We start from the raw sequence: 104,546 nt of genomic DNA, 5'->3' as shown, positions 1-104,546 counted from the left end.
CTCAGCGCCTACTGCGCTAAGGCAGGCATTCCTTCCATCGTGTTCCTCCCGGCCGGCAAGACAAGCACCGCACAGCTCATCCAGCCGATTAGCAACGGCAGCATCGTGCTTGCGCTCGACACCGACTTTGACGGTTGCATGAAGATTGTTCAGGAAGTCACGAAGGACAATCGCATTTACCTCGCAAACTCGATGAACAGCCTCCGCGTCGAAGGCCAAAAGACGATTTCTCCGGAAATCTGCCAGGAACTCGGCTGGACCGTTCCGGACACCGTGATTATCCCGGGCGGAAACCTCGGTAACGTGAGTGCACTCGCCAAGGGCTTCGAAGACTGCAAAGCCATGGGCCTCATCGACCGCATCCCGCGCATCATCGTTGCTCAGGCCGAAAATGCCAATCCGTTCTTCCAAGCATACGAACGTGGCTTCGACAAGCTCGAACCGGTTCAGGCCAAGAAGACTCTCGCATCTGCAATCCAGATCGGTAACCCGGTCAGCTATCCGAAGGCCGTACGCGCCATCCAGAAGACAAACGGCATGGTCGTAAGCGTCACTGAAGAAGAACTCGCAAACGCAGCCCACCGCGGCGACCGCATCGGCCTCTACTGCTGCCCGCACACGGGTGTCGCTCTCGGCGCTCTCGAAAAGCTCTGTGCCGCAGGCAAGATTGCGAAGGACGAAAACGTCGTCGTCATCAGCACGGCGCACGGCCTCAAGTTCACGGAATTCAAGGTCGCTTACCACGAACAAAAGCTCGCAGACATTGCAAGCAAGTTCGCAAACCCGGTATTCAAGGCCCCCGCCGAAATCGGCGCCGTCATGGACATCTTGAAGAAAGAAATGGCAGCACGCCGTAGATAGTAGACAGAGGTTTGGTTCGGCAGGCTTACTTCGACTCAACTCAGTACAGGTACCAACCTTATATAGGTCCCTGAGCTTGTCGAAGGGGTCATTGGTTATTAGAAAGTCCGCGCGATTGCGCGGATTTTTTTACGTCATTTAGGAGCCTTCGGCAAGCCCCATACATTTTCATAGCTCATCGCCGATGGCTCACCGCAACTAATCTTTAACACAACGAACAGAAAACCCTAAGTCCTTGCTGTAGTCGGGCAGGTGTGCATTGTCTTCGCTGTTGTGCAAATACATGTTATACGCATTGTTGTTGTCGTACTTGTACTCTGTAGAACTCCAGAAATGCGCGTAATTCCCCATGTCGGTGAAATACCCTCCATTGAACCTGAGGCCAGCGAGCAACGCCGAGAACGAGTAGGCATCCGTACCATTTACACTAGTAGACTTAAGCATCTTGCCCGCTATAGATTGGCCCCCAACGGCAGAGAACAACATTTCGAATTCATCTTTTGACGGCAAATGCCAACCACTCGGACATGCTGTTCTCGCTGCATTCCACGTGTAAAGGCGACCATACTCAGCACAATAAAATGATGCATCCATATAGCAATAGCTGCCTGCCCTTACGTAGTTCAAGTTCTGTGCCATCCATGTCTGTGAGCCGATGACGACCGTTTTGTAGGTTTGACCGTCACGAGAGTCAGTAAGAATCCCTTCGACTTCGCTCAAGATGACACTAGAAGAGCTGAGTTTAACAGAAGATGAAGACTCTTCGGCAGACTCGCTTCGACCTTGCTCAGAGCCAACAGAGTCCTTTGAACTGCTGGATAAACTGAGAATGACGGAAGAAGACAAAAGTGCAACACTAGAAGAAGATGGAGTGACACTTGATGAGCTTGGAATAACTGAAGAAGACAAAGACGAAACACTAGAAGAAACCGAGGTTACGCTACTGTTGGATTTTGCAGTACTGCTGCTACATATTTTTTCGGCCAATGCCGAAGACGATAAAGCAGCACGACTTGACGAGGACGTTTCTTGTTTCACGCTAGACGAAGAAACAACCTGTTTAGCACTTGATGAAGAAATTTTTTGCATTTGACTCGAAGACGATTTTTTTTCTTTGGAGTCACTTGACTTTGCACTATTACTTGACGCAACAGCACTGGATGATTTACCCTTTTTGCTGCTACTTGATTCGCTTTTCTTTGCCGCAGACGACGAGCTTTCGGGTTCATCATCTTTTTCACGCTTTTCCCACTTGCGGTCTTTACAAACAAAGACAGCAGATTCATTCACGACCCAAGAGGAATCGCCATCAAGGTTTTTGCTACAGTTAGGAAGTTCATCAATAGATTTCACTTGCAAAGAAAAATCATTCGCATTGATTTCGCTGTTGTTGCCGGAATCATCTCCGCAAGCAGAAAGCAAAAACGCAAGCGAAGCTGCCACGACGCCAACACCCCCAACAGAATTCGGCAAAGAAAAAAAACAATTCATAGTAAATCCCTTCTTTAACACAATGCCAACAATAGTAAAAAAAGAGAAAGGACCCCAAAGGGCCCTTTCCTAAGAAGGAGAAAATATTGAGCGGTTTCCAGAACCTTGAACCTATCAGGAGGGGAGCAATGATAAAGTCGTTTCAGGATTTACCCTTCCAACCAATCTCAACACTCCAAATATACCAATTAGTCTGCGGTTTGGTTCTTTCCTTTTTCTTATTTCTTCACTCAATAAAATTTACCTTTTCTACCTCGTGATTATCATCACGAAATTTAGAACAAAATAAGCCTATTCTTCTCTGAAGATTATCTTGCACTTCGGAACAAAACGGAATCCACCACGGCGATGGCGTTCAATTTCGAAGAATTTCTTGACGCCTTCGCTCGGATGATCCGGATCGTCAGAACCATTGATATGGGCAATGACGCGGTTCAACCGGCTTTCGAAGTTCGGGCGGAGCGGGTCCATGCAAATAGCCGGATCACGCTTGAATTCGCGGTTCTCGTATTCTTCACGACCGGTCACGATGTATTCACGGAGCAAGTTGCGGAGGATTCGAGCCGGCACATTACGCATAAGGTGCTTGCTGTTCACAGAAATTGAGTCGTCGCTCTTGTAATAGACAATCGTGACGGAATCGTTCATGGCATCGAGAAGTTGTTCGTGAGCCTTCTGGATCGGGGCCCATGCGGCAAATTCCTGCTTCACGACAGAACTCATAAGCTTGAGGAACGGTTCGGAAGCGTTCACGTTCGCCTTGAAATTAAATTCGAGAAGATAGACCGGAGCACCGTAGTAGCAGTCCTTTTCGACGAGCAAAGCACCGGTCTTCGGGTCGCGGATGTCCACCAAAGAACGTACACAGGCAATGCTCTTTTCTACGTCGTTCGGCCAATCAAGATTATGTTCCTTGACGCAATCGGCAAACGTGGCATGGCGGCCCACAAGTTCGTCCTTGATGTAGATTCCGCCGTCTTCCTTCATTTCGGCAGGAACCCTGTTTTCAAGAGCTTCAATAAAAGATGTCTGCGTGGCGAGGTAGCTAATGTGTTCGTATGCAGGTGTATTCAAGAGGAGCGGTCCGACGTTGATCATGCTGCGGATCCAGCGCATCGGGTTCGCGGCAAGGACGCCCGGAGTCTCGAACTGGAAAGTGAAGTCCACCCTGCGGTTACCGTCGATAATTTCGTTACGCAGAATGTTGGACTTGGTGAGGAACGGATAACGTTTCGGAATGATTTCCAAGCAAAGTTCGCGAGCATCTTCTGCGGTGTAGAACGAAGAGACGAACGGCAAGTAAGAGCGAAGCACGCTACGAGCGGGAACTGCTTCAAATGCGGCGCAACGCTTCACAATGCGTTCGATGAAGTCGTCTGGATTTTCGCCGCGTTCGTACAGCCATGCGACGATGTTATCCATTATGAATCGGTAAGCGCTTTCATCGACGTAAGAATCTTCGAAGTACAAATCGTTTAGAAGTTTCACGTTGAATCGCGAGTCTCGTTTGACCAAGGTCAAAATGTCCTTGACCGGGTAAGACATGAGTAATTCAATGTGCGCTAGCTGAAGGAATAGATTTGAAACCATTTCACTCACCTCACTTGTTCATAAAAATTCATTAGCTATATTTATAATATAGCAATCAAATAATAAATACCTACGAATTAGTAGCTACAAATAAAGCGAAAAATGGCTGAAATTCACCTTTTATCCGATGAAATCATCAATAAAATTGTTGCTGGCGAGGTTATCGAGCGTCCAGCATCGGCTGTCAAGGAGTTAATCGAGAACGCAATTGATGCCGGAGCGACAAGAATTCAAGTTCAAATAGAGCAAGGTGGAAAGAAAAAAATCCAGGTCACCGACAACGGAAAAGGCATGGGTGCCGAAGACCTGGAACTCTGTTTCTTGCGCCATACTACATCTAAATTAACAAACGCAGACGACTTATTCCACCTCCAGACAAACGGTTTCCGAGGCGAAGCCGTCGCCTCCATCGCAGCGGTATCCAAGCTAACCATCACGAGTGCAACTGAAGAAGGCGAAAGCGGTCGCATCGTCGTGAAAGGCGGAGATGTTGTCGAAAAAGAAGACATCCAGGCAAGCCGAGGCACGACATTCCTCGTCGAAGACCTTTTCTTCAACACGCCCGTACGTCGCACGTTCTTGGGCAGTGAAACTTCCGAATGTTCCCGCATATTAGACATTGTCTTAAAGACAGCCATTTCGCACCCAGAGATTCGCTTTGACTACAAAGTCGGCGATAGAACCGTTTTCACCGGCGTTCCCGGCGAACTCCGCAGCCGCATCGCCGAAGCCATCGGCTCTAAAGTTGCCAAAAGTTTACTGCCCGTCGATTACACCGAAGCGGGCGTCCACGTGAGCGGATTCATCTCCCCCACCACAGAGACAAACGGCAAACGCAACCACCAATTCCTCTTCATGAGGAACCGCCCCATCGAAAACAAGATGGTGAGCAAGGCCGTTTCGCAAGCTTACGAACCGTATGGCGCCCAGTGCAAGCCCGTTACGGTACTGTTTTTGGACATGCCGGACATGGAATTCGACATTAACGTGCACCCGGCAAAACGCGAAGTCCGATTCGCGAACGGCAACTTGGTGTTCCTCGTCGTGACGCACGCCATCCGCGATACATTTACCAAGGACATGGAGGCAAACTCCCCGTTCATCGACTTGAGCGATGAATTTATGGGAAAACCATCAGAGCAAGCTGCACCATCACAGTTGCAAAACGACTTGCCGTGGGAAAACCCATTCGTAAAAACGAATTATGCGGGCATTACCCCAACGAACGCATCATCAAATGCTTCATTTACGGATAAACCTTACACACCGCAACCTAAACCGTCTTTTCAGCAACAAGCTCAAGCGGTAAAAGCGAACACACTTTCTGATAAAAAATCAAAATACGACGTGAGCGACGATGTCCAAGATTTATTTTCGCTCCCCGAGTACGGCAAGATTATTTCTTTGGAACAAGACCTGACCAAGCCGGAACAGCCGCGCGAAGCACCATGGACACCACCCGCATTTTTTCAAATTGCAAACACGTACATCGCAGCAGAAGATTCCAACGGTCTTTTAATCATCGACCAGCATGCTGCGCATACGCGAGTGCTTTTTGAACAAGCAATGGAATCGCTCCAGAACAACATTGCACAGGACAGCCAAGAACTTTTGTTCCCAGAACTCATTGACTTATCCAAGCAAGAAAAAGAAATTTTCCGCAACGTTGACGAACAACTGAAAAAACTCGGATTTTTCGTCGAGCCGTTTGGCGGGGACACATTCCAAATCCGTTCGATTCCAAGTGCCCTCCCGCTTTCACGTGCAGCAAAAGCCGTCCATGATTTCTTGACGGATGTCGATGAAAACGAAACCAAAAACGACATGGTGAAGTTCCAAGAGGCGATTGCAAAATCTTGGGCAAAGACAAACGCTTACCAAGCAGGCGACAAGCTCAAGCCCGAAGAAATCACGGCACTTGTAAGCCAGCTGATGATTACGCAGGATCCGCTCAAGTCGCCTTTCGGGAGTCCTACACTCATGCGTTTAACGCTTGACGAACTCAGCAAGAAATTCAGACACTAGTTCGCTCGAACTCTTGCCGACATTCAACGCTTTGCGGAGACGCAGAGCGATTTCGTCCATCGTCGCAAAATCCAGTTGGAAAATAGATTCAACAATGGAAAGCGCCATGCGTTCATTTAATTTGTCACGAATAATAAATTCTGGAGTCACACCACGACCAATAATCGCATTCGGCAGCGACAAGAAGTCGGTCTTGACCATCAACTTTCCCATGACAAAAGTCAAGAAATCCGGCTCAACACACGCCGCAAAAGGAATCCCGACAAAAGCCATTTCAAGCGTACTCGTCCCGAACGAAGTCAGAGCCGCTGAATACCCCGAATAGAAATTCAAGCGCTCATAAATCTGCTTAGGCGCCACAACGACTTTCAGCCAAGTTGGCAACCGTCCATCATACAGTTTTTCGAGAGCGACCAAAAGCGGAACTTCCAAATAATCTCTCGACGCAACAACAACAACATCGGGAAGCGGTCCCGAATTGCGTTCGGCCCAGGCGTTGCGGTACATTTCAGCAACAGAGACAAATGTCGGCAAATTACGCAAAGCGCTCGTACGGCGGCTCCCCGGCAACAGCAAAATATCCGACTTGAGTTCCGCATACAGCGGATTCCAGCCCGTGACCGGATGCTTGATGCGAATCGTGTCACAGCCCATCTGCTTGTACGCCTCCGCCTCGATATCAAAGAATACGGCCAAACGAATTTTATCAGCCTGCTTAAAAAGGCTTGCACGTTTTGATTTCCACGCCCAAATTTGCGGAGGTGCCACGTAAAGCATGGGCTTCCCCCACTTCTTTGCAAGGCGCGCAAGCCGCATGTTGAATCCAGGATAATCAACAGCCACAATGGCCAAGCACTTTTTCGATTCTGCGGCATCGCTTACAATTTCAAAAACTTTCTTTAACGAAAAATACTTCGGGACAACATCGCCCACGCCCGAAACCGGGAGTTCGTTGTAATCCCACAAAGGCACAAGCCCTTTCTCCTGCATCAACGGCCCACCCACGCCCATGGCCTTAAAGCCAAGCGCAACAGTAGTCGCCACCATCTCGGCGCCAATCATGTCGCCGGAATCCTCTCCTACGCAGAAGAGGATATAAGGAGCATTTTCTTCGTTAACGTTTCGCACGATTCGATACCCAAACCTTCAAAGCGCCTAAATCAGTTCTAAGCCATTGCAATAATTCCTGAGTATATACAACTTTATATTTTTTTAGGACAACTGCGTGCTCAAATCCGGATTCTGTCTCCAAATGGAACACAAATTCACACGGATGCGAGTATTCATCCGCCAAATTGGCCTTCATTTCGACATCTAGCTTGTCCAAGAACTCGTCTGTGAGCATACCCGAATAAAGCGAAACGTGAATGTAGTTCACCATGTCGCAACGCACGCGGTCCAGCTGGATGACTTCTTCGACAATAATCTGGAAGCCGTCACGGTCACGTTGCTGTTCAAGCGAACCCTTCACGAGCACACGGTCGTCAATCGAAACGGTATCGCGCAACCGTTCCCAAACATCTTTCTTGAAGAACAGCTCCACTTCGCCTTGGAAATCCTGAATAGCGCCAGAGCCAATCGTATCGCCGCGTTTAGTTTCGATAGAACGCATCTTGATGACCACGCCACCGACAACGACGATATCGCCCACGTGACGATTGATTTCATCTTCCGAAAGCGAGCAAGTCGTAAAGCCCGAAAGTTCCGGGCGGAATTCATCCAACGGATGCCCGGAGAGGAACAAGCCAAGCACGCTGCGTTCCTTGTTGAGCATCTCCATCGCGGTCCATTCTTCGGCATCTTCCAAGACTTCTGCGGTATTCTGGATCGCAGCCCCGCCGCCGCCCAAGTCGAACAGCGAGACCTGCCCCATCGCCTTGTCTTCTTGGTTGCGCAAGGCCACTTCCAAAGCACGATCGACCGTCGCAATCTGCACGGCACGGCTCCCCGGCAAGTCGTCCAAGGCACCCGCCATAATGAGGCATTCCAAGACCTTCTTGTTCAGCGGTGGGCGTTTTTCTGGCTGAGCGGCCTGGTATTCCGTCACGCGTTTGCAGAAATCAAAAATGTCCTTGTAATTGCCATGGCGTTCGCGTTCCGCGACCACATCTTCGACAACGGCGATACCCACGTTGCGAATCCCCGCAAGGCCGTAAAGAATTTGCCCTTTCGGATTGGCAGAAAATACACCCAACGACGAGTTGATGTTCGGCGACAAAACCTCGATGCCAAGACGCTTGCATTCCAAAATGATCGTCACCGTATCGTCGGTCTTGCCCATCTTCGATGTCATGGACGCAGCCATGTATTCCGGGCCGTAATGCGTCTTGAGGTAAGCGGTCTGGTAAGCGACGTAAGCGTAAGCAGCAGCGTGACTCTTGTTGAACGCGTATCCGCAGAACGGGAGCACGGCGTTCCACACCTTCTGAATCATGTCGCGGTCATAGCCCTTCGCCAAGCACTTTTCGAAGAACTCCGGTTCGAGCTTCGCCATCTTTTCCGGCATTTTCTTTGCCATGATGCGTCGGATATTGTCAGCGCCGCCCAGCGTGTAGCCGCCCAAAATCTGGGCAAGCTTCATCACCTGTTCCTGATACACAATCACGCCGTACGTTTCGCCAAGCACCTGTTCCAAGTCCGGATGATAGCAGTCAATTTCTTCCTTGCCGTTCTTACGGGCAATGAAGTGCGGAATCTGGTCAATCGGCCCCGGTCGGTACAGGGCGTTCATAGCGATAAGGTCAAAGATTCGAGTCGGCTTCAGTTCGCGCAAGTACTTCTGCATGCCCGGAGATTCGAACTGGAACACTGTAGTCGTAAGCCCCTTGCCCAAGAGCTCGAACGTCGCCTTGTCATCAATCGGAATCTTGTTCATCACGAGCTTGATGTTGCGGTTCTGCTCGACCATTCGAACCGTATCCTGAATGATGGACAAGTTGATGAGGCCCAAGAAGTCCATTTTCAAAAGCCCGATGTCTTCGGCGTAATGCTTATCGTACATCACCACCGGCGTATCTTCCGGGGCGGCACGATACAAAGGCGCCAAGTTGTAAATCGGAGTCGGCGTAATCACCACGCCACAAGCATGCACGCCCGTCTGGCGCGGCAAATCTTCAAGCGTTAAAGCAATGTTCCAAAGGTTCTGCAAGCTCGGGCGGCTGTTCACCAGCGCCTGCAACGGTTCCGGACTGTAACCGTCTTCAAGATTGTTGCCCTTCTTGTCCTTACCGGTCCAAGCCTGCTTCAAGCTGAAATTCAACGTACGCTGCGGGAAGAGAGCCGTCACCGCCTTCGCTTCGGCAGGCGCAAAACCAAGCACACGGCCCACGTCGGTAATCACCGCCTTGGACTTGAGCATACCGTAAGTAATAATCTGGCCCACGCACTCCTTGCCGTACTTGTCCGTCACGTACTGGATCACGCGACCGCGGTCCCTATCTGCAATGTCGGTATCAATATCCGGCATGGACACACGTTCCGGGTTCAAGAAACGTTCAAAAAGGAGATCGAAAGTCAATGGGTCAATGTCTGTAATACCGATGATGTAAGTGACAAGCGAACCTGCAGCAGAACCACGCCCCGGCCCCACGGGAATTCCGTGTTCACGAGACCAGTTGATGAAGTCCCACACAATCAAGAGGTAGCCGGCAACGTTCATGTTGCGGATACAGTTGATTTCCTTGTACATGCGCTTGCCCACATCGGTTTCGTGAGCAGGGAACTTAAAATCTTCATCGGGGAATCGCCACTTCAAGCGTTCGTTGCAGAGATGCGTGATATACACATCGGCATCGCCACCGGGCTTGCACCAGCGGTGCGTATTCTTTTCCCAAGCCTTGTTGTCGTCATCGTCAAAGAATTCCGGCTGCGACAAGCGGTCAATTTCTGCATTGTCCACATCCGTCAAGGCATCTTCGGCAATTCCCTTTTCGGCACAGTAATTGGCCTTGACTTTCTTTTTGCGGTCCTTGATAATACCTTTCAATTCGCGTTCACGGATGACCGGATATTCCGCATCGTATTCCGCCTTCATGAGCGCCCGGATGTTCGCGCATTCTTCGCTCGCCAAGAATTCATCGGGAATCTTGAACCTAGGCCAGAAATCATCGCCGATACCGGTCTTGACCGTAAAGTTGCAGCGTTCCGCAATCTTCACTGTATTTTCGATAGCCCCTGGGATATGTCCAAAGAGCTTGACCATTTCTTCTTCGGTGCGGAAATGGAACTGGTCCGTCGGGAAGCGCTTATCCGTAAAGTCATTGAGCGTCGTCTTCAAAGCGATACAGCGCAACACCTTATGCGCCATCGCGTCTTCGGGCTTGATGTAATGCACATCGCCCACCGCGACGACTTCGCGGCCATACTTCTTTGCAAGCTCCACGTTAAATTCATTGACACGCTTTTGCTGCTGAATCCCATTATCGCAAACCGAAATGTACAAGTGGTCGTGGTCAAAAATCTCGTTCAGGCGGTTCATATATTCGACCGCTATAGAATCTCGCCCAGCAGCCACATTTTGACCATAACGGCTAAAGAAGTCCCCAGCAATGGCAATAATGCCTTCCTTAAACTGGTTAATCGTCTCAAGCGGCACGGACGGAATTTCAGCCCAACGGTCACCATCTTCGTAACGGTAACTCACAATGCGCAACAGATTGTAATATCCCTTTTCGTTCTCGACGAGAAGCGTCAAACGTTCAAATGTCGTCGGATCTTTTTGGCTTGCGCTCGGCGTATCCACGTAAATATGGCAGCCATAAATCGTCTTGACCGGCGGGAGTCCCTGCTCCTTACGCTTCTTGTTTAAATCCTTTCCACGAGTCTGGATTTCCAAAATACCAAACATCGCGCCGTGGTCCGTCAACGCCACCGCAGGTGCATTTTCCGCAGCCGCAGCCGCCAAAATGCCATCAAGTCTGGCCGAAGCCTGCAAAATTGAAAATTCAGAATGAGTCTGTAAATGAACGAACGCCATGCTTGCAATTTAGTAAATAGCTATGGGCGCGCTTCGCTTTGGGCTATGGGCACGCTTCGCTCTGGGGCACTTTGAGCTTTTCTAATTACAACAACCTCATACCCCATACCTGAATGGGAGCCGTAGGTGACCGTGCCCATCACCAACATCTAATGTTCTACTTCTCCTGCAAAGGATATGTGGCAAGGAGTTCGCGAACTTTTCCCGTCACGTTCCCATATTTACGTTCGTACTTTTTGCGGGTGGCCCATTCCTTCGGGAACATGCACAAAGCCTGCAACCAGGCTTTAGCAAGAGCCTTGCAAATAGCAACTTTCGAAAGCTTTTTTCCGTCGCCGGATTGCCCAGGGACACCGCCCTTCGCCATGCTTAGATAACGCGCAAAGCCGCGCACCGGGAGTTTCAGGATATCGCCCAACGGCAACAATCGTATTGCCGAGCGCAAGCGGTTGCGTTCCGAATAAAATAATTTCAGCGGGGAATAGCGCACCGTCGTCATCGAGCGTTCATGATAAACCCTCGCCTCGGGACAAAAAACAGTCTTAAAACCAGCCAAGTTGTGCCTAAAATACCACTCCGTTTCTTCAAAGAATAAGAAGAAACTCGCATCCATCTCGCCAGCCGCCTGTGCAGCCGCCTTGCGGAAACTCATCACGGCGCCATAGCATCCAAAGACATCTTTTTCGCGAACATCCGCATCCGCAATGTTCAAACCGCTCGCCTCATTTTTAGCAAAAAGGTCCGGTCCAAACAGCACCCCGACAGCATTCACCACGCCGCTTTTTTCCATCACAAGACTTGCGACAGAACCACATTCCGGATGGCGTTCAAAGCACTGGAGCAATTTTTCGGCCCATGTCGGATCAAACTCCAAATCCATATTGCAGAGCACCTGGATCTCAGAATTCATCTGTTCCAAAAGTCCATTACAGGCGCCAGCATAACCCAAATTCTCGGAACTCTCGATGATTTTACAATCAAGCCCCCGCTCTTTCAGAAGCTGGATAGAATTATCCGATGAAGCGTTATCAAAAACAAAAACCCGGACAGGCACTGTCTGAGCTTTCAAGCTGTTGACGCACTTCGTCAGTTCATCACCGCCATTATAGTTAATTATGCCAACATCTATTTCCATAATTTTATCCAAAAAAAGAAGGGCTCTCCATAACAGGAGTTCCCTTCAAATATAGATTAAATGCAAAGCAAATTACTACAATCCGTAGTAACGGATATAGTCGATTTCGCCGACAAAGAAACGGTTATGCTTTGCTTGCATCATCGCATCGTAACCTATGCCAATGTCATATCCCAAAGCGGACACATCGCCCTTAGCTGCCGCCTTCACTGCCAAATTGTCGTTCTGGAAAACCTTGATGGAATCGGCAGTGCGTTCTACGCGAATCTTAGTCCATTCATCAAGAGCAAGCTTGTCACCTTTATAGAGGTTCCATTCCATGCCATCAACGTCTTCGTCACGGAAGTGAACAGTAAGCACGCCATTGTCGAGGCGAACAATCCAGCCAGTGCCATAGCGTCCAGGAGGTTCTGCCACGATGATATTCTGCATTTCGCCAAACTTGGTCGGTTTCACGCGAGCTTCAACAGCAAAGGTATTGCGCTTGAACGTCTTGGAAAGCGGAACCACCAAACCAGACTTGCCATCGAGAACAACCGTCGTATCGACAACTTCTGGTTCACCCACCAAATACTTCGTGGAGTTATTAGCCATGCGGTCAAGGCCCACAAACGTAGGCTCGTTGAATTCCCATGCGACAAGCGGCTTTTCCACCTTTTCGGTCACAGAACCTTCTGTAAAGGAACCGAGCTTGCCAAAGCGAACATAATCCATTTCACCTATAAAATAGCGGTCATGGAAATTCTGCTGCATGCCGTCATAACCAATGCTCCAATCGTAGGCCATTTGGGTCAAGTCACCCTTATAAGCGGCAGCAACCGTAACCTTGCCATTTTGGAAAAGTTTGACGCTATCGGCACTGCGTTCCAAGCGAATGTCGTTCCATTCATCGAGAGCCATGCGTTCACCCGGGAAAATGCTCCAGTCATCGCCATCCTTTTCAGCATCGCGCAAGTGGACCGTCAAAACGCCCTCGTCAATGCGGAGCTGCCAGCCGTCAACGCCCCTTCCAGGAGGTTCGGCCACAATAATATTCTGCATAGTGCCAAACTTGGTCGGCTTTACGCGTGCTTCCACGACAAAATCGTTAATCTTGATTTTAGAATCAAGCTTCACCGAGAAACCGGACCGACCATCAAAAGCAGCAATCCCATCAACAGCGGAAACCGCACCTTCGGTCACGTCCGCATTGTGCCCGTGGCCCGTCACATCAAGGCCCACGTTTGCGGAATCATTAAAGCTCCATTCGGCAATCCAAGTCTCATCGAGTTTCAAGGAATCGCCTTTTTCGACATGAACGTCCCCACAGCCCTTCGGCGAAGTTTTGCAAGTCGCGGTGGTATCTACCACAGATTCAACCGTATCCTTGATATCCTTCACGACTTCTACGTCAATTTGGTCGATTTTACCATTTTTGCAATGGCACTTGCCGGATTCTTTCTTATCGAAACCGATTGTAATCTTACCTTTCACCGAGATTTCGGCGCCATTACGGAAAGCCCCCTCGATTTTGCCGTTCACCACGATGACAACAACCGATTCGGCATGTTCCACGCGGATATTGTTAAGTTTGTTCTTATCGCAAACTTTATCCGTTTCAAACTTTTTCCATTCGCCATCTGCCTTGTCTCGCCAAGAATAAACAACCGCCCCATCTTCTACTTGAACAATCCAAGCGGCCCCATCGCCATCAACACCAGCCGAGGCAACTGTATAAGTGGAATCGTCCTTAACTGTCACATCGGCGTTGACCGCAATATTGCCATTTTCAAACGTAGAGTCAATCGTAACAGAAGCGTTTTCAAGTTCTTCAGAAGTCGAAGCGTCAAACTGACGAGAATCTACAACGGAACGTCTGTAGAGGGCCATATGGGCCTTAGCGTCCTGAACATTGACTACAGCAATTCCCTCAGACGAAACTTGCTTATCACCAGCTGAAACCGGAGATGAAAAATCATCCGAATTCGAGGAACATCCCGCAATTACACCAAACGTTGCCAAAGCAACAGCGGGAATTAAATATTTTTTTTTCATACCTTCTCCTTTTTTGTATTAAGAAAATAATAATTTTCCACTAAAAAGACAAGAATTTATTTCTTTATTTTGGTCAAAAAACCGTACTGGAACGGGATATAACTGAGGTGACTCAAAATATTCGGCATAAATTTCAACTGCTTGCGTATCCCCACGATACGCTCGACTTCAAGGCCGTTTTCCTTGGCAAAACGGATAAAGCTTTTCTTGGTCCAGAAGGTCTTGTGGTTGATGTCTAGAACACCCAAGGCCTTTTCTCCTTGATCCACCTTGACATAGCGGAAATCACGCGTGATGATAATCTTGAGAATATTCTCGACACAGATAAAGTTCGGGAGAGACAACAAGATATGTCCCTCCGGAGTCAAGTGATTCTTGCAAAAATTGATTAAATCCACAGGATCATTTACATGTTCCAACACGTCACACATGACAATCAGGTCAAACTTTCGGTCTTCTTTATAGTCTTCGTATAACACATGATGGTATTCGTTGAAACCGCCCGGAAAATTATCTGCCGTCTGGCAGTCCGTTCTTTGTTCGGGTTCAATAGCCACTTTGTAGGAATCTTTCGGGTAAATAACACAGTTCTTGCCAGAACCGGCCCCTATTTCCAAAACACTTTTGGCATCTTTAGGAACCAACATCGCGATATCATAACGAATTTTATTCGGATACATAAAAACCTCTTTTGTTTAAATATAAATTTTTCCTTCGTAAAAAAAAGCTATTATTGTGGCTAATGGCAACCGATAAGGCAAGCAAGAGGCTATTTGTCAAGCGAATCATCCAACTTCTCGTAAGTGTTGGTGGTTTTGCCTACATTTTTTACAAAATACCTTTAGCAGAAGTCGCCGCAAACTGGAACATCGGCATGACTCCGTGGATTATCGCGATGCTTATTGCGGCAACGCTTATCATGGCTATTCAAGCGAACCGCTGGAAAGGGCTTTCGGTGCAAGGGCCAGAAATTCCATTCAAAACATACTACGCCTACACGGCCATGGGCTACTTTTTCAACAACTTGCTCCCGACCGGGTTCGGCGGCGATGCCGTCAAGTCGCTTGCGTTCGGCAAAAAATTCAACCAGACGAGTCAATCGGTTTCCGCAGTTTTGCTTTCCCGCATCCAAGGACTGCTAGCGATGTTCCTGTGTTTCTTTATCGCGCTCCCTTTTGCACTGAACAAGGCAGAAATTCCATTGGGCTATACTCTAGTCATGACGGTGGCGCTCTTCGCCTGCATGGCATTTATCGTCCTTTGCCTTTTTTCGGACAAGTTTCCAATTCCTCATTTTATCACGAACAAGCTTACTTTTATTCCCAAGTTACAAACAAGTCTCTCCATTTACAGAAAGCACAAGAAACAACTTTTACTTTCGTCGCTGGATTCGCTTTGGTTGCAGCTGTTGACGCTGTTCACAGCGTATGCATATTTTAAGGCCGTCGGCGAAACTATCGACATTAGCATTTTGGTCGTTTTCACGAGCATTACCATCGTCGTTTCGATGCTCCCCATTTCGCTAAATGGCATTGGTGTCCGCGAAGGGACTCAAGTGGCCCTATTTACCGGAATTCTCGGAATTCCTGCTTCCGTCGTGCTCTCCGCAGGACTCTTAGGCTATATTCCCCTGCTGTTTCAAGCCGCACAAGGAGCGGTAGTGTTAGTGGGAAGTAGGCGGTAAACAGTGGTTAGTGGTTAGTGATTAGTAAACAGTAGGAAGTGTGCAAGGTGTCATCCTGAAGGGTTCGCAGAAACCGATAGGATCCCGTAAAATTAAGAGGTTAGAGGTATGGGGTTTGGGCACGGTCGCCTTCGGCTCCAAGATGACGTTCCTAAAACCTTATTTTCGCAGACTACTAGAGTTTTCTATTTTTACTACTGTCAAATAAATTCATCAATCACAATTAGGAACATTTATGGAAACACTAAATTCCATTCTCGATTCGATTGACGGATACGTGTGGGGCGTCCCCCTCATCGTCGTCATTCTTTTCGTGGGCATATTGCTCACCATCCGGCTCGGCTGTTTGCAAGTCTTAAACTTACACAACGCGCTGCGTTTCATGCTCCACAGCGAAAAAGACGGCACGGGCGAAGTCTCCAGCTTTGGAGCACTCTGCACGGCGCTTGCCGCGACAATTGGCACAGGTAACATTGTCGGTGTTGCAACAGCTATCGGCACTGGAGGCCCAGGCGCCTTATTCTGGATGGAAGTAGCAGCATTCCTCGGCATGGCGACAAAATACGCCGAAGGTTTGCTCGCCGTCAAATACCGCAAAGTCGGAAGCGACGGCAAAGTTTTAGGAGGTCCGTTCTACTACATCGAAACGGGCATCAAGGAGCGTTTCGGTTGGAACATGAAATGGCTTGCCGTAACATTCGCTGTTTTCGGCATGGCCGCCGGCCTCTTTGGCATTGGCACCATCACGCAGGTGAACGGTATTACAAGCGCTATGGCACGCCTCACTCCAGGCGCCATTGAATTTGTCAATATCGGCGGGAACTCCATAAGCGTCACTACGGCAATCGCAGGACTCCTGGTCACCATTTTCTCTGCAACCGTGATTATCGGCGGACTCAAGCGCATCGCCAAAGTCTCGACCTACATCGTCCCCATCATGGCAATAGTCTATATCCTCGCTTGCCTGCTCCTGCTGCTTTTGAACTTCGCACAAATTCCGATCGCCATCCAGACGATCGTGCAAGCGGCATTCAACCCTTCCGCCATCACAGGCGGCGCCGTCGGTTCCATCTTCATCGCCATGCAAAAAGGTATCGCCCGTGGCATTTTCAGTAACGAAGCAGGCCTCGGTTCAGCTCCGATTGCAGCCGCAGCAGCAAAGACAAAAGAGCCGGTACGCCAAGGCTTGGTTTGCATGACAGGCACCTTCTTCGATACGATTATCATTTGCACGATGACAGGCCTTGCAATTGTCGTATCCGGCGCTTGGGATCCTAAGCTTGGACTCGAAGGCGTGAACATCACGATGGAAGCGTTCTCCCGCGGGCTTGCAATTATCCCAAGCGGAGCCGCAATCGCCCCCTACTTCCTCGCGATAGCTCTTGTATTCTTTGCATTCACGACGATTCTTGGCTGGGCATATTACTCCGAAAAATGTTTGCAGTACTTGATTGGCCACAAGGACAAAAAAGCAATCCTCGCCTTCCGTTGGCTCTATATTTTTGCAATTTTCATCGGACCTTATCTCACTGTTAGCGCGGTCTGGACAAGTGCCGACATTTTCAACGGACTGATGGCATTCCCGAACTTAATAGCACTTATACTGCTCTCCGGCATCGTCGCAAACGAAACAAAAACGTTCCTCGCAAAATTTAAGAAAGGATAAAAACCGTAATCTAAGAAAAAACTTTTGAACCACCAGTGAGCTGGTGGTTTTCTGTTTATACGAAAAAGCTCCCCTGCTGGGGAGCTTTAAAAATTAAGCCAAAAATACTTCTGCTAGCAAAAGCGTTTAAATCAACCCGTTTATTGCTTTCCGACCCAACACGTCATAGAACGTCCTGGCAAGCAATCCGTCGTAAAGGTTCCTGTACACGATCTTTCCGATTCGCCATAACCATGTCCATCGCAAACCTGAACTTGGACTTCGTTATATTGACCCGCCGAATTACCGCCAACAACCTTATCAAAAGAACCGGTACAACGTAGCCACGTCGAATTATATTGTTCCGTCATCGTAGAAACTTCTACAGTATATCGGCAAGGCACAGTCGTTTTAGCGTCGCGCGAAGTAATCGTGACAGATCCCGATACTTCAACATCATTCACAACAATATCCGCAGAACAAGAAGCTGTACCATTGCTACCACCTGTTACACTATACGTATATGTGTGGGTTCCCACAGTCGCTGGAGTAACAGTATAAAGTCCACTGCAATTCGGCGCATTGACGACGCCAGTTCCGGTAAATGTCGAATTATGGCAAGCACCATCATAATTAGGCGTCAAATTAACCGATTCACCAAGCGAAATTTCAAAGCTGCTAAATTCGCAATTAATCGGACCCGTATTCTTCACGTCTCCGGAGGCTGTACTTGCAAACTTAACCTTAAAGGTGCACGATTTAGACCTGTCACTAACATTCTGATCTGTAGCCCTCAACGTGTATTTTCTTTCTCCCGAAGCATTAGCATCCGTGAACGAAAGACTGCCAATATCGTAGCCTTCACTCTTCACAGAAGCTCCATCCAAAATTTGGAAACTGCAACTAGAGCAATACTCAACAGAGGCTCCGTTTAGCGGAATCGGATCGGTGGGACTCTGATTTTTAACATCGTCAGGGCATGTCAATTCTATGGGCGGCACATACGTTACCTTGAAAGAGCAATCACTAGAATGTCCCTTGTTGTCAGATGCCACAAACGTATAATACCGAACATCCGTAGCCCCTGGACCCGGAGAGTCAAAGGCAAAATTAATACGGTCACTACTGCCTTTTTCTTCCCCATACGAATCCACGACTTTATACGTACACGGATTACAATTTCGGACACTGGCGTTCGTTACAGGAACTTGTTTCGCCGGATTCTGATTTTCAACATCGTCGGGGCATGTCACTTCTATTTTCGATACAAAATGGACATCGAAAGTACACTGATGACTGTTGCCATTACTAGTGGCTTTCAAAGTGTAAGTTCTTTTCCCGACGGCATTCAAATCGTAGAATGTCAATTCATTGTTCGAATTTTTCGTTTCAGAACCATACAAGATGTCAATTTTGCAATCTTCATCAGGGCAATTTCTAATTTTCGCGCTTCTAACATCAATTTCATCTTCTGGATAATGATTTGCAAATGTGCCAGGGCACACCACTTTGGGAGTCGATGCAGAACTGTTCAAATCAGAGGAACTACTCGAAACATCTTCTTCGGCACTGCTCATTGCCGTAGAACTGCTTGAAGAAGCGTTTTTATCGAATGGCAAATGGCATCCCGGAACGGCAACACCGTTCAAATAAAGTTGTGCGGAATAACCAGAAGTAATACCCTTTCTGTGAATCTTTTGATCAAAATGCTCCCCTTTTCCCCTCATGGGCTCTTTCGGTTCCTTTTGGACTTCTTTACCGAGAGGATCGAAAACAACAACTTGAATTTTCCATTCAGAGCCATCTGTAGCAGGGACAACATCAGCCGTAAATTCATAATCTTCGTGTTCGAGTATCTCTTTCCCTGGTCCATGTTCTTCTTTCTTTTCAAGCTGGCAATTCGAAACTTCAGCAGCACTTGCGTTCGCGACAGTCACCGTACCGCATTCTTTAGCGTCTCCGCCGAACACGCTCACGTAATAAGTATAATCGCCAATCGGCAAGGCCGGAAGGTTATTGAGGGTTGGAGTCCAAAAACCGCTAGCAGAAACAGTCCCCGTCACGGATTCTCGCCCTTCAACCTTTGCAGTATATTCGCAACCAGAACTCGGGCATCCCGTAAACGAGAACGTCAACGACGGCATACCTTCACCCGTTTCCACCACAGTTTTATCAATACTACATGTGACATCAATCGGCGAAATAGTCACAGCCTCCGTCAAGCAGCTAACTTCGCCACCATCATTGCTTACCGCCTTGATTTCAAAAGTACGTTCAACAGCGTTCCCAGTAGAATTGACATAATTGTACAAATCATCACCATCTACAAAAACGAATGAACCATCACTAGGACAAGAGACTTTGTCCAACTTTGTGTTGATGCCATCCGTAACAGAACATCCGTTGGCAGCAGCACCTTCAATGTTCGTGATCGTTGAAGTCAAATTCCAAGAAATACCGTTAAATGAAGCATGGCAGTTGCTTATGCCCAAGGCATTCGGGCAAGACGACATGACGGTATTCACTCGATATGGATAGAGCGAACTCTTTAGCACAATTGATTTTACAGCTTGCGGGTTAAAAGACTCCACATTCGACATGTCGTTTACATCAAAGGATTGGTTTCCGTTTGCATTGATTTCTCGCGGAAGACTGAGAACGCCATTTTCGTCTTTCAAGTACAAATTAATTTTATCATTTTCCGTTTCTGCAAATTCTGAAATATTGATCCATAACGTCGAACTGCGGAGATTGACAATTCCATCGTGATCATTGACAGGAATTTCAATTTCTTCGTCAGCGTTTGCATATTGAGGCGAATTAGAACTAAGGATTTCTGCATTTTGCGAACAACTCGTAATTTCGCCGACCCAGAATGCACCACAACTGCTCCACGTCCCATCGAGACTGGTTTGTTGATTTTCACAGGAAATTTTGACTTTCGCATCATTCATGCCCGTCTTTACAGTAATTTTTCTCCCAGGCATATTAATATTATTGTACGAATATTCTTGGACCGTACCGTGAGCACCTTCTTCCGAGAAATTATACGTTGAATCGTCTAATAAGGCACCAAAATAATTGCCATTTACGTCATATTCTTCCCGCCAAGACTTGAACCATTCTTTATTGAAAGTACGGCCATTACATCCATACACAGAATTTCCAGTACCGTTATCGCATCCATTGTAGTAATAAGACACCGTACAATTATGTTTTTCGTACCAGCTAGAGACGCCAACCCATGGCGTTACATCCTTGTTCTTCGGAACAATACCGCCTATATAATTTGCAGCAAAGGAGCAATTGATTTTCGGATTTTCAAAGCATTCTTCTGTAAAATAAAAACTACTCCAGCCGATATCGTATATTTTGAACGAAGGATCGGATATATTAAATCCAACATAACGGGCATGCTCGTCACGCGAACCTAAATAAGACGAAATATCCATTTCGGCAAAAGCTATTTTTCCATCCACGGTAGCGGTAATTTCCAGTTTATTCGACAAAGTTAGATCAATGTTCAATTTGATCATGTCTTCGGAATTCAAACTGATCGCCCCCGAAGAAGCCGTTTTGAAAGTTGTATTCGTGCAGTTTTCACTCTTCACAGAATGGATGCTTGCAGAACCCTGACAAACTCGAGCGGTCAAGGTCTTTCCATTAGCCGCATTGCCATAAATATTCAACAACGTAAACGAACTTGCAGTGGCATCAGAACTGAATATAAAGCCAGAATTCAAGCTCTTGGAGCTATTTTCCAAAATCGTAGTCTGTATCATGGTCGTCATGGTGCCATGAATACCGGCCTCTCTGGTACTTAAAATAATAGTCGAACTTTCGTTAAGCATGTCGCTGCCCGACTTAATGAACCCATTTTGAATAGCGGGAGCGATATTTGCGCCATTTCTGTTGTTCGGATACATGAGCTGCCAATCCGCATTTGCGCCGGACACGGTACAAGAAGAACCATTTCCACCTTCGCAAGTGTTAATGCATTTCGTATTGCTACCTCCAGAACAGAATGCCGTCAAATCCGTAAAGTCTTCGTAGAAGCAATGTTTGTCTTTATCATTAAAAACAGCGGTAAGCGTATTGTTTGCCGTAATTAGCGGTATTTCAAATTCACCGCTCGTCGATGCAGGAACAGGGCAGTTATAGCCATCGCATTCCCAACGAGAGAACCCGTCTTCGCCATCCAAGGTATAGCTAGCCTTTACTTTCCATCCGGCATAGACATAGCAAACAATATCCCCATCACTGTTGTGTTTGCAAATATCATTATCCGAAGTGACTTCCCGATATTCTTCATTACCGCTCCTGGCAAAAACATTAACATGGGTACCATCATTGCCAATGTCTTTTGTCTTCACCGTCAATGCGTACTGTTTTCGTTTTAGTGAAGCGTAAAGCATATATTCGCCGTTTTCCACCGTATTCGTGATAGTGTTGTTCTCTGTCGGCAACACAAGTTCGCAATAACTCGGAATGTTGCTTTGGCCCTTCAAAGAAATAGCCGTATTGACCCCCACATTCCATTTATTGTTTTCTTCCATCACGGTCACGTTTGTTCCCGAAGCCCTTATCCATTCACCCGAAACTAAATTATCGCAATCGGGCGCTCTGACGATTTCATTGAAGGGCTTTTCAAGACAAATGGTCTGGTTTTCCGTTTTACTACAGTATTGACTAATGGAACCTCTCTGGACCGTCACATAGCCTGTCATGATAACACGTTCCGATGACGGCGAGGCTATCGCGCACCCTTCCATGGGAGTCATTAAATGGAAATACACACTCCCTTGCCTTGCAGCAGAATTAGTCGTCACCGTAAACAAATCAACTTCAGAAATATTCGGTTGCAACGTCAATGTGTAAATATTTTCTGCATTTGAGCTACTACGGAGCGTCATTGACACACCCGATGATGGCGTTACAGTCCAGCCATCAGGAGCTTTGGATACGGAAATATCGACTTTAATAGGTTCAGCACGAGTCGAGGCCCCCACAATAGCCGAAACCGTTACCGCGCCATCAGTTGTAATTTCTTGAGTGGAAGTCCCCAAACTAACAGTCGGAATTGTTCCAGTTTCTCCGTTGACAACGACATAGAACGGCAAATTCCCATAAGTGGAGCTATTGTATTTACAACTGTAAATCCCTTTAGTCAATTGGTTTCCGTTCTCGTACAATTTAGTGGTTGTATTCAAAGCAGGATCGCAAGAAACATTCGTAGAACCCGATTCACTTGGACCGTTCAAATACACAACACTGTAATAATCAGAAAGTTTACCTACAGGATCCTTGGTCAAGTAAATCACACGCGGAAGAATAATGGCAGAAGGAGCAATGGATTCAGCCGCGTTATCGCCGGATTCCTCGACTTTTTCCTTCGATTCGTATTGAGATTCCATCAAAATGCCAAGTTGCGGCGAGGTCGCAATAAAATAGGAATCGTATTGAGTTGCCACAGCGATTATATCGTCTTCGCTAACCGTTTCTCCCGTCACTAACGACGTATATTCAGGATTTTCCTTAATAATACCCGCTGTAAGCAGGGCTGTCAAAACATCACCGTTATATTCAAGATTGCATCCACCCTGGTATTTCAACAACTTTTTGCCATTGGCCATGACAACACTACCCTTAATATGGAGATTGTTGATTTCGCCAATATCACCCTTAGAAAAGATAAAGTAATTGTATTCGAAACCTTTGCGGCCTTGAAGCTGACCATCGGCACCCAGCTTCGTTCCTTTTTCCAAATAGAGCATTACTATGCTACCCGGTGTCGTAGGAGGTATTTTCGTTTGCCCCACAACTTCTGGTGCGTAAATAACAAATTTTCCATCCAGACTTTCACTGACATCACCTTCGATTCCAAACGGGTCATTCCATTCAATAATCAAGAAACCATTATAAAGGCTGTTTTTTTTGTTTAAATAACAGCTATTTAATTTTTTAATGACGTCATCCGTAAAGTCAAAGCTATCTCCTAAACCGCAAACAGTATTTGCCTTGGCTCTTTTCCAATCCGCCTCATTTTTCGTCAAAATCGGTTGAGGAATTTGTCCAGGGTCCGAGCCAGAAGACGCTTTGATCATTCTTCCATAACGGTTCAATTTATCGATGCTCGACCAATATTTCCATACACGTTCGCCAGAATTATAGTCAGGAATATTCTTTAAAACGTTATCGGTCGGACTCCAGCTAGAAATACGTTGGTGTGTATGAATGTTATTTGCATTAAACGAGAAAATTCGCCCTCTTTTGCAATTTTTTCTGTCATCGTTACAAAAATCCCTACCATAACTATCAAAAGGCCGAGTGTATCCATCCATATAGACACCGTACGCCATCGGAGTATCGCCAAAATCATAAACTTTATGATCCTGCTGAGTTTCTATAACAAATGGAGAACTGGCATACTGATAAACATCACCGCCTACAACAAATCCTCGCTTGCCTTCAGAATCGCCGCAATTATTACCTTCACTGCAATGCGCTTTTATTTTATATGGGAAATAGAGATTTTTACCGATACTAAATTTGGTATTGTTGTTGACATAGTGCGTCAATTCAAGCTGTTCTTCAGGATAAGAATTTTGGTTAGTAAAGACCCAGTTCCATCCTACATCCACATTAAAATCATTCTCTCTAAGAATATGCCCGCCAAAGGTAAAATTCCTTGAAACATAGACCTTGCAGTCTTTGCTAATATCGCCTTTTACATATAAATCACCATATACAGTTATGGACTGACCATTTGCGCATGTGACATTCCCCCCGATGTAAACAACTACTGTATCATAAGGAGGTTCAGAACCGTATGTCGTCGAACCTGCTTTATTTTCTAAATTGCCTGCCAAATAAAAATCACCATAGTGGTTCATCGCAGAACCGTATTCTGCAAAGCCCGTAACAATCATGTCTCCTTTGATTTTAGGATTATTGCTGTAAGTCCAGTTTCCGTTGATGTTTCCCGAACCAATAGCATCATCACCCGTAATACCTTCGCTTCCGCCATGGAACGCCTTGTTGAACGTGATATTCATGCTTTCTTGAGGGACTTTTACACGATACAAGCCACTGACATTGAGTATCGCGGCCTCCGTATGTACAGCCCCGTTACGGGACGTCCCTTTAGAAATCAATTTAAACTTATACGAACTGACATTTGAAGTATCGACAGCCGTCAGCCAAATAGAATTACTTTGTCCATCGCGATTCAAATTATGCAATACAGGATTCAACAATACCGGTTTGTTATTGTCAAAGAACTGCTTGACGATGGCACCAACTTCGTTGGCATGGTTGGACATCCAAGCGCGAGCATTTTCAATACCCGCAATGGACATTTGGTACGCTTCTTGCTTTTGCAACCTGGATGCACTGGAGCGATTCTCAGACGTAAGCCATTTGAAAGTCGCCGTTGCAGCAATCGTCGCTACAAGCATGAAAAGAAGCACGGTTATTAAGGACACACCCTTCTTTGAATAAGACATCTCACCACTCCTCGTTAATACCACATTAATCTTTAGTTCCGTTACTAGGCACAGGGATCACTAAAGAAAGATCGCTTAACTCACCATTAACACCCACAGATAAATTCACACGCATCGCTTTGACATTTTTCTTTTCTGAAATTTCGATCGCGTTGCCACTGAATGTATAATTAGAGGATTCCACCTTCTTCAAAGCAACGTTTGCGATCTTGACAATCCCATTTGCAACACTGGGAGAATAACAAGCGAACGTAAACACCAAGCAAAGTCCAGGAATTTTATTCTTTACCCTAAACCGGAAAAAACGGTCCAGTTCCGAGGGGCCCGCCATTGTAGGTGGATAAAAGGAAAAATCGCTGATTTCGCTAGGACGAGTGGCATCGTTCTTATACCGGAATCCAACGGACATAAAATCATGCCCCGGACGGAACAACCGGCTTCCATCGCCAGAATAAGGCATGGAAAATGAAAGCTCGTACTCCGCGTTGGAATCCAACGTTACAGTTTTGCACAAAGACTGCCAGTTGCCGACAGTCCCATTTGCTTCTGCAAAAAACACTTGGTTAGCATTTTTCCCATCTGCATTGACCGATTCACTTTGAAAATCGTAGTTCGTCGCAAAACCGGATAAACTTATGACCGCGCCGCCCTCCTCCGGGTTGACCTTAAAGAAGGCCAAATTATCAACACCATACCGAGGAACTAACCTGAAATTTGTTACAGTGGGATCCGTCGAAGGCAAAACATAAGACTCACTCCCCTTTACGCCAGGTTCTGCAGGAATCACTTCAAATTTTTTGATGCCACTGGCAATCGATACCGGTCTAGGATTCTCATTTGGACAATAATCAGCATCTGCCGTCCCGTTAATAGTCCTGCACACTCTTTTAAGAGTGCCGTCTTCTACAAACCACGAGACCTCTTCAACAGCTTCAAAATCGCCATCGCCATTTGATTTATAACGAAGGCGCCGCATCGTAATCTTGTCTAGTCCAGATCCGCCATCATCCTTTGTTATGATATACGAAGAGGAATCCTCTTCCGTTTCTTTTATATAAACATCATCTTCTTTGAGAAGGTTCTTTGACACGGCATCTTCGTAGCCCTTCGCCCCCATCTGCGCAATGTCTTCTTTTAGCAATGAACCTACATTTCCGGCGACTTCGTTTGCCTGCAACATGCCACGCACACGGCCCTGCATTCTCGCACTATCACTGAATGCTTGACCCGCAATAAGCACGATCACCCCAAGCAGAGCAATGTAAACCATCAACTCCATAAGGGTAAAACCGGATTTTACCTTGATAAAATTCATCTCAATTCCTTAACTCGTATTTCCGGCTCAAAAATAAGTTTTAAAATAAAGAAAAAAAAACAAAACATATAGAAATAAGAAAAAAGATTCCCAATCCGATGTTGTATTTTCAACATCATAAAAGAAACACATTTTTGTACGAAAAATCAAATTTATTCAAGAGTTTATTGTATTGTAAAAATTCATTTACTTATATTTTTTTGTAATCAGCAAAAACTGAGCTTTGCATTTTTTTACGAAATTCTCTTTTTTTATACAAAAAAAAGCTCCCCCGAAGGGGAGCTTTATTTGTTTCTGTTAATAATCATTCTTGCATTTTATTGTTTTTGTTGTGGTCAATTCTGTTTCTGTTGACCGACATACAGCTTCGCTGCTCCAATAGCCAGGATTTGCCGTAGCACTAGAGCCTCCATAAGAGAACGTATGCGTGGTGTTATCCAACGTCATGCAAACAAGGTATCGTTCTGAATTATTCACCTTACCACATTTTACTTTATACACAACATCCGGTTTAAACGTGTATTCATCACTTTGATAATTTATAGTCACAGAAATCGAAGCCTGAGTTTCCTTAAACGTCACTTTAAACGTACAAGACTCAACCTCATCGCCAGAGTTCTTAGCCTCTAGCTTATATTCCTTCGTATTAACACCATCAGGATCACTGAACGACGTTCCGTTGAATGTTTTTTCGTTGCCACTTTCATCGAATATCTTATACGTACACATTGTACCGCAAGGTTTCGCACTATAGTCGCCCACAACAATGGGATTACGTGGATTCTGGTCAGTTATGTCGTCAGGACACGTAACAGAAAGCGGTATAAAATCGACTGTAAACTCGCATGTCTGCGTTTTTGCCAAGGGACCTACACCTGCTTTAGCCTTTACCGTATATGTTTTTCCCGTGCCAGTCGCATTTGCATCACTAAACAATACATAAATTTTCCCATCCGAGCGATCTGTTGTTGATGATTTTCCCTCTATTTCATAAGAACATTTTTCACCACAATCAGAGCCATCTAACAAAGCGCTCACCTCCGCTTTAATGGTGCTGCTCGGATCCTGGTCCGTAATGGTAGCAGGGCATGTAAGCGAGAAATTAGATTTATAGTCAAGAGAATCCTTACAAGTCAGCTTATTGTTAACATAAACAAAGTAATAATACTTACCATCTAGATTAGGTGAATATTCGAGGGAAAGCGGAAGAGAAGTTTCTGCACTAGACCCAATTGCACTTTTTAGAGGGGCGGCAAGGCGGTTTGTCACTATAATCTTGTAAGAGAAAGTCGCATTATCCGGATTTTCAATATTTGCAGTAAACTTACCCTGATCGTCAACACTACAAGTCGTATTTGTACTTGAGACCCTGAAGCTTGCTTCACAGCTAGGATTATCTCCAGCATCAATCACTACATTATATGTATATGGTCCACCAGCAGAAGGAACTGCACTAGAAATGGTTTGGATATTTTGCGTCGTTCCCATTGAAGTACGGCCCTCTTCTCTTGAATTTTCAGATAAATCACTTGGCAAAGTCACTGTGTAAGGAACACTCTTGGCTCCAACTATTTTTTTTCCAAACTTGAACCAGAAATTCGGTGCGGTCGAACCATAAGAAATGGTTTTCGACTTAGTGTGCTCATCTTCACGGCCTATACCACAATCGAGTTTTGTATCCACATCTTTTTTACCTTTAACTGTACAAGTGGCTTCTGCAAGGATTTTACCCGCAGGGCTTTTCTTTTTCGCAGTAACGGTAAATGTTGTAGAATCATTCTTAAACGCCCAATCAAATTCATGACCATCTTCATACATCATCGGATGATCATTACAACTCACATCATTTTCTGACTTGATGTTAGAATCATCGGACGAATAAGAACATGTCACTTCATGGGGTTGTGGGTTGACTTTAATAACCCATTCATTACTATTAAGGCGCAATTCCGCTTTTTCGCATTTAAGATCCAGCTTGTTGCTACAATTAGAGTGAATACGCAATTCGTCAACAGTAATGTCAGCATCGCTGGTGATGATAACTTTTGTTACATGCTGTAGATCGAAATCAAGAGTATTCGCCGTAATCATGTCGTTAGTAATTTTTTCGACATCCGTAGCAGAGCTAAACGATCTAGACAAGCTCCTAACGCCATTTGCATCTTCAAGCTGAATAGTCAAATTGGCACCGAGATCCTGTTGTTGATGAAGCGGATCAAGAAGACCAGCGTTTTTGCGTATATGGACATGAATTTCAGCGCCATACATATTCTGATCTTTTTCGTCATCAATGCTGAACACATTTTGTCCATTTAAAATATTATAATGATTTTCTTTTATAATTTCGACATCCTTCAAGCAATAACTCGGATCACCAACCGTAAACTCGCCACAGTCGTAATCTTGAGCGAGATCTAGGCTACTAACATTGCCAGGGCATACCATTTTGACAAACGCAGCTTTTGTACGTTTGTTTTCACTATTAAGGACACCATGCTTTCCTTCTTGTTCAAAGACATATTCACCGGCATCATTATAAAGTTCAGACCCAATCTCTCCAGGATAACCACAACTGACTTGATCCGATGTTCTATTATCACATCCATTGTAATAGAATTTCTTAACACAATTTCTATCCTCAAACCAAGTCGTCGATAAAGTCACAAAAGGAGTTACGGTTTCTTGCAAGGGGACTTTATCATCAAAATGGCAGGTTACCGTAGGAACTTCCCAAGCCGGGCACGCATCGTCCAAAGCAGATGAAGTCCAGCCATTGTCATACACTCTAAAATCAGGGTCCGCCAAACTCAAGCCAACGTATGTATAAGCAGGATCGTTAGTCCCAAACTCAGCTATATCGAGTTCGCCTTCCCAAGAGTTCTCATCGACCTTAGCCGTGACTTTCAAGGAATTATTATCAACAACAAGCTTCACTTTAATAAAGGTATTGTTCGTTATAGTAATCGAATTTGCACTTTCCTTAGCTGCAACCGTTCGACAATTAGTCCCGTTACTAATAGACTGACCTTCGACTTTACAAACGCGGAATCTCAATTCTGCGGAATTATTCTCCTTGTTGGCACCATAAACATTTAAAACTAAATGCTTGTTGCCATTGCTTCTGAATATAAGTCCCGAATTCAGAAAATCTTTTGTATCCGATTGACTGATTACACCTGTCTGCACAAGGGAGAACATGGTTCCATTATGTCCTACGCCCTTGTTCCTTAAAAGAATCGAAGGCTTGTCTTGGGTCGGAGAGGCGTAAATGTAGCCTTTATCAAGATCTATGACTGGAGCCACGTAAGTCGCATTGTCTCCCGAGCCTTTATTGTGATAAGTCATAAGCCAGTTGGATTCCAGCTGTTTACCATATTTGGGCATGCAAGCACCCGAATTGCTTGGAGCCACATTGCAAGTATCCACACAAGTCGTCACATCAGAAGCACAGAATGCGGTTGTCGTCGATTTGAATTCTGTATATTCGTTATCGAAATCATCGTAATAGCAATGGGATTCCGGCGAAAAATCCACTGTAAGGGTATGCGGTCCATACATTACAATATCAAATCTGTTCTTTTCTGGAGACTCCGAAGTAGAGCAATTGTTTACAGCACTGTCCGGACTGCACTTCCAGCCCCTAAAGTACTTTTGGAAATCACCTTCAGCATATAGCCTTAGAGGAACAGCGCCCACATAAACATCACGCTGACAACCTTCAGAGCTTTTTATTTCCGATTCTGCGCATTCAGGTATTCCATTGAGACTTCCAACAGAAAAAGATCCGTTCAATTCGTTTGCATTCTTAGCTTTAATAGTTAATTTAACCTTTCTCCATTTTAGAGAAGCATACAGATTATATGATTCTCCACCTAAGGCATTTTCAATTTTATTGCTATCACCAACCGGGATGACAGCCGCTTCGCAACGAGAAGGAATAGCATTTTCATTTACTTTAACAAGCGTAATGGGGTCATCGGTCAAGCAACTCCAACTCTCGTTCTCTATAATTACTTTACGGCTTCTGCATTGAGCGGTCACCCACTCCAAACCTTCCACGCCGGCGCAATTCATACGACTATTCATTTCGGCCAAAGTCGTGTTACCCCACGCTATATTTTCGCAATCAATACCGCTCTTGTTGCAATAATCACTGATCGAAGCCCTGTTTATGTTCGCACGGCCTCTGACCATAATATGATGTTCTGTTATGGTTCCTATCAAGCAGTTTTCTGTAGGAGGAATCAAATCAATATACATGTCCCCATAAGCAGGGTCTTCGTTTGTGGACAGTTTTAAAATAGGCACCTCTTGAGCTTCAGTATTCGGAGAAACTTCTACCGTAAAGTAGAGCCTGTGACCACTACTGCTATCACGCTGAGTCACTTTAACACCGGCCAAATCCGTGCTTGCCGTACTTATAGTCCACCCTGAATATTCAAGAACAGACTCATCTATCGAATAATGGAATCTGATGGGATCTGTACCCGTAGTCCCGTCAATACGAACTTTGACAAGAGTAGTTTCTTTTGATCGAATCGTTTCAGACGAAGTCTCTTTGAAATTAACGGCAGGCTGTTCTCCAGTCTCATCGCTCACCACAACATAGAACGGTACCGGACTGTAGCTTTTTTGCGGATTATAGATACACTTGTAACGCCCCGATGTCAATTCACCGCCTGCATTAAGCTTTCCTGATGTGGGGATTGCATCGCAATTACTTATCGTACCTTTAGTTTTATCTTCTCGGTCTGATTTATTGGCCACATTCAATGTCAAAACAGAAATATAATCCGTTAATTTACCTTTAGGAGTTTTTGAAAGATAAACAATGCGAGGCATAACAATAATCGAGCCGCCTACATTGTTTGTTTCATTGATTTCTGTAGGTGTAGATTCCGTTGATTTATATTGGGATTCCAATGACACATTCAACTGGGGTGCAATAGAGACAAAATAAGGGTCCTTGCCGCCAATCAATTCGTCACCAGAAGCAGAACTTGTAGGCCCTGCAGAAGAAGATGAACTCGTTGCGCCTCCACCGCAGTTATCTTCCGTGAAATCTGCCGTCGGGCATATGACCCGATTTTGCCAAAGGTCGTCAAGAAGTTCTTGGTTGAAAACCATTGGTTCAGCATTGTTAATTCGCGATATTTTAGCACATGTTGAAGCAGCGGCATAAATCGAGCCATGAAAATCGGCATGATTGAAAAGGAATCCTCCATATGGAGTTATCTCGGGTTTTCCATCCCAAGTAGGGGTAATTTTAGACTCTCCAACATTCGTTTTTGTATAAATAAAATAATTATATCTTTGATAATCGATGCCATTAATCGTAGTATTTTTATCTGTTCCCTGCGTTAAGTAAAGAAGTACGAAATTTTTGCCAATGGAGTCTGTTGGAGGAAGATTCATTTCACCACCACTAGGCTTGTTAGTGATGATGATAATAAATTTGCCCTTCAAGATATTCACATAACCATTCGTAGTACTATAACTATTCTCACTAGCATCAGTGGCATCATCAAAACTATTTTTTTGCGTAGCCGTAACTTTCACGACAAGATAGTCATTATAAAAATGAGTTTTTTTCTTAGTGGCATCATTTTTCGTTTCTTTATAGCAATCATTCATTTTTATGACAAAATCTTTATCATCCATACTGGTAATATCGTGAGCACACCCACTATCAGCGTATGTATTAAATTTTTTGTATGCCGTCACAAGGATATCATCGACTTTAAATTCAGAGTTATCACACCCTTGCTTTTTCGTCCAAATTGCATCACAAACTTTTTTGACAGAATCTGCACAATCGACATCCCGGACAAAATCAAACGGCTCCGACGGTTCTCTTTGGAATATATTTTCACTCGAGGCCCTTGAGAAAAACCAAGGAGTCACATGGCAAGACGGATTATCAGAAGCATTGCAATATGGAGAAGTTTTCTTTACATTATCATCACCATATTCATAATTAGTCCCCGCTTTTACAGAAGATGGGTCACTTGGATATACATAGAAATAGTATTTATTATCAGAACTGCTCACATCTACAAAAGCATCGGGAAAAGAAGCGCGCAGTCCTGTATAATTGCTAGAATGGTAAGCATCTGGAATATAGAGTTTTGAACTCGAAGAATCCCCTAGAATAAGTTTCGAATAATTATCGGAAAAATCACCGGATCTCGCATAAAATGCTCTAGGATGCGTTACATAGACATTTTTTCTTACTGTAAAAGGAACGTTATATGAAGGAGTCCAATTATAAACGAATGCTGGAGCTTTTTGTGATGCGCCCAGCTGGATTTGAGATGTTGTGGAGTCAACGCAAAGATTTCCATCAATCGTAACAGGAGAACTCCCCGAACCCATGTGAGTTTTAAAAAGGTTTTTTATAGTCAAGTTTCCACCGACAACAAATTTTTTATCACCATTACTGGAATGTTCAACAATTCCGTCAAAATAAGCGTGGCGTGATATACCAAATTTTCCATCTTCATTTTTTGTACCAAACTCACGAGCGGTTCCATGGACATAAAGATTTTTCGCTTCCATTCCGTTATCCGTATAGAGGTCACCCCCAATACAACCTGTACCTAATATCTTGATTTCGTTACCGGAAAGTCTCGTCTTACCGGTAATAACAATGTTTCTATCGACCGTATTCGGGTTGCCATGCCAATCCCCATTAATAATCATAGAAGAAACTTTAATATCACCATCGTTTCTAACAGAACTGCCAAAATACGAATAATCAAAACCCAAGCGTGGTCTTTTTAGCGGATCAACTGGAGGTGCGACTTGATAAAGGCCGGATACATTCAAGATGGCCGTTTCTGTGTATTTTGAATTTTGGCGAGAAAGGCCTTCAGAGACAACCTTGAACTTATATGCGCCATTATTTTCACTTATACCCGCAAGCCAAACGTTGTAATTCTGTTTTCCATTCGATATGACATTCACACGACTGTTGAGCGAAATGGGCTGCTTTCCGCCCAAAATATACTGACGTACAACTGCGCCCACTTCGTTCGCGTTGTTCGTCATCCAAGCCCGGACACTTCGAATGCCGGCAGCAGCACTTTGACTCGCCTCCTGGATTTCCATTCTAGAAGCCGATGATTTATTTTCAGAAGTAAGCCATTTAAACGTCGCCGTGGCTGCGATAGTCGCGACGAGCATAAACATAAGGACTGTTATGAGAGAAACACCTTTTTTATTAAACATGTTATACTCCTTAGTCTCTGGGGCCGTTGCTAGGGATAGGAATAATGGCGGTTTCGGCACCGGATTCGCCGTTTTTCGCAATAGAAAATTCCACCTTGATGGCTTTCACGTTCTTCTTGACCTTAGGATCGCAACAAGGGCTATTCGCAGGACAAGCGCTACCGGGAGTGAGGTAACAAGATCCATTTACAAACTTGTAATTTGATGTCGGCACCTTTTTAAGCTTTAAGTCGGAAATATTGATGTTCCCAGCAGAGGCGACCGGAGAAAACAAAGCGAACGAGAACCCTAAACAGACATTCTTAAGGGTGTCGTTTGCTACGAAACGCATCTTACGGAGCCCTGTATCCGTATCATCGCCTTCAGTTGGCGGATAGAACTGAAAATCATATAATCCATCTGGTTTTTTCCCGTTTCTAGTTCCATCGGCAAACCTAAACCCTACAGCCATATGGTCGCGTCCAGGGCAAAACATTCTGCTAGCATCATCTTCTGGCGGAGGAGGCATAGAAAAAGAAATTTCATATTCAACATAAGGTTCTAGAGTAATTTTATGGCATTGCGTACTCCAAGAATGAGTACTCGCTCCAGGATCAGCAACAAATACTTGATTAGCCTTGATATTGTCCGGCTCCGTGATAGGGCCTGGATTGCTTTCATCAAAGTCATAATTTCTATAAAAACCAGAAAGCGTAATCGAAGACCCCCCATCTTCAGGATTAGCGTTCAGAGGTTCATAAATACTATCGCCAAATCGTGCCACTAGCTTAAAATTTTTAACGCTATCGACATCCGAAGGCAAAACGCTAACTAAAGAATCAGCAACGGCAGGAGTTGCCGCAGTGAGTTTAAATTTGGCAACGCTTTCTGCGATAGCGACTGAGCCTACACCTTCTGTCGGGCAATTTTCATCATTAGACACCCCTGTTTTTATGTCAACAACTCTACATGATCTCCAAAGAACATGGTCTTCATCGACATACCAGGAAACCTCTTCAACAGCCTCATAATCGCCAGCATCGCTATAACGAACTCGACGCATAATAAGCGAATCTAAATCTTCAGAATCCCCTTGCCCCTTTTTGATAGTAAATGACGAAGAGTCATTATTGCCAGCATTAGTAACATCTATTTTCATATAGACGGAATCCTTAAAATCGAATTCATCCATCAGGGTAGGAGTATCAGCCGGATCAGGTGTTATCTTTGCGCTTTTCGCCCCAAGCTGCGCAATATCCTGCTTGATTATCGTCGCTACATTCCCAGAAGTCTGACTTGCTTGTAGCATACTTTGAGTACGCATCCGCATTCTAGAACTGTCACTAAACGCTCGCCCCGCAATAACAACAATTAGCCCTAATAGGCCTATGTAAACCATAAGCTCCATAAGGGTAAAACCGGATTTCACCTTCTTATTATTCATTTCAAAATCCTTAACACCACATTTTCTATTAAAAATAATTATTTTTTAACAAAAAATGAAAATTTTTTTTTTCAAAAGGAAATTCTGTAACAAAACGCAAATCACCACCCGCCACAACGGGTGATGAGCATCACACTTTTAGGAATAATTCACTTCGTCAAAACGACGACCACAATAATCTTAATTCGCATTTTTACAGCGAATCGCACCTCCCGAGACACTAACCTTAGTTCCAGTCAGGCAAGAACCTGCTGTCTGATAGTGTTCATTTTGGCGAGTATTTTGCCAAGATAAGCTAGACCAAGATACAGTCGTTTTATCAGGATATGTAATTGACAATGTTTTTCCATCTCCATCAGCGGTGCAAATCAGGCTTCGTTCTTGACCATCGCAAGTCAACAGATAGGTTTCACCCTCGATAAATTCGTAATAACTGCCACCATGTGTAAGAGTCACAGGAGTAGTCTCTCCAGATCCCCCGTCTCCGCAATTGGGCGTCCTAGACCCGCCTACAGTAACCCTAAACCAAGAATCGTTTCCTGAAGTCGCGGGAGTTTCGATATAATAACCGCCATCAACTTTGGTCAATGAAGTCAGTTTACTCCTACAATGATTTTCGCTATTTCCGTCAGAATCATAACAATACATCGGTCTTTCTCCGTTCACCATAATTGCATGTCTATCATAGTTTTCATTTATTTCTGTAATTGTCGTCGCAAACAGGCAATGCTTCGAAGCCTGCGGCCCTACGATAGACGATTCCGTACTCAAATTATCACATCCGGTGCTGCAAGTGCAATGGCAACTAGAAGCTTCTGTAAACGTCACGCTGCATTCATGTTCCGTTTCTCGTCTTGATACGCTGGAATCTCTCAAGGTGACGACGTAGATGGCCGTATCTCCTTTGGTCTTCGATTTATTCGTAATCGCGGGAAGGCTGCAACTTGAACCCGTACAGCCACTATTCCACGCTCCCACTACATTATCTCCAGTAACCATATACTCACAAGCGTCTTCACAACCCGTTATGCCTGTCAGCCTGATATTGACGTTATCATCCGTATCAACCGTGGCCTTAAGGTTTTCCGCACAACTAAATGTCGGCTTAGGCTTAATAACGTTCAAATGCGTAGAGCAGGTTGCACTGGTGTTGTTATCGCAAGTACAGCCAAACGAGAGAGTCTTGTCGCCTACACGGCTTGCAGTCTTTACGATTGGGGTTCCCGTATTGGCATTCTGCTCTGTTCCGGCATCATAAGTATAGGAGCAGCTCCAGCAATTTATACCGCCTGCACGTGTAGCCTGGAATGTGTAATTTTCACCCATTTTCACCTCGTTCGGAGTCACCGAGCACGTAAGGATCGGGCTTATCGTCAAGCTCCCCGAACAGATCCTGCTGGATCCTCTTGTTACGGTATAGGAATAGGAGCCCGCCGTCGCAGGAGCACTCATGGTATTGTTCCAGCATCCGCCCGTACCACAGTCAATCGTTTTAAAGCTATTGTCCAACGTCCACGTAAACTGCGTATTGGACTTTACTCCAGAAACATTCATCGTAAGCAGTTGCCCTTCATAAAGGTTTCCGCTAATGCTGCAAGCACCCGACTCTTCGGTCACGGAAACATTGACATCGCATACTTTTTCCGAGCCGACAAAAAGGCTGTAAATGTGATTTCCTTTCGGCAAGGTTCCCAGGTTTTCCACGTTCGTGATTTGAGACCAATTCTTCAGGGTTCCGGTCGTAACCGTCGTTTCACCTTTTTTCAAGGTCACATTGAACGTTCTTTCGATACTTTCCTCATTGCGAGCCAAGAAATACACATTATCCGCAACTGAAATGGGATCGGCAGAGAATCCATATTGGTTTGTAGAAATTCCGCACGTAACGGTCGGCGGAACATCTTCCGCATTTCTCATAACCTTGAAACTTGCACTGCAATCTTCAAAAGGTGCTGAAGTCGATGTGCTCTTTACCGTATAGGTGTGTTCGCAACCGGCAGTAACCGAGCAATTTTCGCTCTGATTTGCAGAATGGCGGGCCGACATTTTCTCCGTGCCAGTCGCTATCTTGGTGCTGCCGCTCTTACCGTAATCGAGATATATTTCGTAATCGCAGCCAACTCCCGGGCACCCGTTGAAGTTCACGTTAAACGTCGGGAATCTAGCTCCGCTTGCTATGGAACTAATGACCGAGCAATCGACGCCAATCGTCCCTATCGGGTCCGGAGAGACGGAACACGGTTTTGACGCGGTCTGACCAGACGCGCCCGTAATCGCCGCATTAAAGACATACGATTTTCCTTGGTAATTATAAACGCTTGCGTCGGGAATGCTCAGGAGTGCGATATCACCGTTCCACACAATACCTTCATCGCCTGTCGCCCCTTTGGTCACATCCAAACTAGTTCCTCCCTCGACGGTCGCAGTCACCTGCAGGCTCGAAATCAAGTTCTTGTTCGTCACCGGGATCGTCACATTCCAATTGTTTCCATCGTATTCGGCCCTGCAAGAGGTTATACCGATTGCATTTGCGCAAGTGCTCGTAATCGATGTCACGGTGACGCTTGTCGAGCCATGGTTTTTCAAAACAATCATTTTTACGTGTTCGGGATCAAAACCATTCGAGCCCGAAGCAAAATCCTGCATAATGTCAAAAGATCCGCTATTCCCGTTCATCTTGACGGAATGGCTTTCATGATCGACACTGCCCCAGTTTTCGCTTTCACTCACAAGCCACATTTCAACTTCATTGTTGTCCGTATTTTCAAGCGTTACGTGAAGGGTCGCCGCTCTGAGATTTTGTTCGCTATCGAAAACGACGGATTCATCAAGCCCATAGCCAACACTTCTGGTTCCGTTGAACAAATCCTGATGTTCCTTGCATTCTTTAAATTCGCCCGTCCAGAAGGTTCCGCAGTGGGCGCGTTCCGCTTCTGCGGAGGCAAGCCAACTTACATCCGAATCATCCATGTTCAAGCAATTTGCAAGCCAAACCTTCGCGGTTTTATATTCGGTGTCCCCCTCGGTATAACCATGCGCACCTGATCCACTTTTTTCGAACTGGTATCCCATCGAACACGTCGCCCCCGATACATTAAGGGATCCACACGTGATAGAGGCATCGTCGCCGTTATAGTAGTAATAAACCGGTAAACAGCTCTTTGAATCGAACCATCCGGAATGGCCCACCCAGGGCTGTACGATTTCATCCGTCTTGACGACTCCATCTGTCGCAACAGCAGCGAACGAACACTTGACAGTCGGATAGGTATCGTGGCATTCCGAATTGTAGGTTCCGCTTTTCCAACCAATCCCGTAAATTTTGAAATTCGGATCGGCCAAGCTGAACCCAACAAACTCATGGGCGACATCGGCCAAAGTGCTATTGAAATCGGCAAGGGCAAACGTGCATTCATATTCTCTTGGTGATCCCCCATAATAATTTCCGACATACGCGCGTACTTTAATAGAATCCGACGTTGTGACGTTTGCCGTCACCATAACCATTTTTGAATTGGACACAGACGCAGAATATCCATTATTATCGGTCAAAACAAACGACAAGCTTGTAGAGCCTCTCCACAATTGAGCTTCAAGTTTGCCCTCCCTATTTTCATACAGGTTCAGCATAAAGTAATCATTTCCGTAAGTATTCGCACGAAGCATGAATCCGGAATTCTTTATATTGACGGCGGAGATATCATAGCTAGAAGTCGCGCGCGGAACATTAATCAACGCCTTTAACGTCCCTACAATGCCTGCATTTACCGTACTCATGACCACAACCGGTTCGCGGGCCGACTCTTTCTTTTTCTTGATAACCGACTTGTCGATATGAATTTCGCCCCCCGATCCCAAAAGTATATGGGAATGCAAACCGGATATCAAGTGCCACTTGGATTCAGAATACATTCCCGCCACTTCAGCTCCGGCACACACAGACGTAAGATCGCTACCACACTTGTCTATACAATATTTTGTTTCGGTGCCGCATTCGACACTCGAATTCTTGAATTCGTCAAAAAAGCAGTGTTTGTCGGCTTCGCCAAATACGGCGATCAACTCCGTTCCGTTATCGGTCAGCGTAAACGAATTGTAAGTCTTGCTAGTAACAGTTTCATCGGTTGTCGGACAACTTGTTCCGGTACATTTCCAAAAACTGAATTCTGAAGCGTTGACATCATCTTCTAACGATACCGTCACCAAATCGCCCTTGAAAACGGGCACAGAACACTTCTTACCCTGCGTTTCCGGATCGGCAGTAGCATCGTCGTAACGGCACACCACACTCCTGCTGCCAGAGGTGCTGTTCATCGATACATTGATCACCGGATGATTGTTTGCTCCGACATCGCCCCTGAACCCCACCGTAAACGTTCTCATCGACGCTTTTGCACTTGCACGCAACGTGTAAGATTCATTCGCCTTAACGCCATTTGCCGCAATGGAATTGTTGGTCTCAGGAATAATCACCACGCAATCGTTGTCATTACCGGTGGGAGCCAAGGTTACGGCTTGCGTATTGCCGGCCATAACGGTCCACGTAGAATTGTCAACCTTGTTGATGAAAGGAGTCCCCGTCGGTTCGACCCACACTTCAGAAATATCACAGTCCGGCCAGTATGTCTTGTAGTTAGCAGGGCAGTCCCCCGAATGGTCATTGCAATAAGTTTCAATTTCAGCGCCTGTCGCATCCTCGCGATTCAGCTGTGCGCTCGACGTAAGGTAAAGTTCGGTCGAAGACGGCGTTCCGGGAATGTAACCTTCGCCAGGAAGCAACTGGAAGATCAGCAAACCTTCCACCGCATTCATGGTCCTTACCATAGCCAACGTAGGAGTTGACTCCGCATCGCTTGCGGGCAGTTGCAGTTTACACGTCACACCATCACGCGTAACGCTAGCGTCCAAGGAGTTTACATAGGACCACGTTTCATTTTCTTCATCAGGGCAATAGATATTTACAGTAACAGGACTTGCGTGTGCAGGAACAACCAACTTGACCTCTTTTATGTCGTTGGCGCCCATTTTAAAAGAGTTGGACTCGAATGATACCTGCGGAGTGCTGCGGGTATCATCACCGACATGGACCCAGAAGGGAATATCAGAATACCCCGTTGCCGAAGCCTTACAGGTATAGAGTCCCTTGCTGAGCGGCGAGCCGGCCACATAGAGAGCCCCATTCACAGGCAAATCTCCCGGCCCCTCACAAGTGATATCGACATCCGATTTTTTCAATGCAGCCACACCGGCAGAGGCATTGAGCTGTTGCACGCTGTAATAGTCCGTCAATTTGCCATAAGGATCATTGGGCAAATAAATGACGCGGGGAAGCACGATAAAGGACGGAGAAAGGACCGTCACGTTTTCATCATTCGCTTGCGGCAGCGATTCCGAAGTCCTGTTTTGCGATTCCAATCTCACACCCAATTGCGGAGCCATCGAGATGTAGTAAGAATCGAATTTAGCCCCGCCCGCCTCTTCTTGGCCCTGCTGGGCACCACCTTCTCCGGGATTTGCGGCAGCGACAATGCCTCCGCACGACGATTCTGTTGCAGCACAAATGACAGCATTCGCCGACAAGTCGTTCATCAAGTCTTCATTGAACGTCATGGAACGGGATTGGAATTTGCGAACTTTAGAGCAAGATTCAGCCGTTGCATACACAGAACCACTGAACACAGCTTCGTTAAACAAAATCTGATTAATATGATCCTTCGTATAGATAAAGTAGTTATAGCTACCGGAATTGTCAGCCGGAAGTAAAGATTCACCTTTTTGTCCTTTTGTCAAGTATAATAAGACATAGGAATCAGACGTAGTCGGAGGCAAACTCTGCTGCCCCAAAGCATCCGTCACAATGATAATGAACTTTCCTTTCAAGGGCGTTTTCGGATCCCTTTTACCCCCAGGCTCCCCCACTTTCACCACTTGGTAGCCGTTATAGAGGTTCGTCTTCGCAAGTTCCGGGTCGCTGGAATTTTTCCTATAGCATGCATTCAATCTATCGGCCATCGTATTTCCCCAAAGCTTTACATCCGAACATCCCTTGTTTGCGTACTTTTCAAATTTGGAGTAAGCGGTTATGAGAATGTCATCGACTTTGTATTTTGAATGATCGCATCCTTCTTTCTTTTCCCAAATGGAATCACAATGAGCCTTGACGGACTCAGCACATTCAAAATCACGACCTGCAGAAAGGTCTCTCGATACAGTACCCAAAGACTTGAACCAAGGCGATACATTGCATTCAGGGCGCCACTTATCAGGCCCAGCCTTGCAATAAGGAGAACCTGTAGGCGTTGAATTTTCGTAATTCAAATAATGGTTTTTATTATTTGAATAAAAGGGCACGTTTTCGACATAATAGCTTGCATAGGAATCACCGCCAAGGTTATTTACAATAAAATCGACATCCTGTCCCTGTCCATTGTAATAGTAGAAGTAGTAAGCATCGTCTTTCGTCTTTATATGGTGTTTAAGGTCTGGATAAGGGCGAGTCGTTTTATTATCCCATCTCGATTGAGGACCAAATCCCCAAGCTCCGCCAGAAGTTCCCCTATAATAGGTATTCTTTTCGATAAAGGTTCTGTCATTCCTGAGGGTCACGTAATCCGCTATAGGATGAGCGCTGCGGATATAGACTTTCGATTCCGCTTTATTTCCAAGGACGATTCTTTCATAGCCATCCTGATTATCCTCGCCGTTTGGAACTGCTATAGGGAACAAAGCTTCAGACCAGACATTTTCTCCGACTAAAAAAGTTCTCGCCGGTATTTTCTTGTCCAGCTGGACCTTGGCTTTCTGGCCTAAGCAAAGGTTACCGGCCACACGGGAATCATGCGCTTGGAGATTAGTTTTCCATGTACCGTTAAGAGTCACGTTCTTTTGGAATTTCTGGTCGCCCGTAGTCGGTGCATTAAGGTATCCTTCAATATATACGTTTCCCGTAACGTTAGCATTGATGAGATGAGCGGCATCATTCGATGACGGGAACGTGAACGCGTTCGCATTTCCACCGATATAGAAATCATTACCAAGCACCCCATTGTTTGCATCAAAGTTGCCACCGACACAAACTGTACCTCCTGCACCGACAGAATTACCTGACATTTTGACATTTCCTGTAACAACAAGATCGTCATCTGTATATACCGGGTTAGATTCCGATTCCAAATTACCATTAATCAACATCGAAAAGGCTTTTAGATGTCCAGCCGTTTTTGTCGAACCGCCAAAATAGTTGTACTTGAACGGAATGGTTGCATGGGATTCTTCTTCGAAAAGCCTTACGCGATACAGACCATCCACATTGAATATGGCAACTTCATTCCACCTTGTATCGTTTTTGGACTCGCCAGACGAAAGTATTTTTAACTTGGATGTACTTTTTTCGGTATTGACCCCAGTCAGCCAAACATGGTAATTCTGCCCCGCACGTTGCAGCGGGCGTAATCTCGCATCCAAGTTTATCGGTTTATTCCCGCCATCGATGAAAGCCTTCATCAAGGCGCCCACGTCATTTGCATGGAACGTCATCCACATACGGGCATTTTCTATACCCGCAAGAGAACTTTGATGCGCTTCTTGTATCCGCATTCGGCTTTCGCTCGTAAAGCCTACATTAGAGAGCAACTTGTATGTAGCCGTTGCCGCAATTGTAGCCACAAGCATAAGCATGAGCACAGTGATAAGAGACACACCAGACTTTAGGCGAAAGAACGCGAAAACGCGGCATTGCTTGCAGCTGACGAATGACAAAAAATTTTTACGATTGAAAAACATAAATCCCCCCAACTCGCTTTAATCGCTTGGACCGTTACTCGAAGCCAAAACAACTACTTCGGCATGTCCTGACTCGCCACCGTTTTTTATATCCAATTTCAGTAAGAACGCCTTGACATTCTTCTTGTCGTTCTTGTGAGCCTCAAAATCATATTCTTCAAACGTGTAATTGGCACTTGGAATCTTGCTTACTCTTACCCTCGTAAAAGAGATTTTTCCTTGCGATACCAGTGGAGAATAACAGGCGAACGTAAAAGCAAGACAAGCATTTTCCAACGCAACCGGTACAGAGAACCGCATGGAACGGACTCCGCTTCCTTCGCTTTTAACGCCCAGAGGCGGGAAAAACATGAAATCGTTCAACTGCACGACATTATCGACTTTGAATAGTTCTCCGGTCTTTCCGTCCCGTAAGCCAACCGACATGTGGTCTTCTCCGGGTACGAACAATTTGCTTTTGTCCGTGTTGACCGCCGGCGGCTCCATTTCAAAGGAAATTTCGTATTCGTCTCCCGGCACGAAAGTAAAGTGATTACCGTCTTTAGCGCATAAAGCCTGCCATGAAGTTTCAGAATACGTCTCGTTACGAATAGCGATAACCTCATTGAACTTCCGATTTTCTTCCGATTTCACGGTTTGTAGCGTCTGATCGTAATTTTGATAGAAATTCGTTATGGTCTGTATGTTCCCACCCTTGTTGACTTCATCTTTCTCGTTATAGACAAGCGGAATTTCGCGAGAGCCGTCACTCCGAGACACAAACCTGAATTCAGTTTCGCCCGACGCCGGGAAAATTTGGACTTTGTCGCCCAGAACGCTCGGCTTCGACGGAATAACCCTAAAAGCACTCACCCCAGTCGCCATCTCTACCGCAGCAGGTTCGGCAACCGTGCTGTCGGAACAAGGGTCATCCGCAGGAAGCGGCGATTTATTTTTTAGGACCTTGCAACTGCGAAATAGCGTTCCTTCTTGAACAAACCAAGAAACTTGCTCTATGCCCGCATAATGACCGTTTTCATCGTAACGCAAACGTCTTACGGTTAGACTGTCGAAACCATCTTTTGTCACAACTGAAAAAGAGGATGAATCCTTTTTATCATCACTTGCATTGTTCGGATCCATATAGACAGCGGCATAAGTTTCGCTAAATCGGCTTCCATACTCCGCACCGGCACCAGAGGGTCCATCTTCCACCGCAGTTTTTGCCCCCGTCTGCGCAATATCTAATTTGAAAAAAGTAGCTACACGTTCTGCAACTTCAGAGGACTGCAACATGTTTTGCGAACGAACTCGCATTCTAGAGCTGTCACTAAACGCTTGCCCTGCTATAACGACAATCACCCCCAATAGAGCTATATAGACCATTAGCTCCATAAGAGTAAAGCCAGATTTGCCCTCCAAGGGTTTCATCTCCTCTCCTTAATACCTTAACACAATAATTATTTACTACTAAAATAAGTTTTTTTTAAAGTAAAATAAAGAAAATTTTTATCAACGCACCCCAAAAACACCCTAAAAAACGAAAAATCTTGTATAAAACGGAAGTTGTATTAAATTTTAAGGTTGTTGATAAATAAAAATGGTATTTTTACGTCATTTCAAACCCATGGTTAAGCCTTGAAAACAAAGATTGACGAACCTTTCTGTGAACTCCTGCGAATAGCTCTCGGGATCTCGCAAGAGTTTCCATATATTCTAACGCCTCAAGAATGGAGGCAGTTATACACCATGGCTCATAGGCAGACCCTATTAGGAGTCACCTATACTGCAATAACTCGTTTACCCAAGGAATCACAACCACCTTTCCGGCAAACATTGCTGTGGGCCCGTGACGCAGAAGCCATTAGAGGCAAAAACCGCCTCATGAACCAAGAGGCAGCGCGATACACGCAATTATTTGCAGAACGGGGGTTCAAAAGCGCCATTTTGAAAGGTCAAGCAAACGCGCGCCTGTACCCAGACCCATTTTCAAGGCTCCCCGGCGATATCGATATTTGGGTTCCTGGCGGCTATGAAAAAGTTTTAAACTTGTTGCAAGATTTAAAGATTCCAAACCTAGAACACTTGGAACCAGAATTTCACGACATAGAATTTTCTAACGAAAACAAAATCCATATTGAAGTCCACCACAGGCCATCATCTACATCATTGGAGATTCGGTTAAACAGGACCAATGAAGAAATTCAAAAAATTTTACTTTCAGAACTAGAAAACGTGACGCTAACGCCAGAAGGCTTTTATACTCCAAGCATCCGTTTTGCACTGCTCATGCAATTGCCTCATCTGTACAAACACGCCTTATTTTCAGGAGTAAGCCTTAGGCAGTATATGGATTATTACATGCTGCTCATGCATTCTACAGAAGAGGATCGACGGTTTACATGGGATTTTGTAAAGAAAATCGGCATGGAAAAAGGTTGTGCCGCCATCATGGATGTTCTAGAACATGTTTTCAAACTACCACAAGAAAAAATGCTCTGCGAGCCCAATAAATTCTATGGTAAAATTCTATACACCACAACTATTACGGAAGGCGATTTCGGAGCGAGACTAATATATCAAAACAAACATAAGCTTAAATATTTTTTCAAATTCATAATCTACAACATTCGTTTGTTCCCGATGGCTCCACTTTATATCAGCCTTAAAGTCATAAAATACTGGAGCTGGAAACGCCACACATTAAAAATTATTCGCCAGATATCAAGTATTTTTCACAAAAAGAGTTTATCTAAAAATTAAATGCATGAAAAAAGCCCGTTGAAGGGCTTTTTTCAATAAAGAATTCGTAAATTGAGCTGCTAGCAAAAACTACACAGAAGAAAGTCTTCTGTTCACGTGGGCTTCGACGACATTCACGATGTAGTCACCGAGCTTTTCGCAATCGTTGACCACATCCATGTAATGCACGCCCATCTGGTAGCTGTACTTCTGCGATTCAATATCCGCGACATTCTTTTCCTTGAGCAGCTTGCGGTAATCGTTGATTTCATATTCGAAGTTTAATGTACTTTTCACATTAATCTGCGGATCATCGTTGAGCACGCCTATCATGTGCGTCAAAGCTTTGTCACAAAGCTGCATGATATGCTTGATGTGCTTGTACTGCTCTTCGATGAAGTCTTCCTTGCTGCGGAACTTGCGGTTGATGGCTCGTGCCATGTTATAGCAGGCGTCGCCGATGCTTTCGATTTCAGAAATTTCCCGGAGCATCGACTGGATGTTCCTTTTACTTTCAGGACTCAAACGTCCTTCCGATACTTTGTTCAAATAATTGGCGATTTCAATTTCCATGCTGTCGCTGATGCCTTCGTACTTTTCAATGCGGGCAAAGAGCTTCACAAAATCATCTTCGTCCTTCATTTCGAGCAACTCCGGAACAAAACGGAACATTTTAAGCGTGCGTTCCGCAAACAAGTTAATTTCTTTGCGGGCTTCGTACAGCGAAAGCTCCGCAGTGCTCATGAGGCCGCCACTGATGAACTTGATGCTGAAATCTTCACCGTCTTCCTTCTCTTTGATAATTTTGCAGATGAGCGTTTCCATCGGCTTGATAAACCAGATGAGAATCAGCACGTTGCAAAGGTTGAACGCCGTATGGAAACCAGAAAGGGCGTATGTCACACGCACACTCGCACGGGCGATTTCGTCTTCGGTCTGGGGAACAAAAGCCGGGTCAAATCCCACAAAATGGCAAACCATGTTCACAAACGGATGGAAAATTATAAGCACCCACACCACGCCAAAGACGTTGAAGAGCATGTGCGCCAGAGCCGCGCGCCTCGCCTGCGTACTTGCCGAAAGCGCCGCCAGGTTCGAAGTCACCGTCGTACCGATATTTTCGCCCATCACAAGCGCAATGCCCTGGTATATCGGGAGAACACCGCTTGAACAAAGGATAAGCGTAATCGCCATGATTGCCGCCGAAGACTGTACGCACATCGTAAGGATGCCGCCCAAGAGCAAGAACAAGAGCGTCGAGAGCATGCCCCAGCCGCCGGTCGTCGCAAAGAAGTTGATAATCGACTGGTTATGCGCAAGGTCCATCGCTACGGCATTTTCGCGAAGCGTCGTTAGTCCAAGGAACATGAACGCAAAACCAAAGACAAATTCACCGAAGCTCTTCACGCTGTTTTTACGGACATACGTGAGAATGATCCCAAGTGCGAAGAACGGCCATACAAAACTGCTCATATTGAACTGGAAACCGAATATCGACATGATCCATGCCGTCGCAGTCGTACCGATATTTGCGCCCATAATAACAGGAATGGCCTGCTTGAGCGTGAGTAGCCCCGCATTCACGAAGCTAACCGTCATCACGGTTGTCGCCGTCGAGGACTGCACGGCAGCGGTAACGAACGTACCCGTCAAAAGCCCGCCCACACGGTGTTTGGTCATGGTGCCAAGGACTGCGCGGAGGTGTCCGCCAGTGAGTTTCTGCAAGCCTTCACTCATCATCTTCATGCCGAACATGAGAAGAGCGAGGCAACCGATCATTTTTAAAACTGCAAGAATCATAGAACCTTATTCGTATTTAAAAAGGGTGAAAAATCAATCCTGATTTCGGTGCCGAAACCGACGGTCGAATTCAGGTGAACTGCCGCATGGAGGACTTCTGCGATGTGTTTCACGATTGCAAGCCCGAGTCCCGTTCCTCCGGTTTCCTTGGATCGGCTCTTATCGACACGATAGAACCGTTCAAAGACGCGGGACTGGCATTCCTCCGGAATTCCAATTCCGGTATCCTTCACGACAACGGCATTCGGCTTCACGAGCACGACCACCTTGCCGCCCTGTTCCGTATAGCGGATAGCGTTATCCACTAAGTTGAAAATCATCTCGTAGAGCAGTTTCGAGTTTCCAAGGATTTCTGCGGAAGTGTCGCCGTCCAGCGAAAGCTGGATGGACTTTTTGTTTGCGTTCAGGCAGAGATCCTCGATGCAACTATGCGCTACGTTCCAAAGGTTGACTTTTTCGCTTAAATCAAACGGCTCGCCTTCCGGGTTGTCCAGCCTCGAAAGCGTAATGATATCATTTGCAATGGATTGCAAGCGGAGCGCTTCCTTGTGGATTTTCCCCGCAAAGACCTTGACATCTTCGGGCTTCGCCAAGCCACTTTCAATAAGTTCCGCATAGCCTGAAATGGACGTCAGCGGTGTTTTCAGTTCGTGCGAGGCATTGGCCGTAAATTCATTTTTCAGATGCGAAATTTTCTGTTTCTCGTTCGAGAGCTGTTCAATCGTCAATTGCAGTTCGAGGTCCTGCTTGCGGATGGTGTTGACGAGAGGCGCGATTTCCTTATAGACGTTCTCTATGCTCATCCATTCGGGCGTTCCCAACTGATCAACCAACTTTTGGAGCGGGCTGATGAAGGCTCGACTTAGTCCAATCGCAATCAGAATCGACGCAGTGACAATAGCCGCCAGCAAGACGATAAGATACGGGATGGTCTTAGAAAAGACCTGCTGCAGATTCGCCTGGCGCATTCCAAGGCGCAACACCTTACCATCCCCCAGCCGTTTGGCAAAGTAGAACACCTTCGCTTGCAAGGTTGAAGAATAACGGAGGTCTTCGCCGACGCCTTTCTCAAAAGCGTCTATGACCTCTTCGCGGTCGTTGTGGTTTTCCATCTTGACCGCTTCGGCGTCGCTGTCGTAGAGAATTCCACCTTTCGGGTCAATGAGCGTAATGCGGAGGTCCTTGCTTGCATACCGGGATAATTTCTGGGGTTCGTCTCCAAGGGCTTCGTTAGTATAGGCAACTTCAATCAGCCGTAAGTTCTCTCGCAGCTGACTCTTGAGCTGGTCGGTCATTTCACCTTCGAAAACACGCACCGTAAAAAATACAGCAAACAAAGCGGCAATCACGCCCATGTAAATCAAGCTGTATCGTAAACGGTCTTTCATTGAGCCTTGTACCCGACATTGCGAACCGTCTGGATGATGGAGCCCTGCTCACCCAATTTCTGCCGGAGCGTTTTGACATGCATATCGACAGTCCGCGTATCCATTTTAAAATCAATGCCCCATATTTTTTCCAGAATCTGTTGCCTAGAATAGACAAGCCCCGGATGCGACAAGAAAAGTTTCAAAAGTTCGTATTCCTTGTAGGTCAGCTCCACATGGTCGCCACCAACGGTAACGGTGTGCTTCGCTTCATCGAGAAATACTCCCCCGAGAGATAACGTTTTCTGCTCTTCGGCATCGGTATTCAATCGGCCCGAACGACGGAGCAACGCCTTGACGCGAGAGATAAATTCCAAAATGCCGAAAGGTTTCGCAATATAGTCATCCGCTCCCGAGTCGAGCCCTTTGACTTTATCTAACTCGGAACCTTTGGCCGTAAGCATGATGACGGCAACGTTTTTGGTAATTTCCTGTGCGCGAAGACGCCTTAAAATGCTAAGGCCATCTTCGCCCGGCAACATGATATCGAGAATGAACAAATCCGGCACGCAAGACTTAACCGCTTCATCCAGGCTTTTCCCGCAATCGAAAGCGTTGACTTCGAAACCGCTGCTCTTGAGCGCATAGGTTTCCATTTCGCGGATTTCGGAATTGTCTTCTACGATGTAAATCATGTTTAAAATTTACGAATTTACGCAACATTAAAATAAAAAGACCCTCTAATTATTTCAATGCCTAAAACAAAGACTTCGCAAAGGTTTTATTTACACTTTACACAGATTTTACAAAAACATAAGACAAAGCCCCAGCTCAATGACCGGGGCATCTAACGCAAAGCCTCAAAAGACTTGCACTTTTTCAGCATTTTACACCGGAAATCTCCTGTTCGCATGGGCTTCGACCACATTCACCACATAGTCGCCCAGTTTTTCGCAGTCGTTCACCACGTCCATGTAATGCACGCCCATCTGGTAGCTGTACTTCTGGTTTTCGATATCCACGATGTTCTTCTCTTTCAGGAGCTTGCGATAGTCGTTGATTTCGTTCTCCAGGTTCAGCGTGCGGTTCGCATCCACCTGCTGCGAATCGTCAAGCACAGCAATCATGTGCACTAGAGCCTTTTCGCACAGCCCCATAATATGCTTGATATGCGCATACTGGTCCTCCGTAAAGTCTTCCTTGCTGCGGAACTTGCGGTTGATGGCGCGGGCCATGTTATAGCATGAATCGCCAATGCTCTCAATCTCGGAAATTTCTCGGAGCATCGCCTGGATAGTCGTCTTGCTTTCGGGGCTCAAACGGCCTTCGCTTACTTTATTCAAGTAATTTGCAATTTCGATTTCCATGTTGTCGCTAATGCCTTCGTACTTCTCAATGCGGGCAAACAGTTTCACAAAGTCGTTCTCTTCCTTCATTTCAAGCAAATTAGGCACGAAGTTGAACATCTTGTGAGTGCGAGTCGCGAACAGGCTTATTTCCTTGCGCGCTTCGAGAAGCGAAAGTTCAGGAGTCCCCATGAGGCCCGAGCTGATGAAATGCAAACGGGACTCTTCTTCTTCTTCGGAGTTCTTGGGCTTAATCACGCGGCACACGAACTTTTCGATGTACTTGATGAACCAAATCTGGATAAACGTGTTCGACACGTTGAAAGCCGAGTGGAACGTCGCAAGCACCACGGAAATTTTCGCGAGGTTACCAGCATAGCCTTCATCGCCCGGGCGAATGCCGAGGTCAAAACCGACCACGTGGCAAATAGCAGCGAGGAACCACTTGAGCACAATCACCACCCAGATAACGCCTATTACGTTAATCGTAAAGTGAGCAAGCGCCGCACGGCGGGCCTGCGTATTGGCGGAGAGCGCCACGATGTTCGCCGTAATCGTCGTACCGATGTTTTCGCCAAGCACGAGCATGATGCCCTGGTCGATGTGCAAAACGCCGGTGGAGCAGAGAATCATCGTGATAGCCATGATGGCCGCAGAAGACTGCACACACAACGTAAGCACTGTACCCATCACGAGGAAGAACAGCGAATTGAAGAAATTCGGGTCGTTGAAGCGAGCGAAGAAGGCGCTAATCGAAGCGTTTGCCGCCGGGTCCTGCACCACGCTAAAGCCCGTCTCCTTGAGCGTCGTAAGCCCAAGGAAAAGGAAACCGACACCGAACAGGAACTCGCCCAAGACTCGCTTCTTGTTCATATAAACAAGTATGATACCGATGAAGAACGCCGGATAGACGAAGTTCGCGATGTTGAACGAGAACCCGAGGCTCATAATCCACGCGGTGACCGTCGTACCGATGTGTGCGCCAAGGATAATCGAAATCGCCTGCAAGAGCGTCAAAAGCCCCGCATTAACAAAAGAGACCGTCATCAACGTGGTGGCGGTCGAACTCTGTACAGAGGCTGTAACAAACATGCCGGTAAGCATACCTGTAAAACGATTTGTAGTCATGGTGCCGAGCACATGTCGAAGCTGCGGCCCTGCCATCTTTTGCAGCGCCTCACTCATCGACTTCATGCCGAACATGAGCAGCGCCAAACATCCCAACATTTTTAGAGCCATCCAGGCCATATAGCGTTTTCCTCTTTTACGTCACTACCGAATCATCGTCGCTGCCTTTCAGCTAGTCCGGGCTCATGGCAGTGAATTGTTTTGTAAAGTCGTGGTAAAATATAGAAAAATCAAAGTAAAATCCATGCAAATAAGAAAAGAAATTCCCGGTCATGTTGAACCGGGAACAACAAATTAGTAGGACGATGGAAGTTTTGGCTGTAGGAAGTAGGCAGTGAAATGCGATTGGTGCCGTGTCTGCGATTAGAACCGTGTAAGCCGGCCCCGGCACAAGGCCGGGGTGACAATGCGAAGCGCGCCCATTGCCCGGAGCGAAGCGCGCTCAAGGCTCACAGCTGCGCACCATGGCAATAGCTTGGCTTGCAATGCCTTCGCCGCGACCCGTAAAACCGAGCTTTTCAGTCGTCGTTCCCTTGATGCCAATCTGCTTCACGTCGAGGCCGAGCACGCGGGCGATGTTCGCCTTCATTTGTTCCTTGTGCGGGTTCACCTTCGGGCGTTCACACATCACGATGCTGTCGATGTTCACAATTTCAAAGCCAGCCCTCCGGACTTCCTCGCCGACCTTGCGCAAGAGTTCCAAGCTGTCTGCACCCTTGAATGCCGGATCCGTATCCGGGAAATACGTACCGATGTCACCAAGGCCTGCCGCCCCGAGCAAAGCATCGCTAATCGCATGCAACAGAACATCTGCATCGCTGTGGCCCAAAAGTCCCTTTTCGTACGGGATATCCACACCACCGATAATACACTTGCGACCTTCCACAAGCTTGTGAACATCAAAACCAATTCCAGAACGGTATATTTTTTCCATAACAAATCCTTTTTTATTTTAACGAAAATTTAAATAATAAGTTATTTTTTTTGCATGAAAAATTTTAAAATCACCCTTTTACTTTTACTATCCCTTATTGCAACGTCGCAAGCGGTACACGTAGCCGTCCTTGAAACCGCTGCAGACCCCGGTGTAAAGAACAAGGTTTCGCTAACCGACCGCCAGTACCTCACAAACGTATTGCGCGAACAAGCCGTAAAGGAACTCCCCGCATCGCAAAACTACACCATCATGACCCGCGAAAACATAACTGCAATGCTTCCGCCGGACAAATCCATCGAAGACTGCGAAGGGAGCTGTATCGTCGAGACCGGAAAAAACATTGCCGCCGACTACATCTGCCAGGCTCGTGTCAGTAGTTTCAACGGATCGCTGACGCTTTCAGCGGAACTTTACGAAACCGCAGGGAACAAGCTCATCGCGAGCTTTAACGGGCTAGGCCCCAACCTGAGCACCTTGCTCACGCTCATCATACAGAAATCGCCCGATTTTTTCCGCAATGTCAAGAAAGACGTGGGAAAGAATGCAACTACAGCGGCGCCACAGCCAAGCAAATCCAACAACGAAGTATCCACGTTTACGACAGCTACGACGCAGAATCCACCCCCAACGCGAAACGTAGCCCCTAGCGCAGGTTACGAGTATTATGCGCCAACAGCAAAACCAAGCACACCCAAAGAAGAAAAGCCGTGGCCGAGAGCAAGATTCTTTATACACGCAGGCATTCTCGACGCAGGTCTTGGTTTAAAGCTCCGCTTGAGCCGCCAAAATGGGATTTACATCACCGCAGATACAAGGTGGCTATCCTTCAAAAACGATTGGTTTTTGCATATTCCGATGCTCATCTATTTAGGCGGTAATCATGTGCATTTCATCTCAGGTTTCTCAGTAATGGCAACGACAAGTGCCGAAAATGCGGATGAAGCTCAATTTACCATGGGCTTAAACTGCGATATAGGCAGACATTTCGGTATCGATGCCTTGATTTTTACAGGGAATGCGATGTCGCTCACGTTGGATTTCCGCATCGTGTTCTAGAAGAGCAACCATTCTTACTAAAAAATTCCTCAGTCCCGGCCCTAGCGTCGGGGCATTTTTTTATTGAAATACATTTACGACTTTTTGTTTTTATAAGTTATTTTTTTAGCATGAGTTTCCTTAAGATTAGCATTTGTTTTTTGCTAGCGCTTGCCGCATCATCGCAAGCGGCATTCGTCGCCGTCCTTGAAACTGTTGCAGACCCGCTTGTAAAAGACAAAGTTTCACTCGCCGATCGCCAATACCTTACAAACGTACTGCGCGAGCAAGCCGTAAAAGAACTCCCCGCATCGCAAAACTATACCATCATGACCCGCGAAAACATAACGGCAATGCTTCCGCCGGGAAAATCCATCGAAGATTGCGAAGGAACCTGCCTTGCCGAAACCGGCAAAAACATTGCAGCCGACTACATCTGCCAAGCACGCGTCAGCAGTTTCAACGGCTCGCTGACGCTTTCGGCAGAACTCTACGAAACCGCAGGGAACAAGCTCATCGCCAGTTTCAACGTTCTAGGTCCCAACCAGAGCACCTTGCTCACGCACATCATACAGAAGTCGCCCGAATTTTTCCGCAACATCAAAAGAGACGTGGCTAGCACGACTCCCACTACTAATGCAACCCCAACTCCTAACAACGCCTCGATTCCGAACGCAACTCCGAACACGATAGAAAATCCTAATGCGATAAAGAATAATGCAACCGAGAAATCGCCTTCGTCAAATCCAGCAGAAACAACGCATTGGCGGAGAGTGGCCTTTTTCTTGCACGGAGGGTATATCACAGCAGGTCTAGGTTTAAAATTCCGTTTCGGCGGCGAGAACCGGATTTACATGACCACTGATCTAAGATGGGTTTCGTTCAATGATGAAAATTATATGTATTTACCGATCATCTTTTATTTTGGCGGAAACAGAATGCATTTCCTTACAGGTGTAGCCATAAAAGGAGTAAGCGATGACAAATCACACGAACTTCAGGTTCCTGTCGGTATGAACTGTGATTTTGGCAAACATTTCGGCATCGACGCAGTGTTTATTCTGCCAGCGTCTTCAAACGAACCTGATTGGGCAATTTCTCTAGACGCACGCATCGTGTTCTAGAAATTCAATCCCCCAATCCGGGACTCGCCCTGAACGGCAAAACAAACAATAACACCACAGCAACAGCACCTGCTAGACCAAGAAAGACTCCCGCAAGACGTTCGAGTCTTGCTTTCCTTGACGCCTCTTTTTTCTCTTCGATTGCGGTTTCAACCATTGCCGGAAGTGAATCTGGCGACACCGTAGGATATACCTCGTTCAAAGAATCCGCTACGGCCTGCTTTATTGAATCTTGAGTTTCCTTTTTATTTTCATGGTATATAGCCTTACCACTAGCATAAAATATCGGTACAGATGCGCCAATAGCCAATGTCGGGGCGACATAAGCGCAGCCCGAAAGCATCATTACAAATAAAAAAAGTACAATCAACCGCATGGAAAAATGACAGCAAGAACGAAAATCAAGAATGTTAATCCAAAAAGTCCAAAGAACAAAGTCCCCACATAAAACACCAAAACAAAGATAGAAAAACCCAAACTTTGCGAAGGATCAATCACGTCGCTGTCGTTCTCTTTTTCGCGAGACTCCTCTTTGGGAGAATTATCTTCAGCCGGTTTCTGTTCATCAACAACTTTCGGAGCCCTGCACCACGGACAGCAAGGCTCGTAATAATTGAACTTTTCACCGCACTTCGGACAAATCATTTTCTGTTCCTTTTCAAGAACAAAATACAAAAAACTCACCTAAGCAACTAAAACAGAAAAGAAAATTTGCTTTCTAAATTCCAAACCTTTTCACTAAAATTATTGCCCCAATGTATATTCGCTCCTAAAGAAAATTGATAATGACGTGCAAATGTATAACCTACTCCAAAATAATGAGAAAAAATAAAGGGAAAAGCAAAAGCCAACGGGTAACCTTCCAAATCATTAAATAACCATGGTTTAAACGCAGATAAGGAATAAGATAAAGTAAAATTCCTAAAAGGAAATACATTTACATAAAGTCCAAAATTACCATTAAACCTAACATCTATGCAACCATCGCAATCTATAACACCTTTTGTACTTGTTCCTGCGCCAGCCAAATTTCCTTGATCATCTATATAAGAAGCATAAACGGAATACGAAACTATAGCTAGCCCAAGTGACGAAAACGCACCCATTTCAAAATAAGATGAATTTACACCTCCAGTCAAACGAAAATACGGATATGGATTAAACCCAAAACCAATACCACCAAGCATAAATCTTTTTTTAGTAAAATAATCAAAAGATGCAGACACAGGAAACATCTTTAAGTCATAATAAACATCTGCTTCGGATGGCCCAAAAGAGTATTCATATCCCTCAACAGCATCATTTTCGATACCATTCAAATGCACATGCTTGTTATTGGGGATTCGAAGAGAAACATTGACTTTCCGTACATTGGAATCATTTTTTACAGCAAACGCGGGACCAACATATGCGTCAGGAGCCATAGCTTCAAAGCGACCTCTATGTACTTGCACCCCGCCACATCCAACAAAAAAGAAGGGCATAAGCAAGAAGCATAAGGAATTAAAAATTTTTGAAAATTTCATTAATTCAAATATAAATTCATTTTTCATCACACAACCTTATCGATTCCACTGTTCCGATAAGGCTCATTCACCAAGGATAAACAAATAAAATTCAAAGATAATTGGAAAAGCATTAACAATAAAAAACATCCCGGCTAAATTCAGCCGAGACGTTTTTTGAAATACCGATCCCGGCACTTCGACAGGCTCAGTGACCTGTGACCGGGATGACATTGTAAGGCGGGACTTATCCTAATCCCTAAAACCTAACACCTACAACCTATCTTATCCAATCAATGCCAATGACGGATAGACGCTAATCACGAGGAGCGCGATAGCGGCAGCAGCCACGGCAAAGCGGAGCAGATAGACGTAGGTCGCTTCGAACTTGCCACAGCAATGACCTTCACCGCAGCAGCACTTCGATTCGCCGTCTTCCTTCTTCGGAGCGAACAGCACGTAAGCAATACGGAGGTAGTAAACCGCAGCCACGAGCGAAAGGCCAAAGCCAACAATGGCAAGCCAGCCAAGGCCAGCATTGAACGCTTCGGTGAACAGCGTGAACTTCGCGAGGAAACCTGCAACCGGCGGGAGGCCGGCGAGCGAAGCCAAGCACACGGCAACGCCAAGTGCCACGAACGGGCGACGGCGGCCAGCACCCTGGAGGTCTTCGAGTTTTTCCTTGCAATCATCCTTACCGGACATGTAAGCGACACCCGTCAAAGCGCCTGCCGATGCAATCGCATACGTGACGAGGAAGTAGAACATCGGGCCCATCTGGATTTCGCCATTGTCGTAGTAATTCGGGAGCAAGAGACCAATCACAATAAAGCCAGCGTTCATCACGGCGGAGAATGCCAAGATGCGACGCACGGACTTTTGGGCAAGGCCACTAAACGCACCAATCGCCATGGAAAGGATTGCAACCACGATAATCACGTAGAACAGCGGGAAAGACGGGTTCATAATCGTTACTTTCTCAGCGAGGTTCCACACGGCTTCGGCACCGGAGCGAGTCACGAGAACGCCCAACCAGACCGTACCGAGAGCGGCAAGAGCGCCGACCTTTACGACAGCGGCCATAAAGCCTGTCACAGCGACAGAGGCGCCCGTATAGACATCGGCCACCCAGAAATGCATCGGAGCAGCACCCGCCTTGAAGAACAGGCCCACGATCACAAGGAGCGTTCCCAAATCGTAAATGACTCTACGGCCATCGAGCAGATTTCCGCAGAAGTGCGTAGAACCTGTTGCACCGTAAATCAGCGAAACACCATAGAGGAAAATCGCGCTGAAAATGGCACCCGAGACAAAGTACTTGAACACGCCTTCGTTAGCATTGACATCCTTGCGGCGAATGCCCACGAGAGCGTAAATCGGGAAACTTGTGAGTTCCATGGCAACGAAGAGAGCGACAAAGTCAATCGCCTGCGTCATAAGCATTGCGCCGCTTGTCGCAAGCATCATAAGGCCATAAGCTTCGCCACCCTTGAACTTTTCGCGGCTAAGCGTCCACTGCAAGCCAGCAACGCCAAGCAACGCACACAAGAGAATCGCCATGCAGAGCACGCGACGGATGGGATCCATTGCATAGAGGTTCAAAAGCGTTTCCGTCTTGGCGTAGTACAACGTAGCAACACCCAAAGCGATGAAGAACGCAGAAATCCACGGAAGTACCTTATGCTTGTTTTCGTTGTCCAAGAACGGTTCGGCAGCAAGAGCGACCATACCGCCCAACACAATACAGATAACCGGCAAGAGATAAAGAAGATTACTGAGCATCGGAAGCCTCCTTCACAGTATTTTCAGAGTTCGCGACATTCGCCTCGGAAGCATTTTCACCCTTCATCTGAGCGATGATCGAAGCGCGTTCGTCGTCCTTGAAGCCGGCAGCCGCAAGAGTTGAATCCAACTGGTGAATTTCCTCTTCGGTCATCGGAGCATTCCCCTGATTGATCGAAGCATCTTGCAACACCTGAGCCGTAGCCGGATCATCAACTTCCTCGGCCTGGTTCAACGAATCCGTCACGAAAGCCGGATGGAAACCGAAAACAAGGAGGAGAGAAAGCATTACGCCAATCGAGAAACCTTCGAGCGGCATCGTACGCGTTCCTTCTTCGTATTCGCGGGCTTGCTTACCGAAGATGACCTTCTGGATAAAGCGGAGCATGTAAGCCGCGGAGAGAATCAGCGTGAAGCCTGCGACGAGAGCCGGGAGCGGCCCCATATCCCACAGAGAGAGGAGCACGGAGAATTCACCGACGAAGCCTGCCGTACCAGGGACTGCGAGAGCCATGACACCGGCAAAGCCAAAGAGCGTCGAGAACACCGGATTCTTGGAAGAAAGACCGCCAAGCTGGTCGAGTTCACGAGTGCCCGTCATACGTTCTGCAATGCCCATCAAGAAGAACTGGGCACCAGCGGAAATACCATGAGCGACGAGCAACACAAGCACCGCCGGGAACATCACTTCGGAACCGCTAAAGACACCCGCTACAGCGAGGCCCAAATGGCCCATCGAGCTGAAAGCGAGGAGTTTCTTGCCATCCGTTGCGCGGAGAGCCATGAGTGCTCCATAGACCGCCGTAAAGAGGCCAAGCCACATCATGCAAGAACTTGCGCTCAACGAAAGCGGGAAAATCGGGAGCACCCAGACGATAAAGCCAAACACGCCCGCCTTGCTCATTGCACCCGTGAGGATTGCAGAGAGCGGAGCCGGAGCTTCGGCATAAGAAATCGCCTGCCAACCGTGGAACGGGAAAATCGGAGTTTTCACAAGGAACGCCAAGAGGAAGCAAACGAGAACCGTTGTTTGCGTACTCTCCGGAAGGCTCTGGACCGCAATCGCAAGCGAATACAGCATGGAATTGTCAGCAACCGTGAGGAGATACCACAAAGCGACCATCATCGGGGCAGAACCGACCAATGTATAAATCGCAAACGTCATCGCGGCCTTCATTCTGTCCTTGCCACCGAAACCAGCAATCAACACCGCAGCGGGGATGACCATCGCTTCGAAGAAGAAGAAGAAGAGTACCGCATCAGCCGCAAGGAAGGTACCGTTCATGGCGCCCATCAACGAGAAGATGCCGATAGCGAAGTTGCGGTAGCTCCTACAAGTGAGCCCACGTGCAGAAATCAACGCCACAAGAGACAAGCCACAAGAAAGGAACACCATCCAAGAGGCAAGTCCATGACTATACAAGTAGTAGAAAACAGGTCCCTTGCAACCAGGGATTTGGAACCATTCAATAGCTTTCGTTGCAACGTTTCCGCCAGCAATAAGAGCGACAGACATTGCCGCAAAGACAATACCCATCAAAATCGCCAAGCGGGAAGAAGACTTGGAATCTTCCTTGGATGTCATCACCATGAGAATGGCGGCAACGAACGGAGCGAGGACGAGGAGATGTAACAGCATTAGAGAGTACCTCCAGTCAAAAGAACAATTGCCATAAGAACAACCAAGCCCAAAATGCTAAGAGCGACCTGGACACGGACCTTACGCACTTGGAACGAAGCGGCTCCGTCGCCAAGAATCGTAGCGATTGCACCAATCGTCCACTGGGCCGCCGCGAGAATCTTATCGACAACCACATCGCAAATCCATGCAAGCACGTTGACCGGGATAATTCCCACATACTTGTGAATGGAATCGAACAGGAACGTCCACGTTGCCTTGCCACCTTCAGGAGCAGAAGACCCCTTGGCAGCCGGGATGCGGGCATTGGCATAAATCTTGTAAGCGATGTACATACCGGCCAGTGCAGCAAGCGTACCAAGCACAGCAAAGACAACCGGGTTCAAGTGGGCGGTCACAACAGGAGCGTTGTAAGCCTGAGCGGCACCGACGACCGGAGCAAGCGTTTCGGCAAAGAACTTGATACCGATGGAATCGGCCCAGAGGTAACCGGCAAACACAGCACCGAAAGCGAGAATCACCATCGGAATGAGCATGACAGCCGGAGCTTCGTGGATATGTTCTTCACTTTCCTTGGAACCGCGATAGCTACCGAAGAACGTGAGGATGATGAGACGGCCCATATAAACAGCCGTAATCACTGCAGTCGCAAGACCCACCGCATAAACGACACCGTTCAGCGGAATCGTCGGAACTTCAGCACCAAAAAGCGTGAAGCCCGGAATTGCCATCGAGCAGTTCGTAAACAAGCGTTCGAGAATCAAGTCCTTGGACCAGAAACCGGCAAAGCCCGGGAAACCGACAATCGCGAGGAATGCGAAAATCATGACGCAGGCGGTCACCGGAGTTTTCTTGAGGAGGCCACCCATCTTGCGCATGTCCTGTTCACCGGCGAGAGCGTGAATCACGGCACCGGCACCGAGGAAGAGAGCCGCCTTGAAGAAGGCGTGCGTGAACACGTGGAAGATAGAAGCATCAAAGGCGCAAACGCCCGAAGCCATGAACATGTAGCCGAGTTGGCTGATGGTCGAATAAGCAAGCACTTTCTTGATGTCGTTCTGGAAAAGCCCAGCGACAGCAGCCCAGAAAGCAGTAAGCATACCGACAATCACGATGATGTCGAGCACCACCGGGAGGATGGCGAACATGCTACCGAGACGGGCGAGCAAATAAACGCCAGAAGTCACCATCGTTGCGGCATGGATCAAGGCAGAAACCGGAGTCGGACCCGCCATGGCATCCGGGAGCCACGTGAGGAGCGGAATCTGGGCAGATTTACCCGTGCAGCCGATGAAGAACAGGATGCCAGCCACAGAAAGGAACGGAACAACAATTTCAACGTGATTACCATTGATGATCATGCTGATGAAGTTCGCGAGAACATCGTAATTGAGGATAGCAGCGCCACCCATTGTCACGAGGCAGAGCATACCGAGAATAAAACCGATATCGCCCACGCGGTTCACGATGAACGCCTTGTTCGCAGCCTTGCAGTTGTTGAGGTCCTTGTTCCAGAAACCGATGAGGAGGTAAGAGCAGAGGCCGACACCTTCCCAACCGAGGAACGTGAGGAGCAAGTTGTCCGAAAGCACAAGCACGATCATGCTGAACAAGAAGAGGTTGATGTAGGCGAAGTAACGGGCAAAGCCGCGGTCGCCATGCATGTAACCGATCGAGTAGAGAGCAATCAGCGAACCGATGCCCGTCACGAACAGGAGCATGATGCGGGAAAGACCATCGAACAGGAATCCGATTTCTGCACGGAACATCGGAATGTCAATCCACGTGCAGAGCGTTTCGCGAATGCCACCTTCCGGCATATGAAGCGCAAGGAGAGAGACGCCAGCAAAGGAAAGTGCCGGGAAAAGTACTGCGAGCGCACCGACAAGGCCCTCGGCAGGCCCCTTCTTGCTGCCCGAAGAAATAACGGCAATCGCACCGAGAATAATGCATCCCAACAGCGGGAAGAGAGGTATTAAACTAAGAGAAATCATTGCTTATTACCCCTTCATGTTAGAATACGTGTCGGCATCGACGCTTTCACGGTTGCGGAAAATGAGGATGACCATGGCAAGGCCGACGCAAGCTTCAGCAGCGGCGACTGCGATGGTGAACAGCGGAACCACCTGGCCCACAATGCTTGCATCCGCAGGCAGAGTCTTTGAAAAGCCTACGAACGAGAGGTTCACGGCATTCAGGGCAAGTTCAACGCCCATCAGCACAAAGAACACATTGCGGCGGGAAACCGCGACGATAAGGCCGATGGCGAAAATGACCAAGGCCAGAATCTGAACATATATAGCTTGGAGTTCCATTAGTGTTTATCCTCCGTTTTTTCGGAATCCACGGAACCCAGGCGCTTCTTGGCGAGAAGCACTGCGGCACCCATGGCAGAAAGCAGAAGAACGCCGAGGACTTCGAAAAGCACGAAGTAACCAGGGCCGCTCTGAGCTACATCAAAAAGAGTCTTGGAAGTGATGGCCACAGAACCGCGAACCGTCGCTGCATCGAATGCAATCGGAGCGCGGACAAGAGCAAAGCCCACGAGACCGGCAAGCACGATGACGGCAGGAATCACGAAGAGCGAAACCTTGTCAAACATCGGCGTGTGGGAGTCGCGAGCGCCATTCAAGACCATGATCACGAACGTAAGGAGCATCATGATGGCACCGGCATAGACCATGATCTGCACCACACCGAGGAATGGGCTTCCGAGAAGGCCGTAGATACCGGCAAGCGACACCATCGAAGCGACCAGCGAGAGGGCGCCGTAAAGCGGGTGCCTAGAGAGGAGCACGCAAACGGCACTGCCGACTGCGATTACTGCGAGGACAATGAAATAAATCAATGCAAGCATTATTTGACCTCCATGCCCCAGACCTTGCGGGCCTCGGCATTCTTTGTACCGCCCGGAGCCATTTGGCTCTGTTCGTCATTCGGGTAATCCTTCGGATCCCAGTTGGTGAGATCGTAAAGGTGAGCCACGAAATCTTCGCGGGAGCGGTGTTCGAAAATGATTTCCTTCGTATCCATGCGGAGGGCATCGACCGGGCAAGCTTCGGCGCAAAGGCCGCAGAACACGCAAGTCAAATGGTCGATGTCAAAACGCATCACGCGCTTTTCGATACGCGGGTCATCGCTCTGCGTTGCTTCGATGAAGATGCAGTGGGCAGGGCAAGCCGCAGCACACATGCCGCAGGCGACGCAACGGGGCGTACCGTCCGGGCGAAGCATCAAGCGGTGCTTGGCACGGTAGGTGTTGCGGACTTCGGGTTTGCCTTCCGGGTAAGAAATCGTCGGGAGTTCTTCGTAACGGAACAAGCCGCGAGCCGCATGCTTAAGGGTTGTCCACAGACCGCGAATCGCCTCGAAGATGTAAAGGCGTTCGATGACGGTCATCGGTTTTTGCTTAATAACGCGCATTAGTTACCCCCTAAAAGTTTTGCAATGACCGCAGTCACCACGAGGTTGATGAGGGCGATATTCAAGATAATCTTCCAGCCGAGGTGCATCACGTGGTCATAGCGGAAGCGCGGGAGCGTCCAGCGGACCCAAATCCAGACCCAGCAGAAGATGAGGCTCTTAGCCACAAGCACGAGCAAGTGGATGAGTGCCGTACCGACAGCCGTTGCAAAGCTGCCCACAGCCATGCCGTTCACGACGAGGGTTTCAGGATTGAAGAAGAACCAAGCGCAAACACCGAGAACGATGAAAGCAGCCGTTGCCACCCAGGCCACAATCTTGTAAAGCTTGTATTCCTGAAGGATTTCAAAGCGGTGCGTAAGCTTGGTCGCCTTGAGCTTGCGGGAATAGCGGTAAATCATGTGGAGGAAAGCGAGAGCGATGAAAGCGAGCACGCCGCAGAGAATGGCAAGAGAGCCACCCATGTGTTCCTGCATCGTTTCTGTAGTTACGAACGGAACTGCATAACCGCCGAGGAACAGCGTCGCAATGAGGAAGCTGTTAATGCAGATGTGCGAGTATTCGCCCATGTAGAAGAGGCCGAATTGCATAGCGCCATATTCCGTATGGTAACCGGCGACGAGTTCAGGTTCACCTTCAGCGACGTCGAACGGAGCACGACCCGTTTCAGCAATGCTTGCGATGAGGAAGCAGAAGAAAGCGACCGGCTGAGCGACGATGCCCCACACGTGATGTTCCTGCCACTGCACGATATCCGTGAGGTTGAAGGAACCGGCGAGGAGCAAGATGCCCATCAGCGAAAGACCGAGGCAGACTTCGTAGCTGATCGTCATGGAGCTTGTACGGAGAGCGCCCAGGAAGCTATACTTGGACTTGGAAGCCCAACCCGCAAGCATGGCACCGTAAGCTGAGATGGAAGAGAAACCGAAGAGCAAGAGCACGCCCACATCGGAATCGATGATGGAACCTGCAATGCGCACTGTTTCATCGCCCCATTCGAAAATCATCGGTCCAAACCACGGAATCACACACGGGGAGAGGAACACGATGGCGAACGGAATTGCCGGAGCCACATAGTAAAGGAACTTGTTCACGCCAGCCGGAGCAAACATTTCCTTGAAGAATAGCTTCGTACCGTCGCACATGTTCTGCACGTAACCGAGCAAACGGATCTTTCCGAAGTACGGAATCTTGATGTAGGAGCGGTTCGGGCCCTGGCGGTCTTGCATAAAGCCAGCGCCACGACGTTCCATCGGGATTAAAAGGAGGATGTAAAGGACAGGCACGAAGCAGAATGCGAACTTCGCAATCGTGATTGCCCATTCAATCCAGGTTTTGGATTCAATAATATCCATTATGCGTTACCTCCCAGGAGCTTTCCTGTGCTCTTGATGGCATCATAGGTAATGTCGGCGAAAGCCGGCACGTATTCACGAGCCTTCTTGAAAGCTTCGCAAGCCGAATTGAACTTGTTACCAGCCAAAGCGGAAATCACTTCATAAGCCGGGGCAAGCTTTTCGTCCGGGCAAGTCGGAGCAGCAGAGAGCTTCTGCAAGATGTTGAGGCTGTTGACCATCGTGCCCTGGACTTCGCTCCAGTGGCGGATACCGAAAGCGACCTTAGCCTTCTTGGCGGTTGCGTCATCGAAAGCGGAAAGAGCAATGCGGTTCGAAATCTTGTCGAGTGCCTTGGCTGCGGCAGCGTCTTCGCCGTAGAGGTCAGCGTTCACCGTGATGAGGTTGCTGAATTCGCCTACACGCTTGAGAAGTTCTGCAACGTCAGCAAAGCCCATGAGCTGCATGCCAGCGCGGTTTGCCACCGGGTCACCACTCTTTGCAATACCGTCCGGTGCACCCACCTTGAGGAGGGAACCACCGAAGAGTTCAGCGCGGTCACCGAGAGCGTCCTTGAGCATCTTGAGCGCTGCGAGGTCTTCGTTCGTGCAAGCGCCACCTGCAACGAGAGCGACCTTGCCACCGCTAATCTGGATAGCGGAAGCGTCGATTGATGGCAAACGGTTCTTGTCGAACTGCTGGAACGCGAGACGGCTCGTATTGGAGAGCCAACTGCGGTTCACTTCCGGGTTGCAACGCGGCATCACGCGATAGATGCGGCCATCGGCGTGGTCAAGCCAGATGTTTGCACCGAGAGAATCGTCCATCGAAATCGTCGGCGTGTGGCTCAAAAGCCAAACGCGCTTCTGGAAGCGGAAGTACTTTGCCGTCATGGCGCCCGTCGGGCATACGTCCGTCACACAGAGGTCGTATTCGTGGTCGAGCTTTTCGCCCGGGAAAGTCGTAATGTAAGTGTGGTCGGCACGGCCAGCAAGCTGGAGCTGTTCGTCCTTCGCGATGCTACGCATAAAACGTACGCAACGGTCGCACTGCACGCAACGTTCTTCGTCGAGCAAAATGCGCGGACCGATATCGACATGCTTACCGCCACGAAGCTGCCCCTTCGCATCAATGAACTGATGTTCCGGATTGCCGTGGTAATTCTTGCCGTATTCCGGACGGAGGCGGCCTTCGTTCTGGCCTGCTTCCATGTAGTTTTCCTGCAAGGTGCATTCACCGGCCTTGTCGCAAATCGGGCAATCGAGCGGGTGGTTCACCAGCATGAATTCCTGTGTGGCCTTGCGGGCGTTTTTGACGCGGGCGCTAGATGCCGGCGTATAAATCTTCATACCCGGAGTCACAGGAGTATAGCACGAAATCACGAGCATGCGACCACGCGGGCCTTCCTGCTCTACCAGGCACTGACGGCAGTTACCCGACACCGGCAAATACGGATGATAACATACGTGAGGAGTTTCAATCCCGACAGCCTTCAAGGCTTCGAGGAGGTTGGTATCGCCAGGAACCATCACGGCCTTGTCATCCACGAAGATTTCCACCTTCGGGCTTGCTTCGGTCGGGAGTTTCGGCATATTGTAGTAGTTACTCATATTATTACCAGAAAATTCCAGGACGACTTGTTTCTTGAATACGCGGTTTTGCGTGTTCGGGGTTCTTAGCGATATATTCGTCAAAGTCCGCACGGAACTTTGCTGTGTAGCTCGAGACCGGGCCACCCAAAGAAATGGAGAGCGGGCATATCGTCACGCCACCAAATCCGCTAGAAAGGCTCTGCATGAGTTCCACATCGCCATCGTGACCGTTGCCGGCCACCATCTGGTTCAAGATGCGGTGCAAGAGGCCTGTACCTTCACGGCACGGCGTGCACTGGCCGCAAGATTCGTGGCTGTAGAAGTTGCCGAGGCAATTCAAAAGGTCCACCATGTTGTGCGTATCGTTAATCACGATCATAGCGCCAGAACCGAACATCGTCTTCATCGAGGCGAGGCATTCATAGTCCATCGTGGCGACAGCAGCTTCTTCTGCGGTAAGCGGAGCGCAAGAGGAACCGCCCGGGAGCACCGCCTTGAGCTTGCCACCCACAACGCCACCGGCATAATCGTTGATCATCGTCATCATCGGAGTGCCGAGAGGAGCTTCGTACACACCCGGATTCTTCACGTCACCGGAAATGCAGAACACCTTCGTACCGCCGGCGCGCGGCGTACCCATCTTGGCGTATTCGCTCGGGTCGTGCTGCAAGATCCACGGAAGCGACATAATCGTTTCGACGTTGTTCACGCAAGTCGGGGACTTCCAAGCACCGCAAACAGCCGGGAACGGCGGCTTCAGGCGCGGCTGACCCTTCTGGCCTTCGAGAGAGTTGATAAGAGCAGTTTCTTCACCGCAAATGTAGGCGCCAGCACCGCGATGCACAAAGATATCAAAGCTGAACTTCGTGCCGCAAATGTTTTCGCCGAGATAGCCAGCAGCATAAGCCTGGTTCAAAGCCTTGTTCAAGGCTTCGATGCACGGGAGGAATTCGCCACGGCAGTAGATGTAGGCCGCGCGAGAGCCAAGTGCCCAAGCAGCAATGATAAGGCCTTCGATCAAGCGGTGCGGATCTTCGAGCATGAGGAAGTGGTCCTTAAAGGTACCGCCTTCACCTTCGTCAGCGTTTACGACAATGTAAACCGGCTTGCCCGTACCACGCGGCACAAAGCTCCACTTCATGCCCGTCGGGAAGCCTGCACCACCACGACCGCGGAGATTAGAACGTTGCACGTAATCGATGAGCTCGAACTGGCTCATGTTGAACAAACGTTCCGAAATGTTCGCATAGCCGCCCAACTTCTTATAGACTTCGATGTCCTGGGCGCCCTTGCCAAAGTTCTGCGTACAAACTTTTACACATTCAGCCATAATTAAACCGCCTTTTGTTCCGGTGCGGGCTTCTGCTTTGTCACAGCAACAGCCGAGGGTTTAGCAACACGTTCACCGGAGGTCGCAATCATACGGTATTCGTCGCCGACCTTTCCGTTCGGATCCACAAAAGCCTTGTCCTTCACGCCCGGCTCGCCCACAGCGACCCAGCTATTGCCGTTCTTCTTTTCGACGACAATCTTCGTGAATTCCGGAGCGCCCTTCCAAGTAAGGGTAGCGCCCGTTTCGTCAGCTTCGGACTTGACATTCAAAACCGGAGAAGGCGGAGCGTAGTCTGCCACCTGCGGCTTTGCAATAGCGCCCGGAGCACCCGGATGACCACAGTGACCCTTCACCGTACCGCCGAGCACATCGTGCTTCGGGATGTTGTTTTCATGAGCATAGCACCACTTAAGGATGCGGTCGATGCTGTCGGTCGTAAGCTTTGTACCCGGCTTCATCGTGAGCACGTCGCCATCGGCATCCGTTGCAAAGTCGTCATTCACGAGCATCATCGGGCCGTTGCCGCAAGAACCGAGGCATTCCACCTGGAGGATCGTAAAGAGACCATCCGGAGTCGTTTCGCCCGTCTTGATGTTCAAAGCATGTTCCACATAAGCGATTAAACTCGGAGCGCCCTTGATGGTGCAGCTGATGTTACGGCAGAACTGCAACAGGAACTTGCCCTTCGGAGCGTGGTTGTACATTGTGTAGAACGTAGCAACGCCAAGAGCATGAGCCGGAGCGCAACCGCAGACGTTAGCAGCCCAGCGGATACCTTCACGCGGCACCCAGCCAAACACGCCCTGCACAAGCCAAAGCACTTCGAGGAGTGCGGCCTGACCCACCGGATAGCGGCTGAGCAAATCAGCGCAGCGTTCCTTGATTTCAGGCGTATTGAGCTTAGCGAGCACTTCAGCCGTAGGCGGCTGCGGCACAGGCTTGTTCACATAGCCAAACTTCTGGCCCGGATCCGGCAAAGCATCAATCGGCTGCGCCGGACGGTCGAACTTCAAATGATTGTTCGAGACAAATTGGACAGCGCCAGTAATATGTTCTCTCATCGGTCAAGTTCTCCAGCAATAATGTTGAGACCCGAAAGCACGGCCATGGAGTCAGCCAAAAGACCGCCTTCGACGAGTTCATGGAATGCAGCAAACTGCGTGAGGCAAGGCGGACGCACCTTGATGCGGTACGGATGGCCAGAGCCGTCAGAAATAATCGTGAAGCCAAGTTCACCGTTAGCGCATTCGCTCCCGCAGTAGTATTCGCCTTCCGGAACGCGGATGCCTTCATAGACGCTCTTGAAGCGACCGATAAGGCCTTCCATGTCCTGGTATGCAAGCTTGTGCGCGGGCACGCGGATACGTGGATCGACGATATCGACCGGACCCGGAGCGAGGCGTTTGAGAGCCTGGCGCACAATCTTCACGGATTCTTCAATTTCAGCCAAACGAACCTGCAGACGGTCGTTGCAGTCGCCCTGAGTGCCGACCACGACTTCCCAGTCGTAGGTTTCATAATCGTAATACGGTTCATCCTTGCGGAGGTCAGCAGCGACACCAGAGGCGCGGAGGCACGGGCCGGTCCAGCCGTAGCTGATAGCCTTTTCGGCAGAAATCTTGCCGATACCCACCGTACGGTCAAGGAAGATGCGGTTGCGGTCTAAGCAAGCATGCAAATCCTTCAAAGCCTTTTCGGTAGAATTGAGGGCAGCGAGAACATCTTGTTCAAAACCTTCGTAACTATCGCGAGAAAGGCCGCCAATGCGAGCAAAGCTGTTCGTAAGACGAGCACCCGTGAGCTTTTCCCAGATGCACATGATTTCTTCACGCGGGTTGAAGGCGTACATGAACGGAGTCGTACCGCCCAAGTCCTGGAACGCAGCAGCGACGCACACAAAGTGGTCGTTGATACGGCTAAGTTCGTTCACAATCACGCGAAGAACCTTGCAGCGTTCCGTGATTTCAGCACCAAACATGTTTTCAACTGCACGGCAGAACGCAATGTTGTTCATGATAGCAGAGCAGTAGTTGAGGCGGTCCGTATAAGGAACAACTTGCTGCCATGTACCGCGTTCCACCATCTTTTCGAACCCGCGGTGGAGGTAGCCGATTTCTTCGACAGAAGCCACGATGGTTTCGCCATCCATGGCCGCCAAGAAACGCAAGCAACCATGAGTCGCCGGGTGGCTAGGCCCAACGTTCAAGGGCATCAAATTCAGCTTTTCGCCATTCGGATCTAATACGATCATTCCTTGATACTCCCTTCCAAAAATTCATTGTCGTTCGTTTCCACTTCCTTAGAGCGCTGGATAACCTTGTAGCCAAGCTCTTCGAGGCGCTTTTCCAGCACCGGAAGCATAAAGTCGTTCGTCGAAAGCCACTGGCGCTTCTGGGCAGGGTAATCCTTGCGGAGCGGATGGCCGACAAATTCAACGTGGTTCAACAGGCGGCGGAGGTCCGGGTGGCCTTGGAACACAATACCGAACTGGTCAAAGACTTCGCGTTCGTACCAGTTCGCGTTCGCATAAAGGTCGCTAATCGTCGGCACCTTGAGGTCATCTTCGGAAACCAGCACCTTCAGACGGATGCGGGCCCCCGGGTTTTTCATGCTCTTGAAGGCATAAGCGACCGCAAAGCGCGGACCTTCGTGGTTCGGGTAAGTCAAGTAGTCGATACCGGCAATATCCACGAGCATATCGAACTTGATGCCGGATTCATCCTTGAGGAACTGGATCGCGTTGTGCAGATAAGCGGAGGAAACGACAGCCGTCACGCCCCACTTGTCTTGCGGTTCACGCTTGGCCCCAAACTTTTCTTCAAGGGCAGCGAAGATTTCTTCAACAGTCATTCTTCTACTCCTTCCAGAACTGGGCTTTCTTTACAAGATTCTGTTCTTTCTCTTTCATGAAGTCCTTGATGTCCACAACTTTTTCGTGAACAGTAGCGGCAGCTTCACGCTTGGCTTCGGCGGTCTTGGCCTTGATCATCTCAAGCTGTTCCTTGACGCTCTCGGCACGCTGCTTCATGAAGGATTCGTCCTTGACTTTTTTCTGCAAGTCAAACATCGCATCGAAGAACGCTTCCGGGCGCGGAGGACAACCGCCGATATATACATCCACTGGGATAATATGGTCGATACCGGGCACCGTGCAGTAGCAGTCATAGAAACCGCCAGAGCTAGCGCAAGCACCCATGGCAATGACCCAGCGAGGTTCAGCCATCTGTTCGTAGATGCGCTTTAAAATCGGGGCCTGCTTGTAAGTAATCGTACCCGCAACAAGCAGCACATCGGACTGACGCGGCGTAAAACGCACGTATTCAGAACCGATACGTGAAAGGTCGTAACGACCCACTTCCGTACTCATGAATTCAATTGCACAACAAGCCGTACCGTAAGGGAACGGCCACAAGGAATTGGAGCGCCCCCAGTTGACCAAAAAGTCAAGAGAGGACGTAATGATATTCGGCTTTTCTGCCTCATTACCCATAGGAGTTACCTCATAAATTTCGCGCCTAAAGATAGAAATTTAATAGTAGGAAGTAGGAAGTAGGAAGTAAGAAGTAAGCAATAGGAGGTAGGCAGTAGGAAGTAGGCAGTAAGACAAATGCGTAGGTCGAGCGTCGCGGCCAAGCTTGCTTGGACATGACCGAGACCAGCATTTGGCACTTGAACGAAGTGAAAGTGCAAGTAAGAAGTAAGCTGTTAGAAGTAGGCTGTTGGAAGTGGTTAGTAAACAGTGGTTAGGGGAAAGCAATCAGTTCCGTGTATGCGATTGAAACCGTGTAAGGTGGCCCCGGCCCTTCGACGTAGCTCAGGGACCTTAGGCCGGGGTGACAGCACGAGGGGTGCCGTGTCTGCGATTGGTGCAGTATCTGCAAATAGAACTGTGCAAGATGCCACACGGATTGTGAAAAAAAAATAACGTTTTTTCTTTCTAGCAATTAATGCAATCCATGTGGCAAATAATAAGAATAGAAGCATGCGATAGGCAAAGTGTCTGCGATTAGTGCCGTGTAAGCGATTTCGCTCACGATGAAATGCCGTTAGGCATTTCGAATCCGTGTGGCAAAGAAGCAGTATGCAGTGGTTAGTGGCTAAGAACGTGTCATCCTATATTAATAGGGTGACATTTTTTTATTCTGTTGTAAACTTAAAAAATGGGAGTGGATCGGGTAACCCGACTGTGTCATCCTGAGCGGAGCCATAAGGCGAAGTCGAAGAATCCAGTAAAGTGGTTGGTGGTTAGTGGTTGGTGGTTAGGGTGTGTGGAGTCTGGGGTGACAAATGTGAGGGGAATCTGTGATAAATCTCAAATTAAAGCTATTTCTCAAAAAATGTTCTCACAATAGTTCTCATAAATATTATATTAAGATTCGTGGAAAACTATATAGACATATATCAATTTACGCACTTCCGCAAGTACTTGGAAGAATACCAGGCCGCACGAGTCCAAAGCGACCCGGAGTTCACACGTACCGGGATTTGCAACATGCTAGGCCTCCCGAAGACGCGCAGCTACTTCGCCGATGTTCTCAGAGGGAAAAAGGTCAGCCCCCGCATGACGGCGAAGTTCATCGAAGTCTTGGGCCTCAACAAAAAGGCCGCAAAGTATTTCGAAACGATGGTCAAGCTCGACCAGGCAAAGACCGAGACCGCCCGCAGCTCCGCCATGGAAGAACTGCTCCACTTGCACCCGAATCCGCAGCATATCCTCGATTCGAACACCTACGAATACTACAACCACTGGTACCATAGCGCAATGTTTGCTATTCTTGATGCTATGGACGTGACTGACGACTTGACACCCGTGCAAAAAAGAATCTTCCCGAAAATTCCACTAGGGAAGCTCAAGGACTCATTGGCCCTTTTAGAGAAATTGGGGCTTGCACGCAAGAACGACGAAGGATTCTGGAAACCCACGAAGGAATCCATCTCCAGCGGTCCGTACAACAATGCGGAATTGATTAAGCAGTACCAACTGCAATGTTTTGAACTTTCCAAACAAGCTCTCATCACGCGTCCCAAGATGCCGACCGTCATGAGCACGCTTACTTTCAGTATTTCGAACACTGCCTACAAGAAACTTGAAACAGAACTCCAGGAATTCAAGGCCAAGGCACGCCGTATCATCAGCGAGGACAAAGAAAAAGCAAATGGCGTTTACCAAATGAATTTGCACTTGTTCTCAAACCTCGATCCGGAGGTCAAAGCATGATGAACTTTAAGACTTTGAACGCAGGGATTTTCACCCTCGCAGCATTGATCTCTTTCACCGCCTGTTCCGAAGACAACCACGCCGGCGTCCTCACGGAAACTGAATCCGGGACGACTGTTGCGAGCATCGAAGGTCTTGTCAAGAACGCCAAAGGAACCCCCGTCGCAAGCGCGAAGGTCAGCTTGATTTCGACAGACCACATCGCCGCCCGCATGGCCCCGATCAAGACCGCCACGACGGACAAGTCCGGCAAGTATTCTATCGACAGCGTTGCCGCAGGCGACTACGCCTTGCAGATTAGCAACACGGAACATACGCAGTCCGGCTATCAGACCATCACCGTCGAAGACGACAAGACGGATTGGCAAACGCTCAAGCGCGAAACAACGATCGAAAAGAACGCAAGCCTCAAGTTCAAGATTGATACTTCGTTTGTCAAAGGCGACACGCTCTGCATCGCGGGCACGCTCAACTGCATCGCCGTCAGCGAAAAAGACGTCAAGGCCGGAGCCGTAACGTTTAATGAAATTCCGCCGATGGAAGCGACGAAAGTTGCATTTATCCGAAAAGCAGACCACAAAGTCTCAACGCAAAACGTCAAGTGGGATTTTGCCCCCGGCGAAACGCTCGAAGCCTCATCGACTCAAGTCGCCATCACCGTTTCAAGCGAAGCGATGTCTTATGCAAGAAACCTGAACGGCAAGAAGACGCTTGATTCCATGATTGTTCCCGTAACACTCAACACTGGCCTCAAGAATCCGGTTTTGTTAAACGACGAAGGCGACACGCTTGTTCTATACAAAATAGAAAACGACAAAAACTCAGACCGTTACTTGACTGTCGTCCCGAGCTTCGACGTGGGTACATACAACTTCACCATAGCGTCAAGCGAATCCGTTCGTGAGTCCAAGCAAATCCTGAAAGCTTATGGCGAAACCGAACCGGGCATGAAAATCGAACAAAATAGTTTCTGGAAAGCGTTCGGCGACAATCTCGGAATAAGTTTCTGGATTACGAAAAGCAATGCGCTTGCCCCCGATGACACCATATTCGTTGACACACGTGGAAACGAAAGCGATGTCGCCTTCAGTATAAAGCTCGGACAACAGCCAGATCTACTTTGTACCGAATTTCTCAAGAGGGATTCGCTAAGCGCAGATTACAAAACACCTTATTTCTCCTTGATAGACTCATCCTGCCATAAAGTCTTGGACGGAGAGCGTCACCACTATTCATTATTCATCAGGGACAATCACATCGTCATTGCCATAGACGGAAATGTAGCCGATTCTAAGGACTTTAGGCTTTCGTTCCAAACCATCACTCCATTCTCCATAGGAAACCACAAGCTAGAAGACTTTATCATCTTTTCGCTCAACGATTCCATCACGCAGATAGGCAGCGGATGGGAACGCTTGTACGCATGGTTCTCCACGTTCTACGCGATGCAGAAGTAGAAACAGACGAAAGATGTCATGCCCGCCTCCGTGCGGGCATTTTCTTTTTTTGATTTCGCATTTTTTCCAATTCTTTTTGAGCACTCATTATTACATTCCTTTTGAATACGGATGCTAATGTTTGGATATTTTGACCGAAGTATCTTTTCTGCAGAAGCTCGATTGAGACCATCCAGTTCTATGCAATCAAGAACATATCCTGAAACATGATCAATGCAAAAATTTTACAAAGCGGACGAAAAATTATTGATTTCTCACTTTTCTAAAAATTCTTTTCTGCCGCGACAAAAGCGCTTTTCATAAAGGATTGTTCGCTTCTTGATATCCCGTTCTTGGTTGCGATTTGACGCCAGTTTTCAGAGACAATCTTCTTCATTTCGGCGATGTCTTTTTGGGCAGTCGCAGAGGATATTCCATACAGTTCACTTGCGTCTAAAGCGAGCTCCAAAGAAAGTGCCGAATCAGTTTCGGTAATGTTTAAAGAGAGATACTCTCCGTAAGGATTCGGATTGACATCAAACAATGGAGAAAGAATCCATCCTTTTTCAGACAACAGGAATCCATGGTTTCTTAGGTGGTCATCGGTATTGGATACGAGAATGTTGAATACGATTCGCTTCCAAAGTTCAATAAGGTCTTTTTTAGGGGTCGCTCCCGCTGACTTTATAAAAGACGCAATGTCGGTATATCCGTAATTGTTTTCGCCATCTTTGCCGCCAAGGAGCGCCATAGCCGAAGTGAAGTGGATTCTTCGGTCGAAATCGCGATCGAAGCGTTTCACTAGGAATGTAGAACCGTACTTTGAAAACTTTTCAAGCCGACTTTCAGAGACCGTCAGCCCACACATTCCAGCAAGCTCATAAACGCTTTTTTCCCAAGCACTACAGTTTGTCTTGTCGTTTTTAGACGGGAATTTCGCAATCCACAAGCTTCCATCAGGGGCGACAACATTTGCTTTCGGTCTTGCACCACCTAGAGAAGACCCCGGCACAATCAGCATCTGTAGCCACTTATCTGAATGTATAGGATCATTTTCCAAAGCAGTGACAGCGTCATTCAATTTACGGAGTGCAACCCACGGAGGAGCCGCCATATCCGAGTTGTCCGAAAGAAAAGCTCCATTTTCGTTTGTTTTGAAACGCAAAGCCCCCATTCGAGACAAGTCATGAACACCAAGCAGATAATCACTTTCTGTAAGGCTACACGGTTTGCGGGACTCGGCACGAGCTAAAATGTTCTCTCGGCGATCCATAAGTGTACGTCCCCAACGGTCCGGGCATGAATCTTCGAATATGCCAAACAGTTCCTTATCAACAGGAGCAAATTGCCGTCCCTTAAAAAGGGATAAGTCGGGATCAAGAATAAATCCGCTAGAGGTTTTCAACCATTCGTTGTCATATTCAAAGGAACAAATCTCCTTGCCTCTTGAATTTTCAACATAGAGGGATCCAATGAGAGCAGGACTCACGTTGCGCCAGTTTTCGTAAACAAAAATCTGTTTCATGCGTCCCCCTTGCGGTATTTATTCAGAAGTTCAATGTCACGAAGCTTTTGACCGAGTTCGTCGTCAGCAGCAACCTTAAGCAAATCCTTATCCAAGCCATTAATCGCGTGAAGAACCGCAGCGTAAATGCCGATAGCGACCGCCGCAGAACCTTTTTCCACAGCCCAAACGGAAGCCCGGCTGACCCCCGCACGTTCGGCAACAAGAGCCACCGTGATTTTACGACGCATACGAGCAAGGCGGATCTGTTCACCCATATCTTCAAGAATTTTGCCTGTTTTGGGCATCAACGTGACACTTTTCTTCCCCATAGTGTCTTTAAATATAAACACTAATATATAAAATGTCAATAAATAAAGACGTTAGAACAAAAACCACACAAGAAACCGATACACTACTAGACCGAAATACGATTTTTTCTATATTCTCTCCCATGAAAATTCTCGTTCACGATAGAGGCGTTTGCTTGGAATGTGCCGGATGCGTCGGCGTCTGTCCCAAGATGGCTCTAGACATGTATGGTCTAGACTTGCAAATTGATCAAGAAAAATGTGTCCGTTGCGGACTTTGCACAAAAGCCTGCCCCGCAGGAGCCCTCAAGCTTCAGGAGATGAACGATGTTTTGTAATCAAGAATACGATGTGGTCGTCATTGGCGCAGGCCCCGGCGGATGCGTCGTCGCAAGGAATCTCGCACGCGCAGGGCACAAAGTCCTCCTCCTCGAAAAGCGTGAAAAAATCGGCATCCCCGTTCGTTGCGGCGAAGCCAGCACCAAGCTTTCAGACTTGCAGACTTACGGCCCCATCGACGAAGACTGCATCGAAACGATTATCAACGGGCTTTACATATACGGCCCGAACGGCGTGAACATCGACCTCGCGCAAAAAGGCACGGGCATCATGCTGAACCGCGAAAAGTTCGACCCGTGGCTCGCCCACCTCGCCGAAAACGACGGTGCAGAAGTCGTCACAAAAGCACGAGCTGAATTTGTCGGAGAAGTCGAAAAAGGTTGCCGCCACGTTCGCGTCAAGCTAGGCGATGGAGCCGGAGACACCACCGAAGAAATCCGTGCAAAGATGGTCGTTGCGGCAGACGGCGTCGAAAGCCGCATCGGAAGGCAAGTCGGCCTCGACTGCGTCCAAAAGCCAGGCATCACTTGCACCGGAGTCGATATCCAAGTGCAAGGCATCCTCACCCGCCCCGACTATCTCACGTTCTGGCAGGGCCATGACTTTATCAATGACGGGTACATCTGGAGTTTCCCGAAAATCAAATCCAACGTCACGAACTTCGGCGCCGGATTCCGGATTTCGAGCAAAAACAACAGGAACATTCTCGACATTACCATGGAATGGCTGTACAAGCTGTTCCCCGAAGCAAGAATCAATCACGTTGTTGGCGGAGTCATTCCCGTTTCAAGCATTCTCAAGGAATACACGCTCGACCACTTTGCCCTCGTCGGCGATGCAGCGCACCACACGAACCCGCTTACGGGTGGCGGCATTGCGTCTGCCATGCGTGCAGGCCGATTCTGCGCCCAGACCGTTCACGAAGGCCTCGAATGCGGCAACTTGAGCAAGGAATTCCTCAAGACGTACGAAAAGCGCTGCTACGATTACTTTGGTCGTTGGCATGACTTTGAATGCAAGTTCGGCAGGTTCCTGCACCACATGGACAAGTCCGAGCAAACGGAACTCTACCGCGTTCTCCAGAACTTCGCGAAGCACAACTGCAAAAAGAGTTCCTTCTTGAAAACGCCGGTGCTCTCCGCCAAAATGTTCTACAAGTTCTGGAGATTTAAAGGGTAGTCATTGGTCAATGGTCAATAGTCATTAGTCGATGGTCATCGTCGTGAGAAAAAAGCCGGTTTAAGCCGGCTTTTTTGCGATTTTATGCTACCAAATTGCATTTTTTTGTATTTTTGGCAACACATTTATTACTTTGTCAGTATTATTTTTATCATTGTTCTAAAATTTTATGCTATCAAATTTGATTTTTTTCTCCTTTTGGTAACATTTTTTCCCAAAGCACCAACAAATTTCCGCCTATAACGATTAATTTACTCAAAATTTTTATTACCAAACATTCACTTTTTCCCATTTTGGTAACATTTTTTACAAAAACACCCCTAATAAAGCCGCCAGGAAATCAAAAAAAATCCCGCAGCATAACGCCACGGAATTTTCAATACTGGTTTAGATCCTTCGACTTCGGCGCGGTGCGCCTGCGCTCAGGATGACACAGACAACGCAACATTTCAGCTCAAGACTCTTTCGTCTTTGTACAGGCACCAAATGCTACGCTCAGTTATAGGTCAGCAAGCTGCCCTGCAACATTCGCTTTACGCATTTGTCGTCTGTAGTGCGAAGCCCGTTCTTTTGCCTAGTTAAAGTTCCACCACTTCCGTCCATCCGAACGGGTCGTCAATTTCACCGAACTGGATAGCCGTGTAGGTTTCGAACAACTTTGTGCAAACCGGCCCCGGATTCACGCCGTCGCCGTAAGTGAATTCCTTGCCAGCAACCGGATCCACAATCTTCTTGATCGGGGTAATCACGGCAGCCGTACCACATTCAGCCGTTTCGCTGAATTCAGCAAGTTCTTCGAACGGAACCTGACGGCGTTCCACCTTGTAGCCAAGGTGTTCAGCCAACTGCTGCAAGCTCTTGTTCGTAATAGACGGCAAGATGGATTCAGACTTCGGGGTCACGTAAGTGTTGCCCTTGATGCCAAAGAAGTTAGCCGGACCGCATTCGTCGATATACTTCTTTTCGCGAGCGTCCAGATAAATCGTGCTGGAGAAGCCGAGCTTCTTAGCTTCAGCGAGGGACTGGAGGCTAGCAGCGTAGTTGCCGCCGACCTTCACCGTACCCGTACCCTGCGGAGCAGCGCGGTCGTAGTTGCGGCTGATCATCATATCGACCGGCTTGAACCCGTCCTTGAAGTACGGACCGACCGGAGTCACGAACATCATGAGCAAATATTCGTCAGACGGCTTCACACCCACTTCCGGACTCATGCCAATCAAGAGCGGACGGATGTAGAGCGTTGCACCATAACCATAAGGCGGAACAAAACGCTTGTTCAGCTTCACCACCGTGTGGACCATTTCGCGGAACAGTTCGATCGGCGGAACAGCCATCAAAACGCGGTTAGCCGTATTCTGCATACGCTTTGCGTTTTCATCGACGCGGAAAATACGGACCTTGCCATCCTTGCCCGTGTAAGCCTTGAGGCCTTCAAAACCTTCCTGGCCGTAATGCAAGCAAGTAGCGGCCATGTGGATGCTAATGTCCTTGGAAGACGAGACTTCAATCTTGCCCCATTCACCATTGCGGTAGTAGCAGCGGACATTGTAATCGGTATCATAATAACCGAAGGGGAGCGTCTTCCAATCGACAGTATTCAAATCAACTTGCATAGTATTAACCTTTTTTGCAAATGTGCATTTTTAAAGGTATCATTCGGTACCGCTTGAAAAATACAATTATAAATGCGTTTTTGGCTCAATTTATCGTGAAAAATTAAAGAAATATTGGCAATCTCTACTTTTTCCGTTCCTTTTTGACCTTATGTTTTATCTTGAGCATTGCAAAATTCAGCTCAATTTCAGTTTCGGATTCCGCTTGTTCCAAATCGCTCGTAAGGACATTCGATATAATCTCTCCGCTTCGTTTCAGCAAGGATTTTCTTTCCACATCGTCTGTGGTATTGGGAATGTCCGCAACCATCCTAGACAATTCCCTAATTTCCACAAACGTATCTATAATGTTTATTGTCGTCTGCGTTGCTGTTTTTCCCTTCAAAATGGTAGCAAGCATATACAAACCACGTTCCGTAAACGCTGTTGGATTGACCGGGCTGAATTTTAGCTTTTCAAGGTGGTCAAAATTTTTTACCACCTCCTTCTTCTCTTCATTTGTAGTTTGGAAAGTGTATCCCGCAGGAAATTTCTCGGGATTATTTCGGACAGCTTGGTTTATTTCCTTGGTTGGCACACCATATAGGGCCGCCACATCGCAATCCAGAATTACACGTTCATTACGGATTGTCACTATTTTGCTTTCTACATCTTTCATAAATCCTCCATCCGCCTACAAGGCAAAAAAGGCGGGGTTATAGTCCTTGCAAGCAATATAAATTATTTCAGATGTCAAAAGATGACATTCTGATACTTTTTTTGAGCGGAGGCTTTGCTAATCCTTGACGCAACGGACAGAATGCCCGCTGTCCTTGTAGGAATCGTTCAGGAGCGCACGGTCGCTGTTGTAGAACAAGTCCATGCTGTACGCGCAGTCGCCATCGTACTCAGCAGAACTCCAGAAGCCCGCGAGTTTGCCCTCTTTGAGGAAATTCCCAAGGAGGATCCTGTAGCCAGCAGGCAACGCCGAGAAGGCGAAGGCGTCCGAGCCATTGCCATTTTCTCCTTCATAATCATTCCAACCACTCGCGGACTTAAGCATCACACCCACAGTATTGATGCCGCCAACGGCGGTAAACAATGTGCCCCATTCCGTCGTATCCGGCAAATGCCAACCTTTAGGGCAAATGCCTCGCACCGGATATGTCGGCGTACAGGTCGATTTATAGCCACAGCCCTTGCCGTTTACAGTCCACGTTCCCACGCTGTCCATCGCGGCAACCCACATGTAAAGACGACCATATCTGGAGCAATTGGCAGGGTCATTGCCATAGCACCAACTAGTGGAATCGGAGGTGAAGCCTCTATAACTATAGGGAATACCAATGTATGCGTAGTTCAGGTTCTCTGCCATCCAGGTTTGAGTGCCGATTTTAACAGTCTTGTAAGTCTGCCCATCGCGCTCGTCGGTCATGGTTCCCTTAACTACCGTCGAAGGATCTACGTATCCCTCGGGAACACTGCTACTCGACACAGCACTCGACGAAGAAGATTCCTCGTCGGGATTAGTCACGGAACTGCCGTCGTCGCTGCAAGCAACCAGCACCGCCGCCACAAACCCCACCACAAACAACTTTTTTAAAGTCATAAAAACCGCTCCAAGTAAGTACAACATATATATACAAAATTTGTACCATATAAAACAAGTGGCCGGGGTGACACAAGACGATTACATCACCGGAAACATCATTCGTTTCCAAACAGCATCATCTAAATCACGCCTAGAATCTACAACTGCAATAACGACAACTCTTTTTTCTTCTTTACGGTAAAAAATACGCCATGGTGAAACAACAAGTTCTCGATACCCACCTATTTGCAAACGCTCCAACTCAACCGGGACTTTTCCCAATTCAGGGAATCGTTCAAGAACAAGACATTCTGTTTTTATTTTAGCAAGAGATTCTTTTGTGTTTTTCAGGCTATCCATCGCCCGACAGGTAAACCCCCGAATCCAGGGATATCATGTGATAAAAGTGATAGCCGCAGAATCCTGCAACAAGTAAAAGCGAAGCGGCAACAATCAGCAAAATTTTCAGAACAAATTTCTTACGCATTTTCAGCTGCCAATCTTTATCATCATTATGTTTTTAAAAACAGCTAATCAAAAGCTTTCATGATTCGGCGTATCATTCGTGAAATCCAGTTGTCGTACGAGTTCTTCGGTTTTGATGCATCTGTTAACAATTTTCCAATTTTTTCATCCACACGCTGAACTATGGCAAGAGGCTCTTTACATTCCTCAACATTATCAAGTTTTCCACTATAAAATTTATCAGTTTCAATTTTTTTCAAACCCAAAGACATCCATGGATATTTTTTGTGAGCCCTATTAAACCACTCTTCGTAATGATCAATCGTTTCAATTTTTCCATTGGATCCATACTTCATCTTAACAACATAGGATCTTGCAACATTATCATCCCCAGAGATGTTCAACCCCTCACTATAGGATGAATCATAAATCACATCACCAGCAGAATTAAACAAAGTAACTTCATTCACTAAACCAGACGAATTTTTTTCAGTCGATTCTTTCGACTTTATTTTTCCATTTTCATATATATTTGTAACTACCTTGTCACTATTTTTTATCTTATTTTGAACAATTTTAAGATTTCCATCATTTTTATATGTTATCCTATAAAAACCAAGCTCCCGTTTTGTTTTATCAAACATTTTTATATCAAAATTCGCCGTATCATTCGTAAAATGTTCATAGCGATAAATTTTATCAGCAATTTTAGCTTCAACAAGTCGACCCAAACTATCATAGAGCAAAGCTTTCGTATCCATGCTATATTTGGTTTTATAGAAACGTTTTTCAAGCTTTCCTGATATTGGATTCAATTCGATTCGTTCAACAGAAATCGTATCTTTACAAAGGCCATTCTCCATTCTGCAAACCGAGCACTCCGTCACAATACCATTTTGGCGTTTACCAACATATTGTCGAGTTTCATCTCTATCTATTCTATCAATTTCCGTAATTGTTACGGAATCCACATTATCCACTTCGATACGCTTTAAACTATGATAGCAACTATCGTAATTCAAATATTTACTTGTTATAATACCCGCACCCCATTTTAAGCGTTCGTCACCTTTAAGAGAGTCTTTTTCATATCGATATTCCCCGTTGTTCACATCAACAACAGAACCTATTTCCAAATAATTTTCGATTAGCCCCAATGCCTCAGGCCTGCATTGAATTCTTTTTCCCAATTTCAAGGAGTTTTCAAAAACATACAAAGCTTCCATACCCCGATATTCTAATTGAATATCTTCATAATTTTTTTCATCTAAATACATTTTGATTAAGCCCCATACTAAAAGTATAGCTGCTGGCAATACCATAACTAAAACACCTTTCTTATTCATTTTAACTCCTCATTTTTTTTTAAATAAAAAGGGCAAAAACATCCTTCCTTCCAAATAATGATTAATTATAGCAATTAAAATCTCCCGGCTGTTACACCGAGAGTTTTGTGAGGAGGAAAGAATCTTAACTTTTAGAACTTATTGAAGAAGTCCCAAGTGGTTTCAGGCACCCAAGACTTTTGCTGGCCCGGATCCTTGTGATCCCAAATGTGGCCGCCTGACTGCGTGCACCAACGAACCGGGAAACGTTCTTCGACGGTCGTGTAGTCATAGCACTTGTGAGCAGAATTGCGCGGTGCTTCTTCAGCCTTTTCGTTCTTTGCCTTGCCGCCTTCGGAGTTCAGTGTCAAGATGATATCGCGAGCGGCACGGCCCATTTCCGGAGTGCAAAGGTTATCATCGAGGCCGAGCACGCCCATCCAGCCAACGCGCCATACTCGCAGGTATCCGTACTATCTGTCTTGCACGGAATCGCCAAAGTCACCGAACTCGAAGATTGTTCCGAACTCGAAGACTCAGCGGAACTGCTGGACGAAGAATCCGCATCGGAATCAGTCGCAGAACTACTGTCATCACCACAAGCCAGCAGCACCGCCGCCACAGCCCCAATCATTAAGAATTGTTTCAAAGCCATAAATACCTCTCCAAGCAATTACAACATATATATAAAAACGCGCCATGATGAAACAATACATCTTAAAATCATTGGATGCCGATTCTGACCACACTACAGAAGATATCTTACCTCCCCAAGTCCCATTTTTATCAATTTAAACCCTAAATTTTGCCGAACCCCTAGCCATTTCCCGCCCATATAAGATATATTATTAAGGTCGAATTACGCTTAGGCGTAACAAGAAGGGGAACCCGGAATGAAAAACAGGATTTTTGCGTTCAACGATGCAGCAACATTTGAAAAAGAACTTGTCGAGTTTAGCAATTGGTGCAAAGAGAACGGTTCGCCAACTGTATGTTTCCAGATCCATTCAGAAGAGCTGGAGCAAGAAAAACTGAAATCGGTTTGGGATGTCTTGGAACGCGTTTTCCCCAACACACCATGGTTCGGCAACTCCACTAGCGGAAACATCGTCGATTGCGAAAAAACTTGCGAAATTTCAGTATCCGCCATCATATTCGAAAAGTCCACAACTAAAATTCAGATTTGCCAGTACGACTTTTCTAATAAATCCATCAACGACATAGCCAAAGAAATCGTTAAAGAAGCCAACAAGAACTCTTGGGTGAAGGCGGTTGAAATCTATCACTGCATTTCTCCGTTTTCGACGACACATCTTTGCGAGGGACTTGACTCCTTGGCGAAAGAAATCCAAGTCTTTGGCGGCATCGTCTGCTCCCCCGACATAACAAGCCCGAACTCCTGCATTTTTTCATCAGTGGGCGGCTATACCAAGACCGGCCTTTTAGTCGTGTTCTACGGCGGTCCGGAATTTCATGTGGAATCCCGCAAGATTAGCGGATGGAAACCCATTGGCCGCAATTTTCACGTCACCCGTTCCGAAGGCAATGTCCTTTACGAACTGAGCAGCCTCCCCGCTTACGAAGTTTATAACAAATACCTCAACATCAAGAACGACAAAAATTTCTTTTATAACGCCCTTGAATTTCCGATGCTCTACGAACACAACGGGATTTCAATCGTGCGTGCCGCCGGAGCAAGCAATCCGGACGGGTCGCTCACCATGTCTTCGGACATAGACGAAGGCTCGATGGTCCGCCTGTCGTATGGCGAACCGCAATTGATTGTCGAAAAAATCACAGCAGAAAGCGAAAACGCCGAACAGTTCGCCCCAGAAGTCCTGCACATATTCTCTTGCGCCGCAAGAAAGGCGTTCTGGTCGCAACACGAACCGACATACGAAATCAAGCCGTTCAAGGGGATTGCCTCTAGCACGGGATTTTTCTCGCACGGCGAATTCTTGCGCGAAAAAGGTCATTTGAACCAACATAACATCACGCTCGTCATCGCTTCGATGCGTGAAGGTCCTGCCCAAAAACGAGAACACGCAAAAACAGAAGTTGTCGCAAAAGAAAAAAATACCCGTTTGCCGCTTGCCGCCCGCATGGCAACGTTCATTCGCGAGACATCGTTCGAATTGGAACAGATTAACAGCAAGTTGCGTGTAATGAACGAACACTTGCAAGATGTCGCAACAACAGATAGCTTGACTGGCCTCGAAAATAGGCTTGCTTTCGACGCTCTTCTAAAAGCAATCAGTCAAGAAGATTCCGATGCGAGCTCTTGGACCATGATTTTAATGGACGTGAACGGTCTTAAATACGCAAACGACACCTTTGGCCATCAAGCTGGCGATGCCTTAATTATCGCTGCGGCAAACGCCATCAAAAACGCCTACGGCACCAATGGCAATTGCTTTAGAATTGGCGGCGATGAATTTGTCGTTATTACAAGAGCCCCACTAGATTTGCAGTTCAAGTTGCATAGACAATTGAAGGCATGCGTCGAAGAATACAACAAGACAGCATTGTATCATTTGTCGATTGCCGTGGGCGAAAGCCACTTGTGTAGTGACACAGGAATCCGCAAGTCCATCAGCGACTGGAAAATGGAAGCCGACTTGAACATGTATCGCGACAAGGTACGTTATCACAAATCGGCGGAAACCAACGAAAACCAAAATCTCAAAGACTTGATTTCTTGCCTGATTTCAGTCGAAGAAGCAAAAGATTCCTATACGGCACACCATTCTGACCGAGTCAAAGCGTATTCAGAACTGATAGCCCGTTTCTTAGGCCTTTCGGAAAGCTCGATATCGTTGATTACGCATGCGGCACACTTGCACGATATCGGCAAAATCGGCATTCGCGACAACGTTCTTGGAAAGCCGGGAAAACTCACAGACGAAGAATTCGAAATCATTAAACAGCATCCGGTCATCGGCGCAAAAATTCTAATGCAATCGAACTACACGCACGAAATGGTGCAGATTGTATTGCATCACCACGAACGTTACGACGGTCGCGGCTACCCGGAAGGCCTCAAAGGCGAAGACATTCCAATCGGGGCCCGAGTCATCGCCATAGCAGACTCCATCGACGCTATGACCAGCAAGCGAGTTTACCGCGACGCCATGTCGCTCGAATACTGCCGTAATGAAGTCGAAAAGAATCTGGGCGTGATGTACGACCCCGCCATCGGCAAGGTTGTGCTGGAACATTGGAGCGAAATGGTCGATTCGCTACTGCAAATGCGCTCCGGTCGTCCGAAGGTGATTTAGATAGTTAGTGGTTAGTAGGCAGTAGACAGTAGGAAGTAGGAAGGATGTTTCACTGAGCCTACCGAACCATTCTGGGGTCATCCTGGAGGGAGCATCGCGACCGATAGGCTCCAGTCAAGTCTCGCTCCAAAGCATCAAAAAATCTCCCGGAGCATTTCCGAGAGATTTTTAATTTGTCTAGTACCGCCGCAGTTCGCTTCGGCAGGCTCAGCGACCTTAGCTGCGGCAAAAAGCTTATCGTTTGTCCCTATCAATCCACGGGCGTTCGTTTTTGCCGATGTAAATCTGACGAGGACGGTTGATCTTGCTTTGCGGATCGTCGTGCATTTCCTTCCAGTGAGCAATCCAACCCGGCAAGCGTCCAATCGCGAACATCACCGTAAGCATGTTCGTCGGAATGCCCATAGCGCGGTAGAGAATGCCGGAGTAGAAGTCCACATTCGGGTACAGCTTACGTTCGACAAAGTAATCGTCCTTGAGGGCGGCTTCTTCGAGCTTGATAGCCACATCCAAAAGCGGGTCGTGAACGTGTTCGCGTTCAAAGACCTGGTACATAAGCTTCTTAAGCACCTTGGCACGCGGGTCATAGCTCTTATAGACGCGGTGACCAAAGCCAGAAAGACGGAACGGATCGTTCTTGTCCTTGGCCTTCGCCATCACCTGTTCAATCGTCATGCCGCTCTGCTGGATGCGGAGAAGCGTTTCGAGCACAGCTTGGTTTGCACCACCGTGGAGCGGGCCCCACAAGGCGCAAATGCCGGCGCAAATGCTTGCGTAAAGGTTAGCCTGAGAGCTGCCCACCATGCGAACGGTCGAAGTGGAGCAGTTCTGTTCGTGGTCCGCATGGACAATGAGAAGCGTGTTGAGCGCCTTTTCCATAATCGGATCCGGGTGGTACGGGCGAGCCTTACTGCTGAACATCATGTTGAGGAAGTTGCTGCAGTAGCTGCGTTCCGCTTCCGGGTACACGAACGGTTCACCGATACTTGCCTTGTAGGCAAACGCGGCAATCGTGCGAATCTTCGAAATGAGGCCAGCGGTCGTAAGTTCGAATGCACTTGCGATGTTTTCGTCGTCGTAGAAACGCGGCGTGAAAAGCCCCACGGCGTTCACCACAGACGAGAGAATACCCATCGGGTGGGCTCCCGGCGGCATTTCGCGGAAGAAGTGCAGCAAGTTCTCGTGCAACAAGGCGTTTTCGGTCAAGAGCGTGCGGAAATGGCTCAACTGTTCCTGATTCGGGAGTTCACCGTAAATCAGGAGCCAAGCGGTTTCCGGGAAAGTCGCCTTTTCGGCCAAATCTTCAATGGAGTATCCACGATAACGCAGCACACCATGTTCGCCATCGACGAACGTGATTGAGCTTTTCGTGCTACCGGTGTTCAAGTAACCGTAATCCAGCGTGACAAGGCCAGAACTCTTGCGAAGCGCGCTGATATCGAGACCGTGCTCGCCTTCAGTGCCATCAACGACGGGGAGTTCGTAGCTTTTTCCGTTGTAGTTTAAGGTCGCGTTATTGGACATGGAATCTCCAAGGGGTGATTAGACGAAAGAACGGGCGTTGCCCTTCAGACGAAAGACGAGAGATTTAAAATGGCGCTTCGCGCTGTTTATACAGGCAACGAAGTTGCGACTATTTTTCTCTAGTCTCTCGTCTCTAGTCTCTCATCTCTTTAACACAATTATAGATATTTTCAAAGAGCTTGCCGAGCTTTTCAGTCGGAACAGCGCTGAATGCAATGCGGATAAGGCCCGAGAGCATGATCGTGCCCGTGCTGTAATCCTTGATGAGTTTCTGGCGGAGTTCTTCGGCGTCAACGCCCTTCGGCTTGATGCACATAAAGTAACCGCTGTTGCACGGCATCTGTTCGAAGGCGTCATAGTATTCAGGATGAGCGGCGAACACCTGCTTGATGATGTCGTAACGCTTCTTGAGAACGGCGTACTTTTCAGCCTTCTGCTGAGCGTATTCCGGGCTCTGGAATGCGGCGAGCAAAATCTTCTGGCTGATAGACGGAGCGTTAGAAATGTTGCCACGGACCGTACCAGCAGCCTTGTCTTCGAGAGCCTTGAGCTGAGCTTCGGTAGCGCCCTTGAAACCGAAAGACATAAAGCCAACGCGGAAGCCCCAAACATAGTCTTCCTTGGTCGGGCCATCGAGCTTCACGGCGAGGAGATTTTCGTGAGCGTCAACGAGCTTCACGAAAAGGGATTCCTTCGTCACGCCTTCTTCATAGACGAGTCCAAAGTAAGCATCGTCGAGGAGAGCCACGACCTTGTTGCCGGCAGCGGCGCATTCCGTGAGAATCTTGGCGATTTCGACAGCTTCCACTTCTGTTGCGGTGTAGCCTGTCGGGTTGTTCGGGAAGTTGAGGAGAACGACTTTCTTGCTAGACTTGCTTTCGGCGAGAGCAGCCTTCAAAGCTTCCGTGTCAAAGCCACCGTTCTTGAAGGTATTGAAAGTCTTGATCTTTGCGCCACGAGAGTTTTCGAACACGAGTTCGTAGTTGTCCCAGTAAAGGTCCGGGATGATGACTTCGTCGCCCTTGTCGAGGAACATGTAACCGGCACAGCTGATAGCGTGCGTCAAAGCAGCCGTCACGACCGGGTTGCTGAAGCTCTTGGAAGCAAGCGTCGGGTTCTTCTTGATGTCCAATTCCCTCCAAGCCTTGCGGAGGTCCGGATTACCAAAGCTCGGTGCATAGAGGAAGGACTGTTTCGGGAGATTGAGAGACTTGAGAACGCAATCCAGAACGAGCGGAGAGCCATCATCTTCGAGGGCGGTGCCGATCGTCGCGTTGATGTCGGAACCCTTGGCTTCGGCGCCCTGGCCGAGAATACCCTTGCGCGGGAAGAAGATAGCCTTGCCCTGTTCAGAGAGCATATCAAGAACGCTGCAACCGTTTGCGGAAAGTTCAGCGTTCAAAGATTGAGCGAGAGGATTGTAGTTCATTCTCAATGTCCTGTTTTGAAATTTCCGCGGGGCAATTTAGAAAAATTGCGGGCCAATCGCAAGATTAAAAGGGCATCTATTTTCGCCACACCCCACTAAAAACAGCTAAAAAAAGCAAGTATTACAAAAAACGAAAATTTCAGCGACCCCGAAAAGCCGCTGAAACCTTTTCCTCCTCTAACGTATTATTTATAATCTGACTACGGCTTTGTCACCACCAACTGAGGGAGGGGACCCCAAGCATGACTTACACCAAGTTTATAAGTTCCCTCTGGCAAACCAAACAATACCACATACCCGTTTTTATAGTCTTCTTCGGTTACCTTTTGACAAGGGTAATAATGCGAAGGAATTCCTCCTTCTTTTTCATCATAATCCATCGTAGAGGACAAAGCATGTTCATCTTGCAGCCACAAACAAATGCCATCCCCATCACCTCCAATATTTTCCCTTATTTCTTTATTCCAGCGCTCATCGTATGGAATTTCACTTTCTGGAGTCGTTTCATCTATTACTGCAAAAAGTGAATCTAAATAAAACTTAGCTGTATATACAGGTTCAAGGACAATTTGTTTTAATTCGGCGTACAGTTTTCCATCAATTCCGACAACATGGGCGCTAGCAAAGCTTAAAAAGACATTGGCACCATAGTTCGAATCTGCAGAAAGCGCCCGCAATTGGATAGACTGAAATTCAGGAACATAACTATACTTTGGATTACTTTTGTTTAAGTTCTCCAAATAAGTAAGGAAGTTTACGCTATCCAAATAAATATAGCCTTCCTTGTCAGTAACATGCTGACAACTTTTATCATCAAAGGAACAATCTTTTTCATAAACAGTCGCTCCCACTACCGTTTTTCCATCTACATCAACCACTTGAGCTCTCGCATTTATATACAGATAAATATCCTTATGGGAACCACACTTACTTCGAGCAAAAAGAAAGATATCGCTCGTATCAGCAGCACTATCCTCTTCGGCAGCACTCTTGGCGAGCGTTCCACAGCCCAAACCACCTTCGTTGACATACTTGCGAACTAACGATGTATCCAATTCGGCAAGAGGACCCAATTGTTCAACAGGCTTTCCCGTATTCGTTTCGCTAAACGAAGATGCCACATTGTCATCACTGCTGCAAGCTGCAAATAATCCCAAGCTGGGTACAGCCAACACAGCACAAATTTTTAATATTTTATTCAAAATCATAGTCATTCCTCCTCGGATTATTTTTTTAAATTTGTGAACAAGTGAATATTCAACTGGTGAACCCCAGTCGCCTCTTTCTTGTCTTGCGTAATAATTTTACGCACCTTGGCTTTCAAGTTCTGAATTTCCAAGGCTATCTCTTTATAGGCGTCGTCTGAAACGCTGAACGTGAACGTACCCATGTCCGACGGGTTATCGTCATTCGCAAGCAACGCCTGCTTCGAAAGCTCAAAACACTGCAACTGGTACTGACGAACAAGATCGTTATTGCTGTAGGCTCCGCTACTCACTGACTCGCGGCAGCTTTTCCAAAAGCCGTCTTCGTTCTTGCGCACAAAGCCAATGCGTGCAAGCAATTCCAAGGAACGCTTCAACGTTCCCACGGAGACCTTCGGGAAAATCCGTTTTTGAATCGGCTCAAGGTCATCGGAAATATCCATCACATCCAACGCCGTAAACAACACGCTATTGTACCAATGGTTGTAATACTCGTACGCGTCTTCATTCAAGATGTTATGCGGATCCGGGTGCTGCTTGATGAGTTCGTCAAAAAAAGCATTGCGTTCCGTCGTCGTTTTCGCCTGGTCAAAGTTCACCATCGTCTCAAAGTACTTGGCCTCTTTCTTGTTGAGTCCAAGGACTTCCACAAACTTGGGAATCATGCGCGCGGTGAGTTTTTTCCCTTTAACGATATCGTTGTAGTAACTGCGAGTCTTGGGGAGTCCGAGCAACGCACACACTCCAGCCCTGGTAAATTCAGGGTCCGTCTGCACGCGAGCCGCCTGATACTCATCCAAGTATTTGCGAAAGTGTGTAAACTGAAATATGTCGATTGTTTTTTCCATGTCCTAAATGTACTCAAATTTTGACTCAAAGTCAAGAGGTAAACGCAAAATTTTGAGATTTTTTTTGAGTACAGCAATAAGAAAAATAAAAAAGGTTTCAGGAAGACATCCTAAAACCTTATCCCTAAAACCTAAACACCTATTCAATCAAACTTCGAACTTATTTTTCATGATTTGCTCAACAGCTTCGCGATTCTTGAGGAACGCTTCCACCACCTCCGGGTCAAAATGCGTTCCGCTCTCTTCACTGATAATTCTAAGAGCATCATCCACCGAGAAAGCCTTCTTGTACGGGCGTTCCGAAACAAGCGCATCGAACACATCCGCGACCGCCATGATTCGAGCCGAAAGCGGAATATCCCGACCTTTCGAGTGCTCTGGGTAGCCACGCGAACCATCCCACCATTCATGGTGGCTGTAGGCAATTTCCTTCGCCATCTTGAGGTAAGTCGTTTCGCCCAAGTTTTTGGACGCCCGCAAAAGCATTTCCCGCCCATAAACCGTGTGCAACTTCATCCTCTCAAATTCTTCGTCCGTCAGCTTGCCCGGCTTATTCAAAATCACATCCGAAACGCTAATTTTCCCGATATCGTGGAGAGGTGCTGCCACTGCAATCGTCGCCACAAACGCATCGTCAATTTCGTCCTTATCCTTGCCATCCTTTTGCAGTTGCATTGCTATAAGTTCCGCATACGCCGCCGTACGCTTGACATGCCCGCCCGTCGTTTCGTCACGACCTTCGACCATGTCGCCAAGCACCGTAATGATATTCATCTGGAGCATGGCAATAGACGAAGCCTGTTCCTCGGACTTGTTGATGTACAAATCAATTTCCTTGGTCGCCTTGATAATCGCCGCATGCAAATTCTCGATTTCGTTCCCAGTAACAACTTCAAGGCCTTCGATACGCTTGATGGACTTGCGCCTCCCCTTGCTGCTATCGTAGGCAAAATGGTCCATCTCCTCCGTCATTTCATGAATCGGATAAACCACCCTGCGGTTCGCAATCAAAATCGCCGTAAACACAATCGCGAGCAAAAGCCCAAACAACGTCGAGAAAATCTTCGTGCAAAAAAGCATCACGCTTATTCGAATCGCGGCAAGACTAAATTTCGAGCATACCGGATTGGGGGCTTCCGTGCAGACAATCGAAACATCCCACTGGCCCGTTTCGTGCATGCCCGGCGTAATCGTCAAAATACGCGGATGCTTGCCCTCAAGATTATGAATATACTCATGAAGCGTCGCCGAATCCGCACTCTGGATAGCATCGGAAACAAGCCTGTTCACCGATTCCGCCAAAAGCGTCGTCTCGCGAATTTCCGCCTCGGAATATGTCTTGTACGCAACCGCCGTCGCCACGACCGCAAGAGCAAAGCTCGATACAAACAAAAGCGTTGTCACCTGAGCCTTGAGCGTGTGAATTTCGTTTTTGGACTGGTAGCGGTCCTCGTGCATGCGGCCCGAAATAGAATCAAAAGCCTTGAAAAACCAATGCGGAGTCAACCGCACCAAGCCAAACGCAATGAGAATCGTAATGGACTTGTCCGGGATTTCCGTGCAAAAATCCGCCAAAATCTGCGACAAGAGAACCGGAAGTCCGCTCTCATGCAGAGCAGTCGCAATCGGCGTCACCACATTTTCGGCAATTTTAAAATCAAAAAGGAAATACGAAAGCACCGAGCACGGGATGCTCAAAATCATCAACATACCAAGGAGCTTCGGCAAGCGATAAATCTTGTCAAAATATCCCCGCCTAGCGGCAATCCCAGCGCACACGCCAATCATCACGTTTATCGTTCCGTAATAGAACGTCGAGGAATCGGTAAAACCTCCGATAAAGTTCGTGAGGAACCCGACAATCGCCCCCGGACTAAAGCCCCCAATCACAGCAACGACAATCGTGCCCACGCTATCCATGTATAGCGGCAATTCCAAATAAATCGCCAAATCGGCCAGCAATCGATTGATTACCAAGCCAACTAAAATCAAAATAATGATTTGAACAAGCTTATTAGCGGCAGCAAAAGTCTTCACATTCTGTATATAGATAATTTTCTTGTGAATGGCACTGCTATGTTATTTTTTTCATACTTTTCTGATGATATAAGTACAGTAAAACGACATTAAAAAATGTCATCCCGACCCCTTCCATTGTCATGCCGGACTCCGTTCCGGGATCGGCATTCTTCTCACAATACTAGCCCCGGAATAAATCCGGGGTGACAATGTAAATGAAACTGTCATGCCGGACTCCGTTCCGGCATCAGATTCTTCAACTGAAGCAATTCTTATTACGTTTACTATAAAATCAACGGCCCTTGAACTGGTCGCCAAACTTTAATTCGGTTTCTTTGGCACCGTTGAGATTTACGAGGCGCTCTGGCTCAAAGACCATCTCGCGAGCTATACCTTCCTTGAGTTCTTGAACACGGTCGAGCATTTCCGCCGCCGACTGACTCGTCAAAAGCGCCTGCCGCACCGACATCGCGACACTCACTTCACTGTCATCCCGGACCCCGTTCCGGGATCGGCTTTGCGCAATTTCTTCCTGCAGCACAAATCCCTTGCACAGTCTCGCGGCGAGCTGTTTCATACGGCCCATCGCATTCATTTCCGTCGCCCCGTCCTCAATCTTAAACTTGTAATAGAGCGGGAACACATCAAGCGCTTCTTGCGCGGTGATGACATGCTTTTCGCGGCCTTCCCACGCATCCGCAATTTGTCCGAAAATCCACGGATTATGCATCGCCCCGCGCCCGATGCTCACACCCGAAACACCGTAAGTATTGATGCGTTCGCGAGCACATTCGACACTATTCACGTCGCCATTTCCAATCACAGGAATCTTTGCCGCAGCAGCGACTTTTCCAATCCAGTCCCAATTCGAAAGGCCGTTATAGCCCTGCAAACGCGTGCGGCCATGAACCGTCAACATTTCGACGCCCTCGCCTTCCGCAATTTTGAGCGTTTCCATCACGTTGATGCTCTCGTCATCCCAGCCAATGCGGCACTTGAGCGTGAGCGGAATCTCCGGCGTTTTTGCATCAAGCGTATTCTTCACCTCATGCAAAATCTCTTGCAAGCGCGGCAAGTCCCTCAAAAGACCAGAACCGCTTCCCTTGCCTGCTACCTTCGGCGCGGGGCAACCCGCATTCACTTCAATAAATTCCGGGTGAAATGTTTCCGCAATTTTACCTGCGGCATACGCCATGCGGTCCGGGAACCGTCCAAAAATCTGGATTCCAAACGGGCGCTCCTCCGGGAAAAACTTGAGCTGCTTGTGCCCATCCGGGTTGAACACGGCATCGCCGTCTGTCGGAACAAACTCCGAAACCAAAAGCCCCATGCGGTCGCCCGAAAGCACGCGGCATAGCCGCCTGAACGGAGCATCGGTCACTCCGTCCATCGGACTCAGAATCGTATTGGGGAAAATCTCCTTGTTCCGGAGATTAAAACGGACCTTTTTAGGCAAATTATCAATCTTCAACATTTAAGTCACAACTATTCACAAATATTCCGCAATGTGAACCCGAAAAAGATATTTAATTTCGTGCGGACCATCACTCTAAGTCCATGTTAAACTTATATTTAGTGCGTGGCTAATATAACTAAACAATCCCTTATTCAAGAAATCGCCAAATCCACCGGATTTGTGCGCAATGATATTAAGATCGTCGTCGAACAGTTCCTCGACCTCCTTGGCGAGAAGCTTATCGAAGGCAACACCATTGAAATCCGTGGTTTCGGCACGTTCGCCTGCAAACCCCGCAAGGCACGCCCGGCGCGTAACCCCCGCACCGGCGAGACGGTCCTCATCGACGAGCGTCTGGTCCCGACATTCAAGTTCAGCAACGATATTAAGGACAAGATAAACTCTCTCGAAGGCATCCTCGGCGAAGCATCTGTGCAGCCGGAACTCGAAGCCGAAAATGAAATCGTCCACGTCAACAACGATTACGATTCCATCTAGTCTTCCTCAACTGTCAGAAAGGGCGGACAGCACATTCTGTCACCCTGGAAGGAATCCGTAGGATGACCAATAGGGTCTAGATCCCTTCGCATTGTCATCCCCAACGCCGTCATCCTGAACGAATGTGAAGGATCCAGTCGATTTTACCATTCGAGTTGTCATCCCGGCCCTGTGCCGGGATCAGCTTACACGGCACTTATCACTTACACTGTACTGGATCCTATCGGGGCTTCGCCCCTCCAGGATGACTGATACGACAACCTTCACCATGTCATCTTATATTTACAAGATGACAGCGCTTTTCGTGCCCCTAAAACCTACGACCTACAACCTAATCATCGCTTACAAGAACTGCGACTGGATTCTTCACGTCATCGCCGTTCTGGATGACGTTCAAAAAAAATGCGACATGTTACGAAAGTGAGGCGACTTCTTCTTCGGTGAGGAATCGCCAGCCGCCCTCGCCTAGCGTGGGGTCAAGAAGGACAGGGCCAATGGCAACGCGTTCAAGCGTTTCGACGTGATTGCCGACGGCGGCAAACATGCGGCGGACTTGGTGGTACAAGCCTTCGCCAATCGAAATGAGCACAGCATCGCCATCAACTTCGATTTCGCGAGCCAGCACTGGGCGGCGTTCGTCCTTGAGCATCACGCCTGCCAAGAGTTCCGCTTTTTGCGCGTCCGTAAACGGTCGGGCAAGCGTCACACGGTACTTTTTCCAAAGTCCCTTCTTCGGACTTTCAACTTTATGAATAAAGTCACCTTGATTCGAGAGCAACAGGAGTCCCGACGAATCGGCGTCCAAGCGGCCTACAGACTGGATCCCCATCGCGGTAAAGCGGTCCGGCAAAAGTTCATAGACTGCCTTATGGTCGCGAGCGTTATGGCTGCATTCGACATCGGTCGGCTTGTAGAGCATTATGTACAACTTCTCGACAGTCGGAGCTTCTTCGCCATTCACCATAATGGACTCCGGACGTTCCTTGAATTCCATGAACGGGTCATCAAGCACCTTACCATCCAATTCTACAAGCCCCATGCGAACAAGTGCACGAGCCTCCTTGCGGCTCCCAAAGCCCATCGATGCAAGCAAGCGTTCCAAAGTCAAAGCAGGCATCAGTCCTCCAAAATAAAATCGACAATTTTTTTGCGGATAAATCCGATTTCCGGGAGTTCTTTTGTCTTAAGCACATGTGCACGGCGACGCCAAAAAATAAACGCCAAAATCCCAGCCAGCACAAGCGTTTCTAGAACAAAGCAGAAAATACGGAGCAACGTAATACTCAAGCGAACATTCCCTGTAGCACGGAGTTCTTTTTCATGGAGCCAATCCATTCGCAAGTCCCAATCACCAACAAACGGGTATGCTTTCAAGATTCCGTTCAACGCGGCAATATAGCCCATAGTTTGATAATCTGTACGAATGCCCTCGACAAAGCAATCGCTAAAGCGAATTCGGAACAAAGAAAAAACAGCGGCGATAATTTTCAAAGCGTACTTAAACACCCTTGCATCCAAATCCGGAGTCAAGAGAATCGTCCAAAATTCGCGGTCAGAAAGTTTTGGTTTTGGCTTTTTAACTTTCGCCTCCGACGCTTGGCCCGAAGGCTTTTCGGACTCGTCTTTTTTCGTAGATGAAACTTCAATTACAGACGAAGACTTTGCTAGATCCTTCGACTTCACTTCGTTCCGCTCAGGATGACACTCTGTCTTTGTGTCCGCAGAACTGTCACCGTAGTCCCTTTTCCCACTTTCGTCTTTACTCTTTCGTCTATCGTCTAACTCCGTCCCACTGCCTACTTCCGACTTCCGACTTCCGACTTCATTACCCATTTTCTCCGTCTTCAGAGTTTCTGTAGGCCTTTTCGCAACAGCTGCCGTTTCCTCTTTTTCTTCCGCTTCTGGAGTCCTGTGGATCCTATCGTTCGCCTGCGGCTCGCTCCAGGATGACAACTCATGGGAACCATCCTCCGCCCTATCGTCTCTCGTCTCCAGCCTCTCTAGATCCTTCGACTTCACTTCGTTCCGCTCAGGATGACACCCGGTCTTTGTGTCCGCAGAGTCGTCTCCGCCTTCCCTCGCCTCACTCTCGTCACCGCCTACTTCATCCTTCCTACTTCCTACTTCCGACTTCCTACTTTCTTCCCCCCATTTCTTCTCATATTCATAAACTTTCTTTTTGAAGAAATAGAAAAACGCTCGCGCACCGCGTTCGCCCGCTTCAAATTCAATCCGAACAGAAAACGGGAAAAGCAGTAGCACAAGCGCTACAACGAGAATAGAACAAAGGAACCAGAAAAAGAAGCCCATTACTTTTCGGCTTCGTCAGCCTTCTTGCTGATAATATCAATCAGCTCGGCAAAGCTCTTGTCTTTGAGAATCTTGCTGAACTGTTCCTTGTAATTGCGAGCCGTCGAAAGGTCGTCAATGACCAAGTCCCAAGCTTTCCACTTGCCGTTCACGGTCGTCATCTTGTATTCGAGCACAGATTCCTTGCCCTGATTCCACAAGTGAGCCACAACGCGAGCTTCGTCATCGCCTTTCATCTTGGCCGGTTCGTAAATCGTCGAATCGGCACGGTAGAGTTCAAGGCGGTTGGCACTGGAGTTGCGAACCATGCGCTGGAATTCCGTCACGAACTTCTGCTGAGAAGCTTCGTCCTGAGCTTTCCAAACGCTAGATGCCAAGGACTTCTTAGCCAAGAGGGCAAAGTCGAAAGAATCGTTCAAAAGATTCTTGACGCGTTCCGTTTCTTTGGCGGTGCGTTTCGACTTCTTGATAATGTTCTGCAATTCAACGTCCTTGCTCTTCACGACAGATACAGGATCTTCGGCAGCAAAAGACAAGAGCGAAACACAGGCAACGGCAATAAGAATTTTCTTAAACATCATGATTCTCCTCATTTTTTATTAAAATACGAATTATATTCGCCAAGAGACAACCCCATCTTTGCCACTAATCCGGCAAATTCGACATTATATCGGCAAACTGCAAAATAGTAATCTTTTTTCATGCTTACATTCTGCGTATAAGCCGAAACAAGTTCGCCCGTCTGGGATTTGTCGAGATCGTATTTCATGGCGGCACCTTTCAAAAGCGCTTCAGATGCACGCAGACTTTCACGCAAAGCATCGAGCTTTTCTTTGGCGGCAACGACTTGATAGTACTGTTCTACAGCCTTCGCCACTAGACCATCCGACGCATAATTTTCTTTCAGTTGGAGGCCACGGTATTCCGTTTTCGCCTGGCGGTAATCCTCCCAGTTCTTCCAGAAGTTCAAACGGTAGCGGAGACCGACACCGATAAGCCCCGAAATCTTGTTCACCGCATCTTGAGCGAAGGCGCTCTTTTGCAGCACGTTGCGGTTTCCGGCCCAGCTCTTGACGTACTGGAATTCACCCATGACAAAGAACTCCGGAGCAAGCTTAGCTTCTGCCAAGTCCATCTGGAGTTTCCGGGCCCGCATGCCAGCAGAAAGCTGCTTCAATTCAGGGTTGTACTTCACCGTCAAGTCGCGGACTTCATCTTCGGTCGGCATGTGTTCGGTTCGCATCGCAAGCACAGAATCTTCAGCAACAAAAGTATCGCCATCCGGCAAGCCTAGAGCAAATCGAATCGCAAGCATCACGCGCTTCATCCCGAGGTCCGCATCGATCACGCCTTCCTTGACCGTGTGCATTTTCGCCTTCAAGTTCAAGAGGTCGTTCTGCGAAACGGTCGGTTCGTCTTCGTCCAAAGCTTCTTCAAGCTGGTCGTACGCCTTATCGACTTGCTTTTGGGCATCGGCGGCAAGCCGCTTCATTTCGAGCGCGAGGAGATAGTTGTAATAATAGGACTGGAGCTCAACCTCTTTCTTGAGCGAGGCGTTTTCAATTTCGAAGCTTTTTTGCTGCAAGTCCGCTTCCAACGCTTTTTTGCCGGTCTGGTACTGCCCTAAGTTCAGCGGCTGGATAAACTTCGCCTCTACCGCCCAGAACGGCCCCATACGCGAAAAGTCATACGTATCGACGGTATCGCCCCAGTCATCGACCGTTTCCTTCAAGCCAGGTGCAGGCCCCACCATCATGGACACGTTGAATGTTGGCAAAATCACTTCGGACTTGAGCGAACGAATCTTGTTCGACTTACTCTCCGTTTCAAACCTTTTTTCAGCCATTTGCGGATCGTTCGCAAGCCCTTGTTCTACAAAATGCAAACAATCATAACGGACTTCGCCTGCAATGGCAAGCCCAAACATCGCACAAATAAAAATCAAAATCCTAATCACAACTAGAATTTAGTAAAAAGAATTTAATCAGCGGTCCGCACCAGCCGCTATTCCTCAAAAAGAGCAGTGTTTCACCAAATCTTTGTATTTTGCCACCACGCCTTCATAGTAAGAAGTCGGGAGCGGAGCGCTTTTTTCAAGCAACCTATCAACGGCAGAATGGCCCAAGTTGTACGCCACCAAAGCTTCTCGCAAATTTCCATATTTTCCAATCAAGCGAATCAAGTAAGCAGACCCCACAACCACGTTGACTTCAGGGCGCATCAAGTCTTCTTCGTTCTCGACAATGAGACCAAAACGCCGCCCCATCTTTGTCGCCGTTTCTAACTTTATCTGCATCAAACCCAACGCCCCCGAAAAACGCCCCGATTGGAATCGTCCGCGAGCCATCGGATTGCCACGACTTTCTTGAGCGACAACAGCAAGAATAATCAAAGGGTCCAGAGAATACGATTGCGAAATCTGCCAAAGCTGCTCCGCCAAAATGCGAAAGCTCACTTCAGAGATTCGATCGCCCAGCATGTACGTAAGTGCCTTTTCGATTTTCACATAGTCTAGCGTCCACTTACCTACAACTTCCAAATGTTCCAAATCGTTATGGAGAACGCGTTCCCGATAAGCGAGGTTTTCTAGTTTAACCTTGTTGGAATACCATTCGCTTCCAAACGTAAACAAAACCGCGAAGATAATGATGAACAGAATGCTCACGCCCATCGAAGAAAGTCGAACGCTATTTTTCACGCCGATTTTTCTCCAGATTTTCTAAATACGTGACCCAGTCCTGGATAGCCCCGAACGAGCTCAGCAAAGTCGTATCCTGCACGACACCGAGTTTGCGCATGGGCCCGATTGCAGATTCCAAGCGATCGATTTCGCGGATATAGCGGGCCTTTTGGCTTTCAAGTGCAGTTATTTGCGCTTGCTTGTCAGAGATTTCACGCCCCTGCCCGACGATTACGGTAAACAAAGTAATAGTCCAGCCAATCAAGAACAAGGCAAGAGAAATTGCAAATCCAAGAGACAAACTAATGGATTTTTTTTCGTAATGCAGGCCGACCAAATGCACTTGCTTCGAAAGTCCCGACTTGCGGTATTCTTCGCGGTTCTTGTAGATTTCAAAGATGTTCTTGTAACGTTCGAAGTAAGCGTTCAGCTCTTCGTTATCGAACAGCAAAATGAGCGTTGCGTTCTGCTGTTTCACCAAATTGAGCATTTCCAAGAACAAGCCGCGATAAGCTTCCGTCGTAAACCGTGCATTCTGCAAGTTCACGAAGAAAAAGACTCCCGGCCCGCAAACAAGCATTTCAAGCTTTTCACGAACCGCCGAAAGCTGGTATTCGCCAAGGATTCCGTACAAAGAAATTTCGACTTCTTCGCCGCGGTCTTCAACCTGGATGTCAATCAAATCGGCTCGCATCCATTACCTCTTCGTCACCGACACCGAAATGCTAAAAGCCTTGCGGTCGAGGATGTTAAACGGAGCGTTCCAGAACGGGAACACGCGAATGCCTTGGAACGCCTGCGGAGCCGCCGAAGAGGTCGCCCCATAAATAGCTCCTACAAAAATCGACGTAGGCCGATCAAACGCCATGCGGAAAACGCAACCCGATTTTTCATCGCGGATTTCAAGATTTTGTCCGTCGGGATACAATAACGGTTCGGCCATGTTCCACTTGACATTACAACCGTCAATAAAAACTTTATTTAAATCGCCCTTCGACAAAAGACCTAGTTCAAGAATCGTACCGAAGAATCCCTTGGTATTCACATAAGCCAAATTGTCGATAGCGTAGGAAACCGTAAACTTGGCCGCATCGCCTTGGAAGGCAAACTTTTTCTTTATCCTAAACAAAGCCTTGCGTTCGTCATTTGCAAAACCCTGTTCTTCGTCCAATAAAATTTCCGTTCCCGTATTCGTTCTGAGAATGCGGTAATCGTAAGGGTCTGCAAGCAAATGCTTGCGGTCATAAAGCATCTGTTCCAACTTGACGGGAGTTAGATCCGCGTTCGGCAACAGACAATCTAAAAACGCCACCGAAGGTTCGCCATCATCCCGCCACGTATTCACAAGATTGATGTTAGCGCCCTTATAATTCAAAGCCCGAAGAGCGCCTCCAAAGCGAGTATCGAGCAAGTACGAGCAATCTGGATTTTCACAGAAAAGAACCTTCTTGCCCAACAGCAAAAAGTCACACACATCGACGCGAAGTCCCGAAAACGCGGTAAGATTGTCCAAAATCTGAGCGGCCTCTATCAACAAACGATTCGCACGTTTGCGGACTTTCATGGAGCGCATCCCCTCGTTATTGAACAAATCTCTAAAATAGCGGGGAGCCATTGCCGGCATTAGCGACTTGCAAAACTCCAACCACTTTTTACCCGTCAAAGTATTGCGGGCCCTCCTGTACAAATTCAGGAACGTCTTGTGGTGCAAATTAATTTCGGGACGGCGGATCAAAAGTTCGCGGCAAGTGTGAGCCGTCGGAGGAAGTCCCAATTTACATCCTGCCGAAACAAGGAAGCTTATTGAGCCGCAAGTTTCAAGCTGATTGACGGCAAAACCGACCGTCCTAGTCTGAACTTCGTTCATCTCGACAAAATCGACAAGCCGTCCAAAGAAATCGACAATTTCTATAGGTTCCGACGGAATATCCAAAAACGCAATCGCAGACTTTCCGTCGCGGCAATACGATTCCGCAATACTCCGCCACGAAAGATCGTCCTCGGCAATCGCTTTGGACAAGACCTCGGATACAGGAACAATGCGGATAAGCGCACCGCGATCTTCGAGCGTAAACCACCCCGAAACAGGAGTCGAACGTCCAAGAGCATCCTGCACGGCAGACTCCGTCACTAACGCGTAGTCAAATCGGGAACGTTCCAGAACATCGGCCATGCCCGGTTCCCACACCAGCGACGAGTTGAAATACCCTTGCGGTTCCACGCCGAGCACCTTCTTCAAAAAGTCGCGGTGCAATTCAAGCTGCATAGTCTGCAAGTCTTCCGGGAACAGCGGTAGCATCGGGTCGTAATAGCCGCCCCCTAAAAATTCGATAATGCCGTTGTGAATCGCGTTCTGGATTTTGCCAAACGTCAAAGGCTTTGCGATATTGTAAAGCATCTCAATCATCGGGCCATCCAGATAGATAGAGCACTTTACTTGCTCCGAGGTCAAAAGGACGTTCAATCCCTCCAGCAAATTGCGTGCTATCGCCTCTAGGTTTTCGTACGAGGTCGATGGCGACATCTGCAAGACAAAGGATATTCTCGGATTCATGGGACAAAGAATAGAAAAAAGTTATGATGAGTAAGATGTAGTCAGCAACAAACACCTAATAAAAAAAGAACCCGCCGCATCTGCAGCGAGTCCTAAAACAGTCTTTAAATCTGTTTCGAATTAGTGACCGAGGAACTTCTTGCCTTCGCCGAAATTATCCTTGTAATGGATGTAATCCGGAACAAAGCCTGCCGGGAAGGAGAAGCTGATATTCACAGAGCACTGGAATTCGTTCATCAACTTGCCCTTGCCCTTGAACTTCTTCTGCTTCTTTTCAATCTTTTCGTCGCCCTTCTTGCCCACGAGAACTTCGGCTTCGCACCAACCCGTGTCACCCTTGGCAGAGACTTCCTTGCCATCGGTAGAAACGAGCTTGATGAGAGACGGATCGAGTTCCGTATTGTTACCCGTCGTAGCCCAGAACTGGAGTTCGCCAGAAAGGGAGGTCTTGGTCATCTTGATGGTCGGCATGGCCATCACGTAGCCCCACTTGTCAACTTTGTGCTTGCCGCTCAAATCCGGGATGTTTTCACCGAAGATGAGGAAGTAACCACGAGTCGTCTTGCGGCTCTTGTTCAATGCGGCCTGGATATCAGGGTTGGTCGGAGCCATGGCTGCCATGCGGAGCAGCAAGTATTCGCTCACGACCGGATCGTCTTCGGAAGTGGCTTCTTGCAAGTTGCGTGCTACATAGAGCTTTTCGGTTTCGGTACGGATGTTCTTCACGTCGGATTCTGCAACGTGGCGGCTCTTTGCGACAGATTCGGCAGAGTCGATCTTTGCAAACGCATTGATAATGGTTGCGAAATCAACGCCTTCCTGAGCGGCCTGGCGCTTACCGATTTCTGCAAGCGTCTTTACATATTCTTCAATAGTGGCGTTTTCCTTCACCTGCGGAATATTGACAGCAGCTTTTTCGAAATAGTTGTTGATGAGGTCGCTACTCAAGTCCTTCTTGGATTCAGCTTCACCCGCACGCACAAGCGCAAGTGTGAAATTGTCAAAGAATTCTTCGGACATTTTGCCCTTCTTCTTTGCTTCAAGATAAGAATTGATGGCGTTACGGAAACGGCCTTCCTTGAGGTGTTCGTCACCGCGTTTTTCGTTAGTACCCTTACAGCCGGTAAGCGAAATCGCCACAGCGGCTGCCAAAGCAGCAATGAAAATCTTCTTCATTTTGTATCCTTCAGATGAAGTTATGTTAAAAAACGTTGAAAAGGACTCTTTATCACGTTAAAAAATAAAATATACCCTTTCAGTTGAAATTTAAATAAATAAATTTATACATACCTATTTTTATAGGTAAATTTTTTTTTGAAGTGGTAAAAAATCAATGAATATACTCGTCGTAACTCCAGAAGCGGGGAACTGGAAGACACCTAGTCCACTTGCAACTGCAGTAAACTGCATGACACAGGCATTTGCCGATGCCGGGTCTCAAGTTGTAACTTGTTCGCCCTTTTACAAGGACCATATAGTTGATTCCGACAAGTATCATTGCGTTTTTAAAGGCGTCGAAGCCTTGCAGAACATGCCTTTCGAGGTTTGGCGTTCCGATGACGACCCTCTCCACACCTATATATATAATGAGGAATATTTCGGGCGTCCCTATGTTTATGGCCCGCCGCACTCGCCGCCATACAACGACAACCACCTGAGATTTGCGATGTTCGCCTCGGCTGTCCTCACGTACAGCGCCCAAAGCGGCATCCAGTTCCAAGCGATACTTGGACATGAATGGGGCGGCGCCCTTGTCGGAGCGCTTTGCCATACCGTCTATCAAAAACAGTTCAACAGCATCCCGTTTTTTTTCAACGTCCATAACATCACTTACGACTTCCATGTGCATCCAAGCGAAATCGAAAAAATCGGTCTCCCGCCCAAGGACTTCAACATGGACGGCTACGAGTTCTGGGGCAAGGTAAGCCTCCTCAAAGCAGGAATCCTGTACGCGAACAAGGTGCTGTTCCCATCGTCGGGCTACCGCGACGCTATGCTCAACACGAACCTCCCCGGCGGCCTCAGCGGATTTTTGAATCGCAACAGCGAAAAGCTCCTCGGTATCCAGTTCGGCGTGAATTACAAATTCTGGGACTTCAACGACGAAGCGAAGCTCCCCATCAAAGAAGCGAAGCGTGCTGCGAAGGCGAGCCTCGGGCGCCAGTTCGACATGGATCTTTCGCACAAGCTTATCATCTACAGCCACATGGACATGGAATCGGGCAACACGTCCGAGACGCTTGCAACCATCCTTTCGGACATTGCGAAGCAGAACTCGCTCATCATCGTGGGCATTTCTCCGGAACACCCCGAATGGAACTATTACCAAGACGTGTCGCAGCAGTACGGCAACTTCGTCCGCATCCTCCAGTTCGACTCCGAAGAAGCGAACAACAGAGACAAACTCCGCGACACGCTTGCGGCGTCGGACATTCTCTTTGCCGCGAACCTCCAGGAGCCGTCCGCCTCGATTATCCTCAAGGCCATGGCCACAGGAACACTTCCGCTCACGGGCCGAAACGTCGGCATCGCAAGCATGCTCACCGACTACACCCTCGAAACTGCCGGTGAAGCAAACGCATTCCTCGTCGATGACGCGAACGCACCGCACCAGATGTTGCGCCGCATCAAGGACGCCATCAATGTGTATAACACGGAAGTCGCCGATTGGGACAAATGCGTCGTGAACGCCTATAGCGGGTTTCATTACGAATGGGCTAAAACAATTTCAAAATATTTACTAATTTTGGGCGAGCTGGGGCTTTAGCTCAATCGGTTAGAGCGTCGGACTATCAACCCAGCCCCGAAAAATTTTCAGAAAGTACTCCATTGGAAGCCCGAAGGCAAAAGCCTCCGGGCCTTTTTCATCAGTAAAATCAAGGCTTCCGGCGCGATTTGGACTGTCTGTCGCGGTTCTCCGTCGCTTGTAATGGTTTTTCCCGAAAGACGGGGGAAACCGCCAAAAATCGGGTATGATGTGAGACATTTGTGAGCTTTTTGTGAGCCGACTTTTAGGCAAATTTT

73 protein-coding genes and 1 pseudogene are annotated in these 104,546 nt (G+C 47.5%); 15 read left to right on the top strand and 59 right to left on the bottom strand.

Annotated features, from left to right (window positions below; translation table 11 throughout):
• Window positions 1–861: pyridoxal-phosphate dependent enzyme (locus IKG78_RS15975; protein WP_290945303.1), on the top strand; the 861-nt coding region annotated here is incomplete at its 5' end.
• Window positions 862–1,059: 198 nt separating this feature from the next.
• Here IKG78_RS15975 and IKG78_RS15970 read toward each other — a convergent pair.
• Window positions 1,060–2,352 carry a fibrobacter succinogenes major paralogous domain-containing protein gene (locus tag IKG78_RS15970; RefSeq protein ID WP_290945301.1) on the bottom strand — a complete coding sequence of 431 codons (1,293 nt, stop codon included), beginning with the start codon at window positions 2,350–2,352 and terminating at the stop codon, window positions 1,060–1,062.
• A 291-nt stretch (window positions 2,353–2,643) separates the two neighbouring features.
• The gene (locus IKG78_RS15965) at window positions 2,644–3,897 is read right to left on the bottom strand and encodes a hypothetical protein (protein WP_290945299.1); all 1,254 of its coding nucleotides are present in this window, start codon (window positions 3,895–3,897) and stop codon (window positions 2,644–2,646) included.
• A gap of 147 nt (window positions 3,898–4,044) precedes the next feature.
• On the opposite strand from IKG78_RS15965, the gene mutL reads away from it, so the two are divergent.
• The gene (mutL, locus tag IKG78_RS15960; RefSeq protein WP_290945297.1) at window positions 4,045–5,967 is read left to right on the top strand and encodes a DNA mismatch repair endonuclease MutL; all 1,923 of its coding nucleotides are present in this window, start codon (window positions 4,045–4,047) and stop codon (window positions 5,965–5,967) included.
• Here the strand turns inward: mutL and IKG78_RS15955 are convergent.
• The 5 genes from IKG78_RS15955 to IKG78_RS15935 form a co-directional block, all read right to left on the bottom strand.
• Complete coding sequence (locus IKG78_RS15955; protein WP_290945295.1) at window positions 5,929–7,095, bottom strand: lipid-A-disaccharide synthase; 1,167 nt, start codon at window positions 7,093–7,095, stop codon at window positions 5,929–5,931. The two genes, mutL and IKG78_RS15955, sit on opposite strands and share 39 nt — an antisense overlap.
• Entirely contained in the window at window positions 7,082–10,942 is a 3,861-nt protein-coding gene (gene dnaE / locus IKG78_RS15950; RefSeq protein WP_290945293.1) for a DNA polymerase III subunit alpha, read from the bottom strand. Before dnaE ends, IKG78_RS15955 begins: the two co-directional genes overlap by 14 nt.
• A 157-nt stretch (window positions 10,943–11,099) precedes the next feature.
• On the bottom strand, window positions 11,100–12,077 hold the full coding sequence (locus IKG78_RS15945; RefSeq protein ID WP_290945291.1) for a glycosyltransferase family 2 protein: 978 nt from the start codon (window positions 12,075–12,077) through the stop codon (window positions 11,100–11,102).
• 75 nt (window positions 12,078–12,152) lie between these two features.
• On the bottom strand, window positions 12,153–14,111 hold the full coding sequence (locus IKG78_RS15940) for a LamG-like jellyroll fold domain-containing protein (RefSeq protein WP_290945290.1): 1,959 nt from the start codon (window positions 14,109–14,111) through the stop codon (window positions 12,153–12,155).
• 56 nt (window positions 14,112–14,167) lie between these two features.
• Complete coding sequence (locus IKG78_RS15935) at window positions 14,168–14,791, bottom strand: class I SAM-dependent methyltransferase (protein ID WP_290945288.1); 624 nt, start codon at window positions 14,789–14,791, stop codon at window positions 14,168–14,170.
• 62 nt (window positions 14,792–14,853) lie between these two features.
• Between IKG78_RS15935 and IKG78_RS15930 the strand changes: the two genes are divergently transcribed.
• Window positions 14,854–15,795: a lysylphosphatidylglycerol synthase transmembrane domain-containing protein gene (locus IKG78_RS15930; protein ID WP_290945286.1), complete on the top strand. Its 942-nt coding sequence runs from the start codon at window positions 14,854–14,856 to the stop codon at window positions 15,793–15,795.
• A gap of 235 nt (window positions 15,796–16,030) precedes the next feature.
• Complete coding sequence (locus IKG78_RS15925) at window positions 16,031–17,461, top strand: sodium:alanine symporter family protein (protein ID WP_290945284.1); 1,431 nt, start codon at window positions 16,031–16,033, stop codon at window positions 17,459–17,461.
• 140 nt (window positions 17,462–17,601) lie between these two features.
• Here IKG78_RS15925 and IKG78_RS15920 read toward each other — a convergent pair whose 3' ends face one another.
• The 6 genes from IKG78_RS15920 to IKG78_RS15895 form a co-directional block, all read right to left on the bottom strand.
• Window positions 17,602–24,945, bottom strand: coding sequence for a hypothetical protein (locus IKG78_RS15920; protein ID WP_290945282.1), 7,344 nt, complete (start codon window positions 24,943–24,945; stop codon window positions 17,602–17,604).
• 25 nt (window positions 24,946–24,970) lie between these two features.
• Window positions 24,971–26,260: a prepilin-type N-terminal cleavage/methylation domain-containing protein gene (locus tag IKG78_RS15915; RefSeq protein ID WP_290945278.1), complete on the bottom strand. Its 1,290-nt coding sequence runs from the start codon at window positions 26,258–26,260 to the stop codon at window positions 24,971–24,973.
• A 297-nt stretch (window positions 26,261–26,557) separates the two neighbouring features.
• The gene (locus tag IKG78_RS15910) at window positions 26,558–33,490 is read right to left on the bottom strand and encodes a hypothetical protein (RefSeq protein WP_290945276.1); all 6,933 of its coding nucleotides are present in this window, start codon (window positions 33,488–33,490) and stop codon (window positions 26,558–26,560) included.
• 10 nt (window positions 33,491–33,500) lie between these two features.
• Complete coding sequence (locus tag IKG78_RS15905; RefSeq protein WP_290945274.1) at window positions 33,501–34,913, bottom strand: prepilin-type N-terminal cleavage/methylation domain-containing protein; 1,413 nt, start codon at window positions 34,911–34,913, stop codon at window positions 33,501–33,503.
• Between the two features lie 180 nt (window positions 34,914–35,093).
• Window positions 35,094–42,611: a hypothetical protein gene (locus tag IKG78_RS15900; protein ID WP_290945272.1), complete on the bottom strand. Its 7,518-nt coding sequence runs from the start codon at window positions 42,609–42,611 to the stop codon at window positions 35,094–35,096.
• Window positions 42,612–42,713: 102 nt separating this feature from the next.
• Complete coding sequence (locus IKG78_RS15895; protein WP_290945271.1) at window positions 42,714–44,105, bottom strand: prepilin-type N-terminal cleavage/methylation domain-containing protein; 1,392 nt, start codon at window positions 44,103–44,105, stop codon at window positions 42,714–42,716.
• A 207-nt stretch (window positions 44,106–44,312) separates the two neighbouring features.
• Between IKG78_RS15895 and IKG78_RS15890 the strand changes: the two genes are divergently transcribed.
• Window positions 44,313–45,437, top strand: a complete 1,125-nt coding sequence (locus tag IKG78_RS15890; protein WP_290945268.1) for a nucleotidyltransferase family protein — start codon at window positions 44,313–44,315, stop codon at window positions 45,435–45,437.
• Window positions 45,438–45,506: 69 nt separating this feature from the next.
• Here IKG78_RS15890 and IKG78_RS15885 read toward each other — a convergent pair whose 3' ends face one another.
• From IKG78_RS15885 to ispF, 5 genes are all read right to left on the bottom strand, one after another.
• Complete coding sequence (locus IKG78_RS15885) at window positions 45,507–47,216, bottom strand: Na/Pi cotransporter family protein (RefSeq protein WP_290945267.1); 1,710 nt, start codon at window positions 47,214–47,216, stop codon at window positions 45,507–45,509.
• Window positions 47,213–48,604: an ATP-binding protein gene (locus IKG78_RS15880; protein WP_290945264.1), complete on the bottom strand. Its 1,392-nt coding sequence runs from the start codon at window positions 48,602–48,604 to the stop codon at window positions 47,213–47,215. Before IKG78_RS15880 ends, IKG78_RS15885 begins: the two co-directional genes overlap by 4 nt.
• A complete protein-coding gene (locus IKG78_RS15875) occupies window positions 48,601–49,278 on the bottom strand; it encodes a response regulator transcription factor (protein WP_290945262.1) in 678 nt (225 codons plus the stop codon). Before IKG78_RS15875 ends, IKG78_RS15880 begins: the two co-directional genes overlap by 4 nt.
• Before the next feature lie 192 nt (window positions 49,279–49,470).
• Entirely contained in the window at window positions 49,471–51,156 is a 1,686-nt protein-coding gene (locus IKG78_RS15870; RefSeq protein ID WP_290945260.1) for a Na/Pi cotransporter family protein, read from the bottom strand.
• Between the two features lie 343 nt (window positions 51,157–51,499).
• Complete coding sequence (ispF, locus tag IKG78_RS15865; protein WP_290945258.1) at window positions 51,500–51,991, bottom strand: 2-C-methyl-D-erythritol 2,4-cyclodiphosphate synthase; 492 nt, start codon at window positions 51,989–51,991, stop codon at window positions 51,500–51,502.
• A gap of 54 nt (window positions 51,992–52,045) precedes the next feature.
• Between ispF and IKG78_RS15860 the strand changes: the two genes are divergently transcribed.
• Together IKG78_RS15860 and IKG78_RS15855 are read left to right on the top strand one after the other, a co-directional pair.
• Window positions 52,046–53,050 carry a hypothetical protein gene (locus tag IKG78_RS15860; RefSeq protein ID WP_290945256.1) on the top strand — a complete coding sequence of 335 codons (1,005 nt, stop codon included), beginning with the start codon at window positions 52,046–52,048 and terminating at the stop codon, window positions 53,048–53,050.
• 110 nt (window positions 53,051–53,160) lie between these two features.
• A complete protein-coding gene (locus tag IKG78_RS15855) occupies window positions 53,161–54,153 on the top strand; it encodes a hypothetical protein (protein ID WP_290945254.1) in 993 nt (330 codons plus the stop codon).
• A gap of 4 nt (window positions 54,154–54,157) precedes the next feature.
• Here the strand turns inward: IKG78_RS15855 and IKG78_RS15850 are convergent, their stop codons facing one another.
• The 16 genes from IKG78_RS15850 to nuoB form a co-directional block, all read right to left on the bottom strand.
• On the bottom strand, window positions 54,158–54,499 hold the full coding sequence (locus tag IKG78_RS15850; RefSeq protein ID WP_290945252.1) for a hypothetical protein: 342 nt from the start codon (window positions 54,497–54,499) through the stop codon (window positions 54,158–54,160).
• Between the two features lie 20 nt (window positions 54,500–54,519).
• On the bottom strand, window positions 54,520–54,798 hold the full coding sequence (locus IKG78_RS15845; RefSeq protein WP_290945250.1) for a hypothetical protein: 279 nt from the start codon (window positions 54,796–54,798) through the stop codon (window positions 54,520–54,522).
• Window positions 54,799–54,845: 47 nt separating this feature from the next.
• Window positions 54,846–55,706, bottom strand: coding sequence for a hypothetical protein (locus IKG78_RS15840; RefSeq protein ID WP_290945248.1), 861 nt, complete (start codon window positions 55,704–55,706; stop codon window positions 54,846–54,848).
• Window positions 55,707–55,943: 237 nt separating this feature from the next.
• The gene (locus IKG78_RS15835; protein WP_290945246.1) at window positions 55,944–57,440 is read right to left on the bottom strand and encodes an NADH-quinone oxidoreductase subunit N; all 1,497 of its coding nucleotides are present in this window, start codon (window positions 57,438–57,440) and stop codon (window positions 55,944–55,946) included.
• A complete protein-coding gene (locus IKG78_RS15830; RefSeq protein WP_290945244.1) occupies window positions 57,430–59,079 on the bottom strand; it encodes an NADH-quinone oxidoreductase subunit M in 1,650 nt (549 codons plus the stop codon). The genes IKG78_RS15835 and IKG78_RS15830 overlap by 11 nt, the downstream gene beginning before the upstream one ends.
• A complete protein-coding gene (gene nuoL, locus IKG78_RS15825; protein WP_290945242.1) occupies window positions 59,079–61,073 on the bottom strand; it encodes an NADH-quinone oxidoreductase subunit L in 1,995 nt (664 codons plus the stop codon). Before nuoL ends, IKG78_RS15830 begins: the two co-directional genes overlap by 1 nt.
• A gap of 6 nt (window positions 61,074–61,079) precedes the next feature.
• Window positions 61,080–61,394 carry an NADH-quinone oxidoreductase subunit NuoK gene (gene nuoK, locus IKG78_RS15820; RefSeq protein WP_290945241.1) on the bottom strand — a complete coding sequence of 105 codons (315 nt, stop codon included), beginning with the start codon at window positions 61,392–61,394 and terminating at the stop codon, window positions 61,080–61,082.
• Window positions 61,394–61,936, bottom strand: coding sequence for an NADH-quinone oxidoreductase subunit J (locus tag IKG78_RS15815; protein ID WP_290945239.1), 543 nt, complete (start codon window positions 61,934–61,936; stop codon window positions 61,394–61,396). Before IKG78_RS15815 ends, nuoK begins: the two co-directional genes overlap by 1 nt.
• Window positions 61,936–62,502, bottom strand: coding sequence for an NADH-quinone oxidoreductase subunit I (locus tag IKG78_RS15810; protein WP_290945237.1), 567 nt, complete (start codon window positions 62,500–62,502; stop codon window positions 61,936–61,938). The genes IKG78_RS15815 and IKG78_RS15810 overlap by 1 nt, the downstream gene beginning before the upstream one ends.
• The gene (locus tag IKG78_RS15805) at window positions 62,502–63,857 is read right to left on the bottom strand and encodes a complex I subunit 1 family protein (RefSeq protein WP_290945235.1); all 1,356 of its coding nucleotides are present in this window, start codon (window positions 63,855–63,857) and stop codon (window positions 62,502–62,504) included. Before IKG78_RS15805 ends, IKG78_RS15810 begins: the two co-directional genes overlap by 1 nt.
• Window positions 63,857–65,446, bottom strand: a complete 1,590-nt coding sequence (locus tag IKG78_RS15800) for a 2Fe-2S iron-sulfur cluster-binding protein (RefSeq protein ID WP_290945233.1) — start codon at window positions 65,444–65,446, stop codon at window positions 63,857–63,859. Before IKG78_RS15800 ends, IKG78_RS15805 begins: the two co-directional genes overlap by 1 nt.
• Window positions 65,447–65,450: 4 nt before the next feature.
• Complete coding sequence (nuoF, locus tag IKG78_RS15795) at window positions 65,451–66,758, bottom strand: NADH-quinone oxidoreductase subunit NuoF (RefSeq protein WP_173473960.1); 1,308 nt, start codon at window positions 66,756–66,758, stop codon at window positions 65,451–65,453.
• Window positions 66,759–66,760: 2 nt separating this feature from the next.
• Entirely contained in the window at window positions 66,761–67,822 is a 1,062-nt protein-coding gene (locus IKG78_RS15790) for an NAD(P)H-dependent oxidoreductase subunit E (protein WP_290945231.1), read from the bottom strand.
• The gene (locus IKG78_RS15785) at window positions 67,819–69,012 is read right to left on the bottom strand and encodes an NADH-quinone oxidoreductase subunit D (protein WP_290945229.1); all 1,194 of its coding nucleotides are present in this window, start codon (window positions 69,010–69,012) and stop codon (window positions 67,819–67,821) included. Before IKG78_RS15785 ends, IKG78_RS15790 begins: the two co-directional genes overlap by 4 nt.
• Window positions 69,009–69,611 carry an NADH-quinone oxidoreductase subunit C gene (locus IKG78_RS15780; protein WP_290945227.1) on the bottom strand — a complete coding sequence of 201 codons (603 nt, stop codon included), beginning with the start codon at window positions 69,609–69,611 and terminating at the stop codon, window positions 69,009–69,011. Before IKG78_RS15780 ends, IKG78_RS15785 begins: the two co-directional genes overlap by 4 nt.
• A 4-nt stretch (window positions 69,612–69,615) precedes the next feature.
• A complete protein-coding gene (gene nuoB / locus IKG78_RS15775; protein ID WP_290945224.1) occupies window positions 69,616–70,251 on the bottom strand; it encodes an NADH-quinone oxidoreductase subunit NuoB in 636 nt (211 codons plus the stop codon).
• Window positions 70,252–71,139: 888 nt separating this feature from the next.
• Between nuoB and IKG78_RS15770 the strand changes: the two genes are divergently transcribed.
• The gene (locus IKG78_RS15770; protein WP_290945222.1) at window positions 71,140–71,979 is read left to right on the top strand and encodes a TIGR02147 family protein; all 840 of its coding nucleotides are present in this window, start codon (window positions 71,140–71,142) and stop codon (window positions 71,977–71,979) included.
• Window positions 71,976–73,436: a carboxypeptidase-like regulatory domain-containing protein gene (locus IKG78_RS15765; protein ID WP_290945220.1), complete on the top strand. Its 1,461-nt coding sequence runs from the start codon at window positions 71,976–71,978 to the stop codon at window positions 73,434–73,436. Before IKG78_RS15770 ends, IKG78_RS15765 begins: the two co-directional genes overlap by 4 nt.
• 262 nt (window positions 73,437–73,698) lie before the next feature.
• On the opposite strand, the gene IKG78_RS15760 is transcribed toward IKG78_RS15765, so the two are convergent.
• A complete protein-coding gene (locus tag IKG78_RS15760; protein WP_290945218.1) occupies window positions 73,699–74,940 on the bottom strand; it encodes a type II toxin-antitoxin system HipA family toxin in 1,242 nt (413 codons plus the stop codon).
• Window positions 74,937–75,251, bottom strand: coding sequence for a helix-turn-helix domain-containing protein (locus IKG78_RS15755; protein WP_290945216.1), 315 nt, complete (start codon window positions 75,249–75,251; stop codon window positions 74,937–74,939). The genes IKG78_RS15760 and IKG78_RS15755 overlap by 4 nt, the downstream gene beginning before the upstream one ends.
• Window positions 75,252–75,373: 122 nt before the next feature.
• On the opposite strand from IKG78_RS15755, the gene IKG78_RS15750 reads away from it, so the two are divergent.
• Together IKG78_RS15750 and IKG78_RS15745 are read left to right on the top strand one after the other, a co-directional pair.
• Window positions 75,374–75,568: a 4Fe-4S binding protein gene (locus IKG78_RS15750; protein ID WP_290945214.1), complete on the top strand. Its 195-nt coding sequence runs from the start codon at window positions 75,374–75,376 to the stop codon at window positions 75,566–75,568.
• Window positions 75,558–76,748, top strand: a complete 1,191-nt coding sequence (locus IKG78_RS15745; RefSeq protein WP_290945212.1) for an NAD(P)/FAD-dependent oxidoreductase — start codon at window positions 75,558–75,560, stop codon at window positions 76,746–76,748. The genes IKG78_RS15750 and IKG78_RS15745 overlap by 11 nt, the downstream gene beginning before the upstream one ends.
• Window positions 76,749–77,326: 578 nt before the next feature.
• On the opposite strand, the pseudogene IKG78_RS15740 reads toward IKG78_RS15745, so the two are convergent.
• From IKG78_RS15740 to IKG78_RS15705, 8 genes and pseudogenes are all read right to left on the bottom strand, one after another.
• Window positions 77,327–78,370: pseudogene (locus IKG78_RS15740) on the bottom strand (branched-chain amino acid aminotransferase); the annotation flags it as partial.
• A gap of 115 nt (window positions 78,371–78,485) precedes the next feature.
• Complete coding sequence (locus IKG78_RS15735) at window positions 78,486–79,019, bottom strand: ORF6N domain-containing protein (RefSeq protein WP_073115144.1); 534 nt, start codon at window positions 79,017–79,019, stop codon at window positions 78,486–78,488.
• A 117-nt stretch (window positions 79,020–79,136) separates the two neighbouring features.
• The gene (locus IKG78_RS15730; RefSeq protein ID WP_290945209.1) at window positions 79,137–79,949 is read right to left on the bottom strand and encodes a fibrobacter succinogenes major paralogous domain-containing protein; all 813 of its coding nucleotides are present in this window, start codon (window positions 79,947–79,949) and stop codon (window positions 79,137–79,139) included.
• 81 nt (window positions 79,950–80,030) lie between these two features.
• Window positions 80,031–80,291 (bottom strand): type II toxin-antitoxin system RelE/ParE family toxin, encoded by a 261-nt coding sequence (locus tag IKG78_RS15725; RefSeq protein WP_290945207.1) that lies wholly within the window; start codon window positions 80,289–80,291, stop codon window positions 80,031–80,033.
• Window positions 80,284–80,418 (bottom strand): hypothetical protein, encoded by a 135-nt coding sequence (locus IKG78_RS15720; RefSeq protein ID WP_290945205.1) that lies wholly within the window; start codon window positions 80,416–80,418, stop codon window positions 80,284–80,286. Before IKG78_RS15720 ends, IKG78_RS15725 begins: the two co-directional genes overlap by 8 nt.
• A 43-nt stretch (window positions 80,419–80,461) precedes the next feature.
• A complete protein-coding gene (locus IKG78_RS15715) occupies window positions 80,462–81,742 on the bottom strand; it encodes a hypothetical protein (RefSeq protein ID WP_290945203.1) in 1,281 nt (426 codons plus the stop codon).
• A 131-nt stretch (window positions 81,743–81,873) separates the two neighbouring features.
• Window positions 81,874–82,119: a hypothetical protein gene (locus IKG78_RS15710; protein WP_290945201.1), complete on the bottom strand. Its 246-nt coding sequence runs from the start codon at window positions 82,117–82,119 to the stop codon at window positions 81,874–81,876.
• Window positions 82,089–82,376, bottom strand: coding sequence for a hypothetical protein (locus tag IKG78_RS15705; RefSeq protein WP_290945199.1), 288 nt, complete (start codon window positions 82,374–82,376; stop codon window positions 82,089–82,091). The genes IKG78_RS15710 and IKG78_RS15705 overlap by 31 nt, the downstream gene beginning before the upstream one ends.
• Window positions 82,377–82,614: 238 nt before the next feature.
• On the opposite strand from IKG78_RS15705, the gene IKG78_RS15700 reads away from it, so the two are divergent.
• Complete coding sequence (locus IKG78_RS15700) at window positions 82,615–84,999, top strand: HD domain-containing phosphohydrolase (protein WP_290945197.1); 2,385 nt, start codon at window positions 82,615–82,617, stop codon at window positions 84,997–84,999.
• Window positions 85,000–85,233: 234 nt separating this feature from the next.
• Here IKG78_RS15700 and IKG78_RS15695 read toward each other — a convergent pair whose 3' ends face one another.
• The 6 genes from IKG78_RS15695 to IKG78_RS15670 form a co-directional block, all read right to left on the bottom strand.
• Entirely contained in the window at window positions 85,234–86,523 is a 1,290-nt protein-coding gene (locus IKG78_RS15695; protein ID WP_290920845.1) for a citrate synthase, read from the bottom strand.
• A gap of 133 nt (window positions 86,524–86,656) precedes the next feature.
• The gene (locus tag IKG78_RS15690; RefSeq protein WP_290945194.1) at window positions 86,657–87,952 is read right to left on the bottom strand and encodes an aminotransferase class I/II-fold pyridoxal phosphate-dependent enzyme; all 1,296 of its coding nucleotides are present in this window, start codon (window positions 87,950–87,952) and stop codon (window positions 86,657–86,659) included.
• A gap of 200 nt (window positions 87,953–88,152) precedes the next feature.
• The gene (locus tag IKG78_RS15685; protein ID WP_290945193.1) at window positions 88,153–89,160 is read right to left on the bottom strand and encodes a hypothetical protein; all 1,008 of its coding nucleotides are present in this window, start codon (window positions 89,158–89,160) and stop codon (window positions 88,153–88,155) included.
• A gap of 17 nt (window positions 89,161–89,177) precedes the next feature.
• Window positions 89,178–90,005 (bottom strand): TIGR02147 family protein, encoded by an 828-nt coding sequence (locus tag IKG78_RS15680; RefSeq protein WP_290945191.1) that lies wholly within the window; start codon window positions 90,003–90,005, stop codon window positions 89,178–89,180.
• A 147-nt stretch (window positions 90,006–90,152) separates the two neighbouring features.
• Entirely contained in the window at window positions 90,153–92,042 is a 1,890-nt protein-coding gene (locus IKG78_RS15675) for an HD domain-containing phosphohydrolase (RefSeq protein ID WP_290945189.1), read from the bottom strand.
• Between the two features lie 274 nt (window positions 92,043–92,316).
• Window positions 92,317–93,498: a tRNA-dihydrouridine synthase gene (locus tag IKG78_RS15670; RefSeq protein ID WP_290945187.1), complete on the bottom strand. Its 1,182-nt coding sequence runs from the start codon at window positions 93,496–93,498 to the stop codon at window positions 92,317–92,319.
• Between the two features lie 105 nt (window positions 93,499–93,603).
• Here IKG78_RS15670 and IKG78_RS15665 point away from each other — a divergent pair, with 105 nt between their 5' ends.
• Complete coding sequence (locus IKG78_RS15665) at window positions 93,604–93,978, top strand: HU family DNA-binding protein (RefSeq protein ID WP_290945185.1); 375 nt, start codon at window positions 93,604–93,606, stop codon at window positions 93,976–93,978.
• 268 nt (window positions 93,979–94,246) lie between these two features.
• Entirely contained in the window at window positions 94,247–94,402 is a 156-nt protein-coding gene (locus IKG78_RS15660; RefSeq protein ID WP_290945183.1) for a hypothetical protein, read from the top strand.
• Here IKG78_RS15660 and IKG78_RS15655 read toward each other — a convergent pair.
• The 8 genes from IKG78_RS15655 to IKG78_RS15620 form a co-directional block, all read right to left on the bottom strand.
• The gene (locus tag IKG78_RS15655) at window positions 94,391–95,095 is read right to left on the bottom strand and encodes a pseudouridine synthase (protein WP_290945181.1); all 705 of its coding nucleotides are present in this window, start codon (window positions 95,093–95,095) and stop codon (window positions 94,391–94,393) included. The genes IKG78_RS15660 and IKG78_RS15655 overlap by 12 nt on opposite strands.
• Window positions 95,095–96,288 (bottom strand): hypothetical protein, encoded by a 1,194-nt coding sequence (locus tag IKG78_RS15650; RefSeq protein ID WP_290945179.1) that lies wholly within the window; start codon window positions 96,286–96,288, stop codon window positions 95,095–95,097. Before IKG78_RS15650 ends, IKG78_RS15655 begins: the two co-directional genes overlap by 1 nt.
• Window positions 96,288–96,869: an ABC transporter substrate-binding protein gene (locus tag IKG78_RS15645; RefSeq protein ID WP_290945178.1), complete on the bottom strand. Its 582-nt coding sequence runs from the start codon at window positions 96,867–96,869 to the stop codon at window positions 96,288–96,290. The genes IKG78_RS15650 and IKG78_RS15645 overlap by 1 nt, the downstream gene beginning before the upstream one ends.
• An 8-nt stretch (window positions 96,870–96,877) precedes the next feature.
• Window positions 96,878–98,233 (bottom strand): TolC family protein, encoded by a 1,356-nt coding sequence (locus tag IKG78_RS15640; RefSeq protein WP_290945176.1) that lies wholly within the window; start codon window positions 98,231–98,233, stop codon window positions 96,878–96,880.
• 66 nt (window positions 98,234–98,299) lie between these two features.
• A complete protein-coding gene (locus IKG78_RS15635; protein ID WP_290945174.1) occupies window positions 98,300–98,986 on the bottom strand; it encodes a transglycosylase SLT domain-containing protein in 687 nt (228 codons plus the stop codon).
• Entirely contained in the window at window positions 98,976–99,662 is a 687-nt protein-coding gene (locus IKG78_RS15630; RefSeq protein ID WP_290945172.1) for a hypothetical protein, read from the bottom strand. The genes IKG78_RS15635 and IKG78_RS15630 overlap by 11 nt, the downstream gene beginning before the upstream one ends.
• A gap of 3 nt (window positions 99,663–99,665) precedes the next feature.
• The gene (locus IKG78_RS15625) at window positions 99,666–101,522 is read right to left on the bottom strand and encodes a glycoside hydrolase (RefSeq protein ID WP_290945170.1); all 1,857 of its coding nucleotides are present in this window, start codon (window positions 101,520–101,522) and stop codon (window positions 99,666–99,668) included.
• A 120-nt stretch (window positions 101,523–101,642) separates the two neighbouring features.
• Complete coding sequence (locus IKG78_RS15620; protein WP_290945168.1) at window positions 101,643–102,698, bottom strand: hypothetical protein; 1,056 nt, start codon at window positions 102,696–102,698, stop codon at window positions 101,643–101,645.
• A 157-nt stretch (window positions 102,699–102,855) separates the two neighbouring features.
• On the opposite strand from IKG78_RS15620, the gene IKG78_RS15615 reads away from it, so the two are divergent.
• Entirely contained in the window at window positions 102,856–104,289 is a 1,434-nt protein-coding gene (locus IKG78_RS15615) for a glycogen/starch synthase (RefSeq protein WP_290945166.1), read from the top strand.
• A gap of 9 nt (window positions 104,290–104,298) precedes the next feature.
• On the opposite strand, the gene IKG78_RS15610 is transcribed toward IKG78_RS15615, so the two are convergent.
• Window positions 104,299–104,546, bottom strand: a 248-nt coding sequence (locus tag IKG78_RS15610; RefSeq protein WP_290945164.1) for a hypothetical protein, incomplete at its 5' end; no start/stop codon positions are given.

The sequence above is a fragment of the Fibrobacter sp. genome (assembly GCF_017545445.1).
Lineage (GTDB): Bacteria > Fibrobacterota > Fibrobacteria > Fibrobacterales > Fibrobacteraceae > Fibrobacter.
Note: the sequence above shows the minus strand (reverse complement) of the source record. Positions and strands in the feature narration are given on the sequence as shown.

What these genes read in the sequence shown, in the direction of transcription:
- IKG78_RS15905 (WP_290945274.1), bottom strand. Translation starts at nt 34,913, where the DNA reads ATGAATAATAAGAAGGTGAAATCCGGTTTTACCCTTATGGAGCTTATG.
- IKG78_RS15895 (WP_290945271.1), bottom strand. Translation starts at nt 44,105, where the DNA reads ATGAAACCCTTGGAGGGCAAATCTGGCTTTACTCTTATGGAGCTAATG.
- IKG78_RS15855 (WP_290945254.1), top strand. Translation starts at nt 53,161, where the DNA reads ATGAGTTTCCTTAAGATTAGCATTTGTTTTTTGCTAGCGCTTGCCGCA.
- IKG78_RS15845 (WP_290945250.1), bottom strand. Translation starts at nt 54,798, where the DNA reads ATGATTTGTCCGAAGTGCGGTGAAAAGTTCAATTATTACGAGCCTTGC.
- IKG78_RS15755 (WP_290945216.1), bottom strand. Translation starts at nt 75,251, where the DNA reads ATGGGGAAGAAAAGTGTCACGTTGATGCCCAAAACAGGCAAAATTCTT.
- mutL (WP_290945297.1), top strand. Translation starts at nt 4,045, where the DNA reads ATGGCTGAAATTCACCTTTTATCCGATGAAATCATCAATAAAATTGTT.
- IKG78_RS15945 (WP_290945291.1), bottom strand. Translation starts at nt 12,077, where the DNA reads ATGGAAATAGATGTTGGCATAATTAACTATAATGGCGGTGATGAACTG.
- IKG78_RS15705 (WP_290945199.1), bottom strand. Translation starts at nt 82,376, where the DNA reads ATGGCTTTGAAACAATTCTTAATGATTGGGGCTGTGGCGGCGGTGCTG.
- IKG78_RS15735 (WP_073115144.1), bottom strand. Translation starts at nt 79,019, where the DNA reads ATGAAAGATGTAGAAAGCAAAATAGTGACAATCCGTAATGAACGTGTA.
- IKG78_RS15805 (WP_290945235.1), bottom strand. Translation starts at nt 63,857, where the DNA reads ATGGATATTATTGAATCCAAAACCTGGATTGAATGGGCAATCACGATT.
- IKG78_RS15940 (WP_290945290.1), bottom strand. Translation starts at nt 14,111, where the DNA reads ATGAAAAAAAAATATTTAATTCCCGCTGTTGCTTTGGCAACGTTTGGT.
- IKG78_RS15815 (WP_290945239.1), bottom strand. Translation starts at nt 61,936, where the DNA reads ATGCTTGCATTGATTTATTTCATTGTCCTCGCAGTAATCGCAGTCGGC.
- ispF (WP_290945258.1), bottom strand. Translation starts at nt 51,991, where the DNA reads ATGGAAAAAATATACCGTTCTGGAATTGGTTTTGATGTTCACAAGCTT.
- IKG78_RS15850 (WP_290945252.1), bottom strand. Translation starts at nt 54,499, where the DNA reads ATGATGCTTTCGGGCTGCGCTTATGTCGCCCCGACATTGGCTATTGGC.
- IKG78_RS15970 (WP_290945301.1), bottom strand. Translation starts at nt 2,352, where the DNA reads ATGAATTGTTTTTTTTCTTTGCCGAATTCTGTTGGGGGTGTTGGCGTC.
- IKG78_RS15730 (WP_290945209.1), bottom strand. Translation starts at nt 79,949, where the DNA reads ATGACTTTAAAAAAGTTGTTTGTGGTGGGGTTTGTGGCGGCGGTGCTG.
- IKG78_RS15915 (WP_290945278.1), bottom strand. Translation starts at nt 26,260, where the DNA reads ATGAATTTTATCAAGGTAAAATCCGGTTTTACCCTTATGGAGTTGATG.
- IKG78_RS15830 (WP_290945244.1), bottom strand. Translation starts at nt 59,079, where the DNA reads ATGCTGTTACATCTCCTCGTCCTCGCTCCGTTCGTTGCCGCCATTCTC.
- nuoL (WP_290945242.1), bottom strand. Translation starts at nt 61,073, where the DNA reads ATGATTTCTCTTAGTTTAATACCTCTCTTCCCGCTGTTGGGATGCATT.
- IKG78_RS15720 (WP_290945205.1), bottom strand. Translation starts at nt 80,418, where the DNA reads ATGCGTAAGAAATTTGTTCTGAAAATTTTGCTGATTGTTGCCGCTTCG.
- IKG78_RS15790 (WP_290945231.1), bottom strand. Translation starts at nt 67,822, where the DNA reads ATGAGAGAACATATTACTGGCGCTGTCCAATTTGTCTCGAACAATCAT.
- IKG78_RS15750 (WP_290945214.1), top strand. Translation starts at nt 75,374, where the DNA reads ATGAAAATTCTCGTTCACGATAGAGGCGTTTGCTTGGAATGTGCCGGA.
- dnaE (WP_290945293.1), bottom strand. Translation starts at nt 10,942, where the DNA reads ATGGCGTTCGTTCATTTACAGACTCATTCTGAATTTTCAATTTTGCAG.
- IKG78_RS15620 (WP_290945168.1), bottom strand. Translation starts at nt 102,698, where the DNA reads ATGAAGAAGATTTTCATTGCTGCTTTGGCAGCCGCTGTGGCGATTTCG.
- IKG78_RS15810 (WP_290945237.1), bottom strand. Translation starts at nt 62,502, where the DNA reads ATGCGCGTTATTAAGCAAAAACCGATGACCGTCATCGAACGCCTTTAC.
- IKG78_RS15690 (WP_290945194.1), bottom strand. Translation starts at nt 87,952, where the DNA reads ATGAACTACAATCCTCTCGCTCAATCTTTGAACGCTGAACTTTCCGCA.
- IKG78_RS15880 (WP_290945264.1), bottom strand. Translation starts at nt 48,604, where the DNA reads ATGAAAGACCGTTTACGATACAGCTTGATTTACATGGGCGTGATTGCC.
- IKG78_RS15700 (WP_290945197.1), top strand. Translation starts at nt 82,615, where the DNA reads ATGAAAAACAGGATTTTTGCGTTCAACGATGCAGCAACATTTGAAAAA.
- nuoF (WP_173473960.1), bottom strand. Translation starts at nt 66,758, where the DNA reads ATGGCTGAATGTGTAAAAGTTTGTACGCAGAACTTTGGCAAGGGCGCC.
- IKG78_RS15910 (WP_290945276.1), bottom strand. Translation starts at nt 33,490, where the DNA reads ATGTTTAATAAAAAAGGTGTTTCTCTCATAACAGTCCTTATGTTTATG.
- IKG78_RS15650 (WP_290945179.1), bottom strand. Translation starts at nt 96,288, where the DNA reads ATGGGCTTCTTTTTCTGGTTCCTTTGTTCTATTCTCGTTGTAGCGCTT.
- IKG78_RS15645 (WP_290945178.1), bottom strand. Translation starts at nt 96,869, where the DNA reads ATGATGTTTAAGAAAATTCTTATTGCCGTTGCCTGTGTTTCGCTCTTG.
- IKG78_RS15860 (WP_290945256.1), top strand. Translation starts at nt 52,046, where the DNA reads ATGAAAAATTTTAAAATCACCCTTTTACTTTTACTATCCCTTATTGCA.
- IKG78_RS15965 (WP_290945299.1), bottom strand. Translation starts at nt 3,897, where the DNA reads ATGTCTTACCCGGTCAAGGACATTTTGACCTTGGTCAAACGAGACTCG.
- IKG78_RS15655 (WP_290945181.1), bottom strand. Translation starts at nt 95,095, where the DNA reads ATGCCTGCTTTGACTTTGGAACGCTTGCTTGCATCGATGGGCTTTGGG.
- IKG78_RS15695 (WP_290920845.1), bottom strand. Translation starts at nt 86,523, where the DNA reads ATGTCCAATAACGCGACCTTAAACTACAACGGAAAAAGCTACGAACTC.
- IKG78_RS15780 (WP_290945227.1), bottom strand. Translation starts at nt 69,611, where the DNA reads ATGACTGTTGAAGAAATCTTCGCTGCCCTTGAAGAAAAGTTTGGGGCC.
- IKG78_RS15625 (WP_290945170.1), bottom strand. Translation starts at nt 101,522, where the DNA reads ATGAATCCGAGAATATCCTTTGTCTTGCAGATGTCGCCATCGACCTCG.
- IKG78_RS15885 (WP_290945267.1), bottom strand. Translation starts at nt 47,216, where the DNA reads ATGATTCTTGCAGTTTTAAAAATGATCGGTTGCCTCGCTCTTCTCATG.
- IKG78_RS15725 (WP_290945207.1), bottom strand. Translation starts at nt 80,291, where the DNA reads ATGGATAGCCTGAAAAACACAAAAGAATCTCTTGCTAAAATAAAAACA.
- IKG78_RS15670 (WP_290945187.1), bottom strand. Translation starts at nt 93,498, where the DNA reads ATGTTGAAGATTGATAATTTGCCTAAAAAGGTCCGTTTTAATCTCCGG.
- nuoB (WP_290945224.1), bottom strand. Translation starts at nt 70,251, where the DNA reads ATGGGTAATGAGGCAGAAAAGCCGAATATCATTACGTCCTCTCTTGAC.
- IKG78_RS15840 (WP_290945248.1), bottom strand. Translation starts at nt 55,706, where the DNA reads ATGAAAAATGAATTTATATTTGAATTAATGAAATTTTCAAAAATTTTT.
- IKG78_RS15615 (WP_290945166.1), top strand. Translation starts at nt 102,856, where the DNA reads ATGAATATACTCGTCGTAACTCCAGAAGCGGGGAACTGGAAGACACCT.
- IKG78_RS15800 (WP_290945233.1), bottom strand. Translation starts at nt 65,446, where the DNA reads ATGAGTAACTACTACAATATGCCGAAACTCCCGACCGAAGCAAGCCCG.
- IKG78_RS15685 (WP_290945193.1), bottom strand. Translation starts at nt 89,160, where the DNA reads ATGATTTTGAATAAAATATTAAAAATTTGTGCTGTGTTGGCTGTACCC.
- IKG78_RS15680 (WP_290945191.1), bottom strand. Translation starts at nt 90,005, where the DNA reads ATGGAAAAAACAATCGACATATTTCAGTTTACACACTTTCGCAAATAC.
- IKG78_RS15930 (WP_290945286.1), top strand. Translation starts at nt 14,854, where the DNA reads ATGGCAACCGATAAGGCAAGCAAGAGGCTATTTGTCAAGCGAATCATC.
- IKG78_RS15925 (WP_290945284.1), top strand. Translation starts at nt 16,031, where the DNA reads ATGGAAACACTAAATTCCATTCTCGATTCGATTGACGGATACGTGTGG.
- nuoK (WP_290945241.1), bottom strand. Translation starts at nt 61,394, where the DNA reads ATGGAACTCCAAGCTATATATGTTCAGATTCTGGCCTTGGTCATTTTC.
- IKG78_RS15835 (WP_290945246.1), bottom strand. Translation starts at nt 57,440, where the DNA reads ATGCTCAGTAATCTTCTTTATCTCTTGCCGGTTATCTGTATTGTGTTG.
- IKG78_RS15745 (WP_290945212.1), top strand. Translation starts at nt 75,558, where the DNA reads ATGTTTTGTAATCAAGAATACGATGTGGTCGTCATTGGCGCAGGCCCC.
- IKG78_RS15935 (WP_290945288.1), bottom strand. Translation starts at nt 14,791, where the DNA reads ATGTATCCGAATAAAATTCGTTATGATATCGCGATGTTGGTTCCTAAA.
- IKG78_RS15630 (WP_290945172.1), bottom strand. Translation starts at nt 99,662, where the DNA reads ATGCGAGCCGATTTGATTGACATCCAGGTTGAAGACCGCGGCGAAGAA.
- IKG78_RS15875 (WP_290945262.1), bottom strand. Translation starts at nt 49,278, where the DNA reads ATGATTTACATCGTAGAAGACAATTCCGAAATCCGCGAAATGGAAACC.
- IKG78_RS15710 (WP_290945201.1), bottom strand. Translation starts at nt 82,119, where the DNA reads ATGGGCCGTGCCGCTCGCGATATCATCTTGACACTGAACTCCGAAGGC.
- IKG78_RS15760 (WP_290945218.1), bottom strand. Translation starts at nt 74,940, where the DNA reads ATGAAACAGATTTTTGTTTACGAAAACTGGCGCAACGTGAGTCCTGCT.
- IKG78_RS15660 (WP_290945183.1), top strand. Translation starts at nt 94,247, where the DNA reads ATGTCATCTTATATTTACAAGATGACAGCGCTTTTCGTGCCCCTAAAA.
- IKG78_RS15715 (WP_290945203.1), bottom strand. Translation starts at nt 81,742, where the DNA reads ATGAATAAGAAAGGTGTTTTAGTTATGGTATTGCCAGCAGCTATACTT.
- IKG78_RS15870 (WP_290945260.1), bottom strand. Translation starts at nt 51,156, where the DNA reads ATGTTGGGATGTTTGGCGCTGCTCATGTTCGGCATGAAGTCGATGAGT.
- IKG78_RS15765 (WP_290945220.1), top strand. Translation starts at nt 71,976, where the DNA reads ATGATGAACTTTAAGACTTTGAACGCAGGGATTTTCACCCTCGCAGCA.
- IKG78_RS15785 (WP_290945229.1), bottom strand. Translation starts at nt 69,012, where the DNA reads ATGATCGTATTAGATCCGAATGGCGAAAAGCTGAATTTGATGCCCTTG.
- IKG78_RS15920 (WP_290945282.1), bottom strand. Translation starts at nt 24,945, where the DNA reads ATGTCTTATTCAAAGAAGGGTGTGTCCTTAATAACCGTGCTTCTTTTC.